The sequence below is a fragment of the Pseudodonghicola flavimaris genome, assembly GCF_030164425.1.
In the GTDB taxonomy this organism is placed as follows: Bacteria; Pseudomonadota; Alphaproteobacteria; order Rhodobacterales; family Rhodobacteraceae; genus Pseudodonghicola; species Pseudodonghicola flavimaris.
In genome coordinates this window covers 170026-284009 of the sequence record NZ_JASNJD010000005.1, presented here as the reverse complement: position 1 = coordinate 284009, position 113984 = coordinate 170026, and the positions used below count along the sequence as shown (strand labels likewise).

Genomic DNA, 113984 nt, shown 5'->3' with positions numbered 1-113984 from the left:
GCGACCGCCGGCAACCGGGCCTCGATCGCCTGCAAACGGGCCAGAACCTCGTCCCGATAGGCATCGGTGCGCAGATTGTCCTCTTCCTGGTGGGCATCCTGCATCGAATTCACGATCAGGCCGACCAGCAGGTTCACCACCGCAAAGGTGGTGACCATGATGAAGGGCACGAAGAAGGCCCAGGCGTGGGGGTGAACCTCCATCACCGGGCGGACAATTCCCATCGACCAGCTTTCCAGCGTCATGATCTGAAACAGCGAATAGGCGCTGAGCCCGAGCGATCCGAACCATTCGGGGAAATCTGAAGCGAAGAGTTTCGTCGCGATCACCGAACCGATGTAGAAGATGATCCCCATCAGCAGGAACACGCTGCCCATCCCCGGCAGCGCGGTGATGAAGCCCTCGACCACCCGACGCAGCCGCGGCGCCACCGAGATCACCCGCAGCACCCTGAGCACCCGCAGCGCGCGCAGCACCGACAGCCCCTGGGCACCGGGCACCAGCGAAATGCCGACGATGAAGAAATCGAACAGGTTCCAGCCCTGGGTGAAGAACCGCCAGCCATGGGCGCCGATCTTCAGCGCGATCTCGATCACGAAGATCGCCAGGCAGATCATGTCGAGAAAGACGATGAGCGTGCCGGCCCGTTCCATCAGGCTGGAGGAGGTCTCCATCCCCAGAAGCACCGCGTTGATCATGATCACACCGGTGATGAAACGGCCAAAGGCCGGCCGATCCAGAAAACGCTCCAGATGCGCCCTAAGACTCATGCAAAAACTCCCTGACTTACCCGTGATCTGTATCCGCAAGCGTGAAGCCTGCGGCAAGCTCCACATGGGGAGACCAGCGGAACTGATCCACCACCTGCACCCAATTCAGGCGATATCCCGCCGCGATCAGCCGGGCGGCATCACGCGCGAAACTCACCGGGTTGCACGAGACATAGGCGATCACCGGCAGCTGCGCCTGCGCCAGTTCCTCCACCTGCGCCTCGGCGCCCGCGCGCGGCGGATCCAGCACGGCTGCATCGAAGCGGGCCAGCTCATCCGGCATCAGCGGCCGGCGGAACAGGTCGCGCGCCTCGGACGTCACCCGTTTCAGTCCCTGCGCCCGCCGCCAGCCGGTATCCAGCGCCTCGGTCATCTCGCGCGCGCCTTCGACCGCATGCACCTCTGCCCGCTCTGCCAGCGGCAGCGAAAACGTGCCGCAGCCGGCGAACAGATCGACCACCCGGCGGGCCTCGCCGACGATCTCCCGCGCGGCAGACAAGAGCGCCGCCTCGCCGTCCTCCGTCGCCTGCAGGAAGGCACCCGGCGGCGGCACCACCTGCGCCGCACCAAAGCGTTGCACTGGCGGATGGCGCATGGCGATCACCTCGCCCTCCCAGGTCAGCCGCGCCAGCCCCTGCGCCTCGGTCAGCTGCGCCAGCGCAAGCTGCAGCGGGCCATCGAGCGGTTTGCCCCCCGTCACCGCGATGTCCAGCCCGGCGGCGGAAACCGTTGCCGTCACCGCCAGCGCGCCCTTGCGGCTGGCGCCTTCCAGCGCCAGCGCCTCGGCCACCGGCAGCGCCGCCATCAGTTCGGGGCGCAGCAACTGGCAATCGGGAATTTCGACGATGGTGCCGGAAGCGCGGCCGTGAAAGCCGACCAGCGCCCCCTTCTTGGTCCGCCGGGCGGCGAAGGTGGCGCGCCGGCGCGACCGGGGCGGAGATGTTTCGATCGGCCGAAACGCGGCGTCGATCCCCTGCGCGGCCAACGCCTTGCGCACCACATCCACCTTCCAGCCGGCAACGAAATCGTCGCTGGCATGCTGAAGCGCGCAGCCGCCGCAGGATTTGGCGTGGCGACAAGGCGGCTTCACCCGCGTCTCCGACGGCGTCACGATCTTCGGTGCGGCCATCATCCCGCCCGAGATCTCGCCTTCCACCACCTCACCGGGGAGGGTTCCGGGCACGAAAACAGGGCCCGGCGCGATGCCGTCCCCCTGATGCCCCAGCCGTTCAATCGTGACCTGTTCCATATCGCGCCTTCTGCCCCGATTTGCGCCCCGCGTCGAGTGTCGAGAGAAACCGCCGCACCGCGCCAGGTCCGGTCAGGTGATGCACCGCGACCCCCGGCCCCGCCTGGCCGATCAGCGCCCGGTTCTCCGCCGCCGCCGTCTGCCGGGTGTCCCAGATCCAGCGCCAGAAGTCGGCATCTAAGCGTTCGGGGCAATCGGCGGGCAGATCCGGGCGGGTCCGGCCGTAATGGCGCAGCGTCCGCCGCAGCACCCGCCAGGCCCGCAGCCAGAGCGGCAGGTCGAGCACGATCAGCGTGTCGGCGCGGAACAGGCGGTGACCGTAAGTCTCCGACAAGCCCCCTTCGAAAATCCACTCCGGCCCGCCTTCTATCGCCAACGCCATCTCGACCCGCTCAGCGCGCGGGCGTTCGACCCAGCCGGGTTGCCAGTGGATATGGTCCACGTGGGTGACGGGCAGGCCAGTCCGCGCGCCTAGGTCACGGGCGAGCGTGGACTTGCCCGATCCGGGCTGGCCCACGATCATCACCCGTTTCATTCCGCCGCCTCGGCCCCCAGGAACCCGCCCGATTGCCGTGCCCAGAACCCGGCATAGAGCCCGTCCCGCGCCAGGAGTTCCTCATGCGTGCCGGCTTCGGCGATGCGGCCCTGATCCAGTACGATGATCCGGTCCATTTCCGACAGGGTCGACAGCCGGTGGGCGATGGCCAGCACGGTCTTGCCCTGCATCACCCGCTCCAGCGCCACCTGGATCGCGGCTTCCACCTCGGAATCCAGCGCCGAGGTCGCCTCGTCCAGCACCAGGATCGGCGCGTCCTTGAGGATCGCACGGGCCAGCGCGATCCGCTGCCGCTGCCCACCCGACAGCTTCACGCCGCGTTCGCCCAGATGCGCCTGATACCCCTCGCGCCCCATATGGTCGCGCAGCGTGAGGATGAAGTCATGCGCCTCCGCCTGCTCGGCGGCGCGCTGCACCTCTTCATCCGTCGCATCGGGCCGGCCATAGCGGATGTTGTCCATGGCAGAGCGGTTGAACATCGCGGTTTCCTGCGTGACCATGCCGATCTGGCGCCGCAGGCTTTCCTGCGTCACCCCCTCGATCGGCTGACCATCGATCCGGATCTGGCCCTTTTCCGGTTGATAGAGCCTGAGCAACAGCGACACGAGCGTCGATTTTCCCGCCCCCGATGCGCCGACGATGCCCAGTTTTTCTCCCGCACCGATGGTCAGCCCGATCCCGGAAATACCGCCGGTTTCGCGGCCATAGGCAAAGCTGACGTTGTCGAATTCGATCTGCCCGTCCGGCACCTGCAGGGCGCGGGCGCCGGGGGCATCCGCCAGACGCACCCGCGGCGTCAGCGTCCGCATGCCGTCCTCGACCTCGCCCACGTCGGAATAGATGCCCATCAGCGCGAAGCTGACCCAGCCGGTCATCTGCGACAGCCGGATCGCCACCGCGCCGGCGGCGACGATGTTGCCCTCGGTCGCCAGCCCCTGCTGCCACATCAGCAGGGTGGTGCCGATCAACAGAACCGGCAGCAGCCCGGCCAGGCACATCAGCCAAAAGCGGAACAGCGCGGCGAGACGGCCAAAGCCCAGGGCACGATCGCGGAACCCCTGAAGCGCCCCCAGCGCCGCGCGATCCTCATGCTCCGCATGGGCGAAGAGTTTCACCGTCTTGATATTGGTGATGGTGTCGACGATCTGACCCGAGACCACCGCGCGTGCGCCCGCCCGACCCGCCGCGCGTTCGCGCACCCGGGGCAGGAACCAGCGCACCGTCAGCAGATAGGCGGCGAACCAGAACAGGAATACCAGCGTCACATGCCAACTGATCGCCGTCATCAGCACCAGCGAACCGACGATGGAGGCCAGCGCGAAGGCCACCACGTTGATCGATTCCACCGCCACGTTGGTGACGGCGCCCGCCGCCTGCATCTGTTTCTGGGCGATCCGACCGGCGAAATCGTCGTCGAAGAACTGCACCGACTGGCCCAGCGTCCAGCGATGCAGCCGCGCCAGCACCATCGGGTTGACGTTTGGCCCGACGGCGATGGAATTCGCCGCCGAACCGAGGCCGAAGAGGATCGGCCGAATGATCAGGAAAAACCCCACCGCCGCTCCGAGCTTGAGCAGATTGGCGGGATCGAAGAGGTTTTCCGGCCCGCTGCTCACCGCGGTATCCACCACCAGCCCGAGGATATAGGCGGTTCCGGCCTCCAGCCCACCGGCCAGGGAGGAGACCACGGTGGCGAAGATCAGCACCGGCCAGGCGCCCTTCAGACACCAGAAGATGAAGGCCATCAGGGTCTGCGGCGGCGGCCCGTCGGCGGGGCGAAAGGGATCGATCCAGTTTCCGATTTTCATGATCCGACCCCTTTCACCCTGCTCAATCCTCTGCTTCCGGGTTCAGGAACCCGCCCGACTGCCGCGCCCAGAACTGAGCGTAGAGCCCACCGCGCGCCAGCAGATCGGCATGCGGCCCATCCTCGACGATACGGCCCTGATCCATCACCAGAATGCGGTCCATCTCAGCAATGGTAGAAAGCCTGTGGGCGATGGCAATGACGGTCTTGCCCTGCATCATGCCATAGAGCGTTTCCTGAATCGCCGCCTCGACCTCGGAATCCAGCGCCGAGGTCGCCTCGTCCAGAAGCAGGATCGGCGCATCCTTCAGGATCACGCGGGCCAGCGTCACCCGCTGTCGCTGACCGCCCGACAGTTTGACCCCGCGTTCGCCGACATGGGCGTCATAGCCGCGCCGGCCCTGCGGATCCTCCAGCCCGAGGATAAAGTCATGCGCCTCCGCCTGTTTCGCGGCGGCGATCACCTCTGCCTCGGTCGCATCGGGGCGACCGTAAAGGATATTGTCGCGCACCGAACGGTGCAGCAGCGCGCTGTCCTGCTGCACCATGCCGATATGGCCGCGCAGGCTGTCCTGGGTAACATGGGCGATATCCTGCCCGTCGATCAGGATGCGGCCGGTTTCGGCGTCGTAGAACCTGAGCAGCAGCTTAACCAGAGACGATTTGCCCGCCCCGGAGCGACCGATCAAACCGATCTTTTCGCCCGGACGGATGGTCAGGTCGATATGATCCAGCCCGCCGGCGGCCCGGCCGTAGTGATGCGACAGGTCCTGGATCTCGATCCGGCCCTCGGTCAGCTTCAGGTCGGACGCATCCGGCGCATCCACCAGGTCGATGGGCTGGGCAATGGTCTCCATCCCCTCGGCCACCACGCCAAGCTGGCGGAAGAAGGTGGTCAGCGCCCACATGATCCAGCCGGTCATCGCGTTCAGCCGCAGGGTCAGCGCGGTGGCCGCGGCGACCACGCCGACGCTGGCCTCGCCCATCATCCACAGCCAGAAGGCCCAGCCGACCACGCCGATGATCAGCAGCCCGTTCAGGGTGACCAGCGCCGCGTCCATGGTGGTGAAGATCCGCATTTCGGCCTGAAAGGTCCGGCGCGATTCCTCGATCGCCTCCTTCGCATAGGTCAGTTCGAGATCGTGATGCGCGAACATCTTCACCGAATGGATGTTGGAATAGCTGTCGACCACCCGCCCGGTAATGGCGGACCGCGCGTCGGACGCCGCCTTGGAGGCCGGCTCCACCCGCGTGATGGTCCAGCGCACCAGCAGGCCATAGAGCACCAGCCAGCCCAGCAGCGGCAGCAGCAGACGCGGATCCGCCGCCATCAGCAGCACGCCGGCACCGATGAAATAGGCCAGCGAGAAGGAGATCGCGTCGAAGACCTGAAAGATCACCTCTCCCGCCGCCGGCGGCGTCTGCATGATCCGGTTGGCGATCCGGCCGGCGAAGTCGTTTTCGAACCAGCCCACCGACTGGCGCAGCACATGCTTATGCGCCCGCCAACGGATCAGCGTGCCGAAGTTCGGCAGGATCGCGTTGTTCAGAAGCAACACGTCCACCAGTTGGATCGCCGGCCGCAACAGCAGGATGAAGACCGCCACCGCGATCAGCTCGGTGCCGTGATCGGCCCAGACCTGCGCCGGGGAGCCCCCCAGCAGGTCGACCACACGGCCCATGTAATGGATCAGCCAGACCTCGATCCCGGCAACGATGACCGAAAGGATCGCGGTCCAGAAGAAGACCCGGCGAAACGGCCGCGCATAGACGCCCAGAAACGGCCACACGCGGGTGGGCGGGCGATCATCCTGCGAATAGGCGCAATAGGGATCGATGAGATTTTCGAAGAAACGAAACATGTCGGAGTGCTCCGGAAGGGGGCAAAAAAGATGCAGATACACGAAGGGCGGTGCCGATCACCGCGCACACGGGGGCCGGTGACTCAGCTGAGGCTGTTCCAGATCCCGTGATACATGTGCATCTCTCCAACAAGGTTGTGGAGGCTGCGTAGCGAATCGAATGGGGTTTGTCACCCCATTACATGTTCACAGCATGGATTGCGTCGCGTCACCTGTCGCCGGAAAGCAACGCCTCGCGGTCCAGTGCAAAGCCCGAGGCGATCCATGCAGTTTCAAGCTCCGCCAGGCGCGCCCCCAGCGCCGCCCCCTTGTAGGCGGGCATCAGATCGCCGGCGGTCAACGGGAACCGCGCCGCCGCACCCTGCTCCAGCGCCGCGCTGGCGCCCTCGGGCCAGGGCTGTTCACCCCAGGCACAGCGCAGCAGCAGCGCATCGCCGGCCGCCGGCTGCTTCAGCCGATAGCCGAGCTCGGCCGGAGAGGTCATCTGCGCCGCCGCCTCACGCATCTGATCGAAGCGCCGGGCTCTGGCCCGGCTCATCCGCAGACGCGCAGGCACATCGATGCCACCCAGGGCCGCCAGGCGCCGAAGCCCGTCCGGCGCGGCACCGATGGTCTGTTCCAGATGCACCAGAGGCGCCAGCGCCCGGTCATCCGCCCCCGGCAGCAACTGACCCAATGCCCCGGTAGAGCGCATCGCCGCCACCGACGGCGCCGGGTCGGGCGCGGCCAGCAGCCGCAAGAGCTCTGCCCCGACCCGTTCACGCGACAGGGTCGACAGCCCGTCGAGATTTTCCGCAATCGCCGAAAGCGCCTCGGGGTCGAAACCTTCGGCATCGTCGCCATACCAGGCGTGAAACCGGAAATACCGCAGGCTGCGCAGGTAATCCTCGCGAATCCGGTCGCGCGGCTCGCCGATGAACCGGACCCGCCGGGCGTAGAGATCGGGCAAACCGCCCAGCGGATCGATCACGGTACCGTCGGACCGGGCATAGATCGCGTTCATGGTGAAATCGCGCCGCGCCGCATCTTCCTCGATCCGCTCAGCGAAGGCGACGACGGCGCGCCGCCCGTCGGTGGAGACATCCCGGCGAAAGGTGGTGACCTCATGCGGGACACCGTGTTCGACCAGCGTGACGGTGCCATGATCGATCCCCGTCGGCACCGCCTTGATCCCCGCCGCCTCGGCCAGGGCGATCACCCGTTCCGGCCGCGCGTCGGTGGAGATATCGATGTCGCTGACCGGCACCCCCATCAGCGCGTTGCGCACACAGCCCCCGACGAAGAGCGCCTGCGCCCCCCCGGCCTCCAGCGCGGCGCAGACCGCCTGGGTGCCCGGATCGGTCAGCCAGTCTTCGGTGATCCGCGTCATGCCTGCATCCGCGCGGCCAGCTCCCGCAGCATCCGCGCCGTGGCCCCCCAGATGTAATAGGGTCCATAGGGCACGGTCAGGTAATGCCGCCGCAAACCGCGCCAGATCCGCGATTCCAGCAGGTAATTCGACGGCTGCATCAGATGCGCCAGTGGCACATCGAAGACCTCGGCCACCTCGTTGGGATCGGCGACCGGATCGAAGCCCTGTTCCAGCACCGCCAGAACCGGCGTCACCTGGAACCCGGTCACCGTCTCATGCGGCGGCAGGGTGCCCAGGACCCGCGGCAGATCGCGCGGCAGGCCGATCTCCTCTTCCGCCTCGCGCAGGGCGGTCGCCACCGCGTCGGCATCGCTTTCCTCGGTCTTGCCGCCGGGAAAGGCGATCTGGCCGGGGTGGTTCTTCAACGCCGAGGAGCGCTTGGTCAGGATCACCCGCGGCGCCGCGCCGATCAGGCTGACCGTCACCAGAACCCCGGCCGGGCGCAGCTTGCGCGGTTCTTTCAGGCGAAATTCCGGGTTCAGGTCGAAATCCGAACTGCCCTGCCCCGGCCGCGCCAGGGCGCCGGTCAGATGCGGCAGCGGATCGCGGATCAGATCATCCATCATCCTGTTGCTCCGCCTCGAACCCGAGGGTGGCGGGGTCGAGTTCGTAATGCGCGCCGCAGAACTGGCAATCGGCGGTCACGATGCCCTCTTCCGTGGTCATGGTCCGGATGTCCTTGGCCGAATAGATCGACAGGCTCTGGCGGACCCGGTCCTCCGAACAGGTGCAGCCGAAGCGCACCGGCTGGGCGTCGAAGACGCGCGGCTGTTCTTCGTGAAACAGCCGCACCAGAAGCTCGGTCGGCGACACCCGGGGCCCGATCAGCTCCAGCACATCGGCGGAATCGAGCAGGATGTTCACCCGGTTCCAGTCGTCGCTGTCCTCGTCCCGCAGCAGATCGCGCGGCCGCAGGATTTCACCGTGGCCCTCGCCCTGCGCCATCAGCGGCGAGGCTTCCGGCATGTGCTGGATCATCACGCCACCGGCGCGCCAGTGCTCGGTGCCGCCGGCTTCGGTGGATTTGCCGAAGCTCAGCTTGAAGGTGGTCGGCAGCTGTTCCGACTGGGCGAAATAGGCCTCGGCGCATTCGGCCAGAGAGCTGCCGTCCAGCGGCGTGATCCCCTGGTAGGGCGCCATGCCCTGGCCCTGGTCGATCAGGATCGCGAAATAGCCCGATCCGACCTGTTCGAAGGGCACCCGCCCCTGCAGCCGGTCGGCGTCAAAGCTGGCATAGGCCCGGATCTTGGCCGGGGCGCCCTCTTCCTGCGGGGCATAGTAATCGGTGGCGATCATCCGCACCGGCCCCTTGGACTGCACCTGGAGCGACAATTTCCAGCGCAGCTTGATGGTCTGGCCGATCAGCGCCGTCAACAGCGCCATTTCTGCCACCAGCGCCTCGACCTGCGGCGGGTAATCATGTTGTTTCAGAATGCCATCCAGCACCCCGTCCAGCCGGGCGACACGCCCGCGCATGTCCGAGACGTCAAGCTGGAAAGGCAGGACGGTATCGTCCCACGCGAGTTTCGATGCGATGGCCATGGGGTTTCCTTATGCGCCGGCGGTTGGCATATGCTGCGCATATATAGTCGTCTGCGCCTGCGATGAAAGGGGCCGTTATGAAAGGGGATCCGCGATGATCAGACGGTTCGGAGACAGCCCGCGGCCCGATCGCCGCTATCGCCGGCGGGTCGGGGCCTATGCGCTGCTGCCGCGGGACGGGTTTCTGCTGTTGACCGAACAGGCGGATCCGGGGCCGGATCTGCAATTGCCCGGCGGCGGCATCGACCCCGGCGAATCCCCGATCGCGGCGCTTCACCGCGAGGTCTACGAGGAAACCGGCTGGACCATCGCACCGCCGAAACGCGCCGGCGCCTTCCGCCGCTTTGCCTATATGCCGGAATACGATCTCTGGGCCGAGAAGATCTGCCTGATCTACATCGCCCGGCCGATCCGTCCGATGGGGCCACCGACGGAGCCCGGTCACCGGGCACTGTGGATGGCGGCGGAAGAGGCCGCCCTGCGGCTGGGCAATGCCGGCGACCGCCATTTCGCCAGCCGCCTGGCGACGGGCTTGCTGCAGGCCCGGTAAACCCGGTCAAAGCCCGTTATATTCGAAGAGCGTGGCGGAGACGTCGTCTTCCATGCCGCCGTTCGGCGCCATGATCTGACGCAGCCTCCAGAACAGATCCTCAAGAAACTCCTGCCCGGACTGCCCCGGTTCACTGCTCTGAACCAGTTGCAGCAGGCCTTCCTCCTGCAACATGCCACCGTTCGACAGCAGGCATTCGGTGAAACCGTCCGAATAGATCAGCAGCTTGTCCCCGGGGGTCATCTGAACCTCGAACTGATCGTATTCGATCCCCGGCAGGAGCCCGACCGGCACACCGCCGTGCCCGAGAAACTCCGCCGAGCCATCGCGGCGCAGAAGCAGCGGATGCGGATGCCCGGCTTGCACCATCTGAACCCGCCCGGTTTTCAGATCGGCGGTGCCATAGACCATGGTGAAATATTCCTCCACCCCGGTATCGGCGGTCACCCGTTCGTTCATGATATTGGCGACCATCTTCGGCGGGCGCAGAGCGTAGAAGCTTTCGTGGCGCTTCTCCATCGCGACGTTCTGGTCGAAATAGGTGCTTGAGAGATAGCCGCCGAGCTTTGCGGTCATCATCGCCGAGGTGATGCCATGCCCCGAGACATCGATACCGTAGAACCCCACCTGCCCCTCGAACGGAGAGAACATTCCGACCAGATCGCCGCCGATATGGCCGCAGGGTTTCAGCAGCAGGCTGACGCGCGAGGCGCCGAAATCCCGGGTCAGCTCCGGCACCAGGGATTCCTGGATCTTGCGGGCCTGGATCAGGTCCTTGTCGATCGCGTCATGCGCCTTGCGCAGCTGATCGAGGGTTTCGGTGATGACCTTGTTCTTCTTCGACAGTTCGCGCTGCATGCTGAGAATACGCGCGCCGGCCGAAATCCGCGCCCGCAGCTCGTGCGAATTAACCGGTTTGGTCAGGAAGTCATCCGCCCCGGCATCAAGCCCCTTTGCGATATCGTTCTTGTCGCTCTTCGAGGTCAGCAGGATGAAGTAACCATAACCGTCCGTGGGCATCTGCCGAAAGGCACGGCAGAAATCCAGCCCGCTCATCCCGGACATCATCCAGTCGCTCAGGATCAGATCGGGCGGATCGGTACGGCAGATCTCCATCGCCTGCTCACCGCTCTCGGCCTCGATCACCTCGGCAAAGCCCCACTTCTTCAGAGAGCTCAGCAGGATGTGGCGCTGAAGGCGGCTGTCGTCCACCACCAAAACGCGACGGATGGCAGCAAAAGCCGGATGGATATCAATGCTCACCGTCATGCTCTGATGCGCCGCCTTCCCATCGACATGCTACTGGAAATCGCCCGCCCCGGCAGGTTCCGATTACTATTCCCATAAGCTCTTAACATGGTATGAAACAGCGAAGCCTTGCCGGCCAGAGGAAATCGCACCCGGCTTAACCCGGTGTTTACTGCCACGACCCTAATCTCTTTCCCGGGTTTAGGGCGACTGAAGAGTGGGTTTATCATGATTCTATGGTCACGCGTGAACGAGCTGCGCGATGAAGTCGGGTCGGAAGACTTCCAGGAGGTCATCGACCTGTTTCTGGAGGAAGTCGAAGGCGTGATCGCCCGCCTGCGCGAAGACGGCGACCGCAGCCAGCTGGAACAGGACCTGCATTTCCTGAAAGGCAGCGCGTTGAATCTCGGGTTCGCCACCTTCTCCGACCTCTGCCAGGATGGCGAGCGGATGGCCGCCAGCGGCAATGCCGATGACGTCGATCTCTCTGCGGTGGTGGCGGGATATGAACAGTCCAAGGCAGCTTTCTTCGAAGGTCTGAGCACGCATCTCGCGGCCTGAACCGCGCGTCCCCCGGCTCAGATCACGAACTGGGCCAGGGTCTCGTCGGTGGTGATATCGGTATAAGTATAGCCCCCCGCATCCAGCCGGTCGAACAGCTGGCTGAAATTTTCCGGCCGTTGGGTTTCGATCCCGATCAGGACAGAGCCGAAGTTCCGCGCCGATTTCTTCATGTATTCGAACCGGCTGATGTCGTCCTCTGGGCCCAGAATCTCAAGGAAATCCTTCAGCGCGCCAGGCCGCTGCGGCAGCCTGAGGATGAAGTATTTCTTCACCCCGGCATAGCGCTGCGCGCGTTCCTTGACCTCGGGCAGACGCTCGAAGTCGAAATTCCCGCCCGAGGTGATGCAGACCACCGTCTTGCCACGGATCCGGTCCGCCACATCGACCAGCGCATCGACTGCCAGCGCCCCCGCCGGCTCCAGCACGATGCCTTCGAGGTTGAGCATCTCCACCATGGTGGTGCAGATGCGATCCTCCGGCGCTGACAGCACATCGGCGGGATCGACATCGCTCAATCTGGAAAACGGAAGCGCACCGATCCGTGCCACCGCGGCACCGTCGACGAACGTATCCACCCGGTCCAGCGTCACCGGCTCTCCGGCGGCCAGTGCCGCGGCCAGGCTGCGCCCGCCCGCCGGCTCGACAAAGGAATAACGGCAGCGCGGCCCGAAAAAGCCCCGCACCCCCGACGACAGACCGCCGCCGCCCACCGGCAGGATGATATGATCCGGCGTCCGGCCCAGCTGAACCGCGATCTCGGCGGCAACGCTGGCCTGACCTTCGATCACATCGGCATCGTCGAAGGGTGCCAGAAAATACCCGTTCTCGGCGACACAGAACCGCTGCGCTTCGGCCAGGGTATCGTCGAAGTAATCGCCGATCAGCTTTATATCGACGGCATCGCCGCCGAACACCTTGGTCTTCTGGATCTTCTGCTGCGGCGTGGTGACCGGCATGAAGATCACGCCCCTGACGCCGAAATGCTGGCACATATAGGCCACACCCTGGGCGTGGTTACCGGCAGAGGCGCAGACGAACAGCGATTGCTCCGGCGCTTCCTCCAGCACCTTGCGCATGGCATTGAAGGCCCCGCGCAGCTTGTAGCTGCGCACCGGGCTCAGATCCTCGCGCTTCAGCCAGATGTCGGCCTCGTATTTCTCCGACAGATGGGCATTGCGCAGCAACGGGGTTTCGGGAAAGACCTCGCGCATCGCGCGCTCGGCAATCCGCGCCATATCCTGAAAACTGGTCATTCCATTTCCCTGCCGCAACGGCGGGGCCAAGGCAAGAACTACATCAACATAGCCGCCCTGCCCGTCAGTCCAGTGCGCGGCCCTCGACAAAGACCCCGAACAGCGTCGTCATCGCGCTGAGCCACAGAAGCGTGAAAAACCACTGCACCACGATCAGACCGGCAAACGCCACAATCATCGGCGCCCCGCCCAGAACCAGCAGCACGGGCGCGCCCACCAGGGCTGAGACCAGAATGATCAGCAGCGCCAGCCCCAGCACCCCGAACGAGATCGGCCGCGTCGCCTGCCAGGCCTCCGCCACCGACAGCCGGCGCCCGACGGCCGCCGCCGGCAACAGCACCGACAGCCGCATCATCACCCAGATCGCGACCAGAACCATCACGATCACCGGCACCGCGATCACCCGTTCCGCCCCGCTGAGCGCCATTCCCAGGGCGAACACCGCCAGAAAGGGCAGCACGATGATCAGCATCAGCAACAGCGTCTTGCCGAAATAGGCGATCATCTCGCCGCCGCGGAATTCCGGCACCAGCCCCTCCGGGTATTGCGCCAGCAGAACATAGCGATGCCAGGCCACCGCCACCCAGAGCGAGGCAATCAGGTTGAGAATATCCAAGAGGATCTCCAGCCCTCGGGGCAGGCCCGCTGCCCCGCCCGACAGGACGAAGGCGATCCCCTGTGCCAGGAACATCGCCAGCAGGGGCGCGGAAATCCGCAGCGTGACCCCGATGTCGCTGAAGATCATTTTGAATGCGTGACGGAAAATCGCAATAACCATGGTCTCTCTCAGTATCGCTATGGTTGTAGCGCATAGAACGCCGCACCGGGGTGGTCAATGCACCCGGTCGATCGACGCATAGCCGCCCCGCCTTGCTCCTTTGATGAAAACCGGCTACGCCGCTTCCGTCATTCTATTAGAGGGAACCCCATGTCCGCCCCCAAGAAAGTCGTTCTGGCCTATTCCGGTGGCCTCGACACCTCGATCATCCTGAAATGGCTGCAAACCGAATATGGCTGCGAGGTGGTGACCTTCACCGCCGACCTCGGCCAGGGGGAGGAGCTGGAACCCGCCCGCAAGAAGGCCGAGCTGCTGGGGATCAAGCCCGAGAACATCTATATCGAAGACGTCCGCGAAGAATTCGTGAAGGATTTCGTCTTCCCGATGTTCCGCGCCAACGCGGTTTATGAAGGGCTCTATCTGCTGGGCACCTCGATCGCGCGGCCGCTGATCTCCAAGCGTCTGGTCGAGATCGCCGAGGAAACCGGCGCCGATGCCGTCGCCCATGGCGCCACCGGCAAGGGCAACGATCAGGTGCGTTTCGAACTTTGCGCCTATTCGCTGAACCCGGCCATCAAGGTGATCGCCCCCTGGCGCGAATGGGACCTGACCAGCCGGACCAGGCTGCTGGAATTCGCCGAGCAGAACCAGATCCCGATCGCCAAAGACAAACGCGGCGAGGCGCCCTTCTCGGTCGATGCCAACCTGCTGCACACCTCCTCTGAGGGCAAGGTGCTGGAGAACCCGGGCGAAATGGCGCCCGACTACGTCTATCAGCGCACCGACGATCCGGTGACCGCACCGGACACCCCGGAATATATCGAAGTGACCTTCGAAAAGGGCGACGCCGTCGCCATCAACGGGGTCGAGATGTCGCCCGCAACCATCCTGACCGAGCTGAACGCCTATGGCAAAAAGCACGGCATCGGCCGGCTGGATTTCGTCGAGAACCGCTTTGTCGGCATGAAGTCGCGCGGCATCTACGAAACCCCCGGCGGCACCATCCTGCTGGAGGCCCACCGCGGCATCGAACAGATCACGCTGGACAGCGGCTCGGGTCACCTGAAGGACTCGATCATGCCGCGCTATGCCGAGCTGATCTATAACGGCTTCTGGTTCAGCCCGGAGCGGGAGATGCTGCAGGCGCTGATCGACAAATCCCAGGAATATGTCAGCGGCACCGTGCGGCTGATGCTGTTCAAGGGCGCCGCCCGCACCGTGGCGCGCTGGTCGGATTATTCGCTTTATTCCGAAGCGCATGTGACCTTCGAGGAAGACGCCGGTGCCTACGATCAGAAGGATGCGGCGGGCTTCATCAACCTGAACGCGCTGCGGCTGAAACTGATCTCGGTCCGCAACAAGCGGGTGAAAGGCTGACGCCTTCCCTCAACGTCACCGTTGAAGCAATCCGGAATGCCCGTCTTTCTGAAGGCGGGCATTTTCTTTGGGGATATTGCCACGCACTCGGACGCGAACCTCTGTTTCCAGGATCAGAGACCTGACCGACAACGCCCCACAACCGGAGACCACAGATGCTGACCCAGATCGCCGAGGCCATCAACGCAGAGCTTGCCGGCAAAACATTCGACGGATCGCTGAAATTCGACTGCGGCGAAGATGGCGTTCTGGTGCTGGCGGACAACCGCGCCAGCACCGACGATCGCGATGCCGATTGCACCATCAAACTCAGCACCGAGAACCTGAAAAAGCTGCTCAAGGGCAAGCTGAACCCGATGACCGGGGTAATGATGGGCAAGCTCAAGGTCAGCGGCAACCCCGCAGTGGCAATGAAGCTGGGATCGCTGCTGAAATAGAGCCTGATACGGGGTTATCCGGGCAAAATCCGCTTGGCTGCCAGCTCCTCGTAGTAGGGCAGCGCCGCCTCGGCCAGGGCGGCGGCGGTGCCCTCCAGCTGCGGCAAGGGTCCCTCTGCCCCCGCGAAACCGGTGGAGCGATGCACCGCCCCGTACCAATGCGCCGCCCAGACACCATCCTCGGCCCGGGGCCCGGCCGGCCAGTGCAGCATCGCCGGATCGAACGCCAGCCCGATCTCGGCACAGAGTGCCCGCAGCATCCCCTCCGGGTCCGCCCGGATGTCGGCACTGTCGATCACCAGGCCCGGGAACCGCGCGAACAGCTCCACCTGCTGGCGAAAACCGATATCGTCCAGCGTCGGGTTTTCCCGCTTGGCCGCATAGCTGGCCACCACGCGCGCCGGATGGCGCAGCAGATGCACGTTGACGCAGTCCGCCGCCCAGTCCAGCGGGAAACCGTCGATCATGTGCAGCGGCATATGCTTCATGTAGAAATGCGGCTTTCCCCCCGGGATAGGGCCGATACAGCGCGCCGCCACCTTGTCTGGGTCGCTTTCATGCGCTGCCAGAATCTCCGCATACATCGGATGGTCGATGCCGGTGGCAGACAGATAGGGCGCATAGAACGGCTCGTCCCAGATGGCGAAATCCGCCCGGTTGCCGAAGGCATACATCATCGCGGTGGACAGATTCCGCGGCCCGGACCACATGGCAATCCGCATCAGGCGCACTCCTTCTCGATCAGCGCCTTGTAGAGCGCGCGAATGCGTTTGGTCATCGGCCCCATCTCTCCGCTGCCGATCTGGCGGCCGTCGATCTCTCCCACCGGCGTCTGGGCGCCGAAGGTGCCGGTCAGAAACGCCTCATCGGCGCCATAGGTGTCGACCAGCGAATAATTCCGTTCGAAAACCGGAATGCCATCGGACTTGCAGACATCGATCACCTTCTGCCGGGTGATGCCGTTCATGCAGTAATCCCCGGTCGAGGTCCAAACCTCCCCCTTCCGCACGATGAAGAAGTTGCAGGCATTGGTGGTATTCACGAAACCATGCACATCCAGCATCAGCGCCTCGTCCGCGCCGGCCTTTTCGGCGGCAATACAGGCGAGGATGCAGTTCAGCTTGGAATGGCTGTTCAGCTTGGGATCCTGGGTCATCGGCAGACCACGGATATGCGGCACCGTTGCCAGACGGATGGGCCGCGGGATCGAGGGCTGCGAATGCTCCATGATGATGGTCACCGTCGGCCCCTGCCGCGACAAGGCCGGATGCTGGAAGGGGCGCGTCTTGACCCCCCGGGTCACCATCAGCCGGGCATGGGCATCGGTGGTCATGCCATTGGCTTGTTGCGTCTCTAACAAAGCGTTTTTGACGCCATCCCGGTCCAGGCCGATATCCAGATCGATGGCTTTCGCCGCCTCGAACAGCCGGTCGAGGTGATCGTCGAGGAAGGCCCAGCAGCCATCGTACAGCCGCAGGCCCTCCCACACGCCGTCGCCCAGCATGAAACCGCTGTCGTAGACGCTGACGACGGCCTCCGCCTTGGGCACGATCCGACCGTTCAGATAGATCAGGATCTCCTCGTTTCTTGCGTCTTCCTCGGCCTGATGGGTGGTGATCTTATCGGTCATCGCGGGTCTCCTTTGGACCGAACGCTAGGCCCGGCGACCGGCGGCGCCAAGCGGTAAAATCCGCTCACCACCGCGTGAAGCTCTATGACAGCCCCTTGCCGCAGCCGCCGCGACGCGTCAGCCTGTTTTCACGACTTCGCTTGAGAAGGAGACGCGACATGCAACGGATCGAACTGCTGAAAACGCTCGCATTGATGGGCTTCATCGCTCTGGGCGCTGCGGCCAGCCATGCCGGGTTTGGCGATCACGCCCTGATCGCCCAGAACAATGGCGCAGTGGATCGGCCAAACGCCCCTGTCGTGATCTTCGTCGCCCATCCCGACGGCCAGCATCACTATATCCTGCCGCACGCCGATCTGGGCTGAGCCCTCGGGCCGGAGGGGTCTGGGCAAACCTTCAGCTGAAACGGGCGGCCAGCACGTCCTTGAGATCGGGGATCACATCTGCGGTGCCATGGCGAGTGACCATGATCGCCGCCGCGCGCATCGCCTGGGTGATCGCCTGTGGCATCGCCATGCCGCGATCCAGCCCTGCCAGCACATAGCCGGTGAATGTATCGCCGGCCCCGGTGGTATCGACGGGCGTGACCGGAACCGCCGGATAATCGCGGAATTCTCCAGAAACAGTGTCGAAATGCCGGGCGCCCTCTGCCCCCAGCGTCACGATCACGTCGCGCACCGGCAGTGCCGCCGGCGACAGCCCGGTCGCGGCCTCCAGCTGCGCCGCCTCCACCGCGTTCAGGATCAGCATGTCCAGATCGTCCAGAACCGCCTGAACCGCCGTCGCATCGAAGGGAGCAGCGGCATAGGCGGTGCGCAGCCCCAGATCGCGCCCGATCCGGGCGGCCAGTGCCTGACCGTTGGTTTCGTTCTGGATCAGCAGCGTGTCGCCGGCGCCGGCCTCGGCCAGGGCGGCCTGAATCGCCGTCTCCGGCACCGCACGATTGGCACCTGGAAAGATCACGATCTGATTTTCGCCGGCGGCGTCGACAAAGATCAGCGCATGGCCGCTCGCCCCGTCGAGACGCGCGATATGGCGGGTATCGACGCCGTATTCCAGCAGCCGCTGCACCATCCAGCCGCCATCTGCTCCCACCGCGCCGATATGGCGGACATGGGCGGCGGCACGGGCGGCGGCGACCGACATATTGGCCCCCTTGCCGCCCAGGAACCTGTCCATCGCCGTCGCCGCCAGGGTTTCCCCCGCTGTGGGCAGATGCGGTACGGCATAGATCAGATCGGCGTTGATCGACCCCAGGTTCCAGATCGCCATCGGATCAGCCGATCCCGCAGGCCGCCAGCACCGCCATGTTCAGGATGTCGTTGGCGGTCGACACGGTCGAACAGATCTGGATCGGCTTGTTCACCCCGGTCAGGATCGGCCCGATCACCGTGGCGCCGGCCATTTCCTGCATCAGCTTGACCGAAATGCTGGCCGAATGCCGGGCCGGCACGATCAGGATGTTCGCCGGCCCGGTCAGACGCGAGAAGGGATAGGATTTCTGCGCCTGCGCGTTCAGCGCCACATCCACGGTCATTTCGCCTTCGTATTCGAAATCGACCCCGCGGCGGTCCAGAACGTCAGAGGCAAGGTGCATCTTTTCCGCCCGTTCCGACACCGGATAGCCGAAGGTGGAGAACGACACGAAGGCCACCCGGGGGTCCAGCCCCATATGCCGCGCCACGCCGGCGGCGCGGGTGGCGATATCGGCCAGGTCCTCTTCGTCCGGCCATTCGTGCACCAACGTATCGCCGATCAGCACGATCCGGTTCTTGTGCAGCACGGCGGTGATGCCGGCGGCGCCATGGGCGGCATCGGCATCGAACACATGGTTGATCCGCTCCAGCACATGGGCCGATTTCCGCGTCGCGCCAGAGACCAGCGCATCGCCATGGCCATGCGCCAGCATCAGCGCGGCAAACACATGGCGATCGCGCGCCGCCAGACGGTGCACATCCTTCTGGTCGAAGCCCTTGCGCTGCAGCCGCTCGTAAAGGAAATCCTTATAAGCCGGCAGATGCGTGGTGTTGGCGGCATTGACCACCTCAAGCTCGCGCACCGCATCGCCCAGTCCGGCAGCTTCAAGCTTGGCCTTCACATCGTCGGACCGGCCCACCACCAGCGCCTTGCCGAAGCCGGAGCGCTGATAGGTCACCGCCGCCCGCAGCACGCGGGGATCGTCGCCCTCGGCAAAGATCATCCGCGACTGCGCCGAGCGCGCCCGCGTGTTCATGCTGCGCAGGATGCTGGCGGTCGGGTCCATCCGGCTCTTCAGCGTCAGCTCATAGGCGTCCATGTCGATGATCGGCCGCCGCGCCGCGCCGGTGTCCATCCCCGCCTTGGCCACCGCTGCCGGAATGCGGTGGATCAGCCGCGGATCGAAGGGGGTCGGGATGATGTAATCGCGTCCAAAGCTCAGCGCCTTGCCATAGGCCAGCGCCACCTCGTCCGGCACATCCTCCCGCGCCAGTTCGGCCAGGGCCCGGGCGCAGGCGATCTTCATCTCGTCGTTGATGGCGCGGGCGTGGATGTCCAGCGCGCCCCGGAACAGGTAGGGAAAGCCCAGGACGTTGTTCACTTGGTTCGGATAATCGCTGCGGCCGGTGGCGACGATGGCATCCATCCGCACCTCATGCGCCTCTTCCGGGGTGATTTCCGGATCGGGGTTGGCCATGGCGAAGATCACCGGGTTGTCGGCCATGGCGGCAACCATGTCCTGGGTCACCGCGCCCTTGACCGACACCCCCAGAAAGACATCGGCGCCAACCATCGCCTCTTCGAGACTGCGCAGCTCGGTCTTCACCGCATGGGCGGACTTCCACTGGTTCATCCCCTCGGTGCGGCCCTGATAGATCACACCCTTGGTATCGCAGACGATGCAGTTCTCGTGCCGCGCGCCCATCCGCTTGAGCAGTTCGATACAGGCGATCCCGGCGGCGCCGGCGCCATTCAGGACGATCTTCACATCCTCGATCTTCTTGCCCGACAGATGCAGCGCGTTGATCAGACCGGCGGCACAGATCACCGCGGTGCCATGCTGGTCGTCGTGGAAGACAGGGATATCCATCTCTTCCTTCAGGCGCTGCTCGATGATGAAACACTCGGGCGCCTTGATGTCTTCCAGGTTGATGCCGCCGAAAGTCGGCCCCATCAGCTTCACCGCCCGGCAGAATTCCTCAGGATCCTCGGTATCGAGCTCGATATCGATGGAATTCACATCGGCGAAGCGCTTGAACAGCACCGCCTTGCCTTCCATCACCGGTTTCGAACCGAGCGCGCCGAGATTGCCCAGCCCCAGCACCGCGGTGCCGTTCGAGATCACCGCCACCAGGTTGCCCTTGTTGGTGTAATCATAGGCGGTTTCGGGGTTTTCCGCGATCGCCTCACAGGGCACCGCCACGCCGGGAGAATAGGCCAGGCTCAGATCCCGCTGGGTGGTCATCGGCACGGTCGCGCGGATCTCGAACTTGCCCGGGGTGGGTTCGAGATGGAAGGCAAGTGCCTCTTCGTCGGTGATCTTAGACTTGGCCATGGTGACTGTCTCCTCACAGGGTCGCGGGCTGTCTTATCCCAGCGCCCCGGCCTTCTCAACGCTGCGTTTTCGCCTTTCGCCCCCCGGGAGGCATTTGTAAGGTCGCCGACGTCCGCCAGAGAGAGGAGCCAGACCTTGACCACCGTCACGCCGATGATGGCGCAATATCTCGAAATCAAGGACCAGCATTCCGACGCGCTGTTGTTCTATCGCATGGGCGATTTCTACGAGATGTTCTTCGATGATGCGGTGGCCGCCTCCGAGGCGCTGGATATCGCGCTGACCAAGCGCGGCAAACATGCGGGCGAAGATATCCCGATGTGCGGCGTGCCGGTTCATGCCGCCGAAAGCTATCTGCTGACGCTGATCCGCAAGGGCTTTCGGGTTGCCGTCTGCGAACAGATGGAAAGCCCGGCAGAGGCGAAGAAACGCGGCTCTAAATCGGTGGTTCGGCGCGATGTGGTCCGTCTGGTCACCCCCGGCACCCTGACCGAGGATTCGCTGCTGGAAGCACGGCGGCACAATTTCCTCGTCGCCTATTCCGAGATCCGCGATCAGGCAGCGCTGGCCTGGGCCGATATCTCGACCGGCGCCTTTCACGTGATGCCGATCACCCCGGTGCGGCTGTCGCCCGAGCTGGCCCGCCTGGCGCCGTCGGAACTGGTGCTGCCCGAAACGCTGGAACGCGAGAAACACGCCCTGGTCTCGGATCTCGGCATCGCGATGACCCCGCTGGCCCGCGCCAGTTTCGATAGCACCGCGGCGGAAAAGCGCATCTGCGCGCTGTTCAACGTGAACACGCCCGAAGCCTTCGGTACGTTTTCCCGGGTCGAGCTGTCGGCCATGGGCGCGCTGATCGATTATCTGGACATCACGCAAAAGGGCAAGCTGCCGTTGCTGCAGACACCGCAGCGCGAAGCGCAGGACCGCATCGTCCAGATCGACGCCGCCACAAGACGCAACCTGGAACTGACCCGCTCCCTCTCCGGCGGGCGGGCCGGATCGCTGCTGTCGGTGATGGACCGGACCGTCACCCCCGGCGGCGCCCGGCTGCTGGAACAGCGGCTGTCCAGCCCCAGCCGGGACCTGGCGGTGATCCACGCCCGTCAGGACGCCGTCACCACCTTTGTCGAGGACAGCAGCTTTGCCGCCGATCTGCGCGACCGGTTGAAGAAGACACCGGATATGGACCGGGCGCTGTCGCGGCTGTCGCTGGACCGGGGCGGCCCGCGCGATCTGGCCGCGATCCGCAACGCATTGGGTCAGGCCGCCGATATCGCCGCGCTCTGCACCACGCGCGACCTACCCGATCACCTGACCGGCGCCACCGCGGCCCTGGTCGGCTTCGACGACCTTTCTGCCTTGTTAGAGACTGCTCTGATCGCCGAACCGCCGCTTTTGGCCCGCGATGGCGGTTTCATCGCCGAAGGCTACGATCCCGATCTGGACGAGGCCCGCACCCTGCGCGACGAAGGCCGCTCGGTCATTGCCCGGTTGCAACAGAAATACGCCGAACACACCGGCGTCTCGTCGCTGAAGATCAAGCACAACAATGTGCTGGGCTATTTCATCGAAACCACCGCCACCCATGCGGCGAGGATGCAGGCGCCGCCGCTGTCGGAGACCTATATCCACCGCCAGACCACCGCCAACCAGATCCGCTTCACCACCGTGGAACTGTCGGATCTCGAAACCCGCATCCTCAACGCCGGCAATCGCGCGCTGGAAATCGAAAAGCGGCTCTATCAAAGCTTGTCAGAGGCGGTTTTGGCCTGCGCCCCCGACCTGAACGCCGCCGCCCGTGGCCTGGCGGAGCTCGATCTGGCCACCAGCCTGGCCGATCTGGCCCGGGCCGAGGGCTGGAGCCTGCCACGCATCGACAGCTCCCGCGCCTTCCGTATCGACGGCGGCCGCCACCCGGTGGTGGAACAGGCGCTGCGCCAGCAGGGCGATGGCAATTTCGTTGCCAACGACTGTGACCTCTCGGCCGAGGACCGCGCCGCGATCTGGCTGCTGACGGGCCCCAACATGGCCGGTAAATCCACCTTCCTGCGACAGAACGCGCTGATCGCACTGCTGGCCCAGATCGGCAGCTACGTGCCGGCCGATGCTGCCCATATCGGTCTGGTCAGCCAGATCTTCAGCCGTGTCGGTGCCTCCGACGATCTGGCGCGCGGCCGCTCCACCTTCATGGTCGAGATGGTCGAAACCGCCGCCATTCTCAACCAGGCCGATGACTGCGCGCTGGTGATCCTCGATGAAATCGGCCGCGGCACCGCCACCTATGACGGGCTGTCCATTGCCTGGGCGACGCTGGAACATCTGCACGACGTCAACCGCTGCCGCGCCCTCTTCGCCACCCATTATCACGAGATGACCCAACTGGCCGGAAAGCTCACCGGGGTGGAAAACGCCACCGTCGCCGTGCGCGAATGGGAGGGTGAGGTGATCTTCCTGCATGAGGTGAAAAAGGGCGCCGCCGACCGCTCCTACGGGGTGCAGGTAGCGCAGCTCGCTGGCCTGCCCGCCTCGGTCGTGGCCCGCGCCCGGGTGGTGCTCGACGCGCTGGAACAGGGCGACCGCGAAGGCCACGGCAAGGCGAAGGCGCTGATCGACGATCTGCCGCTCTTCGCCGCCGCGCCGCCGCCGCCGCCGGCGCCCGAACCGCAGACATCGGCGGTGGAGGCGCTGCTGGACCAGATCCACCCCGACGATCTCAGCCCGCGCGACGCACTCGATCTGATCTACCGGCTCAAGGAAGCCGGGCGCGGCTGACAACAAAAAGGCGCCCCCAGGGGCGCCTTCCTCATCCTCTCGCTCTGCCGGTCCGGGCCTGATACGGGGTCTTTTTCTGGCCCCAGATATCCCCGCCGGAGGCACGCGCCCCAGGGGGGGCGCGTTCCGATCACGACGCCGGGGTCGACGACACGCCCACCTGCGCCGGGCGCAGCAGCCGGTCGTGCAGCAGGAAACCTTCCGCCGCCACCTGGATGATATCGCCGGCCTTGGTACCGGGCACCGGGGCCTCGAACATCGCCTGATGCAGCTGCGGGTCGAATTTCTCACCCACGGCCGGGGACACCAGCTCGATCCCATGCTTGCCGAAGACGTTCAGCAGCTCGCGCATGGTCAGTTCGATCCCCTCGATCAGCGCGGCGGAAACCTCACGCTGTTCATCGCCCGCGGCCTCCAAGGCGCGTTTCATGTTGTCGTAGACCGGCAGCATGTCGCGGGCCAGTTTCGAGCCGCCGTATTGCTCCGCCTCGCGACGCTGCTTGTCGGCGCGTTTGCGGGAATTTTCCGCATCCGCCAGCGCCCGCATGAACTTGTCCTTGTAGTCGTCCCGCTCGGCCCGCAGGGCGTCGATCTCAGCGGCGTCGGCGTCAATTTCAGCCATTTCCTCAGAAAGCTCCTCCGCCTCGGCGGCTTCGATATCGTCCAGAAAATCGTCGTTCTTGGGCTCTGCCATATGTCACCTCTAACTCCGGTCGGAGATCAACTTGCCGACCAGTTGTGCCGTATAATCCACGATCGGAACGATACGGCCGTAGTTCAGGCGGGTGGGTCCAATCACCCCCACCGCGCCGATGATTTTTCGATCCGCGTTCATATAGGGAGAGACCACCAAAGAGGAACCCGAAAGTGAGAAAAGTTTGTTCTCCGAACCGATAAAAATCCGCACCCCCTCCCCCTCTTCGGTGAGGTCGAGGAACTGCTCGATATCGCGCTTGCGCTCCAGATCGTCGAACAGGGTCCGGATCCGCTCCAGCTCGTCGCCATAGCCCTCTTCGGCCAGCAGATTTGACCGGCCGCGCACGATCAGCCGGGCCGAATCGCCCTCGCTGTCGTCCCAGACCGCCAGGCCGCTCTCCACCATCGCGCGCGCCAGGCTGTCGATCTCCTGCCGCCGCGCCGCGATCTCGCGCTGGATCACCTCGCGCGCCTCGCTCAACGTGCGCCCCTCGATCAGCGTATTGAGGAAATTCGCCGCCTCGCGCATCGAACTGGGCGTCTGCCCCGGCGGTGGCGTGAACAGCCGGTTTTCGACATGGCCATCAGCCATCACCAGCACCACCAGCGCCCGGTCCGGCGCCAGAGACACGAATTCGATATGGCGCAGCTCGGCCTCATGTTTCGGCGACAGCACCAGAGAGGCGCCATGAGTCACCCCCGATAGCGCCGCGCCGACCCGGTCCAGGAGGCCGCCGACATCCTTGTCATTGCCCGATGACAGGGTCGCATCGATCATGTCTCGATCCGAGGGGTTTAGGTTGCGCACCTCGAGAAAGCCGTCGACGAACATCCGCAGCCCCATCTGGGTCGGCACCCGACCGGCGCTGACATGCGGGCTGTCCAGCAGGCCCAGGTATTCCAGGTCCTGCATCACGTTGCGGATCGTCGCCGCGCTGACCTTTTCGCTCAGCGATCGGGCCAGGGTGCGGCTGCCCACCGGGTCGCCGCTGTCCAGATAGGACTCAACGACCAGACGGAACACCTCGCGTGAACGGTCGTTCAGCTCTTCCAGAAGTTTCGTCGCTTCGTTCATCCGCTTTCCCATGGCGTCCTGCCATCACAGACCAATTGGCACGAAGGTCGTTCAGGGGTCAATCGGGGTTGCATACCGGGGCTGCCGGACGGTATCCCGACCCTGTGTAACAAAGGAATTCCCATGCGACCCTCTGGACGAGATTTAAGCGAACTTCGCCCGGTTTCAATCGAAACGGGTGTGACAAAACACGCCGAAGGCTCCTGTCTGATCCGGATGGGCGATACCCACGTGCTGTGCACCGCCACCATCGAGGAACGCGTGCCGCCCTTCATCAAGGGCTCCGGCCTCGGCTGGGTCACCGCCGAATACGGCATGCTGCCGCGGTCGACCAACACCCGGATGCGCCGCGAGGCCGCCAGCGGCAAACAGGGTGGCCGCACCGTGGAAATCCAGCGGCTGATCGGCCGCGCCCTGCGCGCCGGCGTCGATCGCGTCGCCCTGGGCGAACGCCAGATCACCATCGACTGCGACGTGATCCAGGCCGATGGCGGCACCCGCTGCGCCTCGATCACCGGTGGCTGGGTGGCCCTGAGGCTGGCCGTCAACAAGCTGATGAAGGCCGGTGACGTGCTCTCTGATCCGCTGATCGACCCGGTCGCTGCCGTCAGCTGCGGCATCTACGCCGGCCAGCCGGTGCTGGATCTCGACTACCTCGAAGACAGCGATGCCGGCGTCGACGGCAACTTTATCCTCACCGGCTCCGGCCGTCTGGTCGAGGTGCAGATGAGCGCCGAAGGCTCCACCTTCACCCGCGCCCAGATGGACGAATTGCTCGACCTCGCCGACAAGGGTGTGCAGGAACTGGTCGCGCTTCAGAAGGCCGCCACCGAATGACCCGCAAATTCACCGGCGACCGGCTGCTGATCGCCACCCACAACAAGGGCAAGCTGGAAGAGATGGAAAATCTTCTGGCGCCCTTCGGAGTGACAGTGGTCGGTGCTGCGGCGATGAACCTGCCGGAACCGGAGGAGACCGAGGATACCTTTGTCGGCAACGCCCGGATCAAGGCCCATGCCGCCGCCAAGGCCACCGGCCTGCCGGCGCTGTCGGACGATTCCGGCATTACCATCGACGCGCTGGACGGCGCCCCCGGGGTCTATACCGCCGATTGGGCCGAAACCCCCAACGGGCGCGATTTCATCATGGCGATGACTCGCACCCATGATGAGCTGGAGGCGCGAAATGCACCGCATCCCCGCACCGCGCAATTCCGCTGCACCCTGGTTCTGGCCTGGCCGGACGGTCACGACGAAGTGTTCGAAGGCGTGATGCCCGGGCAGGTGGTCTGGCCGATGCGAGGCAGCGAAGGTCACGGCTATGACCCGATCTTCGTGCCCCAGGGCTATGACATCACCTTCGGTGAAATGGACCGCTGGGAAAAGAACAAGATCAGCCATCGTGCCAAGGCCGTGGAGGCCTTCGTTGCCGGCTGTTTCGGCTGAGGACTGGCGCAACGGGGGCTTTGGCCTCTATGTGCATTGGCCGTTTTGTCAGGCCAAGTGCCCCTATTGCGATTTCAACAGCCATGTATCCCGTGAAATCGACCAGACCGCCTGGGTCAGGGACTATCTAAGCGAGCTTCGGCGCACCGCCGCCGAAACCCCGGGCCGGGTGCTGAACGCGATCTTCTTCGGCGGTGGCACCCCCAGCCTGATGGCGCCCGAGACCGTCGCCGCAGTGATCGACGCCGCCCGCAGCCACTGGCCCTTTGCCAATGACATCGAGATCACGCTGGAGGCCAACCCGGGATCGGTCGAGGCCGGACGCTTTGCCGGCTATCGCGATGCCGGGGTCAACCGGATTTCCATGGGGGTGCAGGCGCTGAACGATGCCGATCTGCGCCGTCTGGGTCGCATCCACACGGTGGCAGAGGCCCGCGCTGCCTTCGATATCGCCCGGGCCTGCTTTGACCGGGTCAGTTTCGATCTGATCTATGCCCGTCAGGAGCAGAACCTGGCCGACTGGCAGGCCGAACTGCGCCAAGCGCTGTCGATGGCGGTCGATCATCTGTCGCTCTATCAGCTGACCATCGAACAGGGCACCGCCTTCGGCGATCGCTACAATGCCGGCAAGCTGCGCGGCCTGCCCGACGACGACCTGGCTGCGGATATGTACTTTGCCACGCAGGAGATCTGCGAGGCTGCCGGCCTGCCCGCTTATGAGGTATCGAACCACGCCCGCCCCGGCGCGGAATCACGGCACAACCTGATCTACTGGCACTATGGAGATTACATCGGCATCGGACCCGGCGCCCATGGCCGGATCAGCATTGCGGGCCAACGCTTCGCCACCGAATGCCACCGCGCGCCCGGCCTGTGGACGCAGGCGGTTGCGGTGGGATCCGGCGAGTCGGTCAGGACCGTGCTGTCCCCGCAAGATCAGGCAAACGAATACCTGATGATGGGTATGCGCCTGAAAGAAGGTCTAGATATGGGGCGTTTCGCCGCGCTATACGGCGCCCCCTTGCCTGCCGAGAGAATGGACTATCTCTCAGATCTGGGCATGATCGAGGTGGATGGAAACCGGTTGATGGTGACCGAGGACGGCTGGCCGATCCTCAATGCTATCATTCGGGAGCTTTTGGCGGGGTAACCCATGCGCTTTCTCTGGGCGGGACTTGGACTGATCAGCGTCGGGCTGGGGATTGTGGGCATCTTTCTGCCCCTGCTTCCCACCGTGCCCTTCATGCTGCTGGCGGCCTTCCTGTTTTCCCGCTCGTCCCCGCGGCTGCACAACTGGATTTTGTCGCACAAGACCTTTGGGCCACTGATCGAGGATTGGAATCGCTCCGGCGCGATCCGGCCGCGGGCAAAGCGGCTGGCCACGCTGTCCATTGTCGCGGTTTTCCTGGTCTCGGTGGTGCTGGGCGTGCGGCCGCTGATCCTGCTAATCCAGGCCGCCGTCCTCGGCGCGGTTCTGATCTTCCTCTGGACCCGGCCTAGCTACTGAGGCGGGAGCAGATCTCGTCCAGTTGATCCAGCGTTTCGTATTTGATGCTGATCTGCCCGGCTTCGCCACCCGGCTTGTGATCAATCACCACCTTCATCCCCAACATCGCCGACAGATCGCCTTCCAACGCCTTGGTGTCGGCGTCCTTCTCGGCGGCAACCGGCTTCGGCCGCGCCGGGCTCGCCACATCGCCGCGCTGTTCCTTCTTGACCAAAGCCTCGGTCGCGCGCACCGACAGCGCGCCACGCACCACCTGTTTCGCCAATTCCGAGGCTTTGTCCGAGGTGATCAGCGCCCGGGCGTGACCCGCAGAAAGCTGACCGTCCTTGACCATTTCCTGCACGTCGCCGGGCAGCGACAGCAGTCGCAGCAGATTGGCGATATGGCTGCGGCTTTTCCCCAGCGCCTCGGCCAGCCGTTCCTGAGTGTGGCCGAACTTGTCCATCAGCTGGCGATATCCCGCCGCCTCCTCCACCGCGTTCAGATCGGCGCGCTGGATGTTTTCGATAATGGCGATTTCCAGCACTTCGGTATCGTCGAAGTCGCGCACCAGCACCGGCACCTCATGCAGCTGCGCCTTTTGCGCCGCCCGCCAGCGCCGTTCCCCGGCGACGATCTCGTAGTCCTCGCCCTTCTGACGCACGATCAGAGGCTGAATAACGCCCTTTTCCTTGATCGAGGCAGTCAGATCGTCGAGATCCTCGGGATTGAAGGTACGACGCGGCTGGTCGGGATTGGGCTTCAAGCGCTCGATCGGCAGCATCTGATCCGGGCGCCGCGGTCCCTGATCCGCAGTTGCCACGGGATCGGGAGTGACATCCGCCATCAGCGCCGACAGCCCGCGGCCGAGACCCCGGGGTTTGTTTCTTTTGTTCTCTGCCATCATGCCTCTCTCCCCACCGCTTAGGCGGCGATTTTTTCGTGTTTTCCGATCAATTCGCGCGCCAGAGCGCGATAGGCCACCGCCCCTTGCGAATTTGAATCGTAATTCAGCACCGGCATGGCGTAGGACGGCGCCTCGCTCACCCGGACGTTGCGGGGGATCATGGTCTTGAACACCAGATCGCCCAGATTATCGCGTGCGTCCTTTTCCACCTGCTGCGACAGGTTATTCCGCCGGTCGTACATCGTCAGGATCACACCTTCGATCCGCAGCTCGGGATTCGCGGTCTGGCGCACTTCCCGGATCGTCAGCATCAGCTGCGACAGCCCTTCCAACGCGAAAAATTCGCTTTGCAGCGGCACCAGAACCGAATGCGACGCCACCATGGCGTTGACCGTCAGCAGGTTCAGCGACGGCGGGCAATCAATCAGGATGTAATCCCAGGCGAATCCGTCCATGGCCGGCTGTCGCAGCGCGTCGTGCAAAAGAAAACTGCGCTTTTCGTTCGACATCAGCTCAATATCGGCGGAGGACAGATCAACCGTTGCCGGCACGATCGCCAGCCCGTCAATATCCGTGGCATGAATGACCTCAACCAGCGGTACATCTTCGACCAGCAGCTCATAGCTGGTCATGTCGCGGTCTTCGGCTTCGATTCCCAGCCCGGTCGAGGCATTGCCCTGCGGGTCCAGATCCACCAGAAGCACCCGCTTCCCGCATTCGACCAGCGCTGCGGCCAGGTTGATCGCCGTGGTGGTCTTGCCCACCCCACCCTTCTGGTTGGCGACGGCGATGATTTTCGGCCCCTCGGGGCGGGACAGATCAGCCACGCGACACTCCTTCGATTTTCAAAATCACCGCATCGGGTTCTGTCTTACTGGTAATCGGCTGAGCTGAGAAATTCCATCGCCGGCGCGCTTGTTCACATTCTTTTCCCCAGGAAATTCCTTTCGGGAACAATGCCGTGCCGGTTGACTTCAAATGCCGCTCCGCAAAGCCCAACAAAGCATCGAGATCGGCCAGCGCCCGCGCCGAGAGGATATCCGCCTGCTGTGGCGGAACCGATTCGATTCGGTCGGAGAGAACCTTGCAGGCCACGCCACATTCCCGCGCGGCGGTGCGCAAAAAGGCCGATTTGCGCTGATCGCTTTCGATCAAGGTCACCGCCAGCTCCGGCGCCTCTTCTGCGGCGAGGATGGCAACGATGACACCGGGAAATCCGCCACCGCTGCCCATATCCACCCATTGGCCCTGCGGCCTCACACAGCGGAAAACCTGCACCGAATCCACGATATGGCGGGTCCAGAGGTGCTCAAGGCTGGCACGGGAGACCAGATTGATCTTCGGGTTCCACTTTTTCAGAAGCTCGGCGAAGGTCTCCAACCGCGACAATGTTTCACGTGAAACATTGAGCTCTTCCAGCAGCGCCCCTGCCCCCCTCATGCCCGCCGGGCCTCTGGACCGCGCCGCAGACGAGACAGCAGCAGCGCCAGAGCCGCCGGCGTCATCCCATCGACCCGCGCGGCTTGCGCCAGGTTTTCGGGCCGGGCACGTCCAAGTTTCAGCTTCAGCTCATTCGACAGCCCGTCGATCTCGCCATAATCGAAATCCTGCGGGATGGTCCGCGCCTCGTCCCTCCTCAGGGCATCGATATCTTTCTGCTGCCGGGAAATGTAATTCGCATAGAGTGCTTCCCGCTCCAGCTGGCGCCGCGTGTCGCTGTCCACCGCCTCAAGCTCGGGGTCCAGCGGCAAAACATCCTCGAATCCGACATCCGGGAAGGCCAGAACATCCATCCCGCTGCGTCGCGTTCCGTCCTGATTGACCCGAATTCCGGCCTCTGCCACCTGTTTCGGCGTAAAGCTCTGCCCGATCAGCCGCGACCGCGCCTGATCCAGCCGCTCCATCTTGTCGATAAAGGCGGCTTCGCGCCCGACGCCGACACAGCCAAGCTCCATCCCCAGCGGAGTCAAACGCTGATCGGCGTTATCAGCGCGCAGCGACAGGCGGAATTCGGCACGGGAGGTGAACATCCGATAGGGTTCAGCGACACCACGGGTGGTGAGATCGTCGATCATCACCCCGATATAGCTGTCGGAGCGGCGGAAGACGACCGGTTCCCGTCCCTGCACCGCGAGCGCCGCATTCAGCCCAGCCACCAGGCCCTGCGCGGCAGCCTCCTCATATCCTGTGGTCCCGTTGATCTGCCCCGCAAGATATAGGCCGGGCACATCCTTGACTGAGAGTTGAAGGCTCAGCGCCCGCGGATCGACGTAATCGTATTCGATGGCATATCCCGGCTGCAGGATCACCGCATTCTCCAGCCCTGCGATAGAGCGGACATAAGCCTCCTGCACGTCTTCTGGCAGAGAGGTCGAGATACCGTTGGGATAGACCGTGTGATCATTGACCCCTTCCGGTTCCAGGAAGATCTGATGCGAGCTCTTGTCGGCGAAACGCACGATCTTGTCTTCGATCGAGGGGCAGTAGCGCGGCCCAACCCCTTCGATATGCCCGCCATACATCGCGGATCGGGACAGGTTCCGTTCGATGATCTCATGCGTACGCGGATTGGTATGGGTGATCCCGCAGGAAATTTGCGGTGCCTGAACCGTCTTGGACAGGAAGGAAAACAGCACCGGATCATCGTCCCCGGGCTGCGTTTCCAGACCGTCCCAGGCAATGGTGCGCCCATCTAATCGCGGCGGCGTACCGGTCTTCAGCCGACCCAACGGCAGATTGAACCCGTCCATCCGCTCCGCCAGCGGGACAGAGGGGCGGTCCCCCAAACGTCCCCCCGGGCGGCGGACATCACCGATATGGATAACACCGCGCAGGAAGGTGCCAGAGGTCAGAATCACCGCCTTGGCCGGAATCTCCGATCCATCCGCGAGAACCACGCCAGCGACGCGATCCCCCTGCATCAGGAAATCGACAGCTTCTCCCTCGACAATCTCCAGCCCCGAACGCGCCTCGGTCTCTGCCAGCATCGCCGCACGATAGAGCGCCCGATCGGCCTGGGCACGCGGCCCCTGCACCGCAGGGCCCTTGCGGCGGTTCAGCAGACGAAACTGAATACCAGCCTTGTCGGCGATTCGCCCCATCACCCCATCGAGCGCGTCGATTTCGCGGACCAGATGGCCTTTACCCAGCCCACCAATGGCCGGATTACAGGACATAACCCCCAGATCTGCCCGCCGCAGCGTGACCAGTGCGGTGCGAACACCCATCCGCGCCGCCGCATGGGCGGCTTCCGCCCCCGCGTGACCGCCCCCGATCACAACCACATCCATGTCCGAATGTTTCACGTGAAACACTCCTCACTTACCCAGGCAGAAACTGGCGAAGATTTCGTCCAGCAGATTTTCGACATCGACGCGGCCAACCAGAGATTCAAGCGCTCGAATCGCGTTCCGCAGTTCTTCTGCAGCGATATCATACATCTCAGGGCCGCGTTCAAGAATGCTCCGAGCCGCATCGAGACCGGCGCGCGCCCGCTCCATTGCCGCGCGATGACGGTCCCGCGTCGCAATCCCGGCAGAAGCAGATCGATCCGACAGTTCACGACCGATTTCCGCCACCAGCCAATCCAGCCCCTCTCCCGTCAGGCCAGAGATGGCGCCGGATTTCTCAGTCAACCTGTCCGCCTTGGGACGGGCCCGGATATCGCCGGCTCGCCAGGCAACCTCCAGCTCCTCTCCCGGCTCTGCCAGAAACACCCGCAGATCCGCCGCCTCTGCCCGCTTTCGCGCCAAAGCGATCCCCATCCCTTCCACTGCATCTTCGGTATCCCGCAGACCTGCGGTATCCAGAAGGGTCACGGGCAGCCCGGCCAAATCCATCCAGACTTCGATCACGTCGCGCGTGGTCCCGGCGTGTTCCGAGGTAATCGCCGCCTCTCGCCCGGCCAGCGCATTCAGCAGCGTCGACTTCCCGGCATTGGGTTTGCCGATGATCGCCACTTCGAAGCCTTCGCGAATCCGCTCGGCCATGCGAACACCGGCGGTTTCACGTGTCAGATCAGCATCGACCCGGTCCAACAGCTGTCGCACCTCCGGCGTGACATCCGTTGGCACCTCTTCATCGGCAAAATCGATCACGGCCTCGATCAGCGCGGCGGCGCGGATCAGATCACGGCGCCAGCCCTCAGCCAGATCTCCCAGCGCACCCTGCAGCAGGTGATGCGCCTGTTTGCGCTGTGCTTCGGTCTCTGCATCGATCAGATCGGCCAAGCCTTCGACCTGCGCCAGGTCGAGCTTGCCATTTTCCAGTGCGCGTCGGGTGAATTCACCCGGCTCCGCCAGCCTCAGCCCCGGAACCCGCCCCAGTGCAGAGAGGATTGCCGAAACCCCAGCCACACTGCCGTGCACCTGCAGCTCTGCCACATCTTCGCCGGTGAAACTGGCCGGCGCCGCAAAGGTCAGGACCAGCCCATCGTCCAGCGCCGCGCCGCTTTCATCGCGCAGCGACCTGAGCGTCATCCCCCGCGCGGACAGATCCCCCCCCCCCAGCCGCGCTGCAGCTGCATGGGCCAGCGGGCCGGAAATACGGATGACGGCGACGCCGGCCTTGCCCCGGGACGTGGCCAAAGCGAAGATCGTATCCATCGCCGGGCTCCACGCGGAAAATCCGCGCTCAGGTGTTCATGGAATCGAAGAATTCCGAATTCGACTTGGTCTGCTTCAGCTTCGACAGCAGGAATTCGATCGCGTCGGTGGTCCCCATCGGGTTGAGGATGCGGCGCAGAACAAAGGTTTTCTGCAGATCGACCTTGTCGACCAGAAGATCCTCTTTCCGGGTGCCGGACTTGAGGATGTCGATGGCCGGGAACACCCGCTTGTCGGCGATCTTGCGATCCAGCACGATTTCGCTGTTCCCGGTGCCTTTGAATTCCTCGAAGATCACCTCGTCCATGCGGCTGCCGGTATCGATCAGCGCGGTGGCAATGATGGTCAGCGACCCGCCCTCTTCGATATTCCGCGCCGCGCCGAAGAAGCGTTTCGGTCGCTGCAGCGCGTTGGCGTCGACACCACCGGTCAGAACCTTACCCGAAGAAGGCACCACGGTGTTGAACGCCCTACCAAGTCTGGTGATCGAGTCGAGAAGGATCACAACATCTCGTTTATGCTCGACCAAGCGCTTGGCTTTCTCGATCACCATCTCCGACACAGCGACGTGGCGGGTTGCCGGTTCGTCGAAGGTCGAGGACACCACCTCCCCCTTCACCGAACGCTGCATATCGGTCACCTCTTCGGGCCGTTCATCGATCAGCAGGACGATCAGATAGCACTCGGGGTGATTTTTCTCGATCGAATGGGCGATGTTCTGCAACAGAACCGTCTTACCGGTCCGCGGCGGCGCCACGATCAGCGACCGCTGGCCTTTCCCGATCGGGGCGACCAGGTCGATCACCCTGGCCGAACGGTCCTTGACCGTCGGATCCTCGATCTCCATCTTCAGCCGTTCGTCGGGATAAAGCGGCGTCAGGTTGTCGAAGGCAATCTTGTGACGGGCCTTTTCGGGCGGCTCGAAGTTGATCTTGGTGACATTGGTCAGCGCGAAATAGCGTTCGCTTTCGTTCGGCGCCTTGATCTGCCCTTCGACGGTGTCGCCGGTGCGCAGCGAATACTGCCGGATCATGTCCGGGCTGACATAGATGTCATCGGGGCCCGGCAGATAGTTCGCCTCAGGCGAGCGCAGAAAGCCGAATCCGTCCTGCAACACTTCCAGCACGCCATCGCCGCCGATTTCCCAGCCTTCATCGGCCAGTTCGCGCAGGATCTGGAACATCATCTCGCCCTTACGCATGGTCGAGGCGTTTTCGATCTCCAGATCCTCGGCCATCGCCAGAAGATCCTTCGGGCTCTTGGCCTTGAGGTCGGAGAGATTCAGGGATTCGGTGGTCATGATACTATGGTCCTTGAACCCCGCTGGACGCGGAGGCTGTGATCATCGACTTCTGGAAAATACGCCGCCCGGACGGGCGAGTTGCGCGACTACATAGTGAAGTCGCAGAGCTGAGTCAAATCTGGATCTGATCGGCGCATCGAAGCGACAATCAGAACTTCACGATCACCGACAGCACGATCACCACCATCAGCAGCGTCGGAACCTCGTTCATCATCCGATAGCGGCGCCCGGTCAGGGTATTCTCACCCGCCCGGAACCTCCGGCCCTGCTGTCCCAGCCAGAGGTGAAACAGCGTCATCGCGATCACGGAAATGCCTTTGGTCCAGGGCCAGACCCGGGTCCAGTCGACGATCCCCGGGGTGATCACAAGAAGCAGCCCGCAAACCCAGGTCACATACATCGCCGGATGCATGATGAAGCGATAGAGCTTCTCTTCCATGGTGAAGAAGATTTCAGGTGCCCCGTTCACCTTCTCAGCCTGTTCCACGTGATAGACGTAAAGCCGCGGCAGATAGAAGATCCCAGCCATCCAGGACAGCACTGCCATGACGTGCAGGGATTTAATCCAGGGATACAGGATGATCAGGAAATCGCTCATGGCTGCCTCGCGCCGCTCGGGTGGTGTCTTCCTAATAATAAGAAAGAAAAGAAGAAAGGATGATGATTAAGTAGGGGGTGCGACATCGGTGGATTATTCATCTGTCCGGCCAGTTATCCACCATGGGGACAGAAATCGTGCACCTGTCAGAGGTCCCCGGGAAAAATAACCTTTGTTCTTTTAAACTAGAGACTTACGATTTCATAAAATCGTTAACCTCTGGGGATAACTCCGGGATTATTCAGGACAACCCGAGTCGTCCCGCGGATCCCGGTTATCCTTATCCAGCCGGGATTGTTGCAGGGCGACTCAGCCGAAACTGCCGGGTTTTCCCCCGGGGCTTGCGTGCCCGGCCAGATTGCCTAGAACCATTCCGGTACTGTCCGCGGCTCTTTCACCGGGTTTTCCACATGTCTGTCCCCCTGATCCTGGCCTCCAGCTCCCAAATTCGCGCCCGCCTGCTGCAAAATGCCGGTGTCGCGGTCGAGATCCGGCCCGCCCGCGTGGATGAGGAGACGGTGAAAGCCGCCCTTCTGGCCGAGACCGCCCCGCCCCGCGACATCGCCGACACATTGGCAGAACTGAAGGCGCGCAAGGTCAGCGAAAAGCACCCCGGCGCGCTGGTGCTGGGCTGCGATCAGGTTCTGGAGTTCGACGGTCGTCTGTTGTCCAAACCCGAGAGCCCGGACCAGGCGCTGGATCAGCTGAAGGCGATGCGCGGCAAACAGCACAAGCTGCTGTCGGCTGCGGTGATCTGCCGCGACGGCCAGCCGGAATGGCGTCATATCGGACAGGTGCGGCTGAGCATGCGCCAGGCCTCTGACGGCTATCTCGCCGATTACGTGGCGCGCAACTGGGACAGCATTCGCCAGGCGGTTGGCGGCTACAAGCTCGAAGAAGAGGGTGTGTGCCTGTTCACCCGGATCGACGGCGACTATTTCAATGTCCTGGGCCTGCCGCTGCTGGAGCTTCTGAACTTTCTGATGCTGAGGGGAGAGATCGACTCGTGACTGCAACCCGAATTCCGCTGGCTGGGGTGATCGGCAGCCCCATCGCCCATTCGAAATCGCCGCTGCTGCATGGCCACTGGCTGAAGACCTACGGGATCGCCGGGCACTATATACCGATGGAAGTCGCCGCAGACGATCTAGAGGCGGTGCTGCGGATGATGCCGAAAATGGGCTTTGTCGGCTGCAATATCACCATTCCCCACAAGGAAAAGGTGTTGAGCATCGCCGATCAGGTCACCGATCGCGCCACCCTGATCGGCGCCGCAAACACCCTGACCTTCGCGGCGGAGGGCAAGATCATCGCCGATAACACCGATGGCTACGGCTTCATGGAGAACCTCCGCCGTGGCGCGCCCGGCTGGGATCCGACGGCCGCGCCTGCGGCAATCCTCGGCGCCGGGGGCGCGGCACGGGCAGTGATCTCTGCCCTGCTCGATGCCGGCGTGCCTGAAATCCTGCTGTCCAACCGTACCCGCACCCGCGCCGATCAGCTGCGCGAGGATTTCGGCCAGCGTCTGCATGTGGTTGATTGGGTACAGGCGGGCAATATCGTCGAAGAGGCCGGCTTGGTGGTGAACACCACCTCGCTCGGGATGCTGGGGAAACCCGAACTGCGGGTGCCACTGGATGGGATCGATGGTCGCACCGTGGTCACCGATCTGGTTTATAACCCTTTGAAAACGCACCTTCTTCAGGTAGCTGACGCGGCTGGCGCCACCACCGTCGACGGGCTGGGCATGTTGATCTGGCAGGCGGTGCCCGGGTTCGAACGCTGGTTCGGTCAGCGTCCTGAGGTCGACGAGGCCACCCGCCAGGCGGTGCTGGCATGAGTTTCTCTCTCGGCCTGACCGGCTCCATCGGTATGGGCAAGAGCACCACGGCGCAGATGTTCGTCGACGAGGGCTGCGCGCTCTGGGATGCGGATGCGGCGGTGCACCGTCTCTATGCCGCCGGTGGCGCCGCCGTTGCGCCGATGCAGGCCGCCTTCCCCGAGGCGGTGATCGACGGGGCGGTCAGCCGCGATGTGCTAAAACGCATCATTGCCGCAGAGCCCGGCGCGCTGAAGCGGATCGAGGCGATCGTTCACCCGCTGGTGGCAGAGGACCGCGCCCGGTTCCGGGAAACCGCGACGACCGATATCGTGGTCTTCGACATCCCGCTGCTCTTCGAGGGTGGCGGAGAGACGCAGATGGACGCCACCGTCACCGTCTCCGCCCCGCCCGAGGTGCAGGAGGCCCGGGTGATGGCGCGCGGCACCATGACCCGGGCGCAGTTCGAGCAGATCCGCAACAAACAGATGCCGGATGCGGACAAACGCGCCCGCGCCGACTATGTGGTGATCACCGATACGCCCGACCACGCCCGCGCCCAGGTGCGCGAGATCGTGGCTGCGATCCGAAGGAGCCTGCCGCATGCGTGAAATCGTACTCGACACCGAAACCACCGGCTTCGATCCGCATGCCGGCGACCGTATCGTGGAAATCGGCGCGGTGGAGCTGCACAACCACATGGTGACCGGCAACACCTATCACCAGTATATCAACCCGCAGCGCGACATGCCCGAAGACGCCTTCCGCGTGCATGGGCTGAGCGAGGAATTCCTCAGTGACAAACCGGTGTTTGCCCAGGTTGGCCAGGCCTTTCTGGATTTCATCGGCGATGCCAAACTGGTGATCCACAATGCCAGTTTCGACATGAAATTCCTCAATGCCGAGCTGAAATGGATGGGGCTGCCGGAGCTCCCCTGGGAGCAGGCGATCGATACGCTGGCCATCGCCCGCAAGAAGTTTCCCGGCGCCCAGGTCTCGCTAGATGCCCTGTGCCGGCGGTTTGGCATCGACAATTCCGCCCGGACGCTGCACGGCGCGCTGCTCGACTCTGAAATCCTTGCCGATGTCTACCTGGAACTGATCGGCGGCCGGCAGCCCGATTTCGCGCTGAATGTCGAACAAAGTCGCGGCCCGGCCGATACCGACAGCGACTGGCGCCCGAAACCGCGCCCGGTGTCGCTGCCGCCGCGGATCACCGCGGCCGAACAGGCCGCGCATGAGGCGTTTCTGGACAAGCTCGGCGACAGTCCACTGTGGCGCCGCGGCTGAGCCGGAAAAGCAAAAGGGCGCCCGGTTTCATCGGACGCCCTCTGTCTCTTCCGGCCGGGTCTTTTTCTGGTTGAAAATATCCCGGAGTGCGGGGGCAGCGCCCCCGCTGGCGACGGTTACGCGTCGGCCGGCTGTTGTGCCTGGGCGGCCGCCTGACGGCGGGCCAGCTCGTTGCGATAGATTGCGACGAAGTCGATGTTGTCGAGGTTCAGCGGCGGGTAACCGCCGTCGCGGGTCACGTCGCTGACGATGCGGCGCAGGAAGGGGAACAGCATCCGCGGGCATTCGATCAGCAGGAAGGGATGCAACTGGTCCTCCGGCACACCCTGGATCAGGAACAGGCCGACATATTCGATCTCCAGGATGAAGAGCACGTCATCCATGCCCTTGGCCTTGGATTCGATCTTCAGCTTGATGATCACTTCATACTGGTTGTCCGCCTGGCGCTTCTTGGCGTCCAGATTCACCTGCACGCTGACGTCGGGCTGAACCTCGCCCGAGGCGCCACGCTGCGCCATGACATTTTCAAACGACAGATCGCGGATGTACTGGCCCAGGATCTTCATCTGCACCTGAGGTTGCTGCGGGGCGTCGGCACCGTTTTCGGACATGGAGGTCTCCCTGATATCGGTTTGACCCTGCTTACCAGCTTGCCCGGTCCAGCTCAATCCTGCCTGCGGTCGGGGCCTTCGACCCAGCCGGAGGGCGGTCCGCGGCGGGGTTTGTCCGGTGTCACCTCGGTGAACTCGCCATCGATGATGTCATCGCCTCGGGCCGGATGCGGTGGCCGCGGCCCGGGGCCGGACTGGAACCCGGCCTGATACATCGTCGCGCCGCCCATCTGGAACCGCGCCACACTGACGCGGGACCGGGCGAACCGGAACACCCAGCGCCGCACTGGCGGGATCAGCAGGGCAAATCCCGTCGCATCGGTGAAAAACCCGGGCGTCAGCAACAATACACCGGCGATCAGGATCATCGCCCCATGCGCCAGCGGTTCGGTCGGGTCGTCGAGAGTGGAGAAGCTTTGCCGCAACTGCCCCATTGCCAGCCGTCCCTGGCTGCGCATCAGCCAGCTGCCCAGCACCGCGGTCAACACCACGATCGCCAGGGTCGGCCACAGTCCGATCAACCCGCCGACCTGGATAAACAGGGCGATTTCGATGATCGGAACGGCCAGAAAGGCCAGAAACAGGTACATTCAAGGGCTCCTTTCACTTGCGCGGAACAGTGGACTAAGCCCTGCCCCTCACCTACATAGGACCCAACGGGTCGCCTTACAAAGCCCCTCACCTGACAAGAGGACCAAATGAATTCACCTTTGATTCAGCTTCTGGTGCTGGCCGGCATTGCCATCTTCCTGATCCTGCGGCTGAAAAGCGTGCTGGGAACCCGCGAGGGATTTGAAAAACCCAAGGCGCCGCAGCAGCCCGAGAAACCGGCACGCCCCGACTTCGAAGTGATCGAAGGGGGCCCCGACCGCGACATTACCGATCATGTCAGCGAAGAGGGTCCGCAGGCCGAGGCGCTCACTGCGATGAAGCGGGTCGAGCCCGGGTTTTCGGTTTCGGAGTTCGTTCAGGGCGCTCGTGGCGCCTATGAGATGATCCTGATGGGCTATGAGCATGGCAATATCTCCGATATCCAGCCTTTCCTGGCGCCGGATGTCTACGAGAGCTTCGTCGATGGCATCGCTGCGCGCGAGGATCAGGGCCTGAAGATCGAGGCGGAGTTCATCGGGGTGCGGGAAACCGCGATTGCCGATGCAACCTTCGACACCGACAGCAACCGGGCGGAGATCACCATGCGTTTTGTTGGTGAGCTGACCTCGGTGGTGCGCAACAGCGCCGGTGAGATCGTCGAAGGCAGCCCCACGTCGGTCAAGCGCCAGAAGGATACCTGGACCTTCGCCCGCACCATGGGCAGCCCGGATCCGAACTGGCTGCTTGTCGCCACGGACGCATGAGCTTTGCGCTCCGGGCCGCGCTTCTGGCTGCTGCCGTGACGATGGCGCCCGGCAGCGGCGCATCGGCGGATCCGGAGCCGCGCCACGAGATCCTGCGGTTCGATCAGCTTGACGGCTGGGCAGAGGACGACCATGCCGCCGCGCTTGACGTGTTTCTGGAAACCTGCCCCGACATGCAGGATCCGGACTGGCACAGTCTCTGTGCCCTGGCGCAGCAGCAGAAACCCCAAAGCGCTCGGGCGTTCTTCGAACTGTTTTTCCGCCCGGTTCTGATCACCGACGATCAGCGACCGCTGTTCACTGGCTATTTCGAACCGGAGCTGGAAGGCTCCCGCTTTCCGACCGACCGGTTCCGCTACCCGCTCTACAGGATGCCGCCGGAAGCGCGGGCACAATCGCCCTGGCTGACCCGGCGCGAGATCCTGACCTCCGGTGTGATGGAGAACCGCGGGCTGGAGATTGCCTGGGTAGATGATCCGGTTGAGCTGTTTTTCCTGCAAATCCAAGGATCCGGCCGGATTCACCTGCAGGACGGCCATGCCCTCAGGGTGGGATATGGCGGCGCCAATGGCCAGCCCTATCGCTCGATCGGGGTGGAGATGGTGCGGCGCGGCATTTACGCAGCACATCAGGTCAGCGCCCAGGTCATCCGCAACTGGGTCCGGCGCAACCCGGTGGCAGGGCAGGAGCTGCTCTATCACAACCCATCCTACGTGTTTTTCCGCGAGATTCGCCATGTCGGCGACGAGCTGGGCCCGCTTGGTGCGATGAACCGGCCGATCACGCCGCTGCGCAGTGTGGCGGTGGATCCGGCCTTCGTGCCACTGGGGGCGCCGGTCTGGCTGGAAACCGATGGTGAGGCGCGGTTCCGCCGCCTGATGATCGCGCAGGACACCGGGTCCGCGATCAAGGGGGCGCAGCGCGCCGATGTCTTCTTCGGCACCGGCGACAGTGCCGGAGAGATCGCCGGGCGGATGCGCGATCCGGGTCGCCTGCTGGTGCTGATGCCGATCCAGCGTGCCTATGCGCTTTTGCCCGACGGGGGGGCGTGAGCAGTGGCACGGCGCAGGATTTCGGCTGAGGATCTGGAGCTTTGGCGGCGGGTCACCGCCAAGGCGGAGCGGATGCACCCGGCCGACCGGGCGGAGCATCCGAAACCGCCGGCGGCCAAGCCGAAGATCAAGTCCGTGCCTCAGACACCGGCGGTCGATCACCGGTTCGAACCCTTTCGTCTGGGCCAGACCAGCCTGGGCGGCGGGCTGCGTCATGATCTGAAACCGGCGCTGGCCGATCGCCTGGCCGGGCAGCCGGTGAAGATGGATCACAAGGCGTTCACCCGGATGAAGCGCGGCAAGCTCAGTCCCGAGGCCCGGATCGACCTGCATGGCATGCGGCTGGACCGGGCGCATCCGTCGCTGACCCGGTTCATCCTGTCGTCGCATGCCTCGGGCCGGCGGCTGGTTCTGGTGATCACCGGCAAGGGCAAGCGGGCGAAGGACGATGGCCCGATCCCGACACCGCGCGGCGTGCTGAAACACAATGTGCCGCAATGGCTGACGATGCCGCCGTTGTCGCAGGTGGTGCTGCAGGTGACACCGGCCCATATCAGCCACGGCGGCGAGGGCGCCTATTACGTCTATCTGCGTCGCAGCCGCTGAAATTCCCGGAGAAATCGTCCGATCCGTCGTCTCTCCTCAGGGGGCTTTCGGACCCTGAGTTGCGCATTGGCGGGCCCGATCCTTCGGGGTATCTCATCAGGCATGACCGTAAATCTCTCCCCCGATCCCTTTGGCGCGCTTGTCGAACGTTTTGATTTGCCGGCGGTGAAGCCCGGTCCGCTCAGCGGGCTGCGGTTCACCGTGAAGGATAACATCGATATTGCGGGGCACCGCACCTCCTATGGCAGCCCGGCCTGGCGTGAAAGCCACCCGGCGCCGGTGCAGAATGCGCTTTGCGTTGACCAGCTTCTGGCCGCGGGGGCGGAGTGTGTTGGCAAGGCAGTGGCGGATGAGCTGACCTACAGTCTCGATGGCGAAAGCCAGTTCTTCGGCACACCGCGCAACGCCCGCGCGCCTGACCGGATTCCCGGTGGGTCTTCAAGCGGATCGGCGGCCTCGGTCGCCAACGGCCTGGCCGATTTCTCGATCGGAACGGATTCCGGCGGCTCCGTGCGGGTTCCGGCGAGCCTGTGCGGGATTTGGGGGATGCGCCCGTCGCTTCACCGGATTTCCGAGGCCGGGGTGCTGCCCTTCATGCCCAGCGTCAGCACGGTGGGCATACTCGCATCCAGGCTTGGGCATCTGAACGCGATCGCGCGGGTATTGCTGCGCAGCGTGCCGAAACCGGCCGCGCCGCTGCGCCGTCTTTTGGTGCTGATCGACGGGGTCGAACGCGCCGATCAGGCGGTGCAGGCGCAGGTTCACATGGCGCTGGACAGGATTGCGCGGCGAACCGGGATCAGGGCTGAGCCGATCCGTTTCACGCAGATCGTCGGGGAAGATATCCCTCTGAGCGATTGTAACCTGAAGGCGCTGCGCGATTTGCAGACGGCGGAATTTCAAAGCACACTCGGTAACTGGATCGAAACTGCCCGACCTGAGCTGGGGGGCACCTTGTCCATGGCCTATGGCAATGTTCGGGATTTCGACCGGATCGCGGCGTTGGAGAGCCTGACGCGCTGTGAATGGTTGTTCGACCGGATCAATGCCGCGTTGCCCGAGGGAACGGTGATCTGTTTTCCCACCACCCCGTGCATCGCCCCGCTGAAAGGATCCCTCACCACGCTCGATGCGGTAAGGGGGTTTTACGAGCCGACGATGACCCTGACCGCATTTTCCGGGGTCGCCCGGTTGCCCGAGATCTCGGCTCCCTTGCTCACGGTCGAGGGGTGCCCGGTCGGGCTCTCCTTTGCCGCGGGGCATTATCGGGACGAATTTCTGCTGGCGGCCCTGCCAGCGTTGCTCGGAGCCGAGAGCGATTGATGACAATGCAAGCGGCCCGCAGGAATGGTGATGCTGGCCGCTGCGTCACAAGGTGGGCGCACGCAGCAGGTTGGGCGACAGGATCATCTGGGTGGTGTTTCTCACCGTCAGCACGGTCCCGGGCAGCAGCCCCGATCGGGCAGATCGGTCTGACTGAAAGGCGCTGTCCAGCAGCGCGGAGTTGTTGAGCAGCGAGATCAGCGCCGGCGAGGTGCCCACCGTGAAGTGATTGTTGCCGCGGGCGCCGAATTCGCTGACGTCGATCAGCAGCACCGGCAGATCCGCCAGCTCTTCGGGATCGGTCATATTGCCCAGCCGGGCGGCGGCGCCGTTGATCCGGGCCGACAGCGCCAGCGCCTTGTCCCGGTTCGAGGTGAAGATGGCAAAGGGCTGCGGCAGCGCCCGGAACCGCTGCGCCTGCATCCGGAATACCTCGATATCCAGATCGGGAGAGATCAGCACCACCCCGCCGAGCGTCGCTTTGCTCCAGCCCGGGCGGGCGATTTCGATCTGCCGCAGCGTCTCCATCAGCAGCATGGTTCCCAGCGAATGGGCGACCAGCAGGATACGGCGGGGATTGGCGGCCTTCAGATCGTAAAGCAGCTGTTCCAGCCCGTCGCGCGAGAACAGCACGCTGTCACGGTCATAGGTATAGCCCAGCGGATGGGTCGCACTGGGCCAAGCGTAATGTACCGTCACCGCCGGCAGGTTGAAATCATAGCCCATCTGCGCGGTGCGGAAGACGCCGTCAAAGAAGCTGTTGTTGTAACCATGGATGTAGAGAACGATTTCGCGGCTGTCGGCGGGCGATTGCTGCAGCGCCCGGGCCAGATCTCGGCGAAAGGCGTGGCGGTCGGCTAGATCGCGCCGGGTGGCGATGGCGAAATCGCGGTGGGGATCGGGACGATCGAAACCGTTGCGGATCTGGCCCCGCTGCCGGTCCGGCGGGATCGAGACGCCGAGATCCAGATAATGGGTTTGGTCCGAGCGCGCGGTGGTAAACCAGCCGCCCGGATCCGGGACCCGCTGGGTGGCGACAAAGACCTCCCGGATACTGCCGATACTGGCGGCCTCCGGTTGCAGCGGGGCATGAAACCTGTCGGTGCAGGCGCTGACGCCGCCCGCTCCCAGCATCAGCATCATCTGTCTGCGGTCCACGTCGTGCCCCTCGCCGCCTGTGGTGATCGGGCCTCGGCGGTGACGCGGCGGGGCCCTCTGGAGGGTCTATAGCACGTAGCGGCTGAGATCGGTGGATTTCGCCAGCGCCCCGAGGTTCTTGTCGACGAATTCCGCATCGACTGTGACCGTTTCGCCAGACCGGTCGGGGGCGGTGAAGGACAGCTCCTCGAACACCCGTTCCATCACGGTATAGAGCCGCCGCGCCCCGATATTCTCCACCGACTGGTTCACCTCGGCCGCGATCCGCGCCAGCGCGTGAATGCCGTCTTCGGTAAAGCTCACGGTGACCTCTTCCGTGCCCATCAGCGCGGTATATTGCCGGGTCAGCGCATTGTCGGTCTCGGTCAGGATGCGGACGAAATCCTCTTCGGTCAGCGGTTGCAGCTCGACCCGGATCGGCAGCCGGCCCTGCAGTTCCGGCAACAGATCCGAGGGTTTGGCGATATGGAAGGCGCCGGAGGCGATGAACAGGATGTGGTCGGTCTTCACCGGCCCGTGCTTGGTGCTGACGGTGGTGCCCTCGATCAGCGGCAGCAGGTCGCGCTGCACCCCCTCGCGGGAAACGTCGCCGCCACGGGTTTCGGCCCGGGCACAGACCTTGTCGATCTCGTCGAGAAAGACGATGCCGTTCTGCTCCACCGCCTCCAGCGCAGTGCGGGTGACGGTTTCATCGTCCAGAAGCTTGTCTGCCTCTTCGCCGATCAGCACCTCATAGCTGTCGGCGACGGTCATCTTCTTGCGGGTGGTGCGGCCACCGAAGGCCTTGCCGAAGATATCGCCCAGGTTCAGCATGCCCATCTGGCCGCCGGGCTGGCCGGGGATGTCGAACATCGGCATCGGGTTGGCGGTATCGGCCACGTCCAGCTCGATCTCGGTATCGTCGAGCTCGCCCGACTTCAGCTTCTTGCGGAACATCTCGCGGGTGCCTTCGCGTGCGTTCTCACCGGCGATCACCTCGATCACCCGATCCTCTGCAGCGGCCTGGGCCCGGGCCTTGACCTCGTCCCGCATCCATTCGCGGGTCTGCACGATGGCGCTGTCGATCAGATCGCGGACGATCTGTTCCACGTCTCGGCCGACATAGCCGACTTCGGTGAACTTGGTGGCCTCGACCTTGATGAAGGGCGCCCGGGCCAGTTTCGCCAGCCGCCGGCTGATCTCGGTCTTGCCGACACCGGTGGGCCCGATCATCAGGATGTTCTTGGGATAGACCTCGTCCTTGAGGTCGTCGGAAAGCTGCTTGCGCCGCCAGCGATTGCGCAGGGCCACCGCCACGGCGCGCTTTGCGTCCTTCTGGCCGATGATGAAGCGGTCCAGCTCGGACACGATTTCGCGGGGGGTCAGGTTGGTCATGTCTGTCCTCTTGGCCTCTGGGTCGGGGTCCAAAATTCTTCGAAGAATCTTGGGTAAGAAACTTCGAAGTTTCCTACCCGCTAATCGTCTCCACGATCACGTTGCCATTGGTGAAGACACAGATATCGGCGGCGATCGCCATCGCCTTGCGGGCGATCTCTTCGGCGGTCAGATCGCTGTCCATAAGCGCCCGGGCCGCCGCCAGCGCGTAGTTGCCGCCCGAGCCGATGGCGGTGACATCATGTTCGGGCTCCAGCACGTCGCCGGCGCCGGTGATGACGTAGAGATCGGTGCCATCGGTGACGATCAGCATCGCCTCCAGCTTTTGCAGATACTTGTCGGTGCGCCAGTCCTTGGCCAGTTCCACCGCGGCGCGGGCCAGCTGGCCGGGGGTCGCCTCCAGCTTGGCTTCCAGACGTTCCAGCAGGGTGAAGGCATCCGCCGTCGACCCGGCGAAACCGGCCACCACCTCATGGCCGCCGGGCCGCAGCCGGCGCACCTTGCGGGCGGTGCCCTTGATCACCGTATTGCCCAGCGACACCTGGCCGTCGCCGGCGACAACCACCTGGCCGCCCTTGCGGACCCCGATGATGGTGGTGCCGTGCCAGCCGGGAAAGCTCTCTTCGCTCATCTGCGCCTCCTGATCGTTGCGCTCTATATGGACGGCACACCGCCTTGGCACAAGGGCGGCCCCCGACACCCCGCCCCCGCTGTCCGCTTGTCGTGGCGCCCCGTGCCGATTAGCCTGCGCGACATGGGCGCGAAGACGGTGGCATTCTATCTGGAGGACGATCTGCGCCGCAGCGCGCAGGCGGGAGAGCATAATTTCCTGCGCCTGATCGCCGAGGTGGTGACCGAGGCCGGCCTGACCCCGGTCTATCGCCCCGATAGCGAGGCGGCCCGCCGCGCCTCTGGCACGCGGGACGATTTCGCGATCTTTCACATGGCAGAGCCGACGCATGACCGGGCGCTGACCATTCGCAGGGTCTATCACTACCCGTTCTGGGCCATCGAGCAGAGCGGCAAGCGCTGGGAATGGGCCGTGGCGCAGAGCCCGTTTGTCGCCACCGACGTGCCCCGCAAGGAGGTGGAGCGGTTCTTCGGTCATTGGCGCAAGCGGCTTTTCGGCACCGCGGCGACACAGGCGCGCCGCGACGGTTTCGTCTATGTGCCGCTGCAGGGCTGGCTGCTGCAGCATCGGTCGTTCCAGCTCTGCGCGCCGCTCGACATGCTGCGGCAAGTCTGCGCCAGCACCGATCGTCCGGTGATCGCGGCGCTGCACCCCAAGGAACGCTATTCCGAGGTGGAGCTGACGGAGCTGGTGCAGCTGGAACATCGCACACCGGGCCTGTCCGTCCGGCTGGGAGAGATGGAGACGCTGCTGCGGGGCTGCGACTACGTGGTGACGGAAAATTCCTCCGCCGCCTTCAACGGCTATTTCTTCGAAAAGCCCGTGGTGTTGTTTGCAGGGGCGGATTTCGGCCATATCGCCGCCGATGCGCGCCAGATGGGGGCCGAGGCGGCGCTGGCCGCCGGGCCGCTCCTCACGCCGGACTACGCCGGTTTCCTGCACTGGTTCTGGCAGCGGATGTCGATCAACGCCGGTCGGCCGGAGGCGAAAGCCAAGATCGCCGCGCGGCTGCGAGCTGCGGGCTGGCCGGTCTGAGGCAGCCCATCGCGGGGAAACCGGATCGGACAGCCGGCGCCGCGCCCCGATCGCCCCGGACCGCTTGACAGCGGGATCGACATTCGGCCAAACGCGGATATCCACATGCCTCGGAAAACGGGACGGCTTCGCCATGACGACCAACAAACGCATCGTTCTTTCCAGTGATCACGCCGCCATCGCGCTGCGTCAGGCCATCGCGGCGCATCTTGCGGCGCAGGACTGGGAGGTGGTCGACATCGGTCCGGTGACGGCGGAGAGCACGCATTACCCCAAGCACGGCGAGGCGGCGGCACGGCGTGTCGCCTCCGGCGATTGCGGGCTCGGCATCATCCTCTGCGGCACCGGTCAGGGCATCATGATGGCGGCGAACAAGGTCAAGGGCATCCGCTGCGGTGTCTGTTCCGACAGCTTCTCCGCCCGTATGATCCGGCAGCACAACGACGCCAACATGCTGTCGCTGGGGGCGCGGGTGGTGGGCGAAGGCCTGGCGCTGGATATCGTGGACGCCTTCCTCAACGCCGAATTCGAAGGCGGCCGGCATGCCACCCGGGTCGACATGATCACCGAGATCGAGGCGTAAGAACCGGCGCACCCCCCCCACGTCACACGGAAATAGCCAAAGAAAAAGGGGTGCCACCGGGCACCCCTTTGACATTCGCTATTCGGTCCGACTGGTCCGGCTCAGATCGACTCGTCGATCCAGCTTTGCAGCGAGGCCTTCGGCGCGGCGCCGGCGCGGTTCGACACGACCTGGCCATCCTTGAACAGGAACAGCGCCGGGATGCCGCGCACGCCCATGGCGGCGGCGGTGTTCGGGTTGCTGTCCACGTCGACTTTGGCGACCTTGATCTTGCCTTCGTATTCGGCCGCCAGCTCTTCCAGAGCGGGGGCGATCTGCCGGCAGGGACCGCACCAGGCGGCCCAGAAATCCACCACGACGGGGATATCGGATTGTTTCACTTCCTGATCGAAAGTGGCGTCGGTTACGGCGACGGTGGTCATTGCGTGACTCCTGAGTGAAAGCGGCTTGCCGAAAAGTTAGGAGCCGGCGGGGGCATCGTCAAGGTAACCTGATTGCGACAGGCTGGCCCGGACCAGATCCGCGGGCAGCGGCATCAGCACCGCAGTGCGGGTCCAGAGGATGGCGGTGTCGATCCTGCGATCGGGGTAGATCTGCGCCAGCGCCAGCGCATAGGCGCCCATCTGCCGCAAGAGCCCGTCGGGACAGGCACCGGGGCGGTCGGGCACCGTGGCGTTGGTCTTGAAGTCCACCGCCAACACCCTGTCGGGGGTGACGATCAGCCGGTCGATCACCCCGTGCAGCCGTCGCTCCGGCCCCAGGCGCGCGGTCACCGGCACCTCGGCCAGCGCCTCGGCGGCGAAGACCGGGGCGAGATCTGGGGCGGTCAGTACCGTCGTCACCTCGGCCAGCAGGGCGTTGCGGTCGGACGGCTCCAGATCGGGCAGCAGGCCGGCGGCCAGTGTGGCGCGATCGGCCTCCGGCCGCCCGGGCAGATGCTCCAGCAGCAGGTGCAGCGCGGTGCCGCGCGCCTTGGCGGTCGCCTCATCCAGCCCGTCATCGCCCGGCAAAGCCTTCGCCCCGCCCAGGTCGGAGGGGCTGAGGATCGCCAGCGGTTCGGCCCGGGGCGCGGCCGGGCGCTTCAGGAAATCGGGCGGCGGCGGCGGCAGCTCTGCCCCGGTTTCCGGGGCGACCGGATCCGCCGCGTCCCAATCGCCATGGGCAAAGCGCAGCCCGGGGCCGCCGGGCATCGGATGTTCCACCGCACCGGCGCGTTTCATTGCCGCCTCGGTGATCTGATACCAGCTGTCGCCGGCTTTGCCCAAATCGCCGGCCGCGGCGACGATCAGCCACTTTTCCGCCCGAGTCAGAGCCACATAGAGCAGTCGCAGGCGTTCGTTCAGCTGCCGCGACTGGGCGGCGTCGCGGGCGGCCTCCAGCACCGGTGGCATGCGGTCGGCGGCGGTGCGCCACAGCGGCGTCTCCTCCGCCATCATGATGTCATCCATCCGCGGCGGCTGCCGCTTGCCGGTGTCGGGCAGGATGACGATGGGCGCCTCCAGCCCCTTGGCGCCATGCACGGTCATCACCCGGATCATGTTGCCGGCGCTGCCCATCTGGCGCTTGATCTCCAGATCGTCGGTTTCCATCCAGGCGAGAAAGCCGGTGAGGCTGGGAATGGCGCTGCGTTCATAGGCCAGCGCCTGCGAGAGCAGCGCGTTGATGCCGTCCTCCGCCTCGGTTCCCAGGCGCGCCAGCAGGCGGCGGCGGCCGTCATGCCGGGTCAGGATCCGCTCGATCAGGTCATAGGGGCGCAGGAAATCGGTCTGGTTGCGCAGATCGTTGAGGACAGCCAGCGTTTCAGGAAACTCCTCCGCCCGGTCGCGCAGCGCCTGCCACAGATAGGGGCGCGTGCGTCGATGGGCCAGGTCGAACAGCTGTTGTTCGGTCCAGCCCAGCAGCGGCGATTTCAGCACCGTGGCCAGTGACAGGCTGTCCTCCGGCGTCGCCAGGAATCGCAGCAGCGCCGCCAGATCCTTCACCGCCAGCTCTGCCCCCACCTTCAGCCGGTCGGCGCCAGCGATCGGCAGACCGGCGGCCTTGCAGGCGCGGATGATCTCGGCAAAGAGCTCCGACCGTCGCTGTACCAGGATCAGCACGTCACCGGGCTGTACCGGCCGGCGGCGATAGGTTCCGGACTCCGGCCCGTCGACCGGCACCGTCTCGCCGCGCGCGATCATGTCGCCGATTTCCCGGGCGATACGGTCGGCCAGCACCACCGTGTGGTGCCGCGCGCCCGGGCGGTCGACCGGATCGGTCCAGTCGCGGTCGTCGTCGTCCTCGACCTTCTCCACCACCGGCCAGAGATCGACCCGGCCGGGCAGATCCACCTTGAACGCCCGGTGCAGCGATCCCTTGTGGAATCCGGCGGCCTCGCGCCCCTCGAACACCAGATCGACCAGATGCAGGATCGCCTGCGATGACCGGAAGGAAAATTCCAGCGTCAGATCCTGCAGCCCGTCGCCCCGCCCCTCCAGCCGGGCGGCGAAATCCGCCTGCATCCGGTCGAAGGCATCGGGATCGGCGCCCTGAAAGGAATAGATCGACTGTTTCTTGTCGCCGACGACGAAGATGGTGCGCTCCACATCCGCCCGGGCCCCCTGCCCGCTGGTGAACTCCTGTGCGAGCTTCTCGATCACGTCCCATTGTTCGGGGCTGGTGTCCTGCGCCTCGTCGACCAGAATATGGTCGATGCCGCCATCGAGACGATAGAGCACCCAGGCCGCCACCCCGGGATCGTTCAGAAGCTGCCGGGTCTTCAGGATCAGATCGTCGAAGTCGAGCCAGCCGCGCAGCTGTTTGCGGCGGTCGTATTCCGGCAGGAAGCGGGCGGCAAAGGCGTGGAGCGCTTCGGATTTCGCCACCGCTTCCAGCCCCAGGCGACGGGATCGCGCCGCCTCCACCCGCAGCATCAGCGGCTCCAGCCGATCCATCAGATCGGGGTGATCCTTTTGCAGCGCCTTGGTCGGAAAAGACCCTAACTTGGCGGTAAACGGCTCTTTCGCGCTGGCGCCGGTTAGGAAGATCCGCTCCAGCTCCGGCAGGATCGCCAGTCCCGGTGCCCCGAGGGCCGAGAGCGCGGCACCATTCTTCTGATCGGTCGCCTTGCCACCCATCAGCACGGCAGAGAGCTCGCGGATCAGCTCTGCCTCGCCGCCCAGAAACACCTCCGCCTCCAGCGCGGCGGCATCGTAGCCGGCGGGCAGGCCGAACAGCGCCAGCAGGCCGTTCCGCTGCAGCGGCTCGGCAAAGCCGGCGCGCTTGTCGGTGATCGCGGCGGTCAGCTTGTCGAAATCGGTATCGGTCAGATGATCCGCCAGATCGGCGATCAGCCCGGCCTGAGGCCCATCGGCGAAATCCTCGACGATCTCCGCACGCAGCAGGCTGGCGGCGCGATCCTCCATCTCGGTGAACTGCGGGCTCACCCCGGCCTCCAGCGGGAACCGCCGCAGGAGGGAGGCGCAGAAAGAGTGGATGGTCTGGATCTTCAGCCCGCCCGGGGTTTCGATCGCCCGGGCAAACAGCGTGCGGGCATGGGCCAGACGCTCTGCGGTGACGGCGCCTTCGGTCCCCAGCGCCGTCAGCTGGTCGCGCAGCGCGGAATCGGCCAGCATCGCCCACTCGCCCAGCCGTTTGAACAGCCGGTTCTGCATCTCGCTCGCCGCCGCCTTGGTATAGGTGAGGCAGAGGATATGCTGCGGTTCCACATCCGCCAGCAACAGCCGCGCCACCCGGTCGGTCAGCACCCGGGTCTTGCCCGATCCCGCATTCGCCGCCAGCCAGGTGGAGGCATCGGGCCGCGCCGCCTGGACCTGGCGTTCGGTGGCCTCGTCCCGCGCGCTCATGTCAGATCCTCCGGGTCAGGCTCTGTTGCGCGGTCCCATTCGCCGAACCGCGCGAGGTGGTCGTAATCGCCCTGATCGCTGTCCTTGAACAGCATCCGGCGTGAGGTATAGCCCTGATCGGGCTGGTGGTAGGCGATCAGCAGCTTGCGCAGCTCCTCCAGCACCTGCGCTGGCGGCTCCTCGTCCAGCGGCGCCGGCACCTCCTTGTAACTGGCACCGATGCCGACGAAGACCGCGCCGTTCACATGTGCCGGGGCCAGCGTGCCAAAGCCCACCTCCTCCGCCATCGCGGCCTCGATCAGCAGCTGCTTGTCGAACTTGGCCTGCTGGTCGCGTGTCGGTGGCGATCCGGTCTTGTAATCGTACAGCGTCAGCGCCCCGCGCGTATCCATGTCGATCCGGTCGGCGCGGCCCAGCAAGGTGACGCCGGGGGGCGAAATCGTCAGTTTAGAGCCTTGTTCGAAGGCGATGGAGACGGCGGCCTCCTGACGCGTCGCCTCGGCGGCGAGGAAGGCCTCCGCGATCCGGTTCAGCCGCGCCAGCCACAGGGTGCGGGCGGTGGGCCAGGGCACGTTTTCCTCCAGCACCTGCCGTGCCCGGGCCATCAGCGCCTCCCGGCTCAGGAGGGCGCCGGCCCCGAGATCGTCACGCAGGAATTTCTCGAACACCTCGTGCAGCACGGTGCCGCGCAGCAGCGCATCGGGTTCCTGCACCAGCGGGTCGAGCGGCGACAGCCGCAGCACCCGGCGGGCATAGATCGCATAGGGGTCGCGGATCAGCCGCTTGATCTCGGTCACGTTCAGCCGGTCGGGCCGGGCGGCGACCGGCGGCCGCGGCGAGGGGCGCGGTGCCGGCGCCACCGGGGTCACCGCCTCCAGCGCCCGGGCCCAGTGCAGCCAGACCCGACCGCGCGCCCGCATTTCCTTCAGCGCCGCCCGGCCACCCTGATCGGGCAGCCCGGCCAGAAGGTTCGCCAGCCGGTTCAGCCAGCGCGACGGCACGGTTTCGGCATCGTCGGAGCGTTGCGCCCGGGTCAGCCAGACCTCCGGTGCGGCGATCGCCTGCTGGAAGTCATGCGCCGACAGGCCGATCCGCCGTTCCGGCAACAGCAGGCCGGCGCGGTTGCGCATCTGCCGGTTCAGCCAGGGATCGGGGCTGGCGGGTTCCGGCCAGCTGCCTTCGTTCAGCCCGCCGAGGATCAGCAGGTCGGCGCCCATCACCCGGGCCTCCAGCGTGCCCCAGATCATGATGCCGCCAAAGGCCGCGTCGCGGTCGCGCACCTCTTCGCCCTGCAGCAGCGCGGTCAGAAGATCGGCGAAATCGCGTGGCCCCAGCGCGCCGCCGTGACCGGCCTCGCGGTCCAGCGCATCAATTACCGACAGCGCCTTGATGCCGGCGTTCTTCTGCCAGAGCTCACCGCTGTCTGCGGTCGGGCCGGCGGCAATGCTCTCGGCCAGGGCGCGCAGATCGGCGACCCAATCGGCCAGTGGCCGGGGGCCGGACCGCGGCCGGTCGCAAAAGGTGTCGCTCAGCCAGGCGATCCAGCCGGCCATCGCCTCGGGATCGTGGCGTGAGGCGAATTGGGCGAAGCCGGCGGCGTCGGGAAAGGCGGGTCCATGCTTGCGCAGGTCCAGTTCCAGATCGCGGGTGAACCGCAGGTGATCGCCACGGTCGATGCCAGTATGGGTCAGCGGGTGTTTCAGCAGCGTCAGCAGCGTCTCGCCGGTCAGCCGCTGGCAGAACAGGTCGGCGACATGGCGCAGGAACCGGCCCGGCGGCGACAGGTGCAGCGGCTGGCCAGCGCTGTCGTCGGGGATGATGTCCCAGCGTTCCAGCGCCGCGGTGACCTGACGGGTCAGCATCCGGTCCGGGGTGATCAGCGCCGCCGATTGCCCGGTCTCTGCCGCTTGCCGCAGGCGCAGGGCGATGGCCAGCGCCTCCTCTCTCGGGCTCGGCGCCTCGACCAGGGTCAGATCGGCGGTGGCGCGGTCCAGATCGGTCAGCCCGGGGCCTTCGGCCATCCAGGCATCGGTCACGGGTGCCGGCCGCAGCGCGAGAGAGATCAGCCGGTTGCGCGCCGGCGCGGGCGGATCCTCTCCGGTCCAGCGGCCGACCTGATCGGGGGCCATGTCCAGCACGTCCAGCAGCTTGCGGAACCGGTACTGCGGATGATCTTCCGAGGTCAGCGCCCGTTCCAGGCTGGCCCAGACCGCAGCGGGCTGGTCGAAATCATAGCCCGGCAGCACCAGCGCCCCCTGCGGCAGATGCGCCACCGCCTGCATCAGCATCATCGTGGTGCCGCGCGACCCGGTGGAGCCGGCCAGGATCACCGGGTGATCCGGCGGCGCGACCTGCCAGCGGGCGATCAGATCCTCCACCACCCGGCGCTGGCGCGCCTGCGGGTCGAGCGCGCCGTCCTCGCTGCCGACCATATCCTCGGCGATGCCGATAAAGGTCTGTGCCCGCGCCCAGTGACCGGAAAGATCGCTGACGTCGAGCGTGCGGATATCCTCTGGCGAGACGCCTTCGCCCTGCATTTCGTCGATCAGCCCGGCCAGGCTGTCGGCCAGATCGTAAAGCGAGGCGCGCGCCGCCAGGTCGGGCTGTTTGTCCAGCAGCGCCGAGATCAGCTGCGTCAGTTCCAGCCGCCGGCGCAGCGGCGGGATCGCCGGCGGCAACCGGTCGAGCGCTGCGCTTTCCCCCAGATCGGTCAGCAGCGATACCCGGGGCAAGAGCCGCGGCGGACCGGCGTCGAAGATATCGCGGATCCGCCGGGCCATGCGGCGGGTGTTCACCACCAGTTCGACCCGCGCCAGCGCCTCGGGCGGTTGCCCGGCCATCCGCGCCAGCAGCCCGTCGATCAGCGCGCGGGGGAAATCCACCCCGCAGGGCAGGGCGAAGACACGCGGGGTGTCGTCCGGATCAAACATAGGTCTCGGCAAGCAGGGATTCGGCCAGGGCGATGCCGCCGGGATGGCCGACGTCGCACCATTGTCCGGGATACTCCAGCACGAAGAGCCGCCCCCGCGCCTGCATCAGATCCCAGACCCTGTTCAGGGAAAACACCCGGTCCGGCACCTGGTCCAGCAGCGTTGGGGTCAGGATCTGCGCGCCGCCATAGATCAGCCCCGGGCCACGTGCCAGCACCCGACCCTCGGCATCGGCGGTGAAATCGCCGGCGCCCTTGTGCCCCAGCGCGCGCTCCGGCGCGATGCCGATCAGCAGCGCATCCATCCGGTTGCCGTCCCAGACCGCGCGCAACAGTTCCAGCGGATTGGGGCCGGACCAGATCGCATCGCTGTTCAGGGTGAACACCGGCCCGGGCCCCAGCAGCGGCAGCGCCTGCCGCAGTCCGCCGCCGGTATCGAGGATTTCGGGCGTTTCGACAGAGGTGCGCACGCCGAGCGGCGCCAGATGCGCCTCCAGCATCTCGGCCCGATAGTGCAGGTTGGCCACGATGCGGGCCAGACCCAGGGGCCGCACCAGATCCAGCGCGTGATCGATCAGCGGTCGGCCCGCCACCGGGATCAGCGGTTTCGGACGGTCCTGCGTCAGCGGCGCCATGCGGGTGCCGAAGCCGGCGGCGAACAGCATCGCGGCCTGCGGCGTGCGGTTGGGGGTGCGGCGGATCATGACGCGGATTTCAACCCGGCGATGACCTCGGGCGTCGGCGCTGGCAGCGCGTCGATCAGCATGTCGGCCAGTGGCGCCAGCGCCGGGTGTTCCAGATTGCGCTTCACATGGGCCCAGACCGCCGGGATCATGTCGGCATAATGTGGTTTGCCGTAGTCCGTCGTCAGCCGGGCGAAAACACCCAGGATGCGCAGGTTCCGCTGTGCCCCCAGCACCGCATAGGCGGTGCGGAAGGCGTGATCGTCGCAGCCGGTGGCGGCGATGTAGTGCTGCAGCATGGCGATCTCGACCGCCGGGGAGACCTGACGTCGGATATCCTGCAGCAGCGACACCAGATCATAGGCTGGATGCCCCAGCATCGCGTCCTGGAAATCCAGCAGCCCGACACGGGCCAGCCCGACGCGGTCGGGCAGCCAAAGCAGGTTTTCGGCGTGATAATCGCGCAGGCAGATCACCTGAGTGCCGCCGGTGCAATCGGTCAGGATGTTCTCGAACCGGTGCAGGAAGCGGCTCAGCACCTCGGGGGCCTCGTCGCCCAGCACCGCCTTGCGATATTTGCTGAAGGCCAGCCCGGACAGTTCCGCCATCTTCTCTGGCCCGTAGACCGGCAGCGCCGGCGGCGTCGTGTCGGCGAGCGCGATCAGAACGTTGGTGGCGTGACGGTAGAGCAGAAGCTCCGCCTCCGGGTCGCGCTCCAGCACCCGGGCATAGAGATCGTCGCCCAGATCCTCCAGCAGCAGAAAGCCATGTTCGACGTTTTCGGCGTAAATCTCGGGCGCGCTCAGTTCCTGATCGCGCAGGAACCTGTCGATGGCGATGAAGGGTCGGACATCCTCTCCCCGCTCGGGCGCGGCATCCATCAGCACCGCGGGCTGGCCGGTCTGCGGCTGGCGCAGCCGTTCATAGCGGCGGTTGGAGGCATCGCCGGCAAGCGGCGCGCGGGCGGCGCCGGCCCAGCGGGTGCCGGCGACAAAGGCGGTGGCGAGAGGGGCGCGATCGGTCATTGGAATGTCTCTTGCAGGGGCGCCAGCCGGGTGGCCCAGCCGGATCCGGTCCAGTCGAGCGTCAGCAGGCGGGCGTCTTCGCTATCCGCGACGGCGGCGAAGTGCAACCGCAGCGCGGTGGGCGGCGCCAGATCGCCCAGTCGGTCGGGCCATTCGATCAGGCAGATCGCCTCTTCCATCGCCTGGGTCAGGCCGAGCTCCTCGATCTCGCCGATATCGCTGAGACGGTAGAGGTCGGCATGCCAGATCTCGCCCGGCGCGCCCTCATAGGTCTGCACCAGGGTGAAAGTCGGAGAGGGCACGTCTTCTGGAACGGGCAGCAGCGACTGGATCAGCGCGCGGGCGAAATGGGTCTTTCCGGCGCCGATATCGCCCTCCAGCAGCAGGCTGTCGCCGGGGTGCAGCAGGGCGCCCAGCCGGCGGGCCAGATCGGCGGTGGCCTCGGGGGAGGCAAGCGAAAGGGTCAGGGGCGGTGGCGTCATGGCGCCACAATGGCGACCGCTCCCCGGGGCTGCAAGCGCGATCAGCTTTCGGCGCTGGACCGGGTGTGTCCCGGCTGTTTGTCCCCGGTTTCGGCCAGCCTGTCGAAGCGGACCATGGTGGCGCCGTTCTGGATCGGCTGCACCTGACACCCGAGCCGGCCGCCGCCGCGCAACGGCACCTCGGTCTGCCAGGGGCTGCGGGCGCCGCCGACAGAGACGAAATCGCGCAGCTGGCCCCAGGCCGGGGTCGGCAGGCTGCGATCCTGCCAGTCTCGGGCTGCATCGACGACGGTATATTGTGCGAAGCTGCGGTCGGGATCGACGCCCCAGAGCTTGCGATAGGCGGCGTTGCAGAAGCTGAGCGTGCCATCCGGGGTGAAGACGGCGACCGCCTCGGGCAGCGCGTCGAGCACAGCCTGATTTTGCTCCAGCTCGGCGCGGAACCGGCGGGTCAGGGTGATCTCGGCGGTGATGTCTTCGATCAGGAAGGCGACGGCGCCATCGGGATGCGGCCGGCCGCTGACCGAATAGACCGAGCCGGAGGGCAGCGACCAGGTTTCCTGATAGGGACCGTTCGAGGCCGCCTCGACCAGATCGGCCAGCCGCTGGCGCCAGCCGGCGTAATCCTTCGGTTCCGGCATCATGGCGCTGTCGCGCAGCCGGTCGAAAAAGGTCAGCAGGCTGGGCCGGGACGACAGGAAATCGGCGGGCAGGTCGGTCAGGTCGATCAGGGCCGGGTTGAACAGCGCCAGCTGCCGGTTACGGTCGAAGATCGCCAGGCCGATCGACAGCTGGGCAAAGGTCTTGGCCAGGGTCTGGACGAAATTGCGTTGCGCCGCCTCGGCATCGACGACCGCGTTCACATCCACCGCATAGCACAGCGACCCGCGCTTCTGCGGGATCACCCAAAGATCGTACCACAGCTTGTGCACCGCATCCTCCAGCACGATCGGCTGGCGCAGCCGCCGTTTCTCGCTCAGCCCCTGGGGCAGATCGGGAAACAGCGGCTGGGCGGTATCGGCATCGCGGCCGCGCACCTTGCGCAACAACCGGGCATAGGCGGTGTTGCACCAGGTCACCTGCCCCTTGGCGTCGACCCGCCAGGCCGGATAGGGCGCCGCATTGGTGGCGCTGCGCAGGATGTCCAGCTCCTGCGCGATCAGCGGCAGATCGCCGGCGCTCAGCGGTGTGCCGGCGCGCAGATGTACCCGGGTGATGCCATCGATCCATTCGCAGAGCGCCTCTCCCTGCGGGTCGCCGTCGATGGCCGGAATTGTCAGCCGGCCGGCATCGCGCACCTGCGCCGGATCGACGGGAAAGGCGGGGAAATCGGGCAGCAGCTGCCGGCGCAGCCGGTCCCAGGTCAGCATGTCGCCGGCCTCGCCGACCAGCACCTGCGCGCTCGACGATGCCTCGATCAGCTCCTGACCGTCGAACAGGAACACCGGATCGTCGTTCAGCCCGCCGGGGGTGGCGCTGGCCTGGGCATCGGCCAGCTCGGCCAGTGTCGGGACGGGAGCGGCGGCGGAACGCCGCGGGCTGAGCCACTGGATCGCCAGTGCCGCGCTCGCCAGCGCAATCAGCGCCAGGGCGGCCAGATCGGTGAAGGGGATGTCGCTCATGCCAGGTGTCCGGGTCTGATGCCAATGCTCTCCATCTTTCTGCCAGCTTTGTGACAAAATGGTTAGTAAAACCTTAACCACAAAGTTAACGCGCCGGCGTGACAGGTCCCTCGCCCCCGTTGTCAGGGGGCGGCACAGCTGCGGCGGGGCGGTGTCAGACGTCTATCGGCGGATTGAGACCGGGGGTCAGGGCGAATTCACCGCTCTGCGCATCGATCTTGCCGCGCGGCCAGACCACGGTGACGATGGCGCCGCTTTGTTCCCGCCGGGTGCTGCTGCGCTGTTCGGGATCGGTGCCATTGGCAAAGCTCAGGCTGGCGCCGGAGCGTTCCAGCAGCGTCTTGGCGATGAAGAGACCGAGCCCCATGCCCTCGTACTCCGGGCGGCTGGTACTGTCGGCAGAGCCGCGCCGGTGCCGCATGAAAGGGTCGCCGATCCGGCCGATCACCTGCGGCGGATAGCCGCTGCCGTCATCCAGGATCCGGACCCAGATCCGGTCATCGTTCCAGCGGGTTTCGACCCAGACATTGGCGCCGGCGAAGTCCACCGCGTTCTGGATCAGATTGCGCAGCCCGTGGATCAGTTCCGGCAGCCGCAGGATCGCCGGCTGCTGGACGCTGCCGCCCTCGCCGGGGGCCTCGCTGAAATGTACCTCCTTGCCGCGATGCAGGTGCGGTTCGGCAGCCTCGTGGACCACCGCGCTCAGCGGGCCCTGGCGCATCTGCAGGTCGTCCTTGCCGGCGCGGCCCATGTTGCGCAGGATGTCGCGGCAGCGGTCGGCCTGATCGCGGATCAGCTCCGCGTCCTCGCGCAGTTCGGGCAGATCGTCGAGCTCTTCGATCAGCTCGGCGCTGGTCAGCTTGATCGTCGCCAACGGCGTTCCCAGCTCATGCGCGGCGGCGGCGACGACGCCGCCGAGATCGGTCAGCTTCTGTTCCCGGGTCAGCGCCATCTGTGTCGCGGCCAGCGCCGCGGACATGGATTCCATTTCAGAATTAATACGATAGGAGTAGGCGCCCATGAAAAGCGCTGCGATGATGATGGCAGTCCAGTTGCCGAAAACGAAGAGCTGCGGGATGCGCAGGATGAAGCCTTCCTCCATCCGCAGCGGCAGGTGAAACTCGGCCAGGAGGGTGACCAGGACGATGGCGGTGCCGCCGATGAACAGGGTCGACCGCAACCCCAGCACATTGGCGGAAATCGTCACCGGCGCCAGCATCAGCATGGCGAAGGGGTTGTTCAGACCGCCGGTGACGAACAGCAGAAAGGCCAGCTGCAGCAGGTCGAACAGCATCATCAGAAAGTTCTCGAACTCAGACAGCCGCTTGTTCTCGGGAAAGCCGAAGGTGAAGATCAGATTGCCCACCACCGCCACCCCGATGGCGAGGTAGCATAGCCCCAGTTCCAGCTGCAGATGATACATGTGCTGGGCGGCGGTGATGGCCGCGATCTGGCCGATGATGGCGACCCAGCGGACCAGGATCAGGGTGCGCAACCGGACCCAGCTGCTGCGTTCCTGGCCCCGCCAGATCTCTGCGTTGGCTTCCGGCATGATCGGCCTAAGTCTGTTGCATTGGCTGGGAATGGTGATAGGTCTCCCGGCCTTGAGGATCAACACATCTCAGACCAAAGGCCCGTCATGACCCGTCTCTATGCGATCATCGCCGCCGTTGTCGCCATCGTCGCGCTGGGTGCGATCTGGCTGATCAGCCGTCCCGTCGGTTCCCAGGACCGGTTCGCCGAATGCCGCAGCAGCCAGGTGGCCGGCGGCCCGTCGCAGATCGGCGGCCCCTTCACCTTGGTCAATTCCAAGGGCGAGACGGTGACCGATAAGGATGTGATCACCGGTCCGTCGCTGCTCTATTTCGGTTATACCTACTGCCCCGACGTCTGCCCGCTGGACAATGCCCGCAACGCCGAGACCATCGACGTGCTGGAAAGCCGCGGCCAGATGGTGACGCCGGTCTTCATCTCGATCGATCCGGAACGCGACACGCCGGAAGTGGTCGGCGATTTCGCCCACAACCTGCATGAGCGGATGATCGGCCTGACCGGCAGCCCGGAACAGGTGAAGGCCGCCAGCCTCGCCTATAAGACCTATTACAAGCGGCAGCCGGGCGATGATGATTATTATCTCATCGACCATTCCACATTTTCCTATCTGGTGCTGCCGGAGGACGGTTTCGTGGAATTCTTCCGCCGCGATGAAACGCCCGAGAAAATGGCCGATAAGATCGGCTGTTTTCTGGATAAGATGTGATCGGGATGTGACTTTGGGTCGCGATGGCCGCTGGCATGGCGATCCGTTTCGCTCTTTGATCTTTCTTTCCGCCTGAGTAATATTGATACTTAACAAGAAAAAGAGCACTGCTGAGGAGTAGCAATGGCCGCGCCTGTAGAGAGTGAGTTGGGAGCGGACAGATCTCTGCTTCTGGTCGATGATGACGAGCCGTTTCTGCGGCGGCTGGCCAAGGCGATGGAAAAGCGTGGGTTCGATGTCGAGACCGCCGGTTCCGTCGCGGCCGGCAAGGCGATTGCGACGGCGCGGCCGCCGGCCTATGCGGTGGTCGACCTGCGGCTTGAGGACGGTAACGGGCTCGATGTCGTCGAGGTGCTGCGCGAGAAACGCCCCGATTGCCGTACCGTGGTGCTGACCGGCTATGGCGCGATTGCCACCGCCGTGGCCGCGGTCAAGATCGGCGCCACCGATTACCTGTCGAAACCGGCCGATGCCACCGATATCACCAATGCGCTGCTCGCCACCGGGGACGAGATGCCGCCGCCGCCGGAAAACCCGATGAGCGCCGATCGCGTGCGCTGGGAACATATCCAGCGGGTTTACGAGCTCTGCGATCGCAACGTCTCGGAAACCGCGCGGCGGCTGAACATGCACCGCCGTACGCTGCAACGCATTCTGGCAAAGCGCAGCCCCCGCTGAAAGGAGGCCCCATGGCCGAGGAGGAGCAGTTCGGGCCGGAGGGCCAGCCTCTGCCTGAAGGCGGCTGGTCGGGAACCATCGTCACGCTGGAAAACGCCGTGGTGGTGCCGCCCGAGGAAAGCAGCTTTGTCCAGCCCGCCGGGGTTCTGGATGCCGCGGGCCGCTATTGTCCCGAAGGCGCGCTGTGGCGCAAATACCGGCCGCTGACCACCGAGCCGGCGCAGCCCGCCACCATTTCCGACACGCTGCCGGGGCGCTGGCTGTGGGGCGGGGTGCTCTGGGCGCATTTCGGCCATTTCCTGGTGGAAAGCTCGTCGCGGCTCTGGGCGCTGAACGAGATCGACCAACCGGTCGATGGCATTCTCTTCATCCCGAAACGGCCGGCAGTGGGCGATATGGTGCGCGGGTTCCAGCGCGATTTCATCGGCCAGATGGCGCCGGGCCTGCCGATCCGTGTCGCCACCGCCCCGATGCAGGTCGAAGAGCTGGTGGTGCCCGGTCAGGGCTTCGGTCTGGGCAAGATCACCGCCGGCACGCAGAAGTTCCGCGATGCGATCCACAGCCGGTTTGCGCTGGATGTGGCGCCGGAGGGTCCCGAGAAACTCTACATCTCCCGCTCCAAGCTCGGGCTCGGCAAGGGCGGGCTCCTGGGCGAGGAGCAGCTGGAAACCCTGCTGGAGGCGGAAGGTTATGAGATCTTCCATCCGCAGGAGCATGACATCGCCACCCAGCTGGCGCGCTACAAGGCGGCGAAGAAGGTGATTGCGGCGGATGGCTCGGCTCTGCATCTCTTCGCCATGGTGGGTCGTCCGGATCAGCCGGTTGCGATGATCCTGCGGCGCCAGTCCGGCGCCAACAATCTGCTGGCCGGCAATGTGGCGCATTTCTGCGGCTCCACCCCGCTGGTGATCAACGCGCTGCGCACCGAATGGGTGAAATCGACACAGAAGAAATCCAACCGCCTGTCGTTCGGAGAGATCGACCATGGCGTTCTGGCCCGGGTCTTGGGCGAAAAGGGCTTCGTGCGTCCGGGGCTGAGCTGGCCGACGCTGAGCGATGCGGAACGCGAACAGGTGCTGAAGGACAAGGGGCTGGGAGGCAACGACGATTTCGTGGAATCGCCGGAATACGTCCGCCGCCGGGTCCGGGCGATGCGGGAAGCCCGCCGGGCCCGCCGGGCCGAGCGTGAGGCCGGGGCCGAAACCGCAGCGGCGCAGGATTAACCCAGCGCCGCCAGCAGGGCGGCGTGGCGGGCGGTGAAATCCGTGCGCACCTCCACCGGCGGCCGCAGGCGGATGTTCAGCCCCTCGGTCAGCGCCGGATCGGGCCGGCCGAAGAAGCGGTTCGCCTCGGACTCGGAAAACCCGGCGATCCGCGTCGCCTCCATCCAGGCACTGATCCGGTCGGCCCGTTTGATCTGCCGCTTGACCGAGGCCGGCAGCGCCGCCGGCAGGCCGAAGCGGATATGGATCGCCGCCGTCAGCCGCGCGTCGAGCTCGCCATAGCTGGCGCCCACCGCGGCCTTCACCGGCGAGATCATGTCGCCGATGACATATTCCGGCGCATCGTGCAGCAGCGCCGCCAGCCGCCATTTCACCGGCGCATTGGGCGCGATCCGGCCAAAGATCGTTTCGACCAGCAGCGAATGTTCGGCCACCGAATAGGCGAAATCGCCCTGGGTCTGACCGTTCCACCGCGCCACGAAGGCCAGACCATGGGCGATGTCCTCGATCTCGATATCGACCGGGGTTGGGTCGAGCAGATCGAGTCTGCGGCCCGAAAGCATGCGTTGCCAGGCGCGGGGCTGTTTCATCGGGGGTCACCTTGAATCGGGAGGGTCGGACTCGGGTGCCGCTTATGTACCCAATGGCTGCCGCGACGCAACGGGGGCTGCGGCTTTGGGACCCGGACCATTGTCCACAGGCCCCGCGAATGCTATCTGGCCCTCAAAGCGCTGACATTCAGGGAATTCGCACACATGGCATCCGACTATATCGTCAAGGACATCGCATTGGCCGAATTCGGCCGCAAAGAGCTCGATATCGCTGAAACCGAAATGCCGGGCCTGATGGCGCTGCGTGAGGAATACGGCGCCGCACAGCCGCTGAAGGGCGCGCGGATTGCCGGCTCGCTGCACATGACGATCCAGACCGCCGTTCTGATCGAGACGCTGGTGGCCCTGGGCGCCGATGTCCGCTGGGCCTCGTGCAACATCTTCTCGACCCAGGATCATGCTGCGGCCGCGATTGCCGCGGGCGGCACCCCGGTCTTCGCCATCAAGGGTGAAACGCTGGAGGAATACTGGGACTATTGCGACCGCATCTTCCAGTTCGAAGAGGGCGGCGCCAACATGATCCTCGACGACGGCGGCGACGCCACGCTCTACGTCCTGATGGGCGCCCGGGTCGAGGAAGGCGAAACCGATCTGATCGCCACTCCCACCTCGGAAGAGGAAGTCGCGCTGTTCGCGCAGATCAAGAAGCGGCTGGAGGCCAGCCCGGGCTGGTTCACCAAGCAGCGCCATATGATTCAGGGCGTGTCGGAAGAAACCACCACCGGCGTGCATCGCCTGTATCAGATGATGGAGAAAGGCCACCTGCCCTTCCCCGCCATCAACGTCAACGATTCCGTCACCAAGTCGAAGTTCGACAACAAATACGGCTGTAAGGAATCGCTGGTCGACGGCATCCGCCGCGCCACCGACACCATGATGGCCGGCAAGGTCGCCGTGGTCTGCGGCTATGGCGATGTCGGCAAAGGCTCTGCCGCGTCGCTGGCCGGTGCCGGTGCCCGCGTCAAGGTGACCGAGGCCGATCCGATCTGCGCCCTGCAGGCCGCCATGGACGGTTTCGAGGTCGTGCTGCTGGAAGACGTCGTCTCCTCGGCCGATATCTTCGTCACCACCACCGGCAACAAGGATATCATCCGCATCGAGCATATGCGCGAGATGAAGGATATGGCCATCGTCGGCAACATCGGCCACTTCGACAACGAAATCCAGGTCGCGGCGCTGAAGAACCACAAGTGGACCAACATCAAGGACCAGGTGGATATGATCGAGATGCCGAGCGGCAACCGGATCATCCTGCTGTCCGAAGGCCGCCTGCTGAACCTCGGCAACGCCACCGGTCACCCGTCCTTCGTGATGTCGGCCAGCTTCACCAACCAGACGTTGGCGCAGATCGAGCTGTTCACCAAGGGCGACCAGTACAAGAACGAAGTCTACGTGCTGCCCAAGCATCTGGACGAAAAGGTCGCGGCCCTGCACCTGGCCAAGGTCGGCGCCAAGCTGACCCAGCTGACCCCGGAACAGGCCGCCTATATCGGCGTGAAGCCCGAGGGTCCGTTCAAGCCGGAACACTACCGCTACTGATCAATCGACCTCAGGTCGCTGGAAACGCCCCGCAATCGCGGGGCGTTTTTCTATGGGCGCCCGCCTGGCAGGCCGTCGATCCGGGGGGCGGTTTCCGCCGCCTCCTCCCATCCGGCGCGGTCGCTGAAACAGATATGCGCCTCGGGCCTCAGTATCGGCACCGTTTCCAGACTTCCGGCCGGCACCACGATCTGCCCGCCGTTCCGGCGCAGGTTCGGCACCGGCGATCCGCAGTGGCTGCAAAAGCTTTTCTGATAGCGGGTGCCGGGCAGCTGGAAGGTTCGGACCAGCTCCCGCCCCGACAGCCAATCCAGCCGCGCGGTATTGGAAAACAGCGTCGCCGCATGGGCGCTGCCGGTGGCCTTCCGGCAGCGGGAGCAATGGCAGAGAAAGAAGTGTTCGAAGGGGCCCGCGATGGTGAAGCGGATGGCGCCGCAAAGGCAGCCGCCGGTGGTGATGTCTTCCCTCATAGGCTGCGCCTTTCTTGATGTGGTGAGCCGATCAGCTTCGGGCCAGCTCTGGACAAAATCGACATTTCTACAAGATGTCAGATAGTTACATTGCACGTCAAAATATCATGCGGCGGGTGGCGAGATTACAGAACCGACATATCACAGCCATTCGCCTGTTACCTGCCCGGCGTAGCTGCACCGCATCACGACATCCAAAAGGATACTCAAGATGCGCCTTTCGTTCTCCGTTCTTGCGCTGGCCAGCGCCTTTGCCGCGCCGGCCCTGGCCGAAGACAGCTTTCCCGCCACGCTGGCCGGTCACGCCGCCATCCCGGCGCTGACGCTGATCACGCCGCCGGCCGACGCGCCGCAGGATGCCTGGGTCTCGGGCAAATTCACCGGCAAGGCCCGCAACGACGCGCCGATGACCGTCGAGGGCAATACCGGCAAGGCCTATGGCGCCCATGGCACCGGCCTCTATCTGCCGTTCATCGGCCAGCCGATGCAGGGCATGTCCGGTTTCGCCATGACCCCGGCGGAAGACGGCAGCATCTATACGCTGACCGACAACGGTTTCGGCAACAAGCGCAACAGCCCCGACGCGATGCTGTTCTTCCACAAGATGGCGCCCGATTTCGAAACTGGCACGGTCGAACGGCGCGACACCATCTTCCTGTCCGATCCCGATCACAAGGTGCCCTTCCGCATCGCCTATGAAGGCACCGACAGCCGCTATCTGACCGGCGCCGATTTCGACACGGAATCGATGCAGGTGCTGAACGGCGAGGTCTGGATCGGCGACGAATTCGGCCCCTATATCATCCGCGCCGGGCTGGATGGCGTGGTCAAGGCGGTCTATCCGACGGTGCTGGACGGCAAGGAACTGCACGGCCCCGACACCTACAGCGTCTATGTCCCCGCCACCGCCGGCAAGGATTTCCAGGTGCAACGTTCCGGCGGCTATGAAGGCATGGCGCTGCAGCCGAACACCGGTCTGCTCTGGGCGATGCTGGAAAAACCCATCCTGGGCGAGGATGGCAAGCCTGAGGGCAACTTCCTGCGGGTCATCCAATTCGACACCAACACGGCGGAATGGACCGGCAAGAGCGTGAAGTTCGCCCTGGCCGAAGGCGCCACCGCGATCGGCGATTTCAACTTCATCGACGACACCCGCGCGCTGGTGATCGAACGCGACAACGGCGAAGGCGATGCCGCCCGCGCCTGTGCCGATGGCGCCACCGATACCTCTGGCTGCTATCCGCGGCCGGCGAAGGTGAAGCATATCGTGCTGGTCGATACCGCCGATATCGATGCTGACGGCTTCATGCGCCGCATCGGTTATATCGACCTGCTGAACATCGCTGATCCGAACGGCCTGGCGCTGGACGGCATGAAGCCTGCCGAAGGCCCGTTCAGCTTCCCCTTCTTCACCATCGAGGATGTGATCGCGGTGGACGACACCCATATCCTGGTCGCCAACGACAACAACCTGCCGTTTTCCGGCGGGCGGGAACCGGGCGTCGCCGCCAACAACGAATTCATCCTGCTGTCGGTGCCGGAACTGCTGGCCGCGAAATAAGCGATTGGCCTGAAATGGGGTGGCGGAATGCTACCCCATTTTCTCTCTTGTGGCGCGGGGAAGAGTTTCGGCGGTCTTCGGATTTCGCAGTCGCCCCGACGTCATTTCAGAATTCAATTCGGAATTCATTTCGGTTCGGGGCGGAATACTGTCTTATGGCTGCGACGGTGGATCGGCGGCGCCGGACCTTCGCGGTGGCGCAGTCGCACCGCTGCGCGAGGGCAAAGACGCCTGAACTCTGGAGGACGCCTGATGGGAAAACGTGACGATCTGATCGCGCAATATGCCGACGATCTGAGAAAGAAATGCGGGATGGAGCCGGATATGGAGCTTCTGACCAAGGTCACCATCGGTTGCGGCCCGGCCATCTATGATGCCGATGCCTCCACCGTGGCCGCCACCCAGCCGGGTGAGGTCGAGACGGTGAAGAAGAACTTCCTGATCCGGAAACTGGGCCTGGAAGACGGGCCGGAACTGGACGATGCGATTGCCCAGGCGATCGAAACCTACGGGAAGTCCGAGCGGCATAAATATCGCGCGGTGATTTACTATATGCTGGCCAAGCATTTCGGCAAGGAAACGGTCTACGACTGATCCCGTGACCGGAACGGGCGCGGCCCGGGGCGCGCGCCCGTTGCCTCAGTCGGCGGAGACGCCGGCCATCTTGCAGATATGACGCCACTCCGCCTCGGTCACCGGCTGCACCGACAGGCGGGAGTTTCTGACCAGAACCATATCGGCCAGCTCCGGTTCCGCCTTGATCTGATCCAGGGTCACCGGATGCTGAACGGGCTCTAACGCACGGATATCGACGCAGTCCCAACGCGGATCATCGGCCTTGCTGTCGGGATGCGCCTCGGCGCAGATCTCGACCAGCCCGACGATCGCCTTTTCCTTCTGGGAATGATAGAAGAACCCCTTGTCGCCGACTTTCATCGCCCGCATGAAATTACGCGCCTGATAGTTGCGTACGCCGTCCCATTCCTCGCCCGCGGCCCCCTTGGAGACCTGATCGTCCCAGCCCCAGGTCGAAGGTTCGGATTTGAACAGCCAATAGGCCATTAGATCACCTTCTTCCATTCGATCAGCTCGACGCTGTCGAACAGGCCCGCCTTGGCATAGGGATCGTTCGCCGCCCAGTCCTCGGCTGCGGCCATGTCGGCGACGTCGAGGATCACCAGCGACCCGGCCATGTCGCCATCGACAATCAGCGGGCCCGCCTGCGATACCACGCCGGTCGATTGCAGATAGGCCAGGTGGGCCTCGCGGGTGTCCTTGCGGATCTGCAGCGCACCGGTCTTGTCGCGGGCGATCAGGGCGATCAGCATTGTCATTCCTCCTTGAGCGGTCGGGTGAGAAGCGCGGTCATTGCCGCATCCAGGGTCAGTTTTCCGTCCAACAGCCCGACCACGCAAGCGGTGATCGGCATTTCCAGCCCCATGGCGCGGGCCTTGGCATCGGTGGCACGGGCGGTGGCGGCGCCTTCGACGGTGACTGCTGGATCGAACCCCTCACCCCGCCCCAGCGCCAGCCCCAGCCGGTAATTGCGCGACAGGGTCGAGGTGCAGGTTAGCGTCAGATCGCCGAAGCCCGAAAGCCCCGCCAACGTTTCCGCCTGCGCCCCCAATGCCAGCGCCATGCGCTGCATCTCGGCATAGCCGCGGGTCATCAGCGCGGCGCGGGCGCTGTCGCCCAGCCCGGCGCCGATCACCGCACCGCAGGCGATGGCGATGACGTTCTTCAGCGCGCCGCCGATCTCCGCCCCCAGCGTGTCGGTGGTGCGATAGACCCGCAGCGTCGCGGTATTCAGGCTCTGTTGCAGGGATTTTCCCAGATCCGCATCGCTGCAGGCCAGCGTCAGCGCGGTCGGCAGCCCCTTGGCGATATCGGCGGCAAAGCTGGGGCCGGTCAGCAGCGCATGGTCGGCCTCCGGCAAGGCCTCGCGCATCACCTCGATGGGGCCTAGGCCGGTGGCAAGCTCGATCCCCTTGCAGCAGGCGATCAGTACCTTGCCGGTCAGCGCCGGGCGATGCTGCTCCAGCATGCCGCGCAGCTGTTGCATCGGCACCGCCAGTAACAGGATCGGGTTCAGCGCCGCCTGCCCCAGATCTGCGCTCAGCCGTAGATCGGCGGGAAAGCGCATGCCGGCCAGCCGCCGGGTGTTTTCACGCGCCGCCGACATCTCGGCCACATGATCGGCGGACCGCGACCAGAGCGTCACCGGCCCCTTGCCCGCCAGGGAGATCGCCAGCGCGGTGCCGAAGGCGCCGGCGCCCAGAACCGAAACGCTCATGCCTTGGCCCCCTTCTTGCCACCACCCAGCAGCGCCGGGCTCTGCCGGTCCAGCGGCCAGCGGGGCCGGGCCGCCAGCGTCAGATCGTCCTGTTCGCCGCGGGCGAAACGTTCGATGCCTGCATAGGCGATCATCGCTGCGTTATCGGTGCAAAGCTTGAGGGGCGGCGCGGTGAATTGCACACCCAGATCGGCGCAAACCGTCTCTAACCCGGTGCGAATGGCGCTGTTGGCGGCGACACCGCCGGCAACCGCCAGAACCGGCACCGCCGGCGCCTCCTGCAGGTAGATCCCCAGCGCCCGGCGGGTCTTGCTGGCCAGCACATCGACGATCGCCTGCTGGAACCCGGCGCAGAGATCGGCGCGGTCGGCGCGCGTCAGCCCGCCCTTTTCCGTCACGATCTGGTCGCGCGCCCGCAGCAGCGCGGTCTTCAGCCCGGAAAACGACAGGTTGCAATCGTCGCGGTCCAGCAGCGGCCGGGGCAACCGGAACCGCCTGGGATCGCCCTTCGCTGCCTCCGCCTCGACCGAGGGGCCGCCGGGCTGCGGCAGGCCAAGGATGCGGGCGGCCTTGTCGAAGGCCTCTCCCGGGGCGTCGTCGATGGTGCCGCCCAGGCGGGTGAACTCCTCCGGGCCACGGGCGATCAGATATTGGCAGTGGCCGCCGGACACCAGCAGCATCAGATAGGGAAAGCTGACCGCATCGGTTAGCCGCGGGGTCAGCGCATGGCCGGCCAGATGATTGACGCCGACCAGGGGCAGACCGGTGGCGGCGGCGATCCCCTTGGCGCACATCACCCCGGCCAGAACCCCGCCGATCAGACCGGGCCCGGCGGTCACCGCCACCGCGTCCAGATCGCCGAGTGTCAGGCCGGCGCGGTCCAGCGCCTCGGCGACGCAGAGGTCGATCTTCTCCGCATGCGCCCGCGCAGCCAGCTCCGGCACCACGCCGCCAAAGGCGCTGTGCAGCTCGGTTTGGCCATAAACGACGGAAGACAGGATCTCCGCCCCCTGCCCGCCCTGCCGCACCACGGCGGCGGCGGTGTCGTCACAGCTGCTTTCCAGCCCCAATACGGTAAGTTTCTGCGCCATCGGTCCGGGCCGTTGTCTCCATATGCTCTGGCAGGTAACACTCCGGATGCTGGCAAACAATCCCGGGGACCCGATGGCGACGCTCCTGATGACCCGCCCGCCTGATGCGGCGGACCGTTTCGTGGCTGCCCTGGACCCGGCGCTGCGGGCGCGGCTGGCGCTGATCCGGGCGCCGCTGATGCAGATCGTGCCATGCCAGGCGCGGATCGCGCTGGCCGGTGTCGCCGGTGTCATCTTCACCTCCGCAAATGGCGTGCGCTTCGCCGATCTGCCTGCCGCCACCATCCGGAGCCTGCCGGCCTATTGTGTCGGCCGCACCACGGCCGAGGCAGCGCAGGATGCCGGCTGGCAGGTGGTACTGACCTGTCCCGATGCCGACCATCTGGTCGCGGCGCTGACCGATGCGCGCCCGGTGGCACCACTTTTGCACCTGCGTGGCGCCCACGCGCGGGGCGAGATCGCCGGGCGACTGACCGCCGCAGGCATCGAGACCGGCGCGGCGGTGGTCTACGATCAGGTACTGTTGCCGCTGAGCCCGGCGGCTCAGGCCGCCCTCGCCGGCCCAGAGCCGGTGATCGTGCCGCTGTTTTCGCCGCGCACGGCGCGACATTTTGCCGATATCTGTGGCGATGCCGCCAGGCCCGCCGCGCCTCTGTTTCTGGGTGCGATCAGCCCGGCGGCAGCAGAACCCGTTGAAAATCTGGGGGCTGCGGCGCTTGAGGTGGCGAAAACCCCCGATGCCGCCGGAATGGCCGTCGTCGTCGAAAGATTGGCGGAGCGGTCCTGCCGGGTTGAGGGCCCGGGCGGCGCGCAGTAGGGTGCTTCGGCAGATTGCGCGGAATATTTGATTGTGAATCGGAGAGGATTTCAGGGTGGCCGATAAGACCGATCCGAACCCCGAGCTTGAGACCGACGGCAAGCCGAAGGTCGACCCGGAGACGGCAACCGAGACCGAGGCCGATCAGGCCGCTGAAAATCAGCCCGGTCAGGATGACGAGACGGCGGACAGCGTTGACGCCGAAGAGCTGAGCGCCGAGACGGCTTCCGAAGCCGAAGCCGAAGCCGAAGCCGAAGCCGAAGCCGAAGCCGAAGCCGAAGCCGAAGCCGAAGCCGAAGCCGAAGCCGAAGCCGAAGCCGAAGCCGAAGCCGAAGCCGCGTCGGTTGAGATGCAAGATGTCGAAACGACAGAGCCCCCCGCCGCTGAGCCCGACCCGGCCGACAGCCTGCTGGCGCCGGCGCCGGTGGAACGGATCATCGAAAAGCGCGGCGGTTTCCTGCCGGCGCTGATCGGCGGTGTCGTGGCCGCGATCCTCGGGTTCGCTGCCGCCCGGACCGAGGTGCTCGACCCCTATCTGCCCGCGGCACTGAAATCCGGCACTGCCACCGCCGCGCTGGAAAGCCGGCTGGCCGATCAGGCCAAGGCGATCGCCGCGCTGCAGGCCGATCTGGCCGCGGCCAAGCCCGATCTCGGCCCGCTTGAGACCCAGGTGAGCGCCGCAGCCGCGACGGCGGAGGCCGCCCGCACCGCCGTGGACGATCTGACGTCCGGCGTCTCGCCCCTGGGCGAGCGGCTGACCGCGTTGGAGAGCCGCCTGACCGAACTGGAGACGCGGCCGCTGTCCGAGGGCGCCGCGCCCGAGGCCGTCGCTGCCTATGAACGCGAGCTTGCCGCGCTGCAGGACTCGCTGGCGCAGCAACGGGCCGAGGTCGAAAAGATGGTCGAGGAGGCCCGCGCCACCGAGACCCGCGCCGCCGAGGCCGCCCAGCTGGCCGCCAACCGCACCGCGCTGGCGGAACTGCGTGCCGCCCTCGACAGCGGGGCCCCCTATGCCGGGCTGCTGACGGAACTGCGCAACGGTGGTGTCACCGTGCCCGATGCGCTCTCTGCCGCGGCGAATGACGGGGTGGTCACCATGGCCGCGCTGGGTGACGGTTTCGCGCCGGCCGCCCGTGACGCGCTGGCCGCCGCCCGGGCCGAAACCAGGGGCACCGACCGCAGCCTCACCGCCTTTCTGCAGCGCCAGCTGGGAGCCCGGTCCGTGGCCCCGCGGGAGGGCGACGATCCCGATGCGATCCTGTCCCGGGCCGAGGCGGCGCTGACCGCCGGTCATCTCGCCGGCGCGCTGGACGAGGTCGAGACCCTGCCCCAGTCCGCCCGTGCCGCCATGGCCGACTGGATTGCCCTGGCCCGCCTGCGGGTCAATGCCATTGCCGCCGCGGATACGCTGGCGCAAAGCCTGAACACGAACTGAGGGGCCTGACATGCTGTGGTCGCTGCTGAAAATCCTGATCTTCGTCACCGTGGTGGCCGCGCTCGCCTTCGGGGCCGGGCTGCTGCTGGAAATGAGCGGCGGGGTCCAGATCACCGTGGCCGGCACCGAATTCACCCTCGGGCCGCTGCAATCGGTGATCGGGCTGATCGTCCTGGTGGCGCTGGTCTGGCTGGGGCTGAAACTGGCCTCGCTACTGGTGGCGACGTGGAAATTCCTCAACGGCGATGAAACCGCGCTGTCGCGGTTCTTCGACAAGGGGCGCGAACGGCGCGGCTATCAGGCGCTGGCCGATGGCATGATGGCGCTGGCCTCGGGCGAGGGGCGGCTGGCCATGGCCAAGGCGGCCCGCGCCGCGCGCTATCTGGAAAAGCCCGAGCTGACCGATCTGCTGACCGCCCAGGCGGCCGAGATGGCCGGCGATACCCGCAAGGCCACCGAAACCTACAAACGGCTGATCGGCAACGATGCCACCCGTTTTGTCGGGGTGCGCGGTATCATGAAACAGAAGCTGGCCGAAGGCGATACCGAGACCGCCCGCAAGCTGGCCGAAAAGGCGCTGGCGCTGCGGCCGCGGCACGAGGAAACCCAGGACGTGCTGCTGGATCTGCAGGCCCGGGCCGAGGATTGGGCCGGCGCCCGCCGCACCCTGACCGCCAAGTTGAAGGCCGGCGCCCTGCCCCGCGACGTCTACAAGCGTCGCGATGCGGTTCTGGCCCTGTCGGAAGCGCGCGACGTCGCCCGCGAGGATATCTCGATCGAGGCCCGCGAACGTGCCATCGAGGCGAACAAGCTGTCCCCCGATCTGGTGCCCGCGGCCGCCCTGGCCGCGCGCGCCTATGTCGCTGAGAACAAGCCGAAGCTGGCGGTGCGGGTGTTGAAAAAGGCCTGGGAAGCGCAGCCGCACCCCGATCTGGCCGCCGCCTTTGCCGCCATCGCCCCGGAGGAGACACCGGCCGAGCGGGTCAAGCGGTTCCAGGCGCTGACCCGTATCCACCCGCATCACGCCGAAACCCGGCTGCTGCTGGCGGAGCTGAACATCGTGGCGGAAGATTTTCCCGAGGCCCGGCGCGCTCTGGGCGATCTGGTGGAGAATGCTCCCGACGCCCGGTCGCTGACCCTGATGGCGGCGATCGAACGCGGCGAGGGCGCCTCGGACGCGGTGGTCCAGGGCTGGCTGGCCCGGGCGCTGAATGCACCGCGCGGGCCGCAGTGGGTCTGCGACAACTGTGGTCAGCTCCATTCCGAATGGGCGCCCTTCTGCAGCAACTGCCATGCCTTCGATACGCTCAGCTGGAAATCGCCGCCGTCGCCGGAAATCACCGGCGCCACCGGTGCGACCCTGCTGCCGCTGATCACCGGCGCGCTGGCGGACAAGACCGCCGGGACGCCGGAAGAGGAGGCAGGGGTGGAAGAGGTCGCCGAAGCGGAGGTGATCCCGCCTGCGGGGGCCGCCGATCCGACTGAGGTCACAGACCCCGGCGCAGAAACCCCGGAGGCGCAGGAAGAGCGCAAATAACCCCTTTCCTGCCCGGCGTCGCAGTGCTAAAGCGCTGCGCACCAGGGCCGCTGTAGCTCAGCTGGTAGAGCACGTCATTCGTAATGATGGGGTCGGGGGTTCGAGTCCCTTCAGCGGCACCACTTTCCGGCCCTCGGGGCCGGTTTCCCGATCAGATCGATCTTCCGCACATTCCGTCGGCGGGCTTGCGCGTCCGGATGGGCCGGCGCTCAGGCGCTGCGGTTCTTCAGCCGCCGCAGCCAGCCGGTCAGCGGCAGCCGTTCGCGCCAGCCGGCGCCCGGGGTGATATCGGAGCGTGAGGCGCGCTGGGTGATCAGCTGCGGTGTCGCCACCACGGTGCGGAACTGCGGATAGGCAGCGCGGAACCAGTTATAGGCCCCGTCGACATGCATCGGTCCGCCTTCGGGCGAGCCGGCGGGTCGGGCCAGGATCGCTTCGAGATAGGGGATGGCGGCGGCGATGACCGGTTTGCGCAGCGCCATGGCATGCGAGGTCTGCAGCGGGAAATCGGCGGGAATCGCGGTGATGGGGCCGGTCGGGATCAGCTCGGCCAGCGGTGTGTAGCCGGCATAGAAGATATCCCAGTCGATCCCGTCCAGTGCCGTCATCGCGGATCTCTGTTGCCGCAGGAAGGTCCTGCCGAAATGGGCGTCGTCCTCCAGGATCAGCAGCAGGTCGAGATCGGCGTCCCGGGCCGCCCGCAGCACCCCCAAGTGGCTGAGAAAACAGCCGCGCGCCCCTATCGAGGGGAAATCGCCGGCGCTGTCGGGTTTGACCGCGCTGAAAAACGCGATCTTCTGGCCGTCGATGGTGACATCGGCCCGGTCCAGCTCGTCCCGCAGCTCCATCCGGCGGTCTTCGCGTTCGGGCAGGTTAATGATCTGCGCACGCTGAAATAGGTCGAAGAATTCGCTACTCATACATTCGCCAACATGACAGGGACCCGCCCGGGGAGGAGTGGGGCAGGCGCGTTTCGGGCATGGCTGGCGAGGGACCGCCGCCGGGGTAACTCAACCCTGAGACTAGCTCAGGCGCCCCGGCCGGAACAAGCGGCCTTTACGTCAATTGGATCGTTCAGAAGCCGCTGACATGCGGCAGCCAGGTGGAGAGCGCCGGGATGAAGGTCAGCAGCATCAGCACGATGAAGCTCATCAGGAAGAACGGCGGCATCTCGCGGATCAGCGCCCCGGGTTTCAGGTGCACGGTCGAGGAGACGACGAAGATCAGGCTGCCCACCGGCGGCGTCGCCAGACCCAGCGTCAGGTTGACGATGACGACGATGGCGAAATGCTCCGGCGCGATTCCCAGCGCGGCGCTGATCGGGGCCAGGATCGGCACCAGGATCATGACGCCGGGCAGTGGGTCCATGAACAGGCCGAAGGCCAGCAGCAGCAGGTTGACCGCGAGCAGGAACAGGATCGGCGACAGGTCCCAGGCGATGATGGTTTCGGCCAGGAACTGCGGGATGCCCTCGATCACCAGCACCCAGGCAAAGGCCCGGGCGGCGCCGAGGATCAGCAGAACCGCGGTGCTGACCAGGGCGGCGCGCAGGATGATGCCGGGCAGGTTGCGCAGGCTGAGCGACCGATAGACGAAGGCGCCGCAGAGCAGGGCATAGAACACCGCCATGACCGAGGCTTCGGTGGGCGTGAAGACGCCGCTGCGGATGCCGCCGATGATCAGGACGATCAGGAAGATTGCCGGCATCGCGTAGAAGCTGGTGCGCACCATTTCCGCCATCGGCGGGCGGGCCTCGTCGCTGCGGTAATCGCGCTTGCGGCTGACGTACCAGTTGCCGGCCAGCGTGCCGGCCGACAGCAGCAGCCCGGGAATGATCCCGGCCATGAACAGCGCGCCGACCGAGGTGTTTTCGTCCTGCATGGCGTAGATGATCATGGTGATCGACGGCGGGATGATCGGCCCGACCACCGCGCTGGAGATGGTCAGCGCCCCGGCATAGGATTTCTTGTAGCCGCCCTTTTCCATCATCCGGATCATCATCGCCCCGGGTCCGGCCGCGTCGGCCAGCGCCGATCCGGAGATGCCGGCAAAGAGGGTCGAGGAGATCACGTTGGCATAGCCGAGCCCGCCGCGCAGATGGCCGACGAACTGCGATACGAAGCGCAGCAGGGTCTGGGTGATGCCGCCGCCGGTCATCAGCTCGGCCGCCAGAACGAAGAAGGGCACCGCCAGAAGCGGAAAGCTGTCGAGCCCGGCGAACATTTCCTTCACCACCACCAGATGCGGATAGGTGCTGCCGAAGCTCAGCGCGACGAAGACTGAGATCGCCATGGCGAAGGCGACCGGAACCCCCAGCGCCAGCAGGACGAAAAGGGCGGGAAACAGGATTTCAGCCATTGGCGCCACCGGGCATCGCGTCGGTCTCGTGACCGTGGGATTTGTAATGTCCGGCACCGATGAAGGGCCGGGCGATCAGCAGCAGATGCAGGATCAACAGGCCGAAGCCGATCGGCATCGCCGCGTAGATGTACTTGAACGACAGCCGCAGCGCCGGCGTTTTCTGGTATTGCATCCGCTGCATGTATTGCCAGCTGACCCAGACCATGAAGCCGAAGAAGACCAGCAGCAGCAGCACGATCAGCCCACGCAGCAGCCGTTGTGCCGGCTTCGGCAGGGAATCCTGCAGGTTGGTGATGGCGACATGCATGCCGCCGCGCAACGCCAGCCCGGCGCCGACGAAGGTCATCCAGATCATCATGTAGCGCGCCGCCTCATCCGCCCAGGGCAGGGAGTTGTTGGTGAGATAGCGCAGCGCCACATTGGTGCCGACAACCCCGGCCATGCCTGCCAGCAGCAGGATCACGGCGGCGCCGTTCAGCGTGACGAAGAGACGTTCGAGATGGCGCATGATTTCGCATCTACCTGAATAGAGAAGGAGCGGCGCGTTGCTGCGCGCCGCTCCGGAGCCTGAAAGACCGCCGATTACTCGGTCGCGATGATGCTGTCGATCAGCGCCTTGTCGTAGGTCTTGTAATAGGTCTCATAGGCCGGGGCGACGGCCTTGAGGAAACCGGCTTTTTCTTCCGGGGTCAGTTCGTTGATCTCCATGCCGCGTTCGCGCAGGGTCTCGACACCGCTGGCCTCGACATCGTCGACATAGCCGCGCATGGCGATCACGGCCTCGGCCGCGCCTTTTTCAAAGGCGGCCTTGTCCTCGTCCGACAGACCTTCCCAGAACGGTTTGGACACCAGCAGCATCGCCGGCGAATAGACGTGGCCCGACAGGGTCAGGTATTTCTGCACTTCGTCGAGCTTGACCGAGACGATCACCGACAGCGGGTTTTCCTGCCCGTCGATCACGCCCTGCTGCAGCGAGCTGATGACTTCCGGCCAGGCCATCGGGGTGGGCGCGGCGCCCAGCACGGTGAAGGCCTCCAGATGGACCGGGTTTTCCATCGTGCGCAGCTTCATCCCGGCCATGTCGGCGGGGGTGTGGATGGCGTTGCGGTTGTTGGTGATGTGGCGGAAGCCCTGTTCGCCCCAGCCCAGTGCGTGCAGGCCGACATCGTCGAATTTGGCCAGGATCTCCGACCCGATCGGGCCGTCCAGCACACGGCGGGCATGGCCCAGGTCGCGGAACATGAAGGGGATGTCGAAGACGCCGGTTTCAGGCACGAAGTTGGCCAGCGTACCGGAGGAGACGATGGTCGCCTCGACGGTGCCGATCTGCAGCCCCTCGATCACTTCGCGTTCGCCGCCCAGACCGGAGGAGGGGAAGTGCTTGAACACGAATTTACCGTCGGTTTCGGCCTCGACGACTTCCTGCCATTTCTTCGCGGCAACCCCGTAATGCGAGGTCGGCGACAGCGCATAGCCGATCTTCACCTCGGTTTGCGCGCTGGCGGCGGTGCCGCCGATTTGCAGTGCTGCGGCCAGGGCCAGCATGGCGCCGCCACGAATGAGCATACTCATGACACTCTCCTCCAGATTTCGAACAGCAGGGTGGTAGCCTTTGCATTCCTGAGGAGCAAGCCGTGCACATACGACATATCGCAAAAAATTCCGGGAATTTAGGGCAACATTATTGCCATAAATGGCTGTCGCGATCCAGCGCCCCGAGATTTTCAGGATTTTCCGACCGGTCTTTCAGCCATTGCCGATAGGGAAAGCGGTTGGATTGCCCCGGCGATCCGCCTTTGATGCGGGGGACGTCTCCAGGAGAGGGCCCGCCCGATGACCGATCCGCGCTACTACGCTCCCAGCGGCGGGCTGCCGCCGCAGACCCAGATTCTGACCGACCGCGCCATGTTCACCGAGGCCTATGCGGTGATCCCCAAGGGGTGTTTCAGCGATATCGTCACCAGCTTCCTGCCGTTCTGGGAGGGCGCGCGGTTCTGGGTGATGGCGCGGCCGCTCTCCGGCTTTGCCGAGACGTTTTCCCAGTACATCGCCGAGCTTCAGCCCGGTGGGGGCAGCGACCGGCCAGAGACCGATCCGCGCGCCCAGGCGGTTCTGTTCGTGGTCCAGGGGACGCTGCGCCTGACGGTGGCCGGCACCGCGCATGATCTGCGGCCGGGCAGCTATGCCTATCTGCCCGCCGGGGCCGACTGGGCAGTCAGGGCAACAGGGCAGGGGCCGGCACGGTTCCATTGGGTGCGCAAGGCCTATCAACCGGTAGAGGGGCTGGCCTGGCCGGAGGCCTTCGTCACGCATGAGGCGGATCACGCGCCCATTGCCATGCCGGGCACCGGGGGGACATGGGCGACCACCCGTTTCGTCGATCCTGTCGATCTGCGCCATGACATGCATGTCAATATCGTCACCCTGCAGCCGGGCGCGGTGATCCCCTTCGCGGAAACCCATGTGATGGAACACGGGCTCTATGTGCTGGAGGGCAAGGCGGTCTATCGGCTCAATCAGGATTGGGTCGAGGTCGAGGCCGGCGATTTCATGTGGCTGCGCGCATTTTGCCCGCAGGCCTGCTATGCTGGCGGGCCCGGGCCGTTCCGCTATCTGCTTTACAAGGATGTGAACCGGCATATGCCGTTGTGACGGCGCCGCCCGACAGGCGCTGCGACGACCGCCTGCAGCGAAAACGACGCCCGCCATCTTCCCGGATGGCGGGCGTCGCTGTGTCCGACTGAGGCGCGGCGGCTCACTCCCCGGCGAGCGACCCCTTGCCATGACCGGCCAGCCCGCCGGAGACTTCTTCGGTGGCCTCCTCGGGCAGATCCTCGGGCAGGATCAGGTTCAGCACGATGGCGATCAGCGCGGCCGGCAGGATGCCGGAGGCGCCGAGGATGCGCAGCGTATCGGGCAGGTGCTGCAGCGCGTTGGGCGCGCCGGCGGGCAGGTTCATCACCTCCAGCTGCAGGCCCAGGCCGAAGGACAGCGCCACGGCGAAGATCACCATGTTGCGGCGATTCCACACGACATCCGACAGCATCGAGATACCGGAGGCCACCACCATGCCGAACATCACGATGACACCACCGCCCAGCACCTCGATCGGGACGGTGCGGATGACGCCGCCGACCTTGGGGATCAGGCCGCAGACGATCAGGAAGATCGCGCCGAAGGTCACCACGTGGCGGCTCATCAGCCCGGTCATGGCGATCAGCCCGACGTTTTGCGAAAACGACGTATTGGGTAGCGCGCCGAAGACGCCGGCGATCGCGGTGCCCAGACCGTCGGCATAGGTGGCGCCCGCGATCTCCTTGTCGGTGGCCTCGCGCCCGGCGCCGCCCTTGGTGATGCCGGAGACATCGCCCACCGTCTCCACCGCCGAGACGAAGGCCATCAGGCAGAAGCCGATGATGGCGGCGGCGGAGAATTCGAACCCGTATTTGAACGGCTGCGGCAGCGCGAAGACGGCGGCGTTGTTCCAGCTGCCGGCGATCTTGGCCACCGGCAGCATGCCGACCAGGATGCAATAGACATAGCCGACGATGATGCCGATCAGCACTGCCGAGATCGACAGCATGCCGCGGGTGAAGAATTTCACCGCCAGCGTCACGAAGATCACCACCAGCGCCGCGGACCAGCTGAGCAGACCGCCATAGCTGGCGTTGCCGCTGGCCTTGGCCGGCACCCCGCCGGCGGCGTATTCGATACCGACCTTGACCAGGGCCAGACCGATCATCGTCACCACCAGCCCGGTGACCAGCGGCGGCAGGGCAAAGCGGATCTTGCCGATCACCATCCCCAGGCAGGCATGGAACAGACCGCCGATCAGCACCCCGCCGAACAGCGCCGCCAGCCCGTCCACGCCCTTGCCGGCGACCAGCGGGATCATGATCGGGATAAAGGCGAAGGAGGTGCCCTGAACCACCGGCAGCCGGGCGCCGACCGGGCCCATGCCGATGGTCTGGAACAGTGTCGCGATGCCGGCGAACAGCATCGCCATCTGGATCATGTAGAGCAGCTCCGGGAAATCCGGGCTGTTCGATCCGAAGCCGAAGCCGGCCGCCCCGGCGACGATGATCGCCGGCGTCACGTTGGAAACGAACATCGCCAGCACATGCTGGATCCCCAGGGGAATCGCCACCGCGAGCGGCGGCGTGTAATTCGGATCGCGCATTTCTGCGCTGCTGCCGATATCGGCCATTTCTTCCCTCCTTGTCGGGCGCCGGGGTGTACCCGGTCGGTTTATTGCGTTTGGGTCGCGGTCTTCTGTCTTGGTCTTAGGGGCCGGTCTCGACGCGGTAGGGCGTGTCGAACCAGTATTCTTCCAGGTTGTCGCCGGGGCCGATGCGATCGATCACCGCGAAGAGCCCCGGGCGGCTGAGCGGGGTCAGAACCCCGTGCCAGACGTTTCTGAGCAGGTTGATCCCCTGTCCCGGAGCGGTCAAGAAAGCACGCGGCGTAGCGGGCCGTCCGCCCGCATCTGCCGCGACAATGACCAGAAAAGAGGTTGGCGACAGCGGCAGGAATGCCTGGGATCCCAGCGGGTGCCGCTCCATCATCTCCAGTCGATAGGGCAGGGCGCGCGGTTCGGCGTCGAACAGGCTGATGCCTGTGCGTCCCTCGGCATCGGTCTCGACCCGAGCCAGATCGTGGTGCCGGCCGCAAAGCCCCTGGTTGATGATCCTGTCGGGGGTGTTCTTCAGCGCGATCACGTCGCCGAAGGGGGCAAAGGCGGTGGCGGTCAGCGGTTCGGTCCGGATTACGGTCATCGCCGGGCGTCCCCGCGGCGATGTTTCACGGGAAACGCGCCACCCCTCATGGCAGCAGATCCTTCAGCCGCAGCCCGGCGATCCGTTCCACCTGGCGGCAGGCCTCGGCGAATTCGCCGGCGCTGTCCTGGGCAATGCGACGGTTGAACGCGTCGAGGATCCCCGCCTTGTCGTGATCGCGCACCGCGATGATGAAGGGAAAGCCGTGTTTCGCCACATAGTCGGCGTTCAGCCGGGTGAACTGCTCCCGCTCCGCATCGGTCAGCGCATCGAGCCCGGCGCTGGCCTGCTCTGCGGTGCTTTCCGCCGTCAGCCGCCTGGCTGCCGCCAGCTTGCCCGCCAGATCGGGGTGGGCCCGCAAGACGCCCAGGCGTTCCTCCGCACTGGCGGAGCGGAAGGCGCGGGCCAGCGCATTGGCCAGCCCTACCGCGCTGTCATGTGCCGGTCCCAGCTCAAGGTCAAAGGCCCGCTCGGCGATCCAGGGGGAATGTTCGTAGATGCCACCGAATGTGGCGACGAAACTGTCGCGTCCCATCCGGCTCGGCCGGTCCCAGCGCCTGTGCGGGTGATGCGCGGCCCAATGGCGGGCGACGTCGATGCGCCGTGGCGTCCAGACGTCCGCGAACTCGGAAATATAGTCGATGAAGCGCTTCAGCCCGGCCAGCTTGCCCGGCCGCCCGATCAGCCGGCAATGCAGGCCGATGTTCATCATTTTCGGCGCGCCGGCCTGACCCTCGGCATAGAGCACGTCGAAGGCATCGCGCAGATAGGTGAAGAACTGCTCCCCGGTGATATAGCCCGGCGCGGTGGCGAAGCGCATGTCGTTGGCTTCCAGCGTATAGGGGATGATCAGCTGATCGCGGTCGCCGACCTCCAGCCAATAGGGCAGATCGTCGTCATAGGTATCTGAAATATAGTCGAACTGCCCGGTCTCGGCGGTGAGCCGCACGGTATTGGCCGAACAGCGCCCGGTGTACCAGCCGCGTGGCGGCTCCCCCACTACCTCGGTGTGCAGGCGGATCGCCTCGGCGATCGCGGCGCGCTCCTCCGCCTCGGGCATGTCCTTGTGTTCGACCCATTTCAGCCCGTGGGAGGCGATCTCCCAGCCCGCGTCCTGCATCGCGGCAACCTGTTCGGGGCTGCGCGCCAGGGCGGTGGCGACGCCATAGATCGTCACCGGGATGCCGGCGCCGGTGAACAGCCGGTGCAGCCGCCAGAACCCGGCGCGGGCGCCGTATTCATAGATCGATTCCATGTTCCAGTGCCGCTGCCCGGGCCACTGGGCGGCGCCGGCGATATCGGACAGGAAGGCCTCTGACGCGGCATCGCCGTGCAGGATGCAGTTTTCGCCGCCTTCCTCGTAGTTCAGCACGAATTGCACCGCAACCTTGGCACCGCCGGGCCAGTTCGCATCGGGGGCCTGCGCCCCATAGCCGCGCATGTCACGGGGGTAGCGTGTCATCTGGTCGTCTCCTGCTGTGCACCCGGCCTTGGTACACCAGAATGGCGGGCTTGAGTTTTCAGGAAATCCTGAAGGAGTTGTAGCCAATTTGAGGGTGCGGCAGGACGGCAACTTGCGTAAAAACAAGGCAAAGACACCGGATCGGAAAAGGGATGCGACATGGCCGGCTATCTGACGACGCATGTTCTGGACACCGCCCGTGGCGTCCCGGCCGAAGGGCTGATGATCGAGCTCTACCGCATCGACGGGGCGGCGCGGGTCCTGCTGAAAACGCTGATCACCAATGCCGACGGCCGCACGGATGAGCAGATCCTGCCGGCGGCGGAGTTCGAGCCGGGCACCTATGAGCTGCTGTTCCACGTCGGCGCCTATCTGGACGGCACCGGCCCGGCGGGGGAGCCGCCCCGGTTTCTCGACCTGATCCCGATCCGCTTCGGCCTGTCGGAGGCCAGCCATTACCACGTGCCGCTGCTGCTCTCGCCCTTCGGCTATTCCACCTATCGCGGCAGCTGATCCGCCCGGGTCGCGGCGCGCGCGCCGGCGTCGATGTCGGTGAAGTGAGTATTTGAACAGAGAAGAAGCAGGCAAACGCCCGGATCTCCGGGCCGTGCGCCCGTGCCTTCTTCTCTGCAAAAATACTCAAATTCCGTGGGCGGGTCCGGGTGCTGCCGCGGTTATTTCAGCGCTGCCTGAATGTGATCGGCCATGAAATCGATCAGCAGCCGGGTCTTGGGGTCCTGCCGCCGGCGGTGCATGTAGAGGCAGGCCAGCTGGATCGGCACCGGCGGTTCGGCCGTGGCCACCGGCACCAGTGCGCCGGATTTCAGGTGTTCGGCCACTTCGAAGACCGGTTTCAGGATGATGCCGTGCCCGTCCAGCGCCCAGCCGGTCAGCACATCGCCATCGTCGCTCTCGAACGGACCCTGGACCGAGACCCGCTTGATCCCCTCCGCGGTCTGCAGCGGCCACTGGAATTCCGGCGCGCCGGGATAGCGCAGGTTGAGGCAGTCGTGCTTGTCGCGAACCAGCGCCGCCCCGTCCGCCGGGCTGCCGCGTCGGGCGATATAGGCGGGCGCGGCGCAGAGCACCCGGGGACAATCGGCGATCTTGCGCATCCTGAGCGCGGAATCTTCCGGGATGCCGAGGAAGAAAGCCATGTCGAGCCCTTCCGCCGCCAGATCGAGCTTGCGGTCCGACAGCCGCAGCCGGATGTCGATCAGCGGATATTTCTCTTTGAACGCCGGCAGTTTCGGCGCGATGAGCCGGCGTCCCAGCCCCAGCGGCGCGGCGACGAACAGCGATCCGCGCGGGGTCATGGTGACATTGGAGATCTCGGCTTCGGCCGCATCCACCGCCTCGAGGATCTTGCAGGCGCCGCGATAGAACATATGGCCCTGTTCGGTGGGGTGCAGGGTGCGGGTGGTGCGCTGGAACAGCCGGACGTTCAGGTGATCCTCGAGCTGGGACACCCGGGCCGAGGCCACAGCAGCCGAGATGCGCTGATCGCGGGCGGCGGCGGACATATTGCCCAATTCATAGACTCTGACGAAGGTCTGGATGTTGTCCAGGTAGGCCATCGGGCATCATTGTTCGTTTTTATTTGAAGCATCTTGGCGCTTTCCGCGGATACTTGACAATACGCAACCGGAGTAGGCTGCGGAAAAACAACGGTGCCGGAGGGACGCGATGCTGGATGTGGCTATCATTTGGGATTGGCTGGGATTTGCCATCCGCTGGTTGCATGTGGTCACCGCAATCGCCTGGATCGGATCGTCGTTCTATTTCATCGCATTGGATCTGGGTCTGCGGCAGGCGCCGCATCTGCCGAAGGGCGCCTATGGCGAGGAATGGCAGGTCCATGGCGGCGGTTTCTATCACATCCAGAAATATCTGGTCGCCCCCGAGCATATGCCGGAGCATCTGACCTGGTTCAAATGGGAGAGCTACATGACATGGCTCTCCGGCGCGGCGCTGCTGATGGTGGTCTATTGGGCGGGAGCGGAGCTCTATCTGATCGATGCCCACAAGCTGGAGTTGAGCCAGTGGCAGGGTATCCTGATCTCCGCCGCCTCGCTGACCGTCGGTTGGATCGTCTATGACCTGCTGTGCAAATCCGGGCTGGCGGAAAAGCCCACCGTGCTGATGATCCTGCTGTTCCTGCTGCTGGTGGCGATGGGCTGGGGGTACAACCAGATCTTCACCGGGCGGGCGGTGATGCTGCATCTGGGGGCCTTCACTGCGACGATCATGACCGCGAATGTCGCCATGATCATCATCCCCAATCAGAAGATCGTGGTGGCCGACCTGAAAGCGGGCCGCACGCCGGATGCGAAATACGGCCGGATCGCTAAGCTGCGCTCGACCCACAACAATTATCTGACGTTGCCGGTGATCTTCCTGATGCTGTCGAACCACTATCCGCTCGCCTTCGCCTCTGCGTACAACTGGGTGATCGCGGCGCTGGTCTTCCTGATGGGGGTGACGATCCGGCATTATTTCAACACCCGCCACGCGCGCAAAGGCAGCCCGGTCTGGACCTGGGGGGTGACGGCGCTGCTGTTCATCGCGATCATGGCGCTGTCTCTGGCGCCGCTGGAGCAGGACAACTACGAGGAGAGCGAGGCGCGCGATCTGACCCGGATCGAAACCGTCTTCGCCGAAGCGGAGGGGTTCGAGGACGTCACCGATATCGTGATGGGCCGCTGTTCGATGTGCCACGCGCGCGAGCCGGGCTGGGATGGAATCCACCACGCGCCCAAGAACGTGCTGCTGGAGACGCCGGCGGATATCGCCCATCACGCGCGGCAGATCTTTCTGCAGGCCGGGGCAAGCCAGGCGATGCCGCCGGCGAACCTGACCTGGATGGAGCCGGCGGAGCGTGCCCGGATCGTCGCCTGGTATCGCGCGGGGGCGGCGGAACTGCCGCTGCTGATGGCGGCGGCGAACTGATCCGGCGCAACGCGGCGTCACAACATCGTGCGATTTTGAACGGGATGGCCGCGTCTGTCCTGGCGCTGGCGTCCCGGGGATTCTGCCGGTTTTTCGGTTTTATCCCGGGGAATTACCGGATGCGGCGGTGGTCTGCCGCGACGTGGTCGGCCGCCGGGCCGAGCCGCGGGCCGGCACTGGGCAGAGGGCCCGGGGCAAGGAAAGACTGGATCTGAACCCCTCTGACCGGCACTCTGCCGGCGAGGGAGGAACCTTGCATGACAGATTTGCCCAAGCCCGGCCAACGGCCGTGGCATGCCTATTATTCTGCGGGCGTGGTGCCCGATTTCGTGCCGCCGGTGACCACGTTGACCCGGATGCTGGACCAGGGCTTTGCCATTCACAGCGACCGGGTGCTGATCGAATACGCCGGGGAGGAGATCACCTATGGCGGAATGCGGGCGCAGGCGGCGCAGGCGGCGGCGGCGCTCAGGGCGCGGGGGCTGCGGCCGGGCGACCGTATCGCGCTGCATCTGCCGAACTGCCCCTGGCATCCGGTGTTTTTCTTCGGCGCCATGGCGGCGGGGCTGGTGGTGACCCACCTCAGCCCGCTGGATGCCGCCGCCGAGATCGCCCACAAGCTGGCCGACAGCGGCGCCAAGCTGGTGATTTCGCTGACCGCGCCGGAGTTCTCCGGTCCGCTGGTGGCGGCGGCCGGATATGGTGCGCTGCCGCCGGTGGTGCAATGCCCCGATGTGCTGATCCGGGGCGAGGGGGTGTCGCATGGTGCCACGCCGCTCGCCGCCTTCTGGGCCGGGCATGAGGGCGCCGCCTGGGAGCCGGACTGGCCCGCCCCCGAGGATGTGGCGTTGCTGCAATATACCGGTGGCACCACCGGCCGGCCCAAGGCCGCGGTGCTGAGCCACGCCAATATCGCCGCCTCGGTCAATATCTATCGCGAATTCCTCAAGGGCGAACCGGCACGCGAAGCTGGCAAGCATTCGCTGCTCTATTCGCCGGTGTTTCACATCCTGGGGCTGTCGACGCAGTTGCTGCGCGGGCTTTGCGACGGGCTGACCCTGCATCTGCGGCCGCGTTTCGATGCCGCCCAGGCGCTGGACGATATCGAACGGTTCGGCATCAATATCCTGACCGGGGTGCCGACCATGTGGATCGCGATCCTGCGTCAGCCGGGGGTGGAGACGCGCGATCTCTCCTCGCTGGATTTCATCGGTTCGGGCGGGGCGCCGCTGCCGGTCGAGGTGTTCGAGAAGATCCGCCAATTGACCGGGCTGAAGCTGCGCGGCGGCTGGGGCATGACGGAAACCGCGCCGGCGGGGACCAACATGCCGCCCGATGTGCCCGGGGACAAACGCGGCACCATCGGTATTCCGCTGCCGGGTCTGGACATCCGCATCGTCGATCCGGCCGATCCCGGTCGCGACCTGCCGGTGGGTGAGGATGGAGAGATGGCGATCCGTGGGCCGAATGTGACCCGGGGCTACTGGAACCGGCCGGAGGAGACGGCGGCCGCCTTTCACGATGGCTGGTTCCTGACCGGCGATATCGCCCATATGGACAGCGACGGGTTCTTCTATCTGGTCGACCGCAAGAAGGACATGATCCTGTCGGGTGGCTTCAACGTCTATCCGGTGGTGATCGAGGATGCGGTGCACCGTCACCCGTCGGTGTCTGAGGCGATGGCGATCGGTGTGCCGGATTCCTATCGCGGTGAAAGCGCCCGGGTGCTGGTGGTGCTGAATCCCGGCGCCCCTCCCTTCACGCTGGAAGAGCTGCAGGCCTTTCTGGCCGACAAGCTGGGCCGGCATGAAATCCCGCGTGGGTTGGAGTTCCGCGAGGCGCTGCCGAAGACTCCGGTGGGCAAGCTGGACCGCAAGGCGCTGCGGGCCGAGATCGCGGCAGAGCTGGAACCGGCCTGAACCGGATGGCCCAACGCAAGGCGCCCGCCGAACAGGCGGGCGCTGTGATCGGTTATGCCCGGGTCCAGCCCAGCGTATGGGCCAGCCGGTCCTGTGCGGTGAGGTATTCGCGTTCCAGCCGTGCCACCAGATCGGCGGCAGGCACCACATCGTGAACCGCGCCGATGCCCTGGCCGGAGCCCCAGATTTCCTTCCAGCTTTTCGGCTTTTCGCGGGTTTCGCCGAAATCCATGTTGGAGGGGTCGGAGCGTTCCAGATTGTCCGGATCCATTCCCGCGGCGGTGATCGAGGGTTTGAGGTAATTGCCCCAGACACCGGTGAAGAGGTCGGAATAGACGATATCGTCCGCCGCGTAGTCGACGATCATCCGCTTGTAGCCTTCGACCGCGTTGGCCTCTTCGGTGGCGATGAAGGCGGAACCGGCATAGCCGCCGTCCGCACCCATGGCCTGGGCGGCGAGGATGCTGTCGCCACGGGCAATGGCGCCGGACAGGAACAGCGGCCCGTCGAACCAGTCGCGGATTTCCTGCACCAGCGCGAAGGGCGACAGCGCGCCGGCATGGCCGCCGGCACCGGCGGCGACGGCGATCAGCCCGTCGGCGCCTTTTTCCACCGCCTTCCGGGCGAATTTGTTGTTGATCACATCGTGGAAGGTCAGCGCCCCCACCGAATGGGCGGCATCGTTCACCCAGGTCTGCGCGCCGAGCGAGGTGATCCAGACCGGCACCTTGTATTTGACGCAGAGCTCCACATCCCGCTCCAGCCGGCTGTTCGAGCGGTGCACGATCTGGTTGACGGCGAAGGGGGCGGCGGGCCGATCCGGGTTGTCCTGGTTATGGCGGTCCAGTTCTTCGGTGATCCGCTGCAGCCAGCGCTCCAGCTCGATCGGCTCGCCCTCCTTTTCACGCGCGTTCAGCGCCGGAAACGATCCGACGACGCCCGCCTTGCACTGGGCGATCACGAGATCCGGGTTCGAGATGATGAACAGCGGGCTGCCGATCAGCGGCAGGCGCAGGTGCTTGAAAGCCAGGGGCATCGTCACGGGGGAAATCCTTTCGTTCCTCACTGCGCCGGTTGCGGAACGGGGTTCCGCACGGCGCCTCCCTGAGGCGGTTGTCAGTCATCACCCGGTATCCGGCAAGCCCGACGTTGCGTGAAACTCTGGGATGAGCGTGTGGTTATTCCCTGAGCGGCGACCAGACGGAAGGTGGCGAAGCCGGGGACGGGGGCGCGACTTTTCTTTCCCGGATCAGGGGATATCCTATGTTGAAAGTCATCTCTGCGGGTTCTGCCCGCCGCTCAGCACGGGTTCTCGCACCGCATGGCCACGCCGCTTTCCATCGTTGTCGTCGAAACAGACCGCGACCGCGCCTCCTTGCTGGTCGACAGCCTGCGCGCCGCCGGCAACTACGACATCCACGTGATTGCCGATCAGCGCGGGCTGGCGCGGCAGATCCAGGCGCGCAATCCCGATGTGGTGCTGCTGGATATCGAAAACCCCTCCCGCGACATGATGGAGGAGCTGGCGCTGGCCTCCGGGCCGCTGGACCGGCCGGTGGCGATGTTCGTCGACCGCTCGGACGACGGCCTGTCGGCGGCGGCGATCGAGGCCGGGGTGTCGGCTTATGTGGTCGACGGGCTGAAGCCGCAGCGGGTGAAACCGATCATGGATGCCGCCATTGCCCGGTTCCAGATGTTCCAGCGGATGCGCACCGAACTGGCCGAGACCAAACGCGCGCTGGAAGAGCGCAAGGTGATCGACCGGGCCAAGGGGATGCTGATGCGGATGAAAGGCATCGGCGAGGACGAGGCCTATGCGTTGCTGCGCAAGACCGCGATGGATCAGAACAAGCGCGTGGCCGATGTCGCCCAGGCGCTGGTGACGGCGGCGGGGCTGCTGTCATGAAGGGGGTCAAGCTTGCCATCGGGTTCATCCCGCTGGTCGATGCCGCGCCGCTGGTGGTGGCACAGGAGATGGGGTTTGCCGCCGAAGAGGGGCTGACGCTGGATCTCAGGCGCGCGCCCAGCTGGTCGTCGCTGCGCGATATGCTGTCCTTCGGCCAGGTGGATGCGGCACACATGCTGTCGCCGGTGCCGGTGGCCACCGCGCTGGGGCTGGGCGGCGCCCATGGCCAGATGGCGGCAGTGTCGGTGCTGTCGGTCAATGGCAATGTGATCGGCGTGTCGAACGGGCTGGCGCGGCGGCTGCGGGATGCGGGCCATGGCTTTGGCTTCGACGATGCGCGCGCGGCGGGCAGCGCGCTGATCGGTCTGGGTGACCGGCTGCGCATCGGCGTGCCCTTTCCCTTCTCGATGCATGCGGAGCTGCTCTATTACTGGCTCTCGGCGCTGGGCCTGCCGGCGCCGCAGGCGGTCGATATCCGGACCGTGCCGCCGCCGCTGATGGCCGATGCCATCGAGGCGGGAGAGATCGATGCCTTCTGCGTCGGCGAGCCCTGGGGCTCGCAAGCGGTGGAAAACGGGGTGGGAGAGTTGTTGCTGCCCGGTTCGGCGATCTGGTCCTTCGCCCCGGAGAAAGTGCTGGCGGTGCGCGCCGACTGGGCCGAAACGGAAACCGCGCTGATGGGTCGGCTGATCCGCGCCGTCTGGCGGGCAGGGCGGTGGCTGGGCAATCCCGACAGCCGCATGCTGGCCGCCGAACTGCTGAGCCGGCCGGAATATCTGGATCTGCCGGCGGAGTGGCTGGACCGGTCGCTGACCGGGCGGATGGTGATCTCTCAGGTCGGCGAAGAGCGCAGCGTTCCGGGGTTTGTCGAATTCTTCGCCGGCGCCGCCACCTTCCCCTGGCTGTCGCAGGCGGAATGGATCGGCGGTCAACTGGCGGCCCGCACCGGCATCGACCGGCAGACCGCCATCGCGACGGCCCGGGGCACCTTCCGCGCCGATCTGCACCGCCGGGCGCTGGAGAAAACCAGCGCGAATCTGCCGCTGCCCGATGCCAAGCCGGAGGGGGGATTCGCCGCGGCGACTGCCCTGGCCGCCGGGTCCGGCACCCTGCCGATGTCGCCAAATCTGTTCTTCGACGGCTCTGTTTTTGAGCCTTCGGGTATCTGACGCCCAAAAAAGGCGCAGTTTTCTGCACTGCACGAAAAACATCGTGCTGCATATGCAAAGCGGCTTTGCGCTTGCCGCATGCTCTGGCACAAGATCAACCCGTCGCTTGGTAATGGCGCCGCGACATACATACGTTTCCCTTCGACAGGGATATCTGAGCAAAGCCGCTCGACCGACTACCCCAACCTCCCGGGTAGTACGTGTCAGCGGCTTTTTTCGTGTTTGTCGCCCCGCATCGGGGCAGAAAATTAAGGGACAGGACAGATGAAACGACTCATTCTCGGTCTCGTTACCAGCACAGCCCTCGTCAGCCCCGCCCTGGCCGAGATGCTGGATCTGGAAAAGGACGAACTGACCTTCGGCTTTATCAAGCTGACCGACATGGCCCCGCTGGCAGTGGCCTACGAGCAGGGGTTCTTCGATGACGAAGGCCTGTTCGTGACGCTGGAAGCGCAGGCCAACTGGAAGGTGTTGCTGGACGGTGTCATCGACGGCACGCTTGACGGCGCCCATATGCTGGCCGGCCAGCCGTTGGCCGCGACCATCGGCTTTGGCACCGAGGCGCATATCATCACCCCCTTCTCGATGGACCTGAACGGCAACGGCATCACCGTGTCGAACGAGGTGTGGGCCGAGATGAAACCGAACATTCCCGTGGGCGATGACGGCAAGCCGGTGCATCCGATCTCGGCCGCGGCGCTGAAACCGGTGGTCGAAAAATACAAGGGTGAGGGCAAGCCCTTCAACATGGGCATGGTCTTCCCGGTTTCGACCCATAACTACGAGCTGCGTTACTGGCTGGCCGCCGGCGGGCTGCACCCGGGCTATTACAGCCCCGACAACATCACCGGCCAGATCGGCGCGGATGTCTTCCTCTCGGTCACGCCGCCGCCGCAGATGCCCGCCACCCTGGAGGCCGGCACTATCTATGGCTATTGCGTCGGTGAGCCGTGGAACCAGCAGGCCGTGTTCAAGGGTATCGGCGTGCCGGTGATCACCGATTACGAGCTGTGGAAGAACAACCCGGAGAAGGTGTTCGGCATCACCGCCGACTTCGCCGAGCAGTATCCCAACACCACGCTCGCCGTGGTCAAGGCGCTGATCCGCGCGGCGCAGTGGCTGGACGAGAACGACAATGCCAACCGGGCCGAGGCGGTCGAGATCCTGTCGCGCCCCGACTACGTCGGCGCCGATCCCGAGGTGATCGCCAACTCGATGACCGGGACCTTCGAATACGAGAAGGGCGACAAGCGTGACGTGCCCGATTTCAACGTCTTCTTCCGCTATAACGCGACCTATCCCTATTACTCCGACGCGGTCTGGTATCTGACCCAGATGCGCCGCTGGGGCCAGATCGCCGAAGCCAAGCCGGACAGCTGGTACGACGAAGTCGCCAAATCGGTCTACAAGCCGGACATCTACTTGAAGGCCGCGCGCCTGCTGGTGGACGAGGGCCTGGCCAACGAGGCGGATTTCGACTGGAGCAGCGACGGCTACAAGGCGCCGACACCCGCGGGCGATATCATCGACGGCATCGCCTATGACGGCAAGTCGCCCAACGCCTATCTCGACAGCCTGCCGATCGGTTTGAAGGCCGATCAGAAAGTCATCGGAAACGAGGTTCAGGGCTAAGCCCGCCTCCCCTCCTCCCCCGACCGGGGGAGGTGCGATCCGGCGGACTTCTCCTTCCGCATCGGACCCGCCGGATCCCTAACGCGACCTTCGCGCCTCTCTCCTCCCACCTCCCGGGGAGGAGAGAGGGGGAGGACGACCAGCAACGCTCAGAAACGGAGCCAGAGAATGACGACCGTCGATCCCGATTACGCCCGTACCGCCGAAAGAGAGGCTCGCCGGGCACGTCGTTTCACCCGCATCAACAAGGCCGACGCCTGGTTCCAGGTTCTGGGCCTGGCCTGGATCACCCCGATCCTGCGCGCCGTTGCCGGTGACAATCCCCGCGCCCAGGGCAAGGAAATCTGGCGCCTGCTGGGGGTGCCGCTGCTGGCGATCTGCGGCTTCCTGCTGCTGTGGGGCACGCTGGCACCGCGGGTCCAGACCTCGCTCGGGGCGATCCCCGGCCCGTCCCAGGTCTGGGAAGAGGCGGTGAACCTGCATCATGACGCCATCGCCAAGGCCGAGAAGGAGCGCGACCATTACCAGCGCGTCGAGGCGCGCAACCAGCGCTTTATCGACAAGGGCCAGCCCGAGAAGGTCAAGGACATCCCGTTCACCGGTGCGCCGTCCTATTACGATCAGATCTGGACCTCGATCAAAACCGTCTTCTTCGGGTTCCTGATCGGCTCTGCCATCGCCATCCCGCTGGGCATCCTGGCTGGGCTGTCGCCCTATGCCAATGCCGCGATCAACCCGCTGGTGCAGATTTTCAAACCGGTCTCGCCGCTGGCCTGGCTGCCGATCGTCACCATGGTGGTCTCGGCGCTCTATACCAACAACGACGGGCTGTTTGCGAAATCCTTCCTGGTTTCGGCGATCACCGTGACGCTTTGTTCGCTGTGGCCGACGCTGATCAACACCGCGCTGGGCGTCGCCTCGATCGACAAGGATCTGGTTTCGGTCTCCAAGGTGCTGAAGATGTCGACCTGGAGCAAGATCACCAAGCTGGTGCTGCCCTCGGCGCTGCCGCTGATCTTCACTGGCCTGCGTCTGTCCCTGGGGGTGGGCTGGATGGTGCTGATCGCCGCCGAGATGCTGGCGCAGAACCCTGGCCTGGGCAAATTCGTCTGGGATGAGTTCCAGAACGGGTCCTCCAGCTCGCTTGCCAAGATCATGGTCGCGGTTCTGACCATCGGCATCATCGGCTTTCTGCTGGATCGGGTGATGTACGCGCTGCAGTCCCTCTTCACCTTCTCGAACAACCGGTGATCGCCATGGCCATCCTGACATTCGAAAACGTGTTCAAGGGGTTCGGCGCCGGTCTGTCGCGCAGCGAAGTTCTCAAGGACGTCAGCCTGACGGTGGAGGAGGGCGAATTCATCGCCATCCTCGGCTTCTCCGGCACCGGAAAATCGACCCTGATGAACCTGATTGCGGGTCTGGAGACCCCCGATCGCGGCCGCGTCAGCTTTCGTGGGCAACCGATCGTGGGCCCCGGTCCCGAACGCGGCCTGGTGTTCCAATCCTATTCGCTGATGCCCTGGCTTACGGTGAAGGGGAATATCCTGCTGGCGATCGACAGCGTATTTCCCAAGCTGTCCCGGGCGGAAAAGGACGCCAAGGCGGATCACTATATCAAGATGGTGGGCCTGTCGCACGCCGCCGGCCGCCGCCCGGCGGAGCTGTCCGGCGGCATGCGCCAGCGCGTCTCGGTCGCCCGGGCGCTGGCGATGGATCCGGAGGTCCTGCTGCTGGACGAACCGCTGTCGGCGCTCGACGCGCTGACCCGCGCCAATCTGGCCGATGAGATCCTGGATATCTGGGAACAGGACAAGAAGACCTGCATCCTGATCACCAACGATGTCGACGAGGCGATCCTGCTGGCCGACCGTATCGTGCCGCTGAACCCCGATGGCACCCTGGGTGCGCCGGTGTCGGTGCACCTGCCGCGGCCGCGCGACCGCTCCGCCATGAACCATGACGAGGCATTCAAGGCGCTCCGGGCTCAGGTGACCTCCTACCTGATGGATGTGGGGATCGCGGCGAAGACCGAAGGCAGCCGTAGCCTGCCCGACGTGACCCCGATCCACCGGGTGCCGGCGGCGGTGAAAAAGGCCCAGAGCGGCCTGATCGACGATCGCTTCCTGACCTTCGATCACCTGCACAAGATCTATCCCACCCCCAAGGGGCCGCTGACCGTGGTGGAGGATTTCAACCTCAAGCTCAACCGCGGCGAATTCATCTCGCTGATCGGGCATTCGGGCTGCGGCAAATCCACCGTGCTGACGATGACCGCCGGGCTGAACGAGATCTCCAAGGGCGTCATCAAGCTGGACGGCTACGAGGTGCGCGGCGCCGATCCGGAACGTGCCGTGGTGTTCCAGTCGCCGAACCTGTTTCCCTGGCTGACCGCCAAGGAGAACGTCGCCATCGGTGTCGACAAGGTCTATCCGCGCGCCTCGCAGGCGGAGCGTGAGGATGTGGTGGAATACTATCTGGAGCGTGTCGGCCTAGCCGATGCGATGGACAAGCCCGCCCATTCGATGTCGAACGGGATGAAACAGCGGGTCGGCATCGCCCGCGCCTTCGCACTCAGCCCCAAGCTTCTGCTGCTGGACGAACCCTTCGGCATGCTCGACAGCCTGACCCGCTGGGAGCTGCAGGAAGTGCTGATGGAGGTCTGGGAACGGACCAAGGTCACCGCCATCTGCGTCACCCATGATGTCGACGAGGCGATCCTGCTGGCCGACCGCGTGGTGATGATGACCAACGGGCCGCAGGCCACCATCGGCAAGATCACCGATGTGGATCTGCCGCGTCCGCGCAGCCGCAAGGCGCTGCTGGAGCATCCGGACTACTACCGCTACCGGCAGGAGGTTCTGGATTTCCTCGAAGAATACGAACACGGCAACCGCCCCGCGCGCGCGAGCGCGCCGGCGAAACCGGCCGCCAAGGCCCTCGCAGCGGAGTGACAGTGATGAACGAGACCCAGATAGACCTGGTTCGGGACAGTTTCGCCAAGGTGATCCCGATCCGCGAAACGGCGGCAGAGATTTTCTATGCCGATCTGTTCGAAACCGCGCCTGAGGTGAAACCCTATTTCGCCGGGGCAGACATGCGCGACCAGGGGGCCAAGCTGATGGCGACCCTGGGGGTGGTGGTCAACGGGCTGCGCGATCTCGACCGGATCGCTCCGGTGGCCCGCGATCTGGCGGTGCGCCATGTCGATTACGGTGTTCAGCCTGAGGATTACGCCAAGGTCGGCGCCTCGCTGCTCAGGACCCTGGAAAAGGGTCTGGGCGATGACTTCACCGCAGAGACCGAAGCCGCCTGGACCGCGGCCTATGATCTGCTGTCCGGCGTGATGATCGCCGCGGCCTATACCGAAGGGGAGGCGCTGCAATGACCCGCAAACTGGTCGTGATCGGGGCCGGCATGGCCTCTGGCCGGATGTTGGAGCATCTGTTCGAGGCAGAGCCCGGCGCCTATGAGGTGACGCTGTTCAACGCCGAACCGCGCGGCAACTATAACCGGCTGATGCTGTCGCCGGTGCTGTCGGGCGAAAAGACCTATGAGGACATCGTCACCCATGACGACGACTGGTACGCCGCCCATGGGGTGACCTGCCGGTTCGGCGAACGGGTGGTCGGCATCGACCGTGCCGCCCGGCAGGTGATCGGTGAGGCCGGCGCCGTGGCCTATGACAAGCTGGTGATTGCGACTGGCTCCGACCCTTTCATCATTCCGATCCCGGGGCACGATCTGCCCGGGGTGATCGCCTATCGCGATCTGGAAGACACCGAGGCGATGATCGCGCTGGGAGAGCAGCCCGGAGCACGCGCCGTGGTGATCGGCGGCGGCCTTCTGGGGCTTGAGGCCGCCGCCGGTATGGCCGCGCGCGGGGTCGAGGTGACGGTGGTGCATCTGATGGGCCACCTGATGGAGCGTCAGCTGGACGAGGCCGCCGGCTATCTGCTGCGCAAGTCGCTGATGGACAAGGGCATCAAGGTGCTCTGCCAGGCGGTGTCCAAGGAGATCGTCGCCGGTCCCGATGGCCGTGCCCGGGCGCTGCTGCTGGATGACGGCACCGAGCTGCCCTTCGACCTGCTGGTGATGGCGGTGGGCATTCGCCCCTCGGTCGCGCTGGCGAAGGAGGCCGGTCTGGCGGTCGGTCGCGGGCTGCAGGTGGACGATCAGATGGTCACCTCCGATCCGGATGTGCTGGCCCTGGGCGAATGCGTCGAACATGACGGCGCGCTCTTCGGGCTGGTGGCGCCGCTCTACGATCAGGCCAAGGTGCTGGCGCATACGCTGACCGGCCGGGCCGACCGTTTCGTCAACAAGGAGGTTTCGACCAAGCTGAAGGTCACCGGCTGCGATCTGTTCAGCGCCGGTGACTTCGCCGAGGCCGAGGGACGCGAGGATATCGTCTTCCGCGATCCGGCGCGCGGCGTCTACAAGCGGCTGGTGCTGGAGGGCAACCGCCTGGTGGGGGCGGTGATGTATGGCGATACCGGCGATGGCGCCTGGTTCTACAGCCATATCAAGGACGCCACCGACGTGTCGGAGATGCGCGAGACGCTGATTTTCGGCCCGGCCTATCAGGGGGGCGGCTCTGCGGACCCTCTCGCAGCCGTTGCAGCCTTGCCGGATGATGCAGAAATCTGCGGCTGCAACGGCGTATGCAAAAGCACCATCGTCGGGGCGATCCAGGGCGGGGCGGGCGATCTGGGGGCGGTGCGCGCCTGCACCAAGGCCAGCGCCTCCTGCGGCACCTGCACCGGGTTGGTCGAACAGCTGCTGGAGCTGACGCTGGGCGACGCCTATGCCGCCCCGGCGGCGCAGCCGGTCTGCGGCTGTACCGATCTGACGCATGAGGATCTGCGCCGCCTGATCAAGGCGCAGGAGCTGAAATCCCAGCCGGCGGTCTGGCAGGAACTGGGCTGGACCACGCCCAATGGCTGCCATGTCTGCCGCCCGGCGGTGAATTACTACCTGCTGGCAGACTGGCCGCTGGACTATCGCGACGATCCGCAGAGCCGCTTCGTCAACGAGCGTCGCCACGCCAATATCCAGAAGGACGGCACGTTCTCGGTGGTGCCGCGCATGTGGGGCGGGATCACCACCCCGGACGAGCTGCGTGCCATCGCCGATGCCGCCGACAAATACGGCGTACCCACCGTCAAGGTCACCGGCGGCCAGCGGATCGATCTGCTGGGGGTGCGGGGCGAGGATCTGCCGGGGATCTGGGCCGATCTGAACCGCGCCGGGCTGGTGTCGGGCCACGCCTATTCCAAGGGGCTGAGGACGGTAAAGACCTGTGTCGGGTCTGAACATTGCCGCTTCGGCACGCAGGACAGCACCGGTCTCGGGGTCAAGCTGGAGCAGATCCTCTGGGGCTCGTGGACGCCGCACAAGGTCAAGCTCGGCGTCTCCGGTTGTCCGCGCAACTGCGCCGAGGCCACCTGCAAGGACGTCGGCATTGTCTGTGTCGACAGCGGCTATCAGGTCAGCGTTGCCGGTGCCGCCGGGATGGAGGTGAAAGAGACCGAGCGTCTGGCCGATGTTGCGACCGAACAGGAGGCGATCGACCTGACCGTCGCCTTCGTCCAGCTGTATCGCGAACAGGCAAAATACCTTGATAGACCCTATAAGTGGGTCGCCAAGGTCGGGCTCGACTGGGTCAAGGCGCAGATCGTCGACGATCTCGACACCCGTCAGGCGCTGATCGATCGCTTCGAGATCTCGCAATCCGTCTATCGCAAGGATCCCTGGGCCAGCGAGGCCGGGGAAACCGCCCTGCGGGCGCGCTATGCCCCGCTTGCCACCCTGAGCCTGGAGGCCGCGGAATGAACTGGATCGACATTGGTTCCATCGAAGAGGTGCCACTGCGGGGCGCCCGGGTTCTGAAGACGCCGGCCGGCTGCGTCGCCGTCTTCCGCACGGCAGAGGCTGAGGTCTTTGCCACTGCCGACCGCTGCCCGCACAAGGGCGGGCCGCTGTCCGAAGGCATCGTGCACGACCGCAAGATCACCTGCCCGCTGCACAACTGGGTGTTCTCGCTGGAGACCGGGATGGCGCTCGGCGCGGATCAGGGACAGATCGCGACCTATCCGATCAGGGTCGAAAACGGCCGGATGCTGTTCGACGCCTCGGCCGTCGCGCTGGCGGGGGCGCTCTGATGGAGCGGGTCGGTGCAGGGACGATCCGCACCACATGCCCCTACTGCGGGGTGGGCTGCGGCGTGCTGATGGAGCCCGACGGCAAGGGCGGCGCCCGGGTCAAGGGCGACCCGGAGCATCCGGCGAATTACGGCCGGCTCTGTTCCAAGGGCTCCGCCCTGGCCGAGACGCTGGGGCTGCAGGGTCGCCTGCTCAGCCCGCAGGTCGACGGGCAGGACACCGACTGGGACAGCGCGCTCGACCTGGTGGCCTCCCGGTTTGCCCGCACCGTTGCCGAACACGGCCCCGACAGCGTGGCCTTCTATGTCTCCGGCCAGCTGCTGACCGAGGATTACTATGTCGCCAACAAGCTGATGAAGGGCTTCATCGGCTCGGCCAATATCGACACCAACTCGCGGCTCTGCATGGCCTCGACCGTGGCCGGGCACAAGCGCGCCTTCGGCACCGATACCGTGCCCGGCACCTTCGAGGATCTGGAAGAGGCCGACCTGATCGTCCTCGTCGGCTCCAACCTCGCCTGGTGCCACCCGGTGCTGTATCAACGGATCCTGGCAGCGCGGAAGAAACGCGGCCCCCGGCTGGTGGTGATCGATCCGCGCCGCACCGCCAGCTGCGACGGGGCCGATCTGCATCTGCCAGTGAAGCCGGGCAGCGATGTGGCTCTGTTCAACCGGCTTTTTGTCGAAATCTACGAAGGTGGGGCGCTGGATCAGGCGTTTCTCAGCCACACCACCGGCTTCGACGCCACCCTCGCGGCCGCCTATGCCGACGATGTCACCCAGACCGGTCTGGACGAGGCGACGATCCGCGCCTTCTGCGGGCTCTGGCTCGGCACTGAGAAGGTGGTGACGATCTTCAGCCAGGGGGTGAACCAGTCGTCCTCGGGCAGCGACAAGGTCAATGCGATCCTGAACTGCCATCTGGCCACCGGCCGCATCGGCAAGCCGGGCTGCGGGCCGTTCTCCGTCACCGGCCAGCCCAATGCCATGGGCGGTCGCGAGGTGGGCGGGCTGGCCAATATGCTGGCCTGTCACCTGGATCTGGAGGATGCTGCGCATCGCGCGGCGGTGCGGGATTTCTGGCAGGCGCCGGTGATCGCCGATCAGGCCGGGCTGAAGGCGGTCGACATGTTCCGCGCCGTCGGTGACGGGCGGATCCGGGCGCTGTGGATCATTCACACCAACCCGGCGGTCTCGATGCCCGATGCCGATCGGGTGCGCGCCGCCATCGCCGGCTGCGACTTCGTCGTGGTCAGCGATATCACCGGCGCCACCGATACCGCACGGCTGGCCGATGTGCTGCTGCCTGCCGCCGCCTGGGCGGAGAAAGAGGGCACCGTCACCAATTCCGACCGTATCATCAGCCGCCAGCGCGCGGTCCTGCCGATCCCCGGGCAGGCGCGCCCCGATTGGGATATCCTGGCCGAGGTCGGCCGGCGCATGGGCTGGGGGGCGGCCTTCGACTATGCCAATGCGGCGGAGATCTTCCGTGAATATGCCGCCCTCTCCGGGATTGCTGGCGGCTTCGGGCGCGATTTCGATATCTCCGGGCTGAAGGATCTGAGCGACAGCGGCTATGCGGCGCTGCAACCGACCCGCTGGCCGGTGACCGACGGGCGCGCCGGCGGCCGGTTCTTTGCCGACGGGCGGTTCTTCACCCCGGACGGCAAGGGGCGGATGCTGCCGGTGTCCTGGAAACCGCCGGCGGCGAAGACTGGCAAACGCTATCCCTACCGGCTCAATACCGGGCGGATCCGCGACCAGTGGCACACGATGACGCGCACCGCGCTGTCGCCGCGGCTGTCGGCGCATCTGGCCGAACCCTTCGTTGAAATCCACCCCGCCGACGCGCTGCAGCTGGGCGTTCGGCCTGCCGATCTGGTGGCGCTGGACAGCCCCGCCGGGCAGGCGATCCTGCGGGCGCGGATCACCGATACCGTGCAGCCGGGAGAGTTGTTCGCGCCGATGCACTGGACCGGGGAAAACGCCCCCTCCGCCCGCATCGATGCGCTGGTTTCCCCGGTAACAGACCCTGTTTCGGGCCAACCGGAGAGCAAGGCCGCCGTGGTCGCGGCGCGCCGGTTCGCCGCCGGTTGGTACGGTTTCGCGATCTCGCTGCAGCCGATGCGGCCCACGGGCGATTACTGGGCGCTGGCGCGGACCCGCGCCGGCTATCGGGCCGAGCTGGCCGGCAGTGGGCCAGTGCCGGACTGGGAGGCGGAGGCGCGCCGGATTTTCAACCTGCCGCAGGCCGAGGTGCAGATGGTGGAGGATCGCGGTCGCGGCATCGCCCGGCTGGCCTTTCACCACAAGGGCCGGCTTCTCGCCGCGCTCTTCATCGCGGCGGAGCCGGTGGCGGTGATGCGCGATTATCTCGCCACCTTGCCGGGAGAGGACGCGCCGGGGGTTCTGTCGGGCGCCTCGCCCGCCGATCTGCCCGATCCGGGGCCGACGCTCTGCTCCTGCTTTGGGGTCGGGGTGAATACGATCCTCGCCGCGATCGAGGGCGATGGCCTGATGACGGTGGAGGCGGTGGGCGCGGCGCTGCAGGCCGGCACCAACTGCGGTTCCTGCCGGGCGGAGATCGGCGCGCTGATCGACCGTGCCCGCCCGCGCGAGGCGGCGGAATGAGCCTGGCGGAACATGTCCGCATCCTGGGCCGTGGCCCGGGACGGTCCCGGTCGCTGACCCGGGGCGAGGCCGCCGAGGCTATGACGCTGATGCTGTCGGGCGGGGCTGCCCCCGAGGCGGTGGGCGCACTGCTGATGCTGCTGAGGATGAAGGGCGAAACCGCCGCTGAGATCGCCGGCTTTGCCGAGGCCGCGGCGGTGGCGCTGCCAGCGTTGCCGCAGCCGGATCTGGACTGGCCCTGCTATGCCGCCGGGCGGACCCGCGGGCTGCCCTGGTTCCTGTTGTCGGCGCGGCTGGTGGCACGGGCCGGGCACCGGGTGCTGCTGCATGGCTGGAACGGCGCCGACACGGCGATCCGCCAAGGGCTGGCGCAGCTGGCGATCCCGCAGGTCGGCCCCGATGCGGTCGCCAAGGCGCTGGCGGATCAGCGGCTGGCCTATCTACCGCTGGAACGGCTGAGCCCGCAGCTGCTGGATCTGCTGACCCTGCGGGAGGTTCTGGGGCTGCGGTCCTGCGTCAACACTGTCTGCCGGGTGCTGAATCCCGGTCGCGCCCGGGCCAGCGTGCAGGGCGTGTTCCATCCGCCCTACCGGCTGTTGCAGGCCGATGCCGGCGCCCTGCTGCGGCTGCCTGCGCTGACCGTGATCAAGGGCGGTGGCGGCGAATTCGAACGCCATCCGGCCAAGGCCGTCACCGGCTTCGGCCTGCGCGGCGGGCATCCCTGGGAACAGGTCTTCGACGGGCTTCTGCCGGAGGAAACCCGCCGGCTGGACGATGGCGAAGCCGATCCCGTGCGTCTGAGCGCGCTTTGGGAGGGCACGCTGCGCGATCCGTTTTCCGAGGCGGTGGTGCTGGGCACCGCCGCGCTCGCCCTTGAAACCCTGGGTGCGGAGGACGGGCTGAGCCAGGCCCGCGCGCTCTGGGCCGATCGTCACCTGCCCTGTGCGGCCTGAAGGAGTTTGCCGATGACCCGCGTTTCTCTGCCCTTCTCGACCCTGAGCGGCGAGCTCTCCGGTTTCGACCGTATCCTGAAGTTCCTGCGCCTGGGCGGAGGACCGGGGGCAGGGCGCCGGCCGAGCGGCCGGCCTGCGGGGTTCTCCCGGGGGCATATCGCGCTGGTGGGCGCCGGGCCGGGCGCCCGCGATCTGCTGACCCTGCGCGCGGTGGACCGGTTGCAGCAGGCCGATGTCGTCTTCTACGACCGGCTGGTCGATCCCGAGGTGCTGGAGCTGATCCCGCGGGGGGCAGAGCGGGTCTATGTCGGCAAGGTGGTGGGCGCCCATGCCTGGCCGCAGCCCCGGATCAACAATGCCATCGTCGCCGCGGCGCTGCGCGGGCAACGGGTGGTGCGGCTGAAATCCGGCGATCCCGGGGTCTTCGGGCGGGCCGCCGAAGAGATCGCAGCTGCCCATGCCGCCGGCATCGCGGTGGAGCTGGTGCCGGGCGTCACCGCCGCCTTCGCCACCGCCGCCCATGCCGGGATGTCGCTGACCGAACGCGGGGTGTCCGACACGCTGGTGCTGACCACCGGGATGAGCCGCGCCGGCGATCCGCTGCCCGACAGCCTGCGCCATGCCGGGCCCGGCACCACGCTCGCGCTCTATATGGCGGTGGGGCAGGCTGCGCGGCTGCGCGACGGGCTGATCGCCGCCGGCCTGCCGGCCGATGCGCCGGTGCGGATCGGGGTGGAGGTATCGAAGCCGACAGAGCGGCAGCTGACCTGCCCGCTCGGCGTACTGCCGGAGACCCTGGCGCAGGACGGGGTCAGGGGGATCGCGACCATTCTGGTGGTCTGGCCCAAGTCCGGCACCGGGCCGGTGCCGCAAACCGCGCTGGGGGGCGCGGCAGAGCGGCAGCCGGCCTGAGCGCCGCGGCAGGTCCGGCCCCCGTGGGGAGGGGACTGGCCTGCCGGGGTGCCGATACGGGGTCCCGGGCGCACTCGCCGGGACCCCGTGTCTGTTTCGGGTCGGCGCTGCCGTGAAACCGGGCAGCTTTGCATTCGCGCAACAGCCTCGCATCGAATTGATCCCGTCGCGGGCCTGTTGCGTATGGCCCGGACTGGTTTGCCTGTATGACCGGCGGCAACGGGTGGGGACGCCGGGCCGCCGGCCGGCAACACCGCAGGGCAGACGACATAAGGGCGACAGGCATATGGTAAGCGATCTGGGAGACTCCTACAGTTCCGCAATGGTTCTGGAGGTGGGCACCACCTATTCGGTGTCGTCTCTGGGGGAGGATCTGGGCGGCTGGTTCACCTTCTGGGCCGATTACAACTCGCTCTATACGATTGTCGTCACCACCACGGATGACACGCTGAAGACGGCGCTGGGGGTGCTCGACGTCGAATCCACCGCCTTCGCGCCCATCGGTGTCAGCTGGCCGGCGGGGGCGGTGACCTATCCCGGTGAAGGTGCTGTGCAGATCGCGGGGTATGACAGCGTCAATTCCGATTATTACACCCGCGTCACGCTCGAAACCGTGCAGGCGGACAGCCCGCTCACCCTGTTCTACGATCCGGCCGATCTGTCCGGCTGGTTCACCGGGATCGTCTGGGCGTTCGAGCCGTACTATGGCGCCAGGACCATCGATCCGGGTCAGACCTACAGCTATCAGCTGACGGTGGTCAAAGGCGACGGAACCGATTTCATCGTCGACGACTGGGGCGATACCGCCGCGACCGGCGGGCATTTCGACAAGGCGCCGACCGCGTCGCTGACCTCGCCCGATCAGGTGCTTTCCGGGGTGATCGAGACGCCGGACGACAAGGATGTCTTCAACATCACCCTGCGCGCCGGTTTCGTCTATGACATTCGTGTCGCCACTGCGGCGGGGGCGGATCCGCTCGATTACATCGACGTGGATGTGAATCTGGCCGATGGCATCTGGCTCAGCTCCGGGCATTACGAGCCGCTCGGCAGTTCCACCGGCGGCGGGGTCGCCACCGCGGGGCTGTCGCTGTCCTGGCAGGACAGCTGGACCCCGGGCGAAGAGGTCGATGTCACCATCACCGTGCAGGGCGCGGTGATCACCCCGATGACCGATGATCGCGATACCGGTGCCTATACCGTCTGGGTCGGCCCGGCGGACGATCATGGCGGCAACCGGCTGACCCCCGATGTGATCGAACGGCCCGGCAAGGCCAGCGGCTCTATCGACGATGCCGGAGAGGACGCCTCTGCCAACATCTTCGGAGAGGAGGACTGGTTCCGCATCGAGGGCGGCATCGTCGAGGGCTACACCTATGTCGCCACCGTCACCTCCCGGTCCGAGGGGCTGAGTTCGCTGCAGGTCTCGCTCTATAACGACGTGGGTGGTCTGGTGGTCACGCCGCATCGGGATTTCCTGATCTACAAGGCACCGGCGACCGAGATCGCCTTTCTGGCGGTGGAGGCGACCTTCGGCGGTCAGACCGGGGAGTACGATCTGGAGCTGGGCCAATACGCCGGCAAGGTGAAGATCTTCGACGGCGCGGCCGACAACACGGTGAGGGGAAGCGCCAAGGCGGATCTGCTGCTGCTGGGCGGCGGCGATGACGTGGCCAACGGTCGCGGCGGCGCCGATGAGATCGAAGGCGGCGCCGGCAGGGACCGCATCCTGGGCGGCGCCGGAAATGACGACCTGTCCGGCGATGGCGGCAACGACACGCTGAAGGGCGGTGCCGGTAACGACCGGCTGCTGGGCGGCGGCGGCCGCGACAAGCTAGTCGGGAATGCCGGCAAGGATGTGCTGTCTGGGGGTGCGGGGAACGACAAGCTCGACGGCGGCGGCAAGGCCGATATCCTGTCGGGTGGCGCCGGCGCGGACGAGCTGGCCGGCGGCAAGGGCGCGGATCGGCTGGACGGGGACGCCGGCAACGATCTGCTCGACGGTGGCGCCGGAGCCGATACGCTGTCGGGCGGGGCCGGGCGTGACAGGCTGCTGGGCGGCGCCGGCAACGACATCCTCGCCGGCGGTGCCGGAGCGGATGTGCTGCGCGGCGATGGCGGCGACGATCTCTTCATCTGGACCTCGGCCGAGGATGCGGGCAGCAGCGATTTGTTCCGTGGCGGCGCCGGTCAGGACACGCTGCGGCTGATCCTTGATGCCGGGATGGCGACGGACAGCCTGTTTCAGACCGAATTGGCCAGCTACCGGGCGCTTCTGGCCGAAGGCGGCGGCGATTTCACCTTCACCTCGCTGGGGCTGACGGTGAAGGAGATGGAGGCGATCCAGGTCCTGACCGGCAGCGGCCGGCTGGTGGCGACGCCGGATCAGGCCAGCATCGGCGAGAACGCCGACAGCCTGCGGCTGGCGGGCAACGTGCTGGACAATGACAGCGGCGCCGATCCACTCGCGGCGCTGAGGGTCACGGCGGTGGCCGGGGTCGCGGCGCAGGTCGGGGAAAGCGTGGCGGGCAGCTACGGCAGCTTTCTGATCCGCGCCGATGGCAGTTATCGCTATATCCTCGATCCCGAGGCGGCGGCGGTGCAGGCGCTGATCGACGGGCGCAGCCTGACCGATCGCATCAGCTACAGCGTGACCGATGGCGAGAGTTCGGCCACCACCACGCTTGCGGTGGAGATCGCAGGCGCCAACGATGCCCCGATCATCACGGCGACGACCCTGGCGGTCTCAGAGGCGGAGGGATCGGCGCGGGTGTTTCTGTCCACCCTGGCGCAGGATCCCGACAGCGACGATGATGGCAACAGCTTGAGCTATGTGCTGACCACGGTGCCGGAGGTGGGCAGCGTCGATCTGAGCTATGGCGCGCTGCGGTTCTATCCGGGCCGCGATTTCATCGATCTGGCCGAGGGCGAGACTCGCGATGTCAGCATCGGCATCGCCGCCACCGACCGCCATGGCGCCACTGGCGAAGGGGTGCTGACCGTGGAAGTGACCGGCCGCAACGATGCGCCGACGCTGACCACCGGGAGGCTGGCCGTGACCGAGGATGGCGCGCCGGTCACGCTGGATCTGAAGGCGCTGGGCGGCGACCCGGACAGCGACGACGATGGCAGCACGCTGAGCTATGCTCTGCGCTATGGCCCCTTCGGCAGCAGTTTCAGCATCACCGATGGGGTGCTGCGGCTCGATCCCGGGACCGCGTTCCAGTCCTATGCTGCCGGCGAGACCCGCAGCCTCAGCCTAGCGGTGGTGGTGACCGACAGCCACGGGGCGGAGACGACCGGCTCGGTGGAACTGGTGGTCAGCGGCAGCAACGACGCGCCGGAGTTCACCGATACCGTCATGGCCTTCCCCGGCCGCAGTGGCCGCACCAGCAAGATCGATCTGGCGGAACTGGCGCATGACATCGACAATGGCGATGCTGCCGGGCTGAGTTTTGCCGTTACCACGGCGCCGGGGACCGGCACCGCCTGGGTGGATGGCGATCAGCTCTACTACGACGCGACGGGCGATTTCACAGCCCTGACCGCGACGGAGACCCGCGACATCGTCATCGGGGTGACGGTCACCGACAGCTCCGGCGCCAGCGACAGCGGCACGGTGACGATCCCGATCTACGGCGTCAACGACGCGCCGGTGCTGGCCGATGGGGCGCTGACGGCGGTGGAGGACGGGGCAGAGGTGACGCTGGATCTCAGCACGCTGGCGAACGATCCGGACAGCGACGACGATGCCGGCAGCCTGATCTACGCGCTGAAGTGGTCGCCAGAGGGCACGGCCTGGGTCGACAGCGACGGCATCCTGCATTTCGACCCCGGCACCGGGTTCCAGGATCTGGCCGCCGGCGACAGCCGTGATGTCAGCCTCACGATCTCCGCGACCGACAGCCATGGCGCCCGCAGCGAAAGCACGGTGACGGTGACGGTGGCGGGGGCAGATGCCCCCTCTGCCTACGGGTTCGTGCTGAGAGGCGATGTGGCGGGTGGCTATGTCGGCGCCGCGGTCGCCGCCGCCGGCGACATCAACGGCGACGGGATCGACGATATCGCGCTCTACTCTCTGCGGCAGAGCGGCACCAATACGGCCAAGACCTTCGTTGTCTACGGCACAGGCGAGAATTCGGATACGGTCTATCTGGGAAATCTCAACAATGGCGTGTTCGGCGATATCAACGGGTTCGTTGTCGGCCGGATCGGCGTGTCGACCAATGTCGGCGCCGCCGTCTCCTCCATCGGCGATCTCAACGGCGACGGGATCGACGATCTGCTGATCGGGTCGCGGATGGCCGATACCGCCGGCGGCGACGATGCGGGCAAGGCCTATGTGATCTTCGGTTCTGCCGCGGGCTTTGCGCTCCCGCCCTCCGGCACCTCGCTCACCGGCGGCAACGGCTTTGTGATCGAGGGGCTGTCGGCGCGCGATCACCTGGGTGTTTCCGTTTCGGGTGGCGGCGATGTGAACGGCGACGGCATCGATGACCTGATCGTGGGTACCACCCCGGCCGAGGGGCTGGGATCGGCTGGCGAAAGCTATGTCATCTACGGCAGCACCGGCGGCTTCGATGCCACCTTCGATCCGGGTACGCTCGACGGGGTCAGCGGCACCCGGATCTTCGGGATCGACAATGACGATGTGGCGGGCCGGTCGGTGGCGATGGCCGGCGATGTCAACGGCGACGGCATCGACGATCTGTTGATCGGGGCGCCGCAGGCCGATCCCGCCACCGGCATCGACGCGGGCGAGGCCTATCTGGTCTATGGCGCTGCCGGCGGGCTGGGGGCGACACTGTCTCTCGCCACGCTGGACGGCAGCAACGGGGTGGTGTTCCGGGGGCTCGGCGCCGGCGATCACGCCGGCCTGTCGGTGGCTGCGGCGGGGGATGTGAACGGCGACGGCATCAATGATATCCTGATCGGCGCCCCGGATGCGACCGAGGGGTCCTATTACACCGGCGAAAACGCCTATGTGATCTTCGGTCGTGCCGGCGGGATCGACCCAGGTATCGCGCTCGACGCGCTGGACGGCAGCAACGGGGTCCTCCTCCGCGGCTCGGGCCTGGGGGATTACGCCGGCTTTGCCATCGCCTCCGCCGGGGATGTGAACGGCGATGGGATCGACGATCTGCTGATCGGGGCGGGACGGGCCAATCCGGACGGGCGCTATCGCGCCGGCGAGAGCTATGTCGTCTTCGGGTCGGACAGTGGATTCGGCCCCGAGATCGACTTGACCGCCCTGGACGGGAGCGACGGGTTCATCTTCCGTGGCGTCATGGCAGGCGATTCCAGCGGGTCCTCGGTCTCGACCGCGGGCGACCTGAACGGCGACGGCATCGCCGACCTTCTGATCGGCGCCAGCGGGGCCCGGCCGGAGGGGCTGTCGAACGCCGGAGAAAGCTATGTCGTCTACGGCGGCGCGGCGTCGCTGGCCGGTTTCGACGCGGCTGACGGCCTTGCGGATGGGGTGATCGAACTGTCGCTGCTGGGCTGATCCGGCGCCAGGCGGGCGATTCGACAGGAAGCCGGCCCCGCCTGAAGCCTGGCCCACCCCTCCCGCACCGTCTGAGAGCCTCTGGCGCGGCTTCTGGTCGCGCTCAGCGCCTGTTGCCTGCCCGCGACGCGGGCGCCATCCCCGGGCCGCTCAGGGCGCTCTGGTACGTGGTGGGGGCGGTGGCGTTTTCGCGGTCGCGACAGCGATGGCGGCAGCTTGGCACTGTGGTGGGCCGGAAAAGCAAAAGCCCTTGGAACCGAATGATTCCAAGGGCTTTTGAGCTAAGACATTGGTGCCCAGGAGAGGACTCGAACCTCCACGTCCATACGGACACTAGCACCTGAAGCTAGCGCGTCTACCAATTCCGCCACCTGGGCAGGTGTCGTGAGGCGGGTCTCTAAGGCTCTTCTCGGAGGGTGTCAAACGGAAAAAACACCGAAGCCCGAAAATTTCTGATTTTCTTTTTGGCAGCGAGGGCGAGAACCGGGCAGAACCGCGTGCCTGGCGGCGCTGTTGCGTTTTTCCGCCTTGTTCCTATGGGCTTGCAGAGGTAGACCCGGGGCCGAACCGATGAGCAGGAGCATTGCCATGTCGAAACTGGTCACCATCTACGGCGGATCGGGCTTTGTCGGACGTTACATCACGCAGCGCATGGCAAGAGCCGGTTGGCGCGTGCGGGTTGCTGTGCGCCGCCCGAATGAAGCGTTGTTCACCAAACCCTATGGCACCGTCGGCCAGGTCGAGCCGGTGCTCTGCAACGTGCGCGACGATGCCTCGGTCGCGGCGGCGATGCAGGGGGCCGATGCGGTGATCAACTGCGTCGGCATTCTGGCCAAGGCCGGAAAGAACACCTTCGATGCCATTCATGCCGAAGGGGCAGAGCGAATCGCGCGTCTGGCGGCGCAGTCCGGCATCGCCCGGATGGTGCATGTGTCGGCCATCGGCGCCGATCCGCAGTCCGACAGCGATTACGCCCGCACCAAGGGTGAAGGCGAAGCCGCAGTGCTGAAGCATATGCCGGACGCGGTGATCCTGCGCCCCTCGGTGATCTTCGGGCCGGAAGACGATTTCTTCAACCGCTTCGCCGGCATGACCCGGATGGGGCCGTTCCTGCCGATTGCCGGCGCCGCAACCCGGTTCCAGCCGGTCTTCGTCGACGATGTGGCCGCGGCTGCGCAACTGGGTGCGACCGGTCAGGCCGTCCCTGGGATCTACGAGCTGGGCGGGCCGCGTGTCGCCACCCTGCGTGAGCTGATGCAGACCATGCTGGACGTGACCTTCCGCCGCCGCATCGTGCTGGGGCTGCCGTTCTGGGCCGCCGGCCTGATCGCGCTGGGGCTGGACATCGTGCAGGGCGTCAGCCTGGGGCTGGTCAGCAACACCGTGGTGACCCGCGATCAGCTGCGCAACCTGCGCAAGGACAATGTCGTTTCCGAAGGTGCCAAGAGCTTTGCCGATCTGGGCATTTCGCCGATGACCATGGAAACCGTGCTGCCGGAATACCTCTGGCGCTTCCGCCCGAACGGTCAGTACGACGAAATGACCCGCTCGGCCGGCAAGCTCCGCTCCTGAGCCTTTTGCCTTCTGTCGTCGCCTGCGTCTGACTTCAGCTGTAGGCGACGACCAGCAGCACCACCCCCAGGATCACCCGGTAGATCACATAGGGGGTGAAGCTGACGCTGCGCAGCAACCGCATCATCAGAACCAGAGCGATCAGCGCCGAGACAAAGGCGAAGCCTGCGGCAATCGCACCGTCGCGGGCGGCGGCCATATCGGCATCGGCGGCGACCTCCGCCCCCAGCAGTACACCGGAGGCCGCAATCGTGGGGATCGACATCAGCATGGAGAGCCGCGCCGCCTCGGCCCGGGTATAGCCCAGCTTTCGGCCCGCGGTGATGGTGATCCCCGATCGCGAGGTTCCTGGAACCAGCGCCACCGCCTGCCACAGTCCCATGATCAGCGCGTCCTTGACGGTCCAGTCGTCGGTGCCCTTGAGGCTGGGGCCGGTCTGGTCGGCCCAATAGAGCACGATGCCGAAGATCAGCATGGTCCAGCCGATCACCGTGACCGAGCGCATCGCGTCGCTGAGACCGGTGAGGTTCAGGATCAGCCCGACGATCACCACCGGGATGGTGGCGATGATCAGGCCCAGCGACAGCCGCGCGCCCGGGGTATCGGCCTTGCCGCGCAGCAGCCGGGGCAGCCCGGCAAGACCTTCGGTGACATCGCGCCAGAAATAGACGGCCACCGCGCCCAGCGTGCCGACATGAACCGCGACATCGATGACCTGACCCTGATCCTGCAGGCCGGTCAGCCCCGGCAGGAGAATCAGGTGACCGGAGGAGGAGATCGGCAGGAACTCTGTAATCCCCTGAATCACGGCAATGAGGACGAGTTGGAGAATTGGCATGGGCAGAAGGTCCCGAGTCGCAAGGGAAGCGCAGGTTAAGGTATAAGTATTTGCCGGAAAAAGGAAAGTTCGCAATTAGGTCCGATTTGATACCTAATTTTACGACTTTGGCTGCGGCGTTCTGGTGGCTGCGGTCCAGAAAAATGAAAGTATGTCAGTATTGCTGACTTTTAATCCTGAACGGCTTCTCATATACGGGCGCAGCTAAGCTATCATGGAGTCCGAGCCGTGGCCAAACAACCGATGCTGAAATTCGTCCAGATCGACCGCGACATGCCGGAGAAGCGGGCCGCCGAGGACCGCAGGAAGGACTTCCACGAGATCTATGCCGAATTCGCCGCGGCCAAGGCGGAAGAGCAGGCCAGCCGCTGCAGCCAGTGCGGCGTGCCTTACTGCCAGGCGCATTGCCCGCTGTCGAACAACATCCCCGACTGGCTGCGCCTGACCGCGACCGGCCGGCTGGAAGAGGCCTATGGCATTTCGCAGGCCACCAATACCTTCCCCGAAATCTGCGGCCGCATCTGTCCGCAGGATCGTTTGTGCGAAGGTAATTGCGTGATCGAACAGTCCGGCCATGGCACCGTCACCATCGGCGCGGTGGAGAAATACATCACCGATACCGCCTGGGAAGAGGGCTGGGTCAAACCGATCTCCCCGGCAGAGGAGCGAAGCGAGAGCGTTGGCATCATCGGCGCCGGCCCCGGCGGGCTGGCAGCGGCCGACATGCTGCGCCGGGCCGGTATCCAGGTCACCGTCTACGACCGGTATGACCGCGCCGGCGGGTTGCTGACCTACGGCATTCCCGGCTTCAAGCTGGAAAAAGACGTGGTCATGCGCCGCAATGAGCTGCTGGCGGCCGGCGGTGTCAACTTCGTGATGAACTGCAATGTCGGCGAGGATATCTCCTTTGCCGAGCTGCGCGAGAAGCACGATGCGGTGATCATCGCCACTGGCGTTTACAAGTCCCGCGATCTGGAGCTGCCGAACGGCAGCGCCGGCGGCATCGTTCGTGCGCTGGACTTCCTCACCGCCTCTAACCGCAAGAGCTTCGGCGATGCGGTCGACGCCTATGACAACGGCACGCTCAACGCCGAAGGCAAGCGCGTGGTGGTGATCGGCGGCGGCGATACCGCGATGGATTGCCTGCGTACCTCGATCCGCGAAGGCGCGGTCAGCGTCAAATGTCTCTATCGCCGCGACAAGGCCAACATGCCCGGCTCGCAGCGCGAGGTGCAGAACGCCGAGGAAGAAGGCGTGATCTTCGAATGGCTGAGCGCGCCCAAAGGGTTCACCGAGACCGGCGGCAAGGTCGCGGGCGTCATGGTGCAGAAGATGCGTCTGGGCGCCCCGGATGCCAGCGGCCGTCAGTCGCCCGAGGTGATCGAAGGCGCCGATTACGTCGAAGAGGCCGATCTGGTGATCAAGGCGCTGGGGTTCGAGCCCGAGGACCTGCCCAAGCTCTGGGATACCGAGGGGCTGGAAGTGACCCGCTGGGGCACCGTGAAGGCTGAGTTCACCACCGGCGCCACCGCGCTGGACGGTGTCTATGCCGTCGGCGACATCGTCCGCGGGGCCTCTCTGGTGGTCTGGGCGATCCGCGATGGCCGCGATTGCGCCCAGGCGATCCTGGACCGGTTCGCCGCCCCGGCGGCGGTTGCGGCCGAATAAAAGCGAAGACCCCCGGGGGGCGCCCCCTCCCGGAGCGGGGACCGGACCCCGCCCAGTGCAGAGACGAAGGGTGCTGCGGCGATCCGGTCAGGTAAGCTGACCTAATCTTGGGACACCGGGAATGACGGATCGAAACGGACAATGCCTGTGCGGTGCGGTGAAAATCGCCGTGCGCGACGTGCCGCGCGATTTCGGCGCCTGCCATTGCAACATGTGCCGCCGCTGGACCGGATCGGCGCTGCTGGCGGTGACAGTGCCGGAGGCCACGGTGCGGTGGCAGGGCGAAGAGCATATCCGCCGCATCCAGTCCTCGCCCTGGGCCGAACGTGCCTGGTGCGACTGCTGCGGCACCGGTCTTTGGTACCGGGTCACCGCCGAGGGCCCGCACAAGGGGAATTACGAACTGCCGATCGGCCTGTTCGACGATGCCAACGGGATGCAGATGACCAGCGAAATCTACATCGACCTGAAGTCCGACGCCTTCGCCTATGCCGGCGAGCGCAAGCGGTATACCGAGGCCGAGACGCTGGCCCTGTTCGGGATCGAGGAGGGCGCCGAATGACCGTGACCGCGCTTGAAACCCGCCCCGATCCAGTGCTGCGGCAGCAGGAGGCCTTCCGGCAGGAGATGTCGCGGCTGGCCGGCTGGTTTCCCGCCCCCGACACCTGGCAGCAGGAACATCAATGCCTGCGGGTGCCGGTGGCGGCCGATCTGATCGCCCCGGGCCCGGAGACCGAAGCGTTTCGCCGCGAGGTGGTGCAGCGGCTGATCGACACCGCCGCCGCCATCGCAGCCGCCAAGCCCGAAGGCGCCGCCCATGGCCGGGTTGCCGCCGTGGTGGACTGGCCGATGCTGACCGGGTCCGAGCTCTGCGTCTTCTTCGATCGTGGCTATGAACGCAGTTTTGCCCCGGAGACAGACCGCAAGCATGGCCGCACCTACTGGCCCGGTGGCTGGGTCAGTTCGCAAGAGCCGGAGGCCAATCTCTTCGACCAGCTGGGCGTCACGCTGCCGGAGGGCTTCGCCCCCGCCGGCATCGCGCTCACCGAATACAGCAAAGATACCGATCACACCTACCGCTACGAACGCTGGGTGGCGATGGAAACCCTGGAAAGGATCGCCTGATGACCAAATATGATGAAAACTGGGTCCGCGCCGAGGAAGCCAAGCGCAAG

103 protein-coding genes and 2 tRNA genes (2 of these 105 only partly in view) are annotated in these 113984 nt (G+C 65.6%); 51 read left to right on the top strand and 54 right to left on the bottom strand.

Annotated elements, in window-relative coordinates:
- The 8 genes from QO033_RS09370 to hslO all read right to left on the bottom strand — a co-directional run.
- Nucleotides 1–770, bottom strand: the 5' portion of a protein-coding gene (locus QO033_RS09370) for an ion transporter (protein ID WP_284480696.1). Its footprint begins 22 nt before the window's first position; 770 of the gene's 792 nt are visible here — the first part of the coding sequence; its start codon is at nucleotides 768–770; its stop codon lies off the left edge, out of view.
- Between the two features lie 16 nt (nucleotides 771–786).
- A complete protein-coding gene (locus QO033_RS09365; RefSeq protein WP_284480695.1) occupies nucleotides 787–2019 on the bottom strand; it encodes a class I SAM-dependent RNA methyltransferase in 1233 nt (410 codons plus the stop codon).
- Nucleotides 2000–2554, bottom strand: coding sequence for a P-loop NTPase family protein (locus tag QO033_RS09360; RefSeq protein WP_284480694.1), 555 nt, complete (start codon nucleotides 2552–2554; stop codon nucleotides 2000–2002). The genes QO033_RS09365 and QO033_RS09360 overlap by 20 nt, the downstream gene beginning before the upstream one ends.
- A complete protein-coding gene (locus QO033_RS09355) occupies nucleotides 2551–4383 on the bottom strand; it encodes an ABC transporter ATP-binding protein (protein WP_284480693.1) in 1833 nt (610 codons plus the stop codon). Before QO033_RS09355 ends, QO033_RS09360 begins: the two co-directional genes overlap by 4 nt.
- Before the next feature lie 22 nt (nucleotides 4384–4405).
- On the bottom strand, nucleotides 4406–6244 hold the full coding sequence (locus tag QO033_RS09350) for an ABC transporter ATP-binding protein (protein ID WP_284480692.1): 1839 nt from the start codon (nucleotides 6242–6244) through the stop codon (nucleotides 4406–4408).
- Nucleotides 6245–6452: 208 nt separating this feature from the next.
- Nucleotides 6453–7613: a CCA tRNA nucleotidyltransferase gene (locus QO033_RS09345; RefSeq protein ID WP_284480691.1), complete on the bottom strand. Its 1161-nt coding sequence runs from the start codon at nucleotides 7611–7613 to the stop codon at nucleotides 6453–6455.
- The gene (locus QO033_RS09340) at nucleotides 7610–8218 is read right to left on the bottom strand and encodes a CoA pyrophosphatase (protein ID WP_284480734.1); all 609 of its coding nucleotides are present in this window, start codon (nucleotides 8216–8218) and stop codon (nucleotides 7610–7612) included. The genes QO033_RS09345 and QO033_RS09340 overlap by 4 nt, the downstream gene beginning before the upstream one ends.
- Nucleotides 8211–9197, bottom strand: coding sequence for an Hsp33 family molecular chaperone HslO (hslO, locus tag QO033_RS09335; protein ID WP_284480690.1), 987 nt, complete (start codon nucleotides 9195–9197; stop codon nucleotides 8211–8213). The genes QO033_RS09340 and hslO overlap by 8 nt, the downstream gene beginning before the upstream one ends.
- A 94-nt stretch (nucleotides 9198–9291) precedes the next feature.
- On the opposite strand from hslO, the gene QO033_RS09330 reads away from it, so the two are divergent.
- Nucleotides 9292–9747 (top strand): NUDIX hydrolase, encoded by a 456-nt coding sequence (locus QO033_RS09330; protein WP_284480689.1) that lies wholly within the window; start codon nucleotides 9292–9294, stop codon nucleotides 9745–9747.
- Nucleotides 9748–9753: 6 nt separating this feature from the next.
- On the opposite strand, the gene QO033_RS09325 is transcribed toward QO033_RS09330, so the two are convergent.
- Nucleotides 9754–11016: a PP2C family protein-serine/threonine phosphatase gene (locus QO033_RS09325; protein ID WP_284480688.1), complete on the bottom strand. Its 1263-nt coding sequence runs from the start codon at nucleotides 11014–11016 to the stop codon at nucleotides 9754–9756.
- A 207-nt stretch (nucleotides 11017–11223) separates the two neighbouring features.
- Here QO033_RS09325 and QO033_RS09320 point away from each other — a divergent pair, with 207 nt between their 5' ends.
- A complete protein-coding gene (locus QO033_RS09320; RefSeq protein WP_284480687.1) occupies nucleotides 11224–11556 on the top strand; it encodes an Hpt domain-containing protein in 333 nt (110 codons plus the stop codon).
- Nucleotides 11557–11573: 17 nt separating this feature from the next.
- On the opposite strand, the gene ilvA is transcribed toward QO033_RS09320, so the two are convergent.
- Nucleotides 11574–12812 carry a threonine ammonia-lyase IlvA gene (gene ilvA / locus QO033_RS09315; protein ID WP_284480686.1) on the bottom strand — a complete coding sequence of 413 codons (1239 nt, stop codon included), beginning with the start codon at nucleotides 12810–12812 and terminating at the stop codon, nucleotides 11574–11576.
- Nucleotides 12813–12876: 64 nt separating this feature from the next.
- Complete coding sequence (locus QO033_RS09310; protein WP_284480685.1) at nucleotides 12877–13557, bottom strand: hypothetical protein; 681 nt, start codon at nucleotides 13555–13557, stop codon at nucleotides 12877–12879.
- Between the two features lie 183 nt (nucleotides 13558–13740).
- Between QO033_RS09310 and QO033_RS09305 the strand changes: the two genes are divergently transcribed.
- Together QO033_RS09305 and QO033_RS09300 are read left to right on the top strand one after the other, a co-directional pair.
- Nucleotides 13741–14967: an argininosuccinate synthase gene (locus tag QO033_RS09305; protein WP_284480684.1), complete on the top strand. Its 1227-nt coding sequence runs from the start codon at nucleotides 13741–13743 to the stop codon at nucleotides 14965–14967.
- A gap of 155 nt (nucleotides 14968–15122) precedes the next feature.
- Nucleotides 15123–15404 carry an SCP2 sterol-binding domain-containing protein gene (locus QO033_RS09300; protein WP_284480683.1) on the top strand — a complete coding sequence of 94 codons (282 nt, stop codon included), beginning with the start codon at nucleotides 15123–15125 and terminating at the stop codon, nucleotides 15402–15404.
- Nucleotides 15405–15418: 14 nt separating this feature from the next.
- Here the strand turns inward: QO033_RS09300 and QO033_RS09295 are convergent, their stop codons facing one another.
- Together QO033_RS09295 and QO033_RS09290 are read right to left on the bottom strand one after the other, a co-directional pair.
- Nucleotides 15419–16126 (bottom strand): sulfotransferase-like domain-containing protein, encoded by a 708-nt coding sequence (locus tag QO033_RS09295; RefSeq protein ID WP_284480682.1) that lies wholly within the window; start codon nucleotides 16124–16126, stop codon nucleotides 15419–15421.
- A complete protein-coding gene (locus QO033_RS09290) occupies nucleotides 16126–17034 on the bottom strand; it encodes a D-amino acid aminotransferase (RefSeq protein ID WP_284480681.1) in 909 nt (302 codons plus the stop codon). The genes QO033_RS09295 and QO033_RS09290 overlap by 1 nt, the downstream gene beginning before the upstream one ends.
- A 158-nt stretch (nucleotides 17035–17192) precedes the next feature.
- Here QO033_RS09290 and QO033_RS09285 point away from each other — a divergent pair, with 158 nt between their 5' ends.
- On the top strand, nucleotides 17193–17399 hold the full coding sequence (locus QO033_RS09285) for a hypothetical protein (protein ID WP_284480680.1): 207 nt from the start codon (nucleotides 17193–17195) through the stop codon (nucleotides 17397–17399).
- A 31-nt stretch (nucleotides 17400–17430) separates the two neighbouring features.
- Here QO033_RS09285 and QO033_RS09280 read toward each other — a convergent pair whose 3' ends face one another.
- Together QO033_RS09280 and QO033_RS09275 are read right to left on the bottom strand one after the other, a co-directional pair.
- The gene (locus tag QO033_RS09280; RefSeq protein WP_284480679.1) at nucleotides 17431–18306 is read right to left on the bottom strand and encodes a ribokinase; all 876 of its coding nucleotides are present in this window, start codon (nucleotides 18304–18306) and stop codon (nucleotides 17431–17433) included.
- 4 nt (nucleotides 18307–18310) lie between these two features.
- On the bottom strand, nucleotides 18311–20566 hold the full coding sequence (locus QO033_RS09275; protein ID WP_284480678.1) for an NADP-dependent malic enzyme: 2256 nt from the start codon (nucleotides 20564–20566) through the stop codon (nucleotides 18311–18313).
- A gap of 153 nt (nucleotides 20567–20719) precedes the next feature.
- Here QO033_RS09275 and mutS point away from each other — a divergent pair, with 153 nt between their 5' ends.
- Nucleotides 20720–23341 carry a DNA mismatch repair protein MutS gene (gene mutS / locus QO033_RS09270; protein ID WP_284480733.1) on the top strand — a complete coding sequence of 874 codons (2622 nt, stop codon included), beginning with the start codon at nucleotides 20720–20722 and terminating at the stop codon, nucleotides 23339–23341.
- Between the two features lie 130 nt (nucleotides 23342–23471).
- Here the strand turns inward: mutS and QO033_RS09265 are convergent, their stop codons facing one another.
- Complete coding sequence (locus QO033_RS09265) at nucleotides 23472–24035, bottom strand: nucleotide exchange factor GrpE (protein ID WP_284480677.1); 564 nt, start codon at nucleotides 24033–24035, stop codon at nucleotides 23472–23474.
- Between the two features lie 9 nt (nucleotides 24036–24044).
- Nucleotides 24045–25112 carry a heat-inducible transcriptional repressor HrcA gene (gene hrcA / locus QO033_RS09260; protein WP_284480676.1) on the bottom strand — a complete coding sequence of 356 codons (1068 nt, stop codon included), beginning with the start codon at nucleotides 25110–25112 and terminating at the stop codon, nucleotides 24045–24047.
- A 123-nt stretch (nucleotides 25113–25235) separates the two neighbouring features.
- Here hrcA and rph point away from each other — a divergent pair, with 123 nt between their 5' ends.
- Genes rph through QO033_RS09240 form a run of 4 tightly spaced genes read left to right on the top strand, consistent with a single transcriptional unit; the run spans nucleotide 25236 to nucleotide 28064 of the window.
- Nucleotides 25236–25949: a ribonuclease PH gene (gene rph, locus QO033_RS09255; RefSeq protein WP_284480675.1), complete on the top strand. Its 714-nt coding sequence runs from the start codon at nucleotides 25236–25238 to the stop codon at nucleotides 25947–25949.
- On the top strand, nucleotides 25946–26557 hold the full coding sequence (gene rdgB, locus QO033_RS09250; protein ID WP_284480674.1) for an RdgB/HAM1 family non-canonical purine NTP pyrophosphatase: 612 nt from the start codon (nucleotides 25946–25948) through the stop codon (nucleotides 26555–26557). Before rph ends, rdgB begins: the two co-directional genes overlap by 4 nt.
- Nucleotides 26538–27707, top strand: coding sequence for a radical SAM family heme chaperone HemW (gene hemW / locus QO033_RS09245; protein WP_284480673.1), 1170 nt, complete (start codon nucleotides 26538–26540; stop codon nucleotides 27705–27707). Before rdgB ends, hemW begins: the two co-directional genes overlap by 20 nt.
- Before the next feature lie 3 nt (nucleotides 27708–27710).
- The gene (locus tag QO033_RS09240; protein ID WP_284480672.1) at nucleotides 27711–28064 is read left to right on the top strand and encodes a YbaN family protein; all 354 of its coding nucleotides are present in this window, start codon (nucleotides 27711–27713) and stop codon (nucleotides 28062–28064) included.
- Here the strand turns inward: QO033_RS09240 and QO033_RS09235 are convergent.
- The 7 genes from QO033_RS09235 to QO033_RS09205 form a co-directional block, all read right to left on the bottom strand.
- Nucleotides 28054–28947, bottom strand: a complete 894-nt coding sequence (locus QO033_RS09235) for a ParB/RepB/Spo0J family partition protein (RefSeq protein ID WP_284480732.1) — start codon at nucleotides 28945–28947, stop codon at nucleotides 28054–28056. The two genes, QO033_RS09240 and QO033_RS09235, sit on opposite strands and share 11 nt — an antisense overlap.
- A gap of 20 nt (nucleotides 28948–28967) precedes the next feature.
- Nucleotides 28968–29777: a ParA family protein gene (locus tag QO033_RS09230; protein ID WP_284480671.1), complete on the bottom strand. Its 810-nt coding sequence runs from the start codon at nucleotides 29775–29777 to the stop codon at nucleotides 28968–28970.
- A complete protein-coding gene (rsmG, locus tag QO033_RS09225) occupies nucleotides 29770–30390 on the bottom strand; it encodes a 16S rRNA (guanine(527)-N(7))-methyltransferase RsmG (RefSeq protein WP_284480670.1) in 621 nt (206 codons plus the stop codon). Before rsmG ends, QO033_RS09230 begins: the two co-directional genes overlap by 8 nt.
- Nucleotides 30387–32255: a tRNA uridine-5-carboxymethylaminomethyl(34) synthesis enzyme MnmG gene (gene mnmG, locus QO033_RS09220; RefSeq protein ID WP_284480669.1), complete on the bottom strand. Its 1869-nt coding sequence runs from the start codon at nucleotides 32253–32255 to the stop codon at nucleotides 30387–30389. Before mnmG ends, rsmG begins: the two co-directional genes overlap by 4 nt.
- 12 nt (nucleotides 32256–32267) lie before the next feature.
- Entirely contained in the window at nucleotides 32268–33554 is a 1287-nt protein-coding gene (gene mnmE, locus QO033_RS09215; protein WP_284480668.1) for a tRNA uridine-5-carboxymethylaminomethyl(34) synthesis GTPase MnmE, read from the bottom strand.
- A gap of 28 nt (nucleotides 33555–33582) precedes the next feature.
- Nucleotides 33583–34854 carry a transcription termination factor Rho gene (gene rho / locus QO033_RS09210; RefSeq protein WP_284480667.1) on the bottom strand — a complete coding sequence of 424 codons (1272 nt, stop codon included), beginning with the start codon at nucleotides 34852–34854 and terminating at the stop codon, nucleotides 33583–33585.
- 151 nt (nucleotides 34855–35005) lie between these two features.
- Complete coding sequence (locus tag QO033_RS09205; protein WP_284480666.1) at nucleotides 35006–35455, bottom strand: CopD family protein; 450 nt, start codon at nucleotides 35453–35455, stop codon at nucleotides 35006–35008.
- Nucleotides 35456–35865: 410 nt separating this feature from the next.
- Between QO033_RS09205 and QO033_RS09200 the strand changes: the two genes are divergently transcribed.
- Genes QO033_RS09200 through dnaQ form a run of 4 tightly spaced genes read left to right on the top strand, consistent with a single transcriptional unit; the run spans nucleotide 35866 to nucleotide 38564 of the window.
- Nucleotides 35866–36465: a Maf family protein gene (locus tag QO033_RS09200; RefSeq protein ID WP_284480665.1), complete on the top strand. Its 600-nt coding sequence runs from the start codon at nucleotides 35866–35868 to the stop codon at nucleotides 36463–36465.
- Nucleotides 36462–37295 (top strand): shikimate dehydrogenase, encoded by an 834-nt coding sequence (locus QO033_RS09195; protein ID WP_284480664.1) that lies wholly within the window; start codon nucleotides 36462–36464, stop codon nucleotides 37293–37295. Before QO033_RS09200 ends, QO033_RS09195 begins: the two co-directional genes overlap by 4 nt.
- Complete coding sequence (coaE, locus tag QO033_RS09190; protein ID WP_284480663.1) at nucleotides 37292–37885, top strand: dephospho-CoA kinase; 594 nt, start codon at nucleotides 37292–37294, stop codon at nucleotides 37883–37885. Before QO033_RS09195 ends, coaE begins: the two co-directional genes overlap by 4 nt.
- Nucleotides 37878–38564, top strand: a complete 687-nt coding sequence (gene dnaQ / locus QO033_RS09185) for a DNA polymerase III subunit epsilon (RefSeq protein ID WP_284480662.1) — start codon at nucleotides 37878–37880, stop codon at nucleotides 38562–38564. The genes coaE and dnaQ overlap by 8 nt, the downstream gene beginning before the upstream one ends.
- A 116-nt stretch (nucleotides 38565–38680) precedes the next feature.
- Here the strand turns inward: dnaQ and secB are convergent, their stop codons facing one another.
- Nucleotides 38681–39175: a protein-export chaperone SecB gene (gene secB / locus QO033_RS09180; protein WP_284480661.1), complete on the bottom strand. Its 495-nt coding sequence runs from the start codon at nucleotides 39173–39175 to the stop codon at nucleotides 38681–38683.
- Between the two features lie 53 nt (nucleotides 39176–39228).
- Entirely contained in the window at nucleotides 39229–39765 is a 537-nt protein-coding gene (locus QO033_RS09175; RefSeq protein ID WP_284480660.1) for an FxsA family protein, read from the bottom strand.
- Nucleotides 39766–39873: 108 nt separating this feature from the next.
- Between QO033_RS09175 and QO033_RS09170 the strand changes: the two genes are divergently transcribed.
- From QO033_RS09170 to QO033_RS09155, 4 genes are all read left to right on the top strand, one after another.
- Nucleotides 39874–40530, top strand: coding sequence for a Tim44/TimA family putative adaptor protein (locus tag QO033_RS09170; protein ID WP_284480659.1), 657 nt, complete (start codon nucleotides 39874–39876; stop codon nucleotides 40528–40530).
- Complete coding sequence (gene mltA / locus QO033_RS09165) at nucleotides 40527–41582, top strand: murein transglycosylase A (RefSeq protein WP_284480658.1); 1056 nt, start codon at nucleotides 40527–40529, stop codon at nucleotides 41580–41582. The genes QO033_RS09170 and mltA overlap by 4 nt, the downstream gene beginning before the upstream one ends.
- 3 nt (nucleotides 41583–41585) lie before the next feature.
- Nucleotides 41586–42188: a Smr/MutS family protein gene (locus tag QO033_RS09160; RefSeq protein WP_284480657.1), complete on the top strand. Its 603-nt coding sequence runs from the start codon at nucleotides 41586–41588 to the stop codon at nucleotides 42186–42188.
- 66 nt (nucleotides 42189–42254) lie between these two features.
- Nucleotides 42255–43511 carry an amidase family protein gene (locus QO033_RS09155; RefSeq protein WP_284480656.1) on the top strand — a complete coding sequence of 419 codons (1257 nt, stop codon included), beginning with the start codon at nucleotides 42255–42257 and terminating at the stop codon, nucleotides 43509–43511.
- Nucleotides 43512–43556: 45 nt separating this feature from the next.
- On the opposite strand, the gene QO033_RS09150 is transcribed toward QO033_RS09155, so the two are convergent.
- From QO033_RS09150 to hslV, 3 genes are all read right to left on the bottom strand, one after another.
- Nucleotides 43557–44669: an alpha/beta hydrolase gene (locus QO033_RS09150; RefSeq protein ID WP_284480655.1), complete on the bottom strand. Its 1113-nt coding sequence runs from the start codon at nucleotides 44667–44669 to the stop codon at nucleotides 43557–43559.
- Nucleotides 44670–44735: 66 nt separating this feature from the next.
- Nucleotides 44736–46043: an ATP-dependent protease ATPase subunit HslU gene (hslU, locus tag QO033_RS09145; RefSeq protein ID WP_284480654.1), complete on the bottom strand. Its 1308-nt coding sequence runs from the start codon at nucleotides 46041–46043 to the stop codon at nucleotides 44736–44738.
- Between the two features lie 73 nt (nucleotides 46044–46116).
- Complete coding sequence (gene hslV, locus QO033_RS09140; protein ID WP_284480653.1) at nucleotides 46117–46674, bottom strand: ATP-dependent protease subunit HslV; 558 nt, start codon at nucleotides 46672–46674, stop codon at nucleotides 46117–46119.
- Between the two features lie 138 nt (nucleotides 46675–46812).
- Between hslV and QO033_RS09135 the strand changes: the two genes are divergently transcribed.
- The gene (locus QO033_RS09135; RefSeq protein ID WP_284480652.1) at nucleotides 46813–47709 is read left to right on the top strand and encodes a hypothetical protein; all 897 of its coding nucleotides are present in this window, start codon (nucleotides 46813–46815) and stop codon (nucleotides 47707–47709) included.
- Between the two features lie 133 nt (nucleotides 47710–47842).
- A complete protein-coding gene (gene rpiB, locus QO033_RS09130; protein ID WP_284480651.1) occupies nucleotides 47843–48292 on the top strand; it encodes a ribose 5-phosphate isomerase B in 450 nt (149 codons plus the stop codon).
- A 101-nt stretch (nucleotides 48293–48393) separates the two neighbouring features.
- On the opposite strand, the gene trxA is transcribed toward rpiB, so the two are convergent.
- The 8 genes from trxA to regB all read right to left on the bottom strand — a co-directional run bounded on the left by trxA (nucleotide 48394) and on the right by regB (nucleotide 60430).
- Nucleotides 48394–48714: a thioredoxin gene (trxA, locus tag QO033_RS09125; protein WP_284480650.1), complete on the bottom strand. Its 321-nt coding sequence runs from the start codon at nucleotides 48712–48714 to the stop codon at nucleotides 48394–48396.
- Between the two features lie 36 nt (nucleotides 48715–48750).
- Entirely contained in the window at nucleotides 48751–52137 is a 3387-nt protein-coding gene (gene addA, locus QO033_RS09120) for a double-strand break repair helicase AddA (protein WP_284480649.1), read from the bottom strand.
- Nucleotides 52134–55067 (bottom strand): double-strand break repair protein AddB, encoded by a 2934-nt coding sequence (gene addB / locus QO033_RS09115; RefSeq protein WP_284480648.1) that lies wholly within the window; start codon nucleotides 55065–55067, stop codon nucleotides 52134–52136. The genes addA and addB overlap by 4 nt, the downstream gene beginning before the upstream one ends.
- Nucleotides 55060–55770: a nucleotidyltransferase family protein gene (locus QO033_RS09110; RefSeq protein ID WP_284480647.1), complete on the bottom strand. Its 711-nt coding sequence runs from the start codon at nucleotides 55768–55770 to the stop codon at nucleotides 55060–55062. Before QO033_RS09110 ends, addB begins: the two co-directional genes overlap by 8 nt.
- Nucleotides 55767–56774 carry an aminoglycoside phosphotransferase family protein gene (locus tag QO033_RS09105; RefSeq protein WP_284480646.1) on the bottom strand — a complete coding sequence of 336 codons (1008 nt, stop codon included), beginning with the start codon at nucleotides 56772–56774 and terminating at the stop codon, nucleotides 55767–55769. The genes QO033_RS09110 and QO033_RS09105 overlap by 4 nt, the downstream gene beginning before the upstream one ends.
- Entirely contained in the window at nucleotides 56771–57256 is a 486-nt protein-coding gene (tsaE, locus tag QO033_RS09100) for a tRNA (adenosine(37)-N6)-threonylcarbamoyltransferase complex ATPase subunit type 1 TsaE (RefSeq protein ID WP_284480645.1), read from the bottom strand. Before tsaE ends, QO033_RS09105 begins: the two co-directional genes overlap by 4 nt.
- A gap of 41 nt (nucleotides 57257–57297) precedes the next feature.
- Entirely contained in the window at nucleotides 57298–58878 is a 1581-nt protein-coding gene (locus QO033_RS09095; protein WP_284480644.1) for a PAS domain-containing protein, read from the bottom strand.
- A gap of 154 nt (nucleotides 58879–59032) precedes the next feature.
- Nucleotides 59033–60430, bottom strand: a complete 1398-nt coding sequence (regB, locus tag QO033_RS09090; protein ID WP_284480643.1) for a sensor histidine kinase RegB — start codon at nucleotides 60428–60430, stop codon at nucleotides 59033–59035.
- Between the two features lie 87 nt (nucleotides 60431–60517).
- Here regB and QO033_RS09085 point away from each other — a divergent pair, with 87 nt between their 5' ends.
- The 3 genes from QO033_RS09085 to QO033_RS09075 all read left to right on the top strand — a co-directional run bounded on the left by QO033_RS09085 (nucleotide 60518) and on the right by QO033_RS09075 (nucleotide 63039).
- Nucleotides 60518–61138: an SCO family protein gene (locus tag QO033_RS09085; RefSeq protein ID WP_284480642.1), complete on the top strand. Its 621-nt coding sequence runs from the start codon at nucleotides 60518–60520 to the stop codon at nucleotides 61136–61138.
- A gap of 123 nt (nucleotides 61139–61261) precedes the next feature.
- Entirely contained in the window at nucleotides 61262–61816 is a 555-nt protein-coding gene (locus QO033_RS09080) for an ActR/PrrA/RegA family redox response regulator transcription factor (RefSeq protein ID WP_284480641.1), read from the top strand.
- Nucleotides 61817–61827: 11 nt separating this feature from the next.
- The gene (locus QO033_RS09075) at nucleotides 61828–63039 is read left to right on the top strand and encodes a glycosyltransferase 61 family protein (protein WP_284480640.1); all 1212 of its coding nucleotides are present in this window, start codon (nucleotides 61828–61830) and stop codon (nucleotides 63037–63039) included.
- On the opposite strand, the gene QO033_RS09070 is transcribed toward QO033_RS09075, so the two are convergent.
- On the bottom strand, nucleotides 63036–63629 hold the full coding sequence (locus tag QO033_RS09070; protein ID WP_284480639.1) for an HD domain-containing protein: 594 nt from the start codon (nucleotides 63627–63629) through the stop codon (nucleotides 63036–63038). The two genes, QO033_RS09075 and QO033_RS09070, sit on opposite strands and share 4 nt — an antisense overlap.
- Before the next feature lie 165 nt (nucleotides 63630–63794).
- Here QO033_RS09070 and ahcY point away from each other — a divergent pair, with 165 nt between their 5' ends.
- Nucleotides 63795–65189, top strand: a complete 1395-nt coding sequence (gene ahcY, locus QO033_RS09065) for an adenosylhomocysteinase (RefSeq protein ID WP_284480638.1) — start codon at nucleotides 63795–63797, stop codon at nucleotides 65187–65189.
- A 50-nt stretch (nucleotides 65190–65239) separates the two neighbouring features.
- On the opposite strand, the gene QO033_RS09060 is transcribed toward ahcY, so the two are convergent.
- Entirely contained in the window at nucleotides 65240–65659 is a 420-nt protein-coding gene (locus QO033_RS09060; protein WP_284480637.1) for a GFA family protein, read from the bottom strand.
- Between the two features lie 211 nt (nucleotides 65660–65870).
- Between QO033_RS09060 and QO033_RS09055 the strand changes: the two genes are divergently transcribed.
- Both QO033_RS09055 and QO033_RS09050 read left to right on the top strand, forming a co-directional pair.
- Complete coding sequence (locus QO033_RS09055; RefSeq protein ID WP_284480636.1) at nucleotides 65871–67220, top strand: esterase-like activity of phytase family protein; 1350 nt, start codon at nucleotides 65871–65873, stop codon at nucleotides 67218–67220.
- A gap of 252 nt (nucleotides 67221–67472) precedes the next feature.
- Nucleotides 67473–67814, top strand: coding sequence for a DUF2853 family protein (locus tag QO033_RS09050; protein WP_284480635.1), 342 nt, complete (start codon nucleotides 67473–67475; stop codon nucleotides 67812–67814).
- Nucleotides 67815–67859: 45 nt separating this feature from the next.
- Here the strand turns inward: QO033_RS09050 and QO033_RS09045 are convergent, their stop codons facing one another.
- The 4 genes from QO033_RS09045 to tsaD are packed head-to-tail and all read right to left on the bottom strand — an operon-like array spanning nucleotide 67860 to nucleotide 70604.
- Nucleotides 67860–68282 (bottom strand): EVE domain-containing protein, encoded by a 423-nt coding sequence (locus QO033_RS09045; RefSeq protein ID WP_284480634.1) that lies wholly within the window; start codon nucleotides 68280–68282, stop codon nucleotides 67860–67862.
- The gene (locus QO033_RS09040) at nucleotides 68282–68548 is read right to left on the bottom strand and encodes a YciI family protein (protein WP_284480633.1); all 267 of its coding nucleotides are present in this window, start codon (nucleotides 68546–68548) and stop codon (nucleotides 68282–68284) included. The genes QO033_RS09045 and QO033_RS09040 overlap by 1 nt, the downstream gene beginning before the upstream one ends.
- Nucleotides 68549–68550: 2 nt before the next feature.
- Nucleotides 68551–69513: an NAD(P)H-dependent glycerol-3-phosphate dehydrogenase gene (locus QO033_RS09035; RefSeq protein WP_284480632.1), complete on the bottom strand. Its 963-nt coding sequence runs from the start codon at nucleotides 69511–69513 to the stop codon at nucleotides 68551–68553.
- On the bottom strand, nucleotides 69510–70604 hold the full coding sequence (gene tsaD, locus QO033_RS09030; protein ID WP_284480631.1) for a tRNA (adenosine(37)-N6)-threonylcarbamoyltransferase complex transferase subunit TsaD: 1095 nt from the start codon (nucleotides 70602–70604) through the stop codon (nucleotides 69510–69512). The genes QO033_RS09035 and tsaD overlap by 4 nt, the downstream gene beginning before the upstream one ends.
- A 73-nt stretch (nucleotides 70605–70677) precedes the next feature.
- Here tsaD and QO033_RS09025 point away from each other — a divergent pair, with 73 nt between their 5' ends.
- The 4 genes from QO033_RS09025 to QO033_RS09010 all read left to right on the top strand — a co-directional run bounded on the left by QO033_RS09025 (nucleotide 70678) and on the right by QO033_RS09010 (nucleotide 74515).
- Nucleotides 70678–71421 carry a uroporphyrinogen-III synthase gene (locus QO033_RS09025; protein ID WP_284480630.1) on the top strand — a complete coding sequence of 248 codons (744 nt, stop codon included), beginning with the start codon at nucleotides 70678–70680 and terminating at the stop codon, nucleotides 71419–71421.
- 55 nt (nucleotides 71422–71476) lie between these two features.
- On the top strand, nucleotides 71477–72856 hold the full coding sequence (locus tag QO033_RS09020) for a COG4223 family protein (protein ID WP_284480629.1): 1380 nt from the start codon (nucleotides 71477–71479) through the stop codon (nucleotides 72854–72856).
- Between the two features lie 10 nt (nucleotides 72857–72866).
- On the top strand, nucleotides 72867–74393 hold the full coding sequence (locus QO033_RS09015; RefSeq protein ID WP_284480628.1) for a heme biosynthesis protein HemY: 1527 nt from the start codon (nucleotides 72867–72869) through the stop codon (nucleotides 74391–74393).
- 46 nt (nucleotides 74394–74439) lie between these two features.
- Nucleotides 74440–74515: transfer RNA gene (locus QO033_RS09010), tRNA-Thr, on the top strand.
- Nucleotides 74516–74602: 87 nt separating this feature from the next.
- On the opposite strand, the gene QO033_RS09005 is transcribed toward QO033_RS09010, so the two are convergent.
- From QO033_RS09005 to QO033_RS08990, 4 genes are all read right to left on the bottom strand, one after another.
- Nucleotides 74603–75313 carry a glycosyltransferase family 25 protein gene (locus tag QO033_RS09005; protein WP_284480627.1) on the bottom strand — a complete coding sequence of 237 codons (711 nt, stop codon included), beginning with the start codon at nucleotides 75311–75313 and terminating at the stop codon, nucleotides 74603–74605.
- A gap of 154 nt (nucleotides 75314–75467) precedes the next feature.
- On the bottom strand, nucleotides 75468–76751 hold the full coding sequence (locus QO033_RS09000) for a TRAP transporter large permease (RefSeq protein WP_284480626.1): 1284 nt from the start codon (nucleotides 76749–76751) through the stop codon (nucleotides 75468–75470).
- Nucleotides 76744–77262, bottom strand: coding sequence for a TRAP transporter small permease (locus tag QO033_RS08995; RefSeq protein ID WP_284480625.1), 519 nt, complete (start codon nucleotides 77260–77262; stop codon nucleotides 76744–76746). The genes QO033_RS09000 and QO033_RS08995 overlap by 8 nt, the downstream gene beginning before the upstream one ends.
- Before the next feature lie 74 nt (nucleotides 77263–77336).
- Nucleotides 77337–78320 (bottom strand): TRAP transporter substrate-binding protein, encoded by a 984-nt coding sequence (locus QO033_RS08990; protein WP_407682106.1) that lies wholly within the window; start codon nucleotides 78318–78320, stop codon nucleotides 77337–77339.
- A 267-nt stretch (nucleotides 78321–78587) separates the two neighbouring features.
- Here QO033_RS08990 and QO033_RS08985 point away from each other — a divergent pair, with 267 nt between their 5' ends.
- Nucleotides 78588–79406, top strand: coding sequence for a bifunctional allantoicase/(S)-ureidoglycine aminohydrolase (locus QO033_RS08985; protein WP_284480623.1), 819 nt, complete (start codon nucleotides 78588–78590; stop codon nucleotides 79404–79406).
- 103 nt (nucleotides 79407–79509) lie between these two features.
- On the opposite strand, the gene QO033_RS08980 is transcribed toward QO033_RS08985, so the two are convergent.
- From QO033_RS08980 to puuE, 3 genes are all read right to left on the bottom strand, one after another.
- Nucleotides 79510–80961, bottom strand: coding sequence for a uracil-xanthine permease family protein (locus tag QO033_RS08980; protein ID WP_284480622.1), 1452 nt, complete (start codon nucleotides 80959–80961; stop codon nucleotides 79510–79512).
- A gap of 76 nt (nucleotides 80962–81037) precedes the next feature.
- Nucleotides 81038–81529 carry an ureidoglycolate lyase gene (locus QO033_RS08975; protein WP_284480621.1) on the bottom strand — a complete coding sequence of 164 codons (492 nt, stop codon included), beginning with the start codon at nucleotides 81527–81529 and terminating at the stop codon, nucleotides 81038–81040.
- 46 nt (nucleotides 81530–81575) lie between these two features.
- Complete coding sequence (gene puuE / locus QO033_RS08970) at nucleotides 81576–82991, bottom strand: allantoinase PuuE (RefSeq protein ID WP_284480620.1); 1416 nt, start codon at nucleotides 82989–82991, stop codon at nucleotides 81576–81578.
- A gap of 159 nt (nucleotides 82992–83150) precedes the next feature.
- On the opposite strand from puuE, the gene uraH reads away from it, so the two are divergent.
- Nucleotides 83151–83504: a hydroxyisourate hydrolase gene (gene uraH, locus QO033_RS08965; RefSeq protein WP_284480619.1), complete on the top strand. Its 354-nt coding sequence runs from the start codon at nucleotides 83151–83153 to the stop codon at nucleotides 83502–83504.
- 161 nt (nucleotides 83505–83665) lie between these two features.
- On the opposite strand, the gene QO033_RS08960 is transcribed toward uraH, so the two are convergent.
- The gene (locus QO033_RS08960; protein ID WP_284480618.1) at nucleotides 83666–84568 is read right to left on the bottom strand and encodes a LysR family transcriptional regulator; all 903 of its coding nucleotides are present in this window, start codon (nucleotides 84566–84568) and stop codon (nucleotides 83666–83668) included.
- A gap of 109 nt (nucleotides 84569–84677) precedes the next feature.
- On the opposite strand from QO033_RS08960, the gene QO033_RS08955 reads away from it, so the two are divergent.
- Together QO033_RS08955 and QO033_RS08950 are read left to right on the top strand one after the other, a co-directional pair.
- Nucleotides 84678–85940 carry a urate hydroxylase PuuD gene (locus QO033_RS08955; protein WP_284480617.1) on the top strand — a complete coding sequence of 421 codons (1263 nt, stop codon included), beginning with the start codon at nucleotides 84678–84680 and terminating at the stop codon, nucleotides 85938–85940.
- 257 nt (nucleotides 85941–86197) lie between these two features.
- On the top strand, nucleotides 86198–87859 hold the full coding sequence (locus QO033_RS08950) for an AMP-binding protein (protein ID WP_284480616.1): 1662 nt from the start codon (nucleotides 86198–86200) through the stop codon (nucleotides 87857–87859).
- Nucleotides 87860–87911: 52 nt separating this feature from the next.
- Here QO033_RS08950 and QO033_RS08945 read toward each other — a convergent pair whose 3' ends face one another.
- A complete protein-coding gene (locus QO033_RS08945; RefSeq protein ID WP_284480731.1) occupies nucleotides 87912–88895 on the bottom strand; it encodes an NAD(P)H-dependent flavin oxidoreductase in 984 nt (327 codons plus the stop codon).
- A gap of 285 nt (nucleotides 88896–89180) precedes the next feature.
- Between QO033_RS08945 and QO033_RS08940 the strand changes: the two genes are divergently transcribed.
- The 12 genes from QO033_RS08940 (at nucleotide 89181) to QO033_RS08885 (ending at nucleotide 108731) form a co-directional block, all read left to right on the top strand.
- On the top strand, nucleotides 89181–89765 hold the full coding sequence (locus tag QO033_RS08940) for an ANTAR domain-containing response regulator (RefSeq protein ID WP_284480615.1): 585 nt from the start codon (nucleotides 89181–89183) through the stop codon (nucleotides 89763–89765).
- Complete coding sequence (locus tag QO033_RS08935; RefSeq protein ID WP_284480614.1) at nucleotides 89762–90934, top strand: CmpA/NrtA family ABC transporter substrate-binding protein; 1173 nt, start codon at nucleotides 89762–89764, stop codon at nucleotides 90932–90934. The genes QO033_RS08940 and QO033_RS08935 overlap by 4 nt, the downstream gene beginning before the upstream one ends.
- A gap of 264 nt (nucleotides 90935–91198) precedes the next feature.
- A complete protein-coding gene (locus QO033_RS08930) occupies nucleotides 91199–92566 on the top strand; it encodes a CmpA/NrtA family ABC transporter substrate-binding protein (protein ID WP_284480613.1) in 1368 nt (455 codons plus the stop codon).
- 168 nt (nucleotides 92567–92734) lie between these two features.
- The gene (locus QO033_RS08925) at nucleotides 92735–93817 is read left to right on the top strand and encodes an ABC transporter permease (RefSeq protein WP_284480612.1); all 1083 of its coding nucleotides are present in this window, start codon (nucleotides 92735–92737) and stop codon (nucleotides 93815–93817) included.
- 5 nt (nucleotides 93818–93822) lie between these two features.
- Complete coding sequence (locus QO033_RS08920) at nucleotides 93823–95520, top strand: ABC transporter ATP-binding protein (protein WP_284480611.1); 1698 nt, start codon at nucleotides 93823–93825, stop codon at nucleotides 95518–95520.
- A 5-nt stretch (nucleotides 95521–95525) separates the two neighbouring features.
- Nucleotides 95526–95954 carry a globin family protein gene (locus tag QO033_RS08915; RefSeq protein WP_284480610.1) on the top strand — a complete coding sequence of 143 codons (429 nt, stop codon included), beginning with the start codon at nucleotides 95526–95528 and terminating at the stop codon, nucleotides 95952–95954.
- Complete coding sequence (gene nirB / locus QO033_RS08910) at nucleotides 95951–98401, top strand: nitrite reductase large subunit NirB (protein ID WP_284480609.1); 2451 nt, start codon at nucleotides 95951–95953, stop codon at nucleotides 98399–98401. Before QO033_RS08915 ends, nirB begins: the two co-directional genes overlap by 4 nt.
- Nucleotides 98398–98730, top strand: a complete 333-nt coding sequence (nirD, locus tag QO033_RS08905) for a nitrite reductase small subunit NirD (protein WP_284480608.1) — start codon at nucleotides 98398–98400, stop codon at nucleotides 98728–98730. Before nirB ends, nirD begins: the two co-directional genes overlap by 4 nt.
- Nucleotides 98730–101360 (top strand): nitrate reductase, encoded by a 2631-nt coding sequence (locus QO033_RS08900; protein WP_284480607.1) that lies wholly within the window; start codon nucleotides 98730–98732, stop codon nucleotides 101358–101360. Before nirD ends, QO033_RS08900 begins: the two co-directional genes overlap by 1 nt.
- The gene (locus tag QO033_RS08895; protein WP_284480606.1) at nucleotides 101357–102313 is read left to right on the top strand and encodes a glycosyl transferase family protein; all 957 of its coding nucleotides are present in this window, start codon (nucleotides 101357–101359) and stop codon (nucleotides 102311–102313) included. The genes QO033_RS08900 and QO033_RS08895 overlap by 4 nt, the downstream gene beginning before the upstream one ends.
- Before the next feature lie 12 nt (nucleotides 102314–102325).
- Nucleotides 102326–103225 (top strand): uroporphyrinogen-III C-methyltransferase, encoded by a 900-nt coding sequence (gene cobA / locus QO033_RS08890; RefSeq protein WP_284480605.1) that lies wholly within the window; start codon nucleotides 102326–102328, stop codon nucleotides 103223–103225.
- Between the two features lie 286 nt (nucleotides 103226–103511).
- On the top strand, nucleotides 103512–108731 hold the full coding sequence (locus tag QO033_RS08885) for an Ig-like domain-containing protein (RefSeq protein WP_284480604.1): 5220 nt from the start codon (nucleotides 103512–103514) through the stop codon (nucleotides 108729–108731).
- A 290-nt stretch (nucleotides 108732–109021) separates the two neighbouring features.
- Here the strand turns inward: QO033_RS08885 and QO033_RS08880 are convergent.
- Nucleotides 109022–109108, bottom strand: a tRNA-Leu gene (locus tag QO033_RS08880).
- Nucleotides 109109–109319: 211 nt separating this feature from the next.
- Here QO033_RS08880 and QO033_RS08875 point away from each other — a divergent pair.
- Nucleotides 109320–110303: a complex I NDUFA9 subunit family protein gene (locus tag QO033_RS08875; protein WP_284480603.1), complete on the top strand. Its 984-nt coding sequence runs from the start codon at nucleotides 109320–109322 to the stop codon at nucleotides 110301–110303.
- Nucleotides 110304–110337: 34 nt separating this feature from the next.
- Here QO033_RS08875 and QO033_RS08870 read toward each other — a convergent pair whose 3' ends face one another.
- The gene (locus tag QO033_RS08870) at nucleotides 110338–111141 is read right to left on the bottom strand and encodes an undecaprenyl-diphosphate phosphatase (RefSeq protein ID WP_284480602.1); all 804 of its coding nucleotides are present in this window, start codon (nucleotides 111139–111141) and stop codon (nucleotides 110338–110340) included.
- 228 nt (nucleotides 111142–111369) lie between these two features.
- Between QO033_RS08870 and QO033_RS08865 the strand changes: the two genes are divergently transcribed.
- The 4 genes from QO033_RS08865 to gltB all read left to right on the top strand — a co-directional run.
- Nucleotides 111370–112809, top strand: coding sequence for an NAD(P)-dependent oxidoreductase (locus QO033_RS08865; protein WP_284480601.1), 1440 nt, complete (start codon nucleotides 111370–111372; stop codon nucleotides 112807–112809).
- A 121-nt stretch (nucleotides 112810–112930) separates the two neighbouring features.
- On the top strand, nucleotides 112931–113371 hold the full coding sequence (locus QO033_RS08860; RefSeq protein WP_284480600.1) for a GFA family protein: 441 nt from the start codon (nucleotides 112931–112933) through the stop codon (nucleotides 113369–113371).
- Entirely contained in the window at nucleotides 113368–113934 is a 567-nt protein-coding gene (locus QO033_RS08855; protein WP_284480599.1) for a DUF3916 domain-containing protein, read from the top strand. The genes QO033_RS08860 and QO033_RS08855 overlap by 4 nt, the downstream gene beginning before the upstream one ends.
- On the top strand, nucleotides 113934–113984 hold the 5' portion of the coding sequence (gene gltB, locus QO033_RS08850; RefSeq protein ID WP_284480598.1) for a glutamate synthase large subunit. Its footprint extends 4485 nt past the window's final position; the window shows 51 of its 4536 coding nt (coding positions 1–51); its start codon is at nucleotides 113934–113936; its stop codon lies off the right edge, out of view. The genes QO033_RS08855 and gltB overlap by 1 nt, the downstream gene beginning before the upstream one ends.

Coding starts and splice junctions, on each gene's coding strand:
- hslU (WP_284480654.1), bottom strand. CDS start 46,043: ATGACCAACCTGACCCCCCGCGAAATCGTGTCCGAGCTGGACCGCTTC.
- QO033_RS09060 (WP_284480637.1), bottom strand. CDS start 65,659: ATGAGGGAAGACATCACCACCGGCGGCTGCCTTTGCGGCGCCATCCGC.
- QO033_RS09095 (WP_284480644.1), bottom strand. CDS start 58,878: ATGAGCGACATCCCCTTCACCGATCTGGCCGCCCTGGCGCTGATTGCG.
- QO033_RS09365 (WP_284480695.1), bottom strand. CDS start 2,019: ATGGAACAGGTCACGATTGAACGGCTGGGGCATCAGGGGGACGGCATC.
- QO033_RS09320 (WP_284480687.1), top strand. CDS start 11,224: ATGATTCTATGGTCACGCGTGAACGAGCTGCGCGATGAAGTCGGGTCG.
- hrcA (WP_284480676.1), bottom strand. CDS start 25,112: ATGAACGAAGCGACGAAACTTCTGGAAGAGCTGAACGACCGTTCACGC.
- mltA (WP_284480658.1), top strand. CDS start 40,527: ATGAGCTTTGCGCTCCGGGCCGCGCTTCTGGCTGCTGCCGTGACGATG.
- QO033_RS09025 (WP_284480630.1), top strand. CDS start 70,678: ATGGCGACGCTCCTGATGACCCGCCCGCCTGATGCGGCGGACCGTTTC.
- QO033_RS09015 (WP_284480628.1), top strand. CDS start 72,867: ATGCTGTGGTCGCTGCTGAAAATCCTGATCTTCGTCACCGTGGTGGCC.
- QO033_RS09080 (WP_284480641.1), top strand. CDS start 61,262: ATGGCCGCGCCTGTAGAGAGTGAGTTGGGAGCGGACAGATCTCTGCTT.
- QO033_RS09055 (WP_284480636.1), top strand. CDS start 65,871: ATGCGCCTTTCGTTCTCCGTTCTTGCGCTGGCCAGCGCCTTTGCCGCG.
- QO033_RS08980 (WP_284480622.1), bottom strand. CDS start 80,961: ATGGCCGATATCGGCAGCAGCGCAGAAATGCGCGATCCGAATTACACG.
- QO033_RS08885 (WP_284480604.1), top strand. CDS start 103,512: ATGGTAAGCGATCTGGGAGACTCCTACAGTTCCGCAATGGTTCTGGAG.
- QO033_RS08895 (WP_284480606.1), top strand. CDS start 101,357: ATGAGCCTGGCGGAACATGTCCGCATCCTGGGCCGTGGCCCGGGACGG.
- rho (WP_284480667.1), bottom strand. CDS start 34,854: ATGACCACCGAATCCCTGAATCTCTCCGACCTCAAGGCCAAGAGCCCG.
- mnmE (WP_284480668.1), bottom strand. CDS start 33,554: ATGGATACGATCTTCGCTTTGGCCACGTCCCGGGGCAAGGCCGGCGTC.
- QO033_RS09275 (WP_284480678.1), bottom strand. CDS start 20,566: ATGGCCAAGTCTAAGATCACCGACGAAGAGGCACTTGCCTTCCATCTC.
- puuE (WP_284480620.1), bottom strand. CDS start 82,991: ATGACACGCTACCCCCGTGACATGCGCGGCTATGGGGCGCAGGCCCCC.
- addA (WP_284480649.1), bottom strand. CDS start 52,137: ATGAGCGCGCGGGACGAGGCCACCGAACGCCAGGTCCAGGCGGCGCGG.
- QO033_RS09000 (WP_284480626.1), bottom strand. CDS start 76,751: ATGGCTGAAATCCTGTTTCCCGCCCTTTTCGTCCTGCTGGCGCTGGGG.
- secB (WP_284480661.1), bottom strand. CDS start 39,175: ATGTCCGAAAACGGTGCCGACGCCCCGCAGCAACCTCAGGTGCAGATG.
- QO033_RS08955 (WP_284480617.1), top strand. CDS start 84,678: ATGCTGGATGTGGCTATCATTTGGGATTGGCTGGGATTTGCCATCCGC.
- QO033_RS08950 (WP_284480616.1), top strand. CDS start 86,198: ATGACAGATTTGCCCAAGCCCGGCCAACGGCCGTGGCATGCCTATTAT.
- QO033_RS08860 (WP_284480600.1), top strand. CDS start 112,931: ATGACGGATCGAAACGGACAATGCCTGTGCGGTGCGGTGAAAATCGCC.
- rsmG (WP_284480670.1), bottom strand. CDS start 30,390: ATGAGGGGGGCAGGGGCGCTGCTGGAAGAGCTCAATGTTTCACGTGAA.
- QO033_RS08990 (WP_407682106.1), bottom strand. CDS start 78,320: ATGCTCATTCGTGGCGGCGCCATGCTGGCCCTGGCCGCAGCACTGCAA.
- QO033_RS09300 (WP_284480683.1), top strand. CDS start 15,123: ATGCTGACCCAGATCGCCGAGGCCATCAACGCAGAGCTTGCCGGCAAA.
- QO033_RS08925 (WP_284480612.1), top strand. CDS start 92,735: ATGACGACCGTCGATCCCGATTACGCCCGTACCGCCGAAAGAGAGGCT.
- QO033_RS09310 (WP_284480685.1), bottom strand. CDS start 13,557: ATGATCTTCAGCGACATCGGGGTCACGCTGCGGATTTCCGCGCCCCTG.
- QO033_RS09290 (WP_284480681.1), bottom strand. CDS start 17,034: ATGACCGATAAGATCACCACCCATCAGGCCGAGGAAGACGCAAGAAAC.
- uraH (WP_284480619.1), top strand. CDS start 83,151: ATGGCCGGCTATCTGACGACGCATGTTCTGGACACCGCCCGTGGCGTC.
- mutS (WP_284480733.1), top strand. CDS start 20,720: ATGATGGCGCAATATCTCGAAATCAAGGACCAGCATTCCGACGCGCTG.
- QO033_RS09330 (WP_284480689.1), top strand. CDS start 9,292: ATGATCAGACGGTTCGGAGACAGCCCGCGGCCCGATCGCCGCTATCGC.
- QO033_RS09110 (WP_284480647.1), bottom strand. CDS start 55,770: ATGATCCGCCGCACCCCCAACCGCACGCCGCAGGCCGCGATGCTGTTC.
- QO033_RS08870 (WP_284480602.1), bottom strand. CDS start 111,141: ATGCCAATTCTCCAACTCGTCCTCATTGCCGTGATTCAGGGGATTACA.
- rdgB (WP_284480674.1), top strand. CDS start 25,946: ATGACCCGCAAATTCACCGGCGACCGGCTGCTGATCGCCACCCACAAC.
- QO033_RS09005 (WP_284480627.1), bottom strand. CDS start 75,313: ATGAGTAGCGAATTCTTCGACCTATTTCAGCGTGCGCAGATCATTAAC.
- QO033_RS09175 (WP_284480660.1), bottom strand. CDS start 39,765: ATGTACCTGTTTCTGGCCTTTCTGGCCGTTCCGATCATCGAAATCGCC.
- trxA (WP_284480650.1), bottom strand. CDS start 48,714: ATGACCACCGTCGCCGTAACCGACGCCACTTTCGATCAGGAAGTGAAA.
- QO033_RS09105 (WP_284480646.1), bottom strand. CDS start 56,774: ATGACCGATCGCGCCCCTCTCGCCACCGCCTTTGTCGCCGGCACCCGC.
- QO033_RS08920 (WP_284480611.1), top strand. CDS start 93,823: ATGGCCATCCTGACATTCGAAAACGTGTTCAAGGGGTTCGGCGCCGGT.
- QO033_RS08975 (WP_284480621.1), bottom strand. CDS start 81,529: ATGACCGTAATCCGGACCGAACCGCTGACCGCCACCGCCTTTGCCCCC.
- QO033_RS09350 (WP_284480692.1), bottom strand. CDS start 6,244: ATGTTTCGTTTCTTCGAAAATCTCATCGATCCCTATTGCGCCTATTCG.
- cobA (WP_284480605.1), top strand. CDS start 102,326: ATGACCCGCGTTTCTCTGCCCTTCTCGACCCTGAGCGGCGAGCTCTCC.
- regB (WP_284480643.1), bottom strand. CDS start 60,430: ATGCCGGAAGCCAACGCAGAGATCTGGCGGGGCCAGGAACGCAGCAGC.
- QO033_RS09045 (WP_284480634.1), bottom strand. CDS start 68,282: ATGGCCTATTGGCTGTTCAAATCCGAACCTTCGACCTGGGGCTGGGAC.
- QO033_RS08915 (WP_284480610.1), top strand. CDS start 95,526: ATGAACGAGACCCAGATAGACCTGGTTCGGGACAGTTTCGCCAAGGTG.
- QO033_RS08995 (WP_284480625.1), bottom strand. CDS start 77,262: ATGCGCCATCTCGAACGTCTCTTCGTCACGCTGAACGGCGCCGCCGTG.
- coaE (WP_284480663.1), top strand. CDS start 37,292: ATGAGTTTCTCTCTCGGCCTGACCGGCTCCATCGGTATGGGCAAGAGC.
- QO033_RS09355 (WP_284480693.1), bottom strand. CDS start 4,383: ATGAAAATCGGAAACTGGATCGATCCCTTTCGCCCCGCCGACGGGCCG.
- dnaQ (WP_284480662.1), top strand. CDS start 37,878: ATGCGTGAAATCGTACTCGACACCGAAACCACCGGCTTCGATCCGCAT.
- QO033_RS08875 (WP_284480603.1), top strand. CDS start 109,320: ATGTCGAAACTGGTCACCATCTACGGCGGATCGGGCTTTGTCGGACGT.
- QO033_RS08935 (WP_284480614.1), top strand. CDS start 89,762: ATGAAGGGGGTCAAGCTTGCCATCGGGTTCATCCCGCTGGTCGATGCC.
- ilvA (WP_284480686.1), bottom strand. CDS start 12,812: ATGACCAGTTTTCAGGATATGGCGCGGATTGCCGAGCGCGCGATGCGC.
- QO033_RS09170 (WP_284480659.1), top strand. CDS start 39,874: ATGAATTCACCTTTGATTCAGCTTCTGGTGCTGGCCGGCATTGCCATC.
- QO033_RS09280 (WP_284480679.1), bottom strand. CDS start 18,306: ATGGCGATCTGGAACCTGGGGTCGATCAACGCCGATCTGATCTATGCC.
- QO033_RS09295 (WP_284480682.1), bottom strand. CDS start 16,126: ATGCGGATTGCCATGTGGTCCGGGCCGCGGAATCTGTCCACCGCGATG.
- rpiB (WP_284480651.1), top strand. CDS start 47,843: ATGACGACCAACAAACGCATCGTTCTTTCCAGTGATCACGCCGCCATC.
- nirD (WP_284480608.1), top strand. CDS start 98,398: ATGAACTGGATCGACATTGGTTCCATCGAAGAGGTGCCACTGCGGGGC.
- QO033_RS09085 (WP_284480642.1), top strand. CDS start 60,518: ATGACCCGTCTCTATGCGATCATCGCCGCCGTTGTCGCCATCGTCGCG.
- hslO (WP_284480690.1), bottom strand. CDS start 9,197: ATGGCCATCGCATCGAAACTCGCGTGGGACGATACCGTCCTGCCTTTC.
- QO033_RS09285 (WP_284480680.1), top strand. CDS start 17,193: ATGCAACGGATCGAACTGCTGAAAACGCTCGCATTGATGGGCTTCATC.
- QO033_RS09235 (WP_284480732.1), bottom strand. CDS start 28,947: ATGGCAGAGAACAAAAGAAACAAACCCCGGGGTCTCGGCCGCGGGCTG.
- QO033_RS09050 (WP_284480635.1), top strand. CDS start 67,473: ATGGGAAAACGTGACGATCTGATCGCGCAATATGCCGACGATCTGAGA.
- QO033_RS09240 (WP_284480672.1), top strand. CDS start 27,711: ATGCGCTTTCTCTGGGCGGGACTTGGACTGATCAGCGTCGGGCTGGGG.
- QO033_RS08945 (WP_284480731.1), bottom strand. CDS start 88,895: ATGCCCCTGGCTTTCAAGCACCTGCGCCTGCCGCTGATCGGCAGCCCG.
- rph (WP_284480675.1), top strand. CDS start 25,236: ATGCGACCCTCTGGACGAGATTTAAGCGAACTTCGCCCGGTTTCAATC.
- QO033_RS09345 (WP_284480691.1), bottom strand. CDS start 7,613: ATGACGCGGATCACCGAAGACTGGCTGACCGATCCGGGCACCCAGGCG.
- QO033_RS09075 (WP_284480640.1), top strand. CDS start 61,828: ATGGCCGAGGAGGAGCAGTTCGGGCCGGAGGGCCAGCCTCTGCCTGAA.
- QO033_RS09340 (WP_284480734.1), bottom strand. CDS start 8,218: ATGGATGATCTGATCCGCGATCCGCTGCCGCATCTGACCGGCGCCCTG.
- QO033_RS09040 (WP_284480633.1), bottom strand. CDS start 68,548: ATGCTGATCGCCCTGATCGCCCGCGACAAGACCGGTGCGCTGCAGATC.
- QO033_RS09265 (WP_284480677.1), bottom strand. CDS start 24,035: ATGGCAGAGCCCAAGAACGACGATTTTCTGGACGATATCGAAGCCGCC.
- QO033_RS09360 (WP_284480694.1), bottom strand. CDS start 2,554: ATGAAACGGGTGATGATCGTGGGCCAGCCCGGATCGGGCAAGTCCACG.
- QO033_RS08930 (WP_284480613.1), top strand. CDS start 91,199: ATGAAACGACTCATTCTCGGTCTCGTTACCAGCACAGCCCTCGTCAGC.
- QO033_RS09200 (WP_284480665.1), top strand. CDS start 35,866: ATGTCTGTCCCCCTGATCCTGGCCTCCAGCTCCCAAATTCGCGCCCGC.
- tsaE (WP_284480645.1), bottom strand. CDS start 57,256: ATGACGCCACCGCCCCTGACCCTTTCGCTTGCCTCCCCCGAGGCCACC.
- tsaD (WP_284480631.1), bottom strand. CDS start 70,604: ATGGCGCAGAAACTTACCGTATTGGGGCTGGAAAGCAGCTGTGACGAC.
- QO033_RS08960 (WP_284480618.1), bottom strand. CDS start 84,568: ATGGCCTACCTGGACAACATCCAGACCTTCGTCAGAGTCTATGAATTG.
- nirB (WP_284480609.1), top strand. CDS start 95,951: ATGACCCGCAAACTGGTCGTGATCGGGGCCGGCATGGCCTCTGGCCGG.
- QO033_RS09035 (WP_284480632.1), bottom strand. CDS start 69,513: ATGAGCGTTTCGGTTCTGGGCGCCGGCGCCTTCGGCACCGCGCTGGCG.
- QO033_RS09325 (WP_284480688.1), bottom strand. CDS start 11,016: ATGACGGTGAGCATTGATATCCATCCGGCTTTTGCTGCCATCCGTCGC.
- addB (WP_284480648.1), bottom strand. CDS start 55,067: ATGTTTGATCCGGACGACACCCCGCGTGTCTTCGCCCTGCCCTGCGGG.
- QO033_RS08940 (WP_284480615.1), top strand. CDS start 89,181: ATGGCCACGCCGCTTTCCATCGTTGTCGTCGAAACAGACCGCGACCGC.
- QO033_RS08900 (WP_284480607.1), top strand. CDS start 98,730: ATGGAGCGGGTCGGTGCAGGGACGATCCGCACCACATGCCCCTACTGC.
- QO033_RS09070 (WP_284480639.1), bottom strand. CDS start 63,629: ATGAAACAGCCCCGCGCCTGGCAACGCATGCTTTCGGGCCGCAGACTC.
- ahcY (WP_284480638.1), top strand. CDS start 63,795: ATGGCATCCGACTATATCGTCAAGGACATCGCATTGGCCGAATTCGGC.
- QO033_RS09305 (WP_284480684.1), top strand. CDS start 13,741: ATGTCCGCCCCCAAGAAAGTCGTTCTGGCCTATTCCGGTGGCCTCGAC.
- QO033_RS08985 (WP_284480623.1), top strand. CDS start 78,588: ATGACCGATCCGCGCTACTACGCTCCCAGCGGCGGGCTGCCGCCGCAG.
- QO033_RS08855 (WP_284480599.1), top strand. CDS start 113,368: ATGACCGTGACCGCGCTTGAAACCCGCCCCGATCCAGTGCTGCGGCAG.
- hslV (WP_284480653.1), bottom strand. CDS start 46,674: ATGAGCGAAGAGAGCTTTCCCGGCTGGCACGGCACCACCATCATCGGG.
- QO033_RS09205 (WP_284480666.1), bottom strand. CDS start 35,455: ATGAGCGATTTCCTGATCATCCTGTATCCCTGGATTAAATCCCTGCAC.